The organism is Klebsiella sp. GL120222-02 (genome assembly GCF_003097195.1).
Taxonomy (GTDB): Bacteria; Pseudomonadota; Gammaproteobacteria; order Enterobacterales; family Enterobacteriaceae; genus Klebsiella; species Klebsiella variicola.
Window position 1 is genome coordinate 154,554 of record NZ_QEQO01000009.1, and the last position, 100,241, is coordinate 254,794.

Sequence of the window (100,241 nt, forward strand, 5' to 3'; positions counted from 1 at the left end):
TTGCTGGCCGGAGCCCGGGGGTACAGGGGGCGGCGGCGACTGGCCGCCCCCTGTGCGCTCCCTGCGCCATGGGTGACATAACGCAGACGATTAACCGGGAGCGCAAATTTCGCTGAAGTTACACGTGATAAACGCTTTTGCCTGGCTGAGAAAGTTGCAAACCGATAACAGTCTCTACGGCATCCCGCAGGCGCATATACCTTAGGCCCGGCAAGCGCAGCGCCGCCGGGCGATGACCGCAGGCACGGAGCTGCTTTTATGCCGGGCGGCGGCTCACGCCTTGCCCGGCCTACCGGCGCCTCCCGCAGGCTTATACGACTCCGCCGGGCAACTAACGCCAGGCGGCTTATCTCACGCCTTCTGCTTGGCCTCGGACTCCTGGCTGCTGTTCAGCGCCAGCGAAACCGCCAACGTCTGGGCCAGACACAGGGAAGCAACCTGCGAGCGGAAGCCATCCACCTGCGCTTCACGCACCACAAAGCAGACATCGCTGAAGGCCGCCAGCGGGCTGACCTGGCTGTCGGTAATCGCGATCTGTCGCGCTTTGCGCTGCGCGCCCAGCTCCACCAGCTCGACCACTTCCCGGGCGTACGGCGAGAAGCTCACCGCCACCACCACGTCTTTCGGGCCGACCAGACTCAGCTGCTCGGTGAACATGCCGCCGAGGCCGTCGATCAGAAAGGCTTTGCGATCGAGGTGGCGCAGCGCATAGGTCAGATAGGAGGCGACGCTGAACGACCGGCGCAGGCCAATGACGTAGATATTTTCCGCTTCGCCCAGCAGGGCCACCGCGCGCTCCAGATCATCGCTGGAGGTCTGCATCGCCAGCTGCTGCAGGGCCTGGTTGTTCACCATCGTGAACATATTGAGGATTTCCGTCGGCGTTTCCGGCGGGCTGGACTCATCGCTGGTGGTCTGGCGGAACAGACGGGCGCGCTCGGTATAGTTGGCGGTCTCTTCCATCAAATGTTGCTTGAACATCTGTTTCATTTCGTTAAAGCCGCTAAAGCCGAAGGCGTTGGCAAAACGAATCAACGTGGAAGGGGGAACATCCGCCTGTTGCGCAATGGAGGCCACGGTATCGAAAGCCACGCTATTGCTGTTATCAAGGATATAGCGGGCGACCTGTTTCAGGCGTTTGCTTAATGTATCGTAGCGACGCCTGATTTCATCCTGCAGGATGGTCAGCTGTGTTGGGTTATTGGCCATAGAGTGCGCTCTGAGAAAATGGAAGGAATATGGCTTCCAGTGTACCAAATGAAGCGAATTTTTCATTTATTGCGACGAAATACGCGATTCATTTCACGAAGAAACAGAAAAACGCCCGCTCCGCAAGGTGACGGAGACGGGCGTAGGGGGATCAGCGGCGGGCTTCGCGCCAGTAGCCAATAAGCGTCAGGTAGTTGCGTTTCACTTCCTCTATCAGGGCCTCATCGCTGAGCTCACCCTGCATCCAGCGCCGCGACGGCAGGCCAAAGATGGTGCGCCCAACGGCGAAACCTTTGATCATCGGGTGTGCGGCCGCCTCGGCGAAACCGGCGCGCAGTTTGTCGGAAGGCGCGTCGAGGCCGAGGATCAGGATCCCGCGGCTCCACGGATCTTCGCGCTCGATAAGGGCGGTGATCTGCTGCCAGCTGGCGCTGGAGAGCGGCGGCAGCTTCCACCAGTCCGGCTTGATCCCCAGCTGATAGAAGTGTTCCAGCATGGTGTGGTAATGGCGCTCGTCTTTGTCCGGGCCATTTTCCGGCAGGATCACCTCCAGCAGCAGCTCATGGCCTGACTTGTTACAGGCCTGCCACACCTCGAGCAGCAGGGCGTCCTGCTCTTCACGCAGCGCCGCCGGGTCGGCAGGATGATAGAAGACCAGGCATTTGACGACATGCTCCAGCGGCCAGTCGATCAGCTGCGAGCCGATGTTGCCATGCTCCAGACGCAGCGGTCGCGAGCTGGGCAGCTCGATGGGGCGCCCGATCCACCAGCCCTTGCCGGTAATGGCATTGAGCGCACGCTGGCCATAGGTGCCGTCGGCCAGAATGCCGCTGCGCTGATCGAGACCCGCCTCCTGCGCCGCCGCTTCGGCCGCGGCTAACAACAACAGCTTGAGCTGCGGAATGCAGGCTTCATCGCGCCCGGTCTCCCGTGCCAGGTCGGCCAGCTGTTTGCGATGGTCGAAGGCGAAAATGCACAGCTCCGGCCACTGCTGACGGCGGCTGGTGACCCGGTGCAGGTGGTTGAGGCGCTCGTCGACGTCCGGGCGCGGCACCGATTCGGCGCGCAGCAGGTAGTCATCGAGTTCGACTTTGGTCGGCATCGCTGGCGCGCATCCGTGGCGGGAAACCACCAGCGCGCCGCAGGCGTTGGCGTAACGGCAAGCCTGCTCCCAGCCTTCGTCGTTGAGCCAGCCGCGCAGCAGGCCCGACATAAAGGCATCCCCGGCACCCAGCACATTGAGAACCTCCACGCGCACGCCCTGCTGCAGCGGCACCTGGTCCCAGCTGTCCGGGATATCGCCTTCCAGCACCACGCAGCCCATCGGCCCGCGTTTGCAGACGAGGGTGGCTTTGGTGGCATTGCGCACATTTTTCAGCGCGGTCAGGGTATCGGTGCTGCCCCCGGCAATATGAAACTCTTCTTCGGTTCCCACCACCAAATCGAACAGATGCAGCACTTCCTGCAGCTGGCTGGTGACCGGTCCGGACTCAATGAAACGGGTTTCGCCATCGCCGAGCGAGGTGAGCCCCCACAGCACCGGACGGTAATCGATATCCAGTGCGGTACGCAGGCCGTGACGGCGAGCGTATTCCAGCGCCTTCAGCACCGCGGCGCGGGTGTTGGCGTGCGACAGGTGGGTGCCAGTCACCGCCAGCGCCCGGGAGGAGGCAATATACTCCTCGCTGATGTCATCAGGCGTTAAGGCCATATCGGCGCAGTTATCACGGTAGAAAATCAGAGGGAAGGTCTCCTGATCCTTAATCCCCAGCATCACCAGCGCTGTCAGGCGAGATTTGTCGGTGATCAGATACTCGGTATCCACCCCGGCGCGGTTGAGCGTTTCACGCAGGAAACGGCCGTTGTGTTCATCGCCAACGCGCGCCAGCATGGCCGATTTCAGCCCCTGAATCGCGGTGCCAAAGGCCACGTTGCCGGAGGAGCCGCCCAGATATTTCGCGAAACTGGCAACGTCTTCTAGCCGCGAACCGATCTGCTGGGCATAGAGGTCGACGGCCACCCGACCTATACAGATGACGTCGAGCCGCTTTACTGCTGCATTCATAGCTAGGATTTCCTTTTTGGTGTCTGCTGCCTGGAAGGGTCGGGATCCCGACGTCGACTCCGTGAACAGCCTGAGGGTTATTGGTTACCCTTAGTTTGAGAAATAAATATTTCATTTGCAAACTCGTTCGAAATTAAAAAACCAAAAGTGTGAGGGATCTACCACTCTGCCGCACTGAGCCTCGCGCGAGCGTGGATCGGCCCCTCTGTCGACCCGGGGGAAAATGAAACGCCAAATGGCATCCATTTACCTATGATTTTTAAGGGGATATTGTCGTGTGGCGCGGCAAAAAAGGGTCCGAAAACGTGTCTGGAATGTCAATGAAACGTATGAAATGGGTAGAGAGTTTGATCCCTCTCGCAAAATGAAATATTTCTTCTGTATTTGTATTTAATGAAAAAAATGTTTGCCTATAATCCACAGGTATTCCAGTGACGTGAACGACGGCCCCGGCGGCATCGGCGCGACGCCACACATAAATACTGAACAATAAGGATTGTGCATCATGGGCAAACTGAGACTGACGACGGCGCAGGCGCTGGTGAAGTTCCTCGATAACCAGTACCTGGAAGTGGATGGCGTAGAGCTGAAATTCGTGAAAGGCATTTTCGCGATTTTCGGCCATGGCAACGTCCTGGGGCTGGGGCAGGCGCTGGAGCAGGACAGCGGCGATATGCGCGTCTATCAGGGGCGTAACGAGCAGGGAATGGCCCACGCGGCCACCGGTTTTGCCCGCCAGGCCCTGCGCCGGCAGATTATCGCCTGCACCTCCTCCATCGGTCCGGGAGCGGCCAACATGATCACCGCCGCCGGCACCGCCAGCGCCAACCGCATTCCGCTGCTGTTGCTGCCGGGCGATGTCTTCGCCACCCGCCAGCCGGACCCGGTGCTCCAGCAGATTGAACAGAGCTACGATCTCAGCATCAGCACCAATGACGCTTTCCGCGCAGTCAGCAAATACTGGGACCGTATTACCCGCCCGGAACAGCTGATGAGCGCCTGCATCAACGCCATGCGCGTCCTGACCGACCCTGCGGAAACCGGCGCGGTGACGCTGTGCCTGCCGCAGGATGTGCAGGGCGAAGCCTGGGACTACCCGGAATCCTTCTTTGCGCGCCGCGTGCACCGTCTCGACCGCCGCCCGGCCAGCGCCGCGCAGCTGGCGGACGCCGTCGCGGCCATCAAAGCCAGCCGTAAACCGCTGATCGTCTGCGGCGGTGGGGTGAAATACTCCGGCGCGGGCGAAGCGCTGTCCCGTTTCGCCGAGCGCTACGGGGTGCCCTTCGCCGAAACCCAGGCCGGGAAGGGGACGGTGGTCTCGTCTCACCCCCTGAACGTCGGCGGCGTCGGCGAGACGGGCTGTCTGGCGGCGAACCTGCTGGCGAAAGAGGCCGACCTGGTGATCGGCGTCGGCACCCGCTTCAGCGATTTTACAACCGCCTCGAAATGGATTTTCCAGCACCCGGAGGTGCGTTTCCTGAATATTAACGTCAGCAACTTCGACGCCTGGAAGCTGGACGGCATTGCCATGCTGGCGGACGCCCGGGAAGCGATGACCGCCCTCGACGCGGCGCTGGCGGACAGCGGCTGGCAGGCCGGCTGGGGCGCGCAGATCGAGAGCGTGCAGAGCCGTCAGTTAAAAGAGACCCAGCGCGTCTACCAGGCGGTGTGGCAGGAAAAATCCTTTGTGCCGGAGATCGACGATCACCTCGATCGTGAATCGGTGTATCGCGAGTTCCGCCAGATCACCGACTCCACCCTGACCCAGAGCAGCGTCCTTGGGGTACTGAATGAAACGCTGCCGGCCGAGGCGGTGATCGTCGCGGCGGCGGGCAGCCTGCCAGGCGATCTGCAGCGCGTCTGGCGCAACCGCGCGGAAAACACCTACCACGTGGAGTACGGCTACTCCTGCATGGGATACGAAGTCAACGCGGCGCTGGGCGTGAAGCTGGCGCAGCCGCAGAGCGAAGTCTACTCCCTGGTCGGCGATGGCTCCTTCATGATGCTGCACTCTGAGCTGGTCACCTCCCTGCAGGAGCGGGCGAAGATCAACGTCGTGCTGTTCGACAACATGGCCAACGGCTGCATCAACAACCTGCAGATGGAACATGGGATGGACAGCTTCGGCACCGAGTTCCGCTACCGCCAGCCGGAAACCGGCCAGCTGCAGGGCGGCCTGGTGCCGGTGGACTTCGCCACCATCGCCGCCGGCTACGGCTGCAAAACCTGGCGCGTCACCACCCTGGACGAACTGCGCCACGCGCTGGACGCCGCCCGTCGCGAAACGGTCAGCACCCTGATTGATATTAAAGTGCTGCCGAAGACCATGGTGCACAAATACGGCAGCTGGTGGAACGTCGGAGTCGCCCAGACGGCGCTCTCTGAGCGGATCCGCAAGGTGGCGCAAATGATTAATGAAAAGCGCGCCCAGGCGCGTGATTACTAAAACGAACCTCTACCCTGAATCCTACAGACTTACGGAGAAAACCATTATGTCGCTCAAATTAGGTGTCATCGGCGCTGGCGCTATCGGTAAAGAACACATCCGTCGCTGCACCCAGGTTCTGCAGGGCGCCACCGTTGTGGCGGTGTCTGATATCAATGCCGACAACGCCCGTGCGGCGGTCGCGCTGCCGGGCGTGCAGGCGGAAGTCTACGCCGACGGCCACGACGTGATTAACGCCAGCGATGTCGATGCCATCCTGGTCACCTCCTGGGACCCGACCCACGAAGAGTACACCCTGGCCGCCATTGCCGCTGGTAAGCCGGTGTTCTGCGAAAAACCGCTGGCGATGTCTGCGGAAGGCTGCCGTCGCATCGTCGATGCCGAAATGAAGGCCGGCCGTCGTCTGGTGCAGGTTGGCTTTATGCGCCCGTACGACGAAGGCTATCTGGCGCTGAAAAAAGTGATCGACGATGGCGATATCGGCGCGCCGCTGATGCTGCGCTGCGCCCACCGCAACCAGTCAGTCGGCGAGAACTACACCACCGATATGGCGATCACCAACACCCTGATCCACGAGCTGGACGTGCTGCGCTGGCTGCTGAACGATGACTACCGTTCCGTGCAGGTGCGCTTCCCGCGCTCCACCTCGCACACCCATGCGCGCCTGAAAGATCCGCAGATCGTCTCCTTTGAAACCAAAAAAGGCACCCTGATCGACGTCGAAGTGTTCGTGAACTGCCAGTACGGGTATGACATCCAGTGCGAAGTGGTCGGCGAAACCGGGATTGCCCGTCTGCCGGAGCCGTCTGCCGTCCAGATGCGCAAGTCCGCCAGTCTGTCGACCGCCATTCTCACCGACTGGAAAGACCGCTTTATCAAAGCCTACGACGTCGAGCTGCAGGCCTTTATCAACGACGTCAAAGCTGGCCAGCTGCACGGCCCGTCGGCCTGGGACGGCTACGCGGCGTCGGTGGCGGCGGACGCCTGCATTAAAGCGCAGGGAACCAGCGAGCCGGTTGAGGTGACGCTGCCTGAGTGCCCGGCATTCTACAAACGTTAAGCGCGTTTTGCTGACGGAACTTCTTTGCACAGGTAACGACGATGAAAATTGCCTTTGATGTGGATGTGATTAAGGACCTCGGGATCACCCGCATGGTCCATCAGGTAGCGGAGTGGGGCTACAAGTACATTGAACAGTCGCCGCACCCGCAGATTAACCCGTTCTACAAGCACCCGCGCGCCAGCCGGGAGATCATGGCGGAGTACAAGCAGGCGCTGCGCGATACCGGCCTTGAGCTGTCGTCGTTTATCTGCGTCTACCGCTGGTCCGGCCCGGACGAACTGCGCCGTCAGGCGGCGGTGAAAAACTGGAAACGGCTGGTGGAAATTGCGGTGGAGATGGGCGTTCAGGTGATCAACACCGAGTTCTCCGGCGATCCGAATCAGCCCGAAATCTGCGATGAAATGTTCTATCGCTCCATGGAAGAGCTGTTGCCGATTTTTGAGCGGGAAGGCATCCGCGTGGAGATCCAGGCGCATCCCTGGGATTTCTGCGAAGAGAACAATGAAACCGTCGATATCGTGAAGTCGTTCCGCAGCGATAACGTGAAGTACGTCTACAGCGTGCCGCACACCTTTTTCTACGACAAAGGCGTCGGCGATGTGGCGAGCATGCTGCGCTATGCCGGGAGCGATCTCTCCCATGTCCTGATTGCGGATACCCGCAATCATACGAAACATTGCCGCTATATCGTTAACCCGCCGGGCGTGGATGCCGTGGTGCACCAGCATGTAGGCGTCGGGGAAGGGGATGTGGATTTCGACGCGCTGTTCCGCACCCTGCGCGAAATGAAATTCGCCGAGCAGACCTTCAAGGTCGGCGGGGAGCCGATTGTCGCCACCTCGCTGTTTGGCTACCCGGAAAAAATGAAATACCAGGCAGTGGAAACCCGTGAACTTATTGAACGTGAATTGCTGCGCCGGTAAGGCGCAGCGGCAGGAGCCCTACTATGAACAAAGATAACGTCAAACTGGCTATCGCCCCGATCGGCTGGACTAACGATGATATGCCGGAGCTCGGCAGCGAAAACACCTTCCAGCAGATCGTCAGCGAAATGGCGCTGGCTGGCTTTACCGGCAGCGAAGTCGGCAGCAAATATCCGCGCGACCCGGCGGTTCTCAAGCCGATGCTGGACATCCGCGGCATTCAGATCTGCAACGCCTGGTTCAGCACCTTTTTCGCCAACGGCCAGCGGGAAAAAACCATTGATGAATTCGTCAATCACATGAACTTCCTTCATGCGATGGGGGCGAAAGTGATTGGCTGCTCCGAGCAAAGCGGCAGCATCCAGGGGCTGGATAAACCGATCCTCGGCGATGCGAAGCCGTGCTTCAGCGAAGAGGAGTGGCAGCGGGTGGCGGAAGGCTACAACACCCTCGGTCGCCTGGCGGCGGAGAAGGGGATGCAGGTCTGTCTGCACCACCACATGGGCACCGGCATTCAGACCACTGCGGAAATCGACAAATTTATGTCGCTGGTGGACGAGCGCGTCTTCCTGCTGTTCGACACCGGCCATGCCTGGTATTCCGAAGGCGGCGAAGCGCCGATGCTGGCGATCCTCAAAAAGTATCTGCCGCGCATCAACCACGTTCACCTGAAAGACGTCCGTCCGCCGGTGATCGACCAGGTGCGCCGCGACGGCCTGTCGTTCCTCGACGGCGTGAAAAAAGGCACCTTCACCGTCCCGGGCGACGGGGTGATCGATTTCCGTCCGGTGTTCAAGCTGCTGGACGACTTTGGCTATAAAGGCTGGATGGTGGTGGAAGCCGAGCAGGATCCTGCTCTGGCCAATCCTTTCGAATACGCCGTCAAAGCGCGCAAATATATCCGCGAAACGGCAGGGATCTAATCGTTGTGACATTTTCAGGCCATACCGGGTATGGCCTGCTTTTTTTCCTTTCACAACCGGACTCAGGGCTTAACCACGGCGCCGGACAGTTCCCTCTCCCGGGCCCAGGGCTCAACCACAGCGCCGGACAGTCCCCTCTCCCGGACTCAGGGCTTAACCACGGCGCCGGACAGTCCCCTCTCCCGGGCTCAGGGCTCAACCACGGCGCCGGACAGTTCCCTCTCCCGGATTCAGGGCTTAACCACGGCGCCGTACCGTCCCCTCTCCCTCAGGGAGAGGGCCAGGGTGAGGGTGACGATGACGGGTAAAGCGTCACTTCACTTCCGCCAGCGCGGTCTTATCCACATAAGGTTTCATCAGCGCGTCGGCTTCCTTCTGCGCCGCCTGCACCGCCGCTTCCGGCGTTACTTTGGCATCGTTGACCACCGCCGCCAGCTGGTTCTCCATTGCCTTACGCACCGCCACGGTCTCCCAGGTGGAGTACCACGGATGAGCGTACTTCAGCTGCTCAAGCGCGATCGCCGCCCGCGGATCCTGCTGCAGATAGGCCTTCATCTCCGGCGTATCATATGACGCCTTGCGCGGCGAGAAGTAGCCGGTAAAGCGGCTCCACGCGCCGTTCACGTCGGGGCTCACCAGATAGGTCAGGAACTGATACGCCGCTTTCTTCTGCGCCTCGTTGATGCCTTTAAAGCTCACCAGGCTGGCGCCGCCGATCGGCACCGCACGCTGCTCTTTGGCCGGCAGCATCGCTACCCCAAGCTCAAAATCTTTGCTGTTCTTGCGCATAAAGCCCAGCGCGCCGGTGCTGAGCATCGCCATCCCGAGCTTACCGGAGAAGAACGCGGCGCTGATCTGCTTCGAGTTCAGCACCCCGGACGGCATCACCTTGTCCTTGTAGATCAGATCCTGCCAGAAGCGCAGGGCGCCGATGGCGGTCGGCGAGTTGTAATAGACCTCGCCAGGATAGTTTTCGTTAAAGTATTTCCCGCCGTTGGCGCGTACCAGCGCCGAGAAGATCCAGCCGCCGTAGTCGTCGTTGGTCGACGGCAGCATGATCCCCCACTGGCCTTTGCTCTCGTCGGTCAGCTTTTTGGCATCAGCCAGCAGCTCGGCCCAGGTCTGCGGCGGCTGTTTGATCCCGGCCTGATCGAACATCGTCTTGTTGTAGTAGAGGATCGGCGTCGAGTTATGGAACGGGATCGCATAGGTGGTGCCCATCACCTGGGCGTTCTTATGCATCGCGGGCCAGAATTCCTTTTGCAGAAAATCGCCAGCCTTTTGATCGCCATATTTAAACAGCTCGTCCATCGGCAGGATCTCATCCTTCAGCGCCAGATCGGTGGTGAAGTTGGCGGACATGATCACCAGCGCCGGCGGCTGGCCGGCCTTCTGCGCCGATTCGGCTTTGATCTTGGTGGTGTCGTAGTTGCCGGTGAAGATGCCGCGCACTTCGACATCCTGCTGCGAGTCGTTGAATTGCTTAATGACGCGGGTCATCTCCATGGTCAGCTTGCCGTCCACCGGCGCCGGGAACATGAAGTCTATTTTCTCTTTCGCCAGCGCCGCGCCGCTCAGGGCAAGACTGAGGCCAACCGCGACTACCGTAAGGGGTTTAAACATGATTACACTCCATCAGTAAATTATGCTGGGTCTCAGCATGAAAAAGATGCACATCGGCAGGCGAGAAGCCGAGGATCAGCGACTCGCCTTTCTCCGGCACCGTGCCGCGGTGGCGGCGGCTAAAGCGCAGGGTGCCGATCGGGGTGCTGACGTGGAGCAGGTAATCGGCTCCCATCAGTTCTCGTTGCAGAACGGTGGCCGGGAGGCGCAGATGGCCCTCCTCCACGCGGTCGGTAATATGTTCCGGGCGAACGCCCAGCCAGACGCGGGTCTGATCCCGGTGGCGCGGCGGCAGCGGATGGCGCTGTTCTCCCAACAGTACTTCACCGTTGGCGCAGGCCAGCGACAGCAAGTTCATCGCCGGCGAACCGATAAACCCGGCGACGAACAGGTTGGCCGGGTTGGCGTACAGATACTCCGGGCGCCCGACCTGCTGTACGTGGCCGCCGTTCATCACCACGATGCGGTCGGCCATCGACATCGCCTCGGTCTGGTCGTGGGTAACATAGATGGTGCTGGTTTTCAGCTGCTGGTGGAGGGCCATAATGCTGTCGCGCACTTCGCTGCGCAGGCGGGCGTCGAGGTTGGAGAGCGGCTCGTCCATCAGGAACAGCCGCGGATTGCGCACGATCGCCCGGGCCATCGCCACCCGCTGGCGCTGGCCGCCGGAGAGCTTCGCCGGTTTGCGGTCGAGCAGCGCCTCCAGCTGCAGCATCTGCGCCACTTTATCCACCCGTGGCTGCCAGCTGCTTTTCTCTTCCTTGCGCACCTTCATGCCGAAGGTGATGTTGTCGCGCACCGACAGATGGGGGAACAGGGCATAGTTCTGGAAGATCATCGCGAAGTTGCGCTCGCGCGGCGTGGTGGCGGTGATGTTCTCATCATGCAGCCAGATTTGGCCTTCGCTGACCGGCTCCAGGCCGGCGAGCAGGCGCAGCAGGGTGCTTTTCCCGCAGCCCGACGGGCCGACCAGCACCACGAATTCGCCTTCGTGAATATCCAGCGACAGGGCGCTGAGCGCCGGTTTGCCGTCGAAACGTTTACTGATGTTTTGCAGACTGAGCATGGCGGTTAGCGCTCTTCCGTTGGGCAACTGATGTTTTCGTCGTACAGCCACGGCCCGGCGTAGTGGGCCAGCGAGTGCTGGTAGCTCACCCACTGATCGCCGACCTGACGGTGCATCAGGCACGAGGCCGGGGAGAGGTCGTAATAGGGCCGGGTGTCTTCGTGGCAGTACGGCACCTGATGGACGGTGCCAGGGATGGTGGAGATCAGCGCCTGGCGATACTGGGTCATGGTCAGGCTGTGGTTATGGCCGCAGAAGATGCGCGTCAGCGACGGGAAACGCTCCACCAGCGCCAGCAAACGGTGGCCGTTTTCGCAGGCGATCGGGTCCATCTGCGCATTGCCCAGCGGCAGCGGCGGGTGGTGCATAAACACCGTTGCCGGTTTGTCGCCGCCCTCGAACAGCTGGGCTTCCAGCCAGCCGATGGTCTCGTCGGTCAGCCAGCCTTTTGACGTGCCGGCGCGACTGGAATCGATAAACAGCAGGCGGGTGGCGAAGTCATCCACCGCATAGCGCATATTTTGCGGATCGTTGCCCAGCTGCGGGCACAGCGGGTGAAGATGCTCCAGAAAATGGGCTTTGTCGTCGTGGTTGCCGGGGATCAGATACAGCGGATAGTTCAGGCTGCCGAGGATCTGGCGGGCCACCTGATACTCCTCCGGGCGGCCGCAGTTGACGATATCTCCGCTCACCACCACCGCGTCCAGGCGTTCGCGCAGCGCGTTAAGCTGGGAGACCACGTCGGCGTTGGCGGCATTGACGTCGATAAAGCCGTACAGCTTCTCGCCGCGGCTGCGGAAATGGGTATCGGAAATGTGCGCTAACAGCATGAATCACTCCTTATTTGATCCCGGAGAAGCCGAAGCTCCGCAGGAACTGTTTCTGAAAAAGGATGAACGCCAGCATCAGCGGCAGGCAGACCATCAGCGTCCCGGCGCCGATGGTGCCCCACTGGCCGCCGGATTCGGCGCCCATGGCGAAAGAGACCAGCCCGACGGTCAGCACCTGCTTATCGGGATCGTTGAGCATCATCAGCGGCCACAGGTACTCGTTCCAGTGGTAGGTAATGCTGACGGTGGCGAAGGCCAGCACCGACGGCCAGGACATCGGCAGCAGCACGCGGAACAGCACCTGCCACCAGCGGCAGCCCTCCATCAGCGCCGCCTCCTCCAGCTCTTTCGGGATGGCGAGGAACGCCTGACGCATCAGGAACACGCCGAACGCCGAGGTGAAGTAGGGCATCATCACCCCGGTGAGGGTGTTGAGCAGGCCGAAGGTTTTCAGGGTCAGCATGTTCGGCACCATCATCACTACCGGCATGATCATCAGCTGCACCAGGAACAGGAGAAACAGCGTCTGCTTGCCGCGAAACTCGTGGCAGGCGAAGACGTACCCGGCGGTGGTGATGGTCAACAGCTGCACGCAGAAGGTGCCGAAGGTGAAGATAATGGTGTTGGCATACAGGCTCAGCCAGTCGGCGCTCTGCCAGGCGTCGCGGAAGTTATCGAGGGTCAGCGGCAGGCGGGGCAGCAGCGACGCCATATCGTCACCGAAGGTGGTAGCGCTGAACGAGGTCGCCAGCATCCAGATAAATGGGCTGACCCACAGCAGCGCCAGGCAGCACATTAATACTGTCAGCGTAAAGGGCGACGAGCGGCGCAGGCGCAGCCACAGCGGATGGGCGGCGGCGGGCGTGCGGACCAACAGCGGCGAGATGTCAGCGCTCATAGTGGGCTCCTTTCTCCAGCAGTTTCAGGTTAATCAGCGAGAAGGCGAACAGCCCGGCCAGGGTCAGGAAGGTGGCGGCGGAGGCTTTGCCGAGGTCGTGGGTATCCCAGGCGAGATTCTGGATGTAATAGAGCAGCACGGTGGTGGCGTTGTCCGGCCCGCCGCGGGTCATCACCGCCACGTGGTCGATCTGGGTGATGGAGTAGATCAGCGCGGTGGTGATCACAAAGCTTAGCGTCGGGCGCAGCAGCGGTAACGTGACCTTAAAAAAGACCTGCGTGCGGGTAGCCCCCTCCATCAGCGCCGCTTCCCGCGTCGAGGCCGGAATGCTCTGCAGCCCGGCGAGGAAAAACAGCATGTAGTAGCCGGCGAACTTCCATACGCCGATCAACGCCAGGGCCAGCAGCGCGCTGTTGCTGCGCCCCAGCCAGTTGTTGTTCATCGGCCCGAACAGCTTCGCCAGATAGTGGTCGAGCAGGCCGAGGCCGGGCATAAAGATAAACAGCCACAGCGCGGCGGCGCTGACCATCGGGATAATCATCGGGAAGAAGAAGGCGGTGCGCAGCCAGCGGTTGACGCGATGGTTCTCGCTCAGGGCGACCGCCAGCAGCAGGGCGAGGGTCACCCCGGGCACTACCGTCAGCAGGATATAGAGCAGGTTATTGCCCAGCGACTGCCAGAAGACGTTATCGGCAAACAGGCGGGCGAAGTTATCCAGCCCGACGTACTGCGCGCCGTCGCTGGCCATGCGGGTATCAAACAGGCTGTCATACACCGAACGCCCCAGGGGGAACCAGGTAAACAGCAGTAAAAACAGCAGGGAAGGCGACAGGATCAGCCAGGGAAGCCAGGTCTTTCTCATGGTGACGCGCATCTCGTTCAGCCATTTATCGAAGCCCGGATTGTGGGAAGCAATGACTACAGAGGCATGGCGGGGAGATGACGGTTTGATGAAGCGACGGGGAAAACGCCGGGCGAGCGGGCCGCCCGGCGGGAGAGAACCATCAGAAGTCGGCTTTCAGCACCGCGCGGTAGCGGGCTTTGCCTTCGCGAACGTGCTTCAGCGCTTCGTTAATTTGTGACATCGGGAACAGCTCGGTGGTCGGGGCCACCTTGCTGCGCCCGGCGAATTTCATCAGCGTGCGCAGTTCGGACGGATTACCGGTCGCCGAGCCGGAGATGCTGCGGTCGCCGCCGATCAGGGTAAAGGCCGGCACCGGGAACGGCTTCATCACCGCGCCGACGGTGTGGAAGTTGCCGCCGTAAGCCAGGGCTTCGAAGTACGGCTGCCAGTCGAGATCCACCGCCACGGTGTTGATGATCAGATCAAACTGACCGGCCAGCGCTTTTAAGGCTTCCGGATCGCGGCTGTTGACCACGCGATCGGCACCCATCGCCAGCACTTCCTGCTCTTTCGCCGGGTTGGAGCTGAAGGCGGTCACTTCCGCGCCCATCGCCCGCAGCAGCTTAATAGCGATATGGCCGAGGCCGCCGATGCCGATCACGCCGACGCGGCTGGTGGCGGTGACGTGGTGGGTCAGCAGCGGTTTAAAGACGGTGATGCCGCCGCACAGCATCGGGCCGGCGGACGCCAGATCGATGCTCTCCGGCAGGGGGATCACCCACTGCCAGTCAGCGCGCAACTTATTGGCGAAGCCGCCGCGGTTAAGAATGGTCGGCACCGAGCCTTCCAGACAGTTGATCTGGTTGCCGCTGATGCAGGCGTCGCAATGGCCGCAGCTGCGCGCCGTCCAGCCGATGCCGACCTTCTGGCCAATCTTCAGCCCTTTATCCTGCGCCGCGCTGCCCAGCGCCGCCACCCGGCCAATCACCTCGTGACCGGCCACCAGCGGGTAGCTCGACATCCCCCATTCGTTGTCGATCATCGACAGGTCCGAATGGCAGATCCCGCAGTATTCCACTTCAACTTCGACATCTTCCGGCTGCAGCTCGCCGGCATCGTACTCCCACAGCGACAGATCGGCGCCCGCTTCTTTGGCGGCGTAGCTTTTAATGATGCTCATGTTCATTTCCTTGGGGTTGGCGTGATAACCCAGAAAGTGTAGAGCATGGCATTCCACGGCGCTTGGCAATCGGAGGGGTCGCGAAGCGGGCGGACCAACCGCCCGTTAAGGTCAGCGGCTGGCCAGCGGCCACTGATTAAGGCGGATGCCGCGCTGCGGGGCGTTCTCGGCAAAATCATCCAGCACCGCCCGCACGTCCGGGTCGAGATAGCCGACGCTGTCGTGCTCGACGATCACCACGCTCTTTTCCGGAATCTTCGCCAGCAGGGCCAGCAGATGCGGATTGTGCATAAAGGTCAGATTCTGCTGGATGCGCAGCACGTAGTGGTCATCGTAGCGCGCCAGCTGCAGCGAGTGGCGATGGCTGCGCCAGAGGCTGAATGCCATCTGGGTGGCAAGACCAATCCCGATCCCCGCCAGCATGCCGAAGGCGATAATCCCGCCGATGGTGGCGAGGAACGGGACGTACTGCGCCGCACCCTGGCGGAACTGCTCGATGAACAGCCGCGGCGTCGCCAGCTTATAGCCGGTATACAGCAGCACGGCGGCGAGGCTGGCGAGCGGGATTAAGGTCAGCAGGCCGCTGAACCACAGGCCGCAGATCAGCAGCAGTACGCCGTGGATAAAGATCGACAGTTTGCTCTGCGCGCCATTGCTGACGTTCACGGAGCTGCGGACGATCACCGCGGTGATCGGCATCGCCCCCAGCACGCCGGAGAGCAGGTTGCCCACGCCCTGGGCGACCATTTCGCGGTTCGGCGAAGGCGGTGGATTTTGCGGACGCAGTTTTTTCAGCGCCTCCTGGCTGAGCAGGGTTTCGAGGCTGGCGACCAGCGCCAGGGTCACCGCCACCACCCACACCGACGGATTGCGCCACGCGCTCCATGCGGGAGACTCCAGCTCGCCCAGCAGATCGCCGAGGCTGCCGAACGCCGGCAGGGTAATACGCGGCAGGGCGGCCAGCTGCTGCGGCGCAAAATGGGTCAGCAGCAGGGTGGTCACGCAGCCGAGCAGGACGGCGATCAGCGGCCCGGGGATCCAACGCAGGCTCTTCACCCGGCGGATAAGCGGCGAGCCCCACAGCCAGAGCACCAGCAGACCGCCCGCGGCGACGGCAATCGCAGTGACGGAGAAAGCGGCATTGCCCTGAACCACATCGGCAAGTCCGGTCTCTTCCGCCGTGCCGAGCGCGACGGGGATCTGCTGCATAATCAGCAGGATGCCGATCGCCGCCAGCATGCCTTTGATGACGCTGGCGGGAACCAGCGAGATAAAGCGCCCGGCCCGCAGGATGCCGAACAGCAGCTGCAGCACGCCGGCCAGCACCAGCGCCATCAGGAAGACGGAGAAGGAACCCAGGGATTCGATGGCGGCGACGACGATGGTGACCAGTCCGGCGGCGGGGCCGCTGACGGCGAAGCGGGAGGGGCTGAGGGCGGTGACGACCAGGCCGCCGATGATGCCGGTCAGCAGGCCGACGAAGGGCGATAAGCCGCTGGCCTGGGCGATGCCGAGGCACAGCGGCAGGGCGACAAGGAAGACGACGATGCCGGCGAGAGAGTCCTGACGAAGCGTATTCATGGGGCGTGCTCCTGCGGTGAGAGGTGTTCGACGAGGGTGGTTAAATGGCCGGAAGCCAGATCGTAGACGCAGCCGTGCAGGCTGAGCGGCCGCCCGCTGGCGAGCACCGTCTGCACCGGTTCACTCTCCAGCAGACGGGCGAACTGGGCGCGAACGTTGGCTTCCACCAGGGCGTCCAGCGCATGGCGAGAGCGCTCCGCGTCGGTGCTGGCGCTGGCGCTGGCGCCGGGGGAGGCCGCAACACAACACCCATCGGCGATCTGCGCAATTTCGTGATGCAGGGTGTGGCGCAGCTGGCCGATGCGGCGAGCCAGCGCCGAGGATTCCTGCGCCAGCGGCAGGGTGGGCAGGGAGAGCGCCGCCTGCACGCCGCCGCAGCCGTAGTGGCCGCAAAGCACCACCCGCTCCACCTCAAGGTAGTGGAGGGCATACTGCAGGACGCTCATGACGTTGTCGTCGGCGGGGTCGAGCATGTTGGCGATATTGCGGTGGACAAAGAGCTCGCCGGGCTGACTGCCGGTGAGCACCTCGGCGGGCACGCGGCTGTCGGAGCAGCCGATCCACAGCGAGTGGGGCCGCTGCCCGTCGACCCATTTTTCGAAATAGTCCGGATCATGCTGACACTTCTGCAGCGCCCAGCTGCGGTTGCGGGCCAGCAAAGGTTTTAACGTCGTCACAAGTATTCTCCTGAGTTAATTCATCGAGTGAATATGTCCATCAAGACTCGTACAGCGACTAGTAAAAATAGTGTTTACCGGAACCCTTCACGCCTGAGGAAAATCCTGGAATAAACGGCAAAAAGAAAACTTTTCATTAATGTAAAGTTATAAAAATATTGATGAAATTAATATTTGGCTGCGGAGCGGATGAATAACAAAAAGGCATTGGCTAAAACTTTCTGGAATATATGGGAATGGTGGTGGATGGGGTTGGGGGGAATATTTGAGGAGTGGATATTGGGGATTTGTTTGAGGAGAGATGGATTGTGAAGGGGATGCAGGTGAGAGTGAGGTGAGAAAAATTTGAGATAAGTTTGAGTGGGGATTGGGTGTTATTGAGCGGGAAGGGGGAACGGCTGGCAGGTGGAGCTGGGTTTGCGGGAGGGTGAGAGGAGGGGCGCTGGTGGCCGTCGCGCTATGGAACGGCGGTAAAAGGTGACGCCGCGCAGGATAGCGCTGTTTTTTTCAACACTTAGCGCAATGGTGACACGCTGTCGCTTGCATGACCGCCGCCGACAGGTATAATCCAGAACGTTTCCGCATCCCCTTCAGTGCCGAAGTGGCGAAATCGGTAGACGCAGTTGATTCAAAATCAACCGTAGAAATACGTGCCGGTTCGAGTCCGGCCTTCGGCACCATCGGAACATCAATAGACGTCAACGGACGTCTTTTTTTGTGCCTGAAATCCAGTATCCGCAAGGCTTTCCTCGCTTTTTCACTCAACCTAAGTCAACCTGATTCAATCTACATCAACTTACTGATGCGGGTACAACTGCGGGTATATCCCGGTTCGATAATGTTTGTACCCACACAGAACCCTTGAAAGGATACTCATCATGGCTCTGAGTGATGTGAAGGTTCGTTCGGCTAAGCCTGAAGCTAAAGCCTATAAACTTACTGACGGTGAAGGCATGGTGTTACTGGTTCACCCTAACGGCTCAAAATACTGGCGGCTACGTTATCGCTTTGGTGGTAAAGAGAAGATGCTGGCGTTGGGAAAATACCCTGAAGTGTCATTGGCGGATGCCCGGGCACGCCGGGATGAGGCTCGTAAGCTATTAGCTAATGGTGTCGATCCCAGTGAGAACAAGAAAGCCGTTAAGGTAGAGCAGGAGCAAGAGGCGATAACGTTTGAAGTGGTTGCCAGAGAGTGGCACACCAGCAATCAAAAGTGGTCGGCATCGCATAGTGCTCGTGTATTGAAAAGCCTCGAAGACAATTTATTTGCTTCAGTTGGGAAGCGAAATATCAAAGATATTGGTACTCGTGACTTACTGGTTCCAATTAAAGCAGTGGAAAAGTCAGGACGCCTTGAAGTGGCTGCGCGTCTTCAACAGCGAACAACCGCAATAATGCGCTTTGCAGTACAGAACGGCTTAATTGATTACAATCCTGCACAAGAGATCGCTGGTGCGATCGCAACAGCTAAACGAAAGCATCGCGCTGCGCTAGATCTCAACCGAATTCCTGAGTTACTCCATCGTATTGATAACTACACCGGCAGACCATTAACGCGGTTAGCTGTGGATTTGACGTTACTGGTTTTCATCCGTTCGAGCGAGTTACGTTTTGCTCGCTGGACAGAAGTGGATTTTGAAACGGCTATGTGGACGATTCCGGGCGAGCGTGAGCCACTTGAAGGAGTTAAGCATTCTCAACGTGGTTCGAAGATGCGTACTCCACATCTTGTTCCTTTGTCGCGACAAGCTCTCGCTATCTTGCAAAAGATCAAAAGCATGAATGGGAACCGAGAGCTGATTTTCGTGGGCGATCACGATCCACGTAAGCCGATGAGTGAGAATACGGTTAACAAGGCTCTGCGAGTGATGGGCTATGACACGAAAACGGAAGTGTGTGGTCATGGATTCAGGACTATGGCGTGTAGTTCGTTAATTGAGTCTGGATTATGGTCGAGGGATGCTGTGGAGCGGCAGATGAGCCATCAGGAGCGTAGCTCTGTGCGTGCGGCTTATATCCATAAGGCGGAACATCTTGGTGAGCGAAGGTTAATGCTGCAGTGGTGGGCTGATTATCTGGATGCGAATCGCAATGAGGTCACATCACCTTATCTCTATGCAAAGATTAATGAACCCTTATCTTGATTGAATATAAACAGCCATTCAGTTATTTATCAATGAAATGGCTGTTTATACCCGTGTTGTGCGCTGTATCGTCAACAGCATTACGACTGCCAGGCAACCTTTCTCCTTAAAGGCGGAATTCAACATATTTTTATAATACTCTTTTTTGATGACTTCGCTGCGCCGGAGGCCATGTGTAACGTGGTTTAGAGTAAGTAATGTTGATGATCTACCCCGAGATAGATTCTTCTAGCCATTAATTTAAATTTATAACTGTTGGCTAACAACGCTGAACGGTTCTCTGCCAACGGCGGAGATAATCGGCTAGGTGTTGAAGGTATCATATTCTTCCAGCAACCAAGTGGATTTGCCGACATTGCTGCTCGTGCTTGTTAAGCCCATCAAAAAATTAATCGCTTGAACGCGGCTATTGGATTGGATTTTATACTGTCTATTTATCATTCAACTGAAACACATAAGCCATGTTAACTATATGGTTTTTATGCTTGTTCTTCAGCGCAGTCACGGTATGATTTAACAATTCGCCCTTCAGTTTATGCTATATGACTTTGCTATAAGTAAGCAATTTGGGGAAGCATGATTAGCTATTAATATCTTGAAATAGCTAATCAAAAGTCAACTTACTCCGGTGATATAAGACTGATATGTAACCAATATTTTATTTGTTGTGGTCGCTTCGGAAGGTAGTCGAAATCGTTAGTAAAAAAACATCAATGTTGAGGCGAAAAATAGTTGGCAGCTACTTTGATCAGGCGATGAAGAGATGTGCGTTCATGTTGTTGTTCGTCAGGGACGGTTCACCATTTATCGGAAAGGTGACTGCCCTATCACAGTGTGTGCTCAAATAGTAAACACGTTGTAGATATGGCCTATCCTGCACGGTTTTAAGACCGTGTCATTTGCTGCCGTAGTTGAAGTTGAAAAACACGCTCGGGAAAGTTAAGCAGACTCTAAGCAATGCACTACAGGAAGGTTTGTCCCCCTGAGTCCCGTCTTGCCAAGAGCATCTCTGAAAAGTGCCTCGAAAATATGATGAATATTTATCGAAGACGTTTTTGGCGTGGGAGTATGGATTACGGGTTTTGACGTTGAGCGTTTGGCTGAGTGGTTGCAGGTGCATTTATATTAAGGGGAAGAAGAATGAGAAAAAGCTGGACTATAGAGGAAGATTGTAAGCTGCTAACCTTGGTGCGTCAGCACTTTTCCGCGCTGGTCAGCCATAACCGGCTGAATGCCACAATGCCATTTAGCCAGCAGCTCCACGATGCATTTGACTTACCTGATCGCGATGCCGCAGCATTGTTGTATCGACTCGAACAGGCAAAAATCCTGGGATTTGCCAGCCGTCCTGGAGGCGATCCCACTAAACAGCAGTTTCGCTGTCTGATAAACAATGATTTGGCGCTATACGATTACAGCCTCACCTTCCCCACTCTCAGAAAAGCATTGCATCCTGATACTGTTGCAGCAGTGCTAAACCACTTCACGATTAGCAATCCACACGAAACTCTATCCAATACTATCAATGAAATTGCAAGAGCCTTGCATCTTGCCCCCATGCAAGTGGAAAAGACTCTGCTCGAAAGCGGCCAAATAACCATCAATAGTTACCGTAAATGTGAGCGTGTTGGAGAGAAAACTATCAATAATAATCTGCAAGATCTCATCTCCAGACAAATTCCTGACATAACGCTGGTTAAAGAGATTAACGCCTGTCGCGCCCAAGTCTCTCAACTTTACCACGTGCATGAACGTGATGGCGCTGAGGTTATTTTCAGTTCCGATGGCACGGGTTTCGGCAAAAGCTATGGCGTGATTCAAGGGTATGTTGAATATCTGGAACGTTTCGCCAAAACCCAGCAGCCAAATTACCTGTTTCCCGAAGGCGGCTTTACCAACCTGTTGTTCATGTCGCCGCAAAAATCACAAATCGACCTGGACAGTAGCCAGAAAGAGAAAATTCTGGCCTCTGGTGGCGAGTTCATTTGCGTTCTCTCCCGTAATGATATTGCCGACCTCGACTTTATGGACTGGGCCACGGGCCTGAAAAATCGCGACCGCTATATTCAGTGGTACGAAGGGGCGAAAGGTAGCAAATATATTGGCAGCGCAATGCGTTCGCTCAATTACCATGTCTCACAAATTGATCGCTGTGAAGAGCAGTTAAAAAAGCTGACAACATACGGTTCTCAGGATACCAACTACGAAAGAGAAATTCTTGAAGAGCAGCTAAAAAACTGTCGTCATAGTATCCGCAATACGATTGAGTCAGCCTGTAAATTACTATTTGGACCAGATAGTGAAAAAGCTTCCATTAAAGAGTACATTCGTCGCGGGCTCCAGGCGCGCCAAGAGCGAATGCAACACGCGGAGACAGCACGAAAACCAAGCAAGTCTGAACTAAGCGTACACGAAGTCTACTTCGAGCTTATCAAACAGGTATTGCCTTTCGAAGTTTGCCAGTACCGCCCGTCGGTGCTATTAATGACTACAAATAAGTTCGACACATCAACTTACCGACTGGCGCCTCGTCAGCGAGGTGAAGGCGTGCATTTTGAGTCCGTAGGTTTCGACTTGCTGATTGGTGGCAAGCTGGCTCCCAAAGATCCACAGATCAGCACCGTTGCGGCAGCTGGCCATACCGGGCAGGTTGCTTATCTTCGTGATGAACACTTCAGACGTAATCCAGACTGCCCTTTTCGCCAGAAAAATATTCGCTTTACGGTAATCATTGATGAACTACATGAAGCCTACACCCGTCTTGAAGAAACATGCCATGTTAAGCTAATCACACAGGAAAATAATCTGGCGCATGTTATCTCTGTCGCGGGACGTATTCACAATGCGGTACTCAGCCTGGAGCGCCGGAAAAAGCCCAAAGAAGCGCAAACGACCTTTGAGCAAGAGATGGTCAAATTCATCACCATCCTTCGAGACCTACTGGCGAAAAAGTGCGAATTATCACCCGGTACGACGCTGGGCTCGATCCTGGAGATGTTTCGCGACCAGTTAGGAGCATTCGAAGTTAACGGCGACGCCGCCGAACGCATCATTTCCATTACCCGGAATGTGTTCAGTTTTAACCCCAAAATGTACGTTAATGAAGAGGGGCTGAAACGCATTCGTATGCGCAACAGCGAAGGCGACATAACGCGCACCGAGCTATATTACGAAGTCGAAAATGATGCCAGCGACACCAATCCCACCCTGCACGATCTGTTCCAATTGGTCTCCGTCATCCTCGCCGCCTGTTCTGATATCACCAACCGACACTTTAAGCGCTGGGTAAAAAATGGTGGCCAGGATAACTCCAGCAGCCAGAATACACCTTTGGGCCAATTTGTTGACGCAGCCAATAATGTAGCTGGAGTGGTGCGACATATCTTCGATCGCACCACCGATAAAAACTTGTTGATTGATCATTTCTACGCTTATCTGCAACCCAAAACCGTATTCACGATGACGCCGATAGTTGAACTCAATTACGTGAACAGTGGAGCCGAGCGTACAATTATTCTGGCGTTTGAGATGGATCTGGTACAAGAGTTGCCTGAAGCCATGCTGCTACGTTTATTAACGGGCACGCACAATAAAGTGATTGGACTTAGCGCCACCAGTGGTTTTAGCCACACCAAAAACGGTAACTTCAATCGTCACTTCCTGGAGCGCTATAGCCGTGACCTTGGCTATCGAGTCATTGAACGTAAAAAAACAGATATCGATACGCTTAGAGCACTACGCGCGTTGAGAGCCAGTATCCGCAACGTCGACTTCAGGGTGTTCGATGATAAGCAGTTAAAATTGACCGATATCTACCAAAATTGTGAGATCTATCGCAGGACGTATGACAACTTTTTCGACGCGCTGAAGAAACCGCTGGAGTACGACCTGAAAAATACCTATAAACGGCGTCAGTACCAGCGGGAACTTGAAGCGTTATTGCTTGCCGCCTACGAGGGTAAAAACAGCCTGATTTTGTCCCTTTCAGGGACATTTAAGCGGGCCTTTATCAGCGCCTGGCGCACTCATCAATCAGCCTGGCGTCAGCAGTACGGTATGCACTCCCGGTGCGATGAAAAAACGGATAACGATAAGAAACATGACCAGATCCTGACCTTTACCCCATTCAAAGGGCGTCACACAGTCCATTTGGTCTTTTTCGATTCACCACTGGCTAATGTCGAAGATATTAGGCAAGAAACCTATCTCAAGAACAGCAATACCGTACTGGTATTTATGAGCAGCTACAAAAGTGCAGGCACCGGCCTCAACTACTTTGTGAAATACCATGACGGCGATATTAATGATATCAATGCACCACGTCTGGATGTCGATTTTGAGCGCTTAGTGCTCATCAACTCCTCGTTTTACAGCGAAGTAAAGGACAACAGCGGCAACCTTAATACATTACCTAACTACGTTACCGTGCTTAAACACTACGCTGATGACGATATTACCGTCCACAAGCTGGCCGATTTCAACGTTAATTTCGCCCACGGCGAAAACTATCGCCTGTTAATGGCCGAACATGATATGAGCTTATTCAAAGTCGTCGTGCAGGCCGTAGGGCGAGTCGAGCGTCGCGACACTCTATTGAAAACAGAAATCTTTTTACCCCGCGATGTGTTCCGTAATGTTGCATTCCAGTTCGCCGCTCTCAGTGAAGATAGCGGTAACGAGGTAGTATCAGAAAGCATGTCCTTGCTTAACCACCGCCTAATGGAGGAGTGCGAAAAGCTGAGTCAGAACCAGTCATTTAGTGATGCAGAACAGCGGTATGCGTTTGAACAGGCTATCGTAGAAAATGGTCGCCGCATCGATGCTGTTCATAAGCGAGTCCTGAAAACCGACTGGATAAATCAGGTACGCGCCGGCAACCTTGAATATCTCGAATTATGTAATTTATTCCGCGATTCTGACTCCTTTACCGATCCCATGCGTTGGCTGGAAAAACTTCAGGCTAATTCCTTGTATGCCGCCAATCGGCAAATGCAATCAATCCACCACGCCCTGTTTATCGACCGCCATCAGGGCAACCAAACTATTTTACTTTGCCACAAACGCGGCCCGGATGGACTTGTCCACAGAGATTATTCCGCCCTGTCGGATTTCGCTGGCGGCGCAAGAGAGTACCGGCCTGAGCTCACCCTCTTTCCGCAGTATAGAAACGATGTCGATTTTACCCCCGGCAACCTGGTCGGCGAGTTGATTCGTGAATGTGACAACATCCAGGAAACGGCATTCAAAAAATGGGTACCCAACCCCAGGCTAGTTCCGTTGCTCAAAGGCAATGTCGGTGAATATCTCTTCGATAAAGTGCTAAAAAGCTATGGCGTTACCCCACTTTCTGATCAACAGGTGTTTGAACGCCTTGAACCGCTAGTATATGAGTTTTTTGACCGCTTTATTGAAGTGGGTAACGACCTGCTCTGCATCGACGTTAAACGCTGGGCGACGCAGTTGGATGATTTAACGCGGGCAGAAGAAACGCTTGAGAAAAGCAACAACAAGATTCGCCAGATCCGTAATATCACCAGCCAAAAGGCGGATACAGAGGGGCAGAAACAGCTTCAGGCTGTGCTGTCAGGCCGTTACGAACGCATTCGATTTGTCTATCTGAACGTCGCCTACAGCCAGAACCCCAATAATCTGATGTGGCAAGATAACGTGGATCACACGATCCACTACCTTAACCTGTTGCAAACCGACTATCAGTACTATCAGCCCAAAAATCGAGAGAGCGGACGAGCTCAGGAAAACTCGAAACTGAGCATGACATTGGACATTAACCCAATGTTACTAACCCTGCTGGGTGTAGAAAAGTTGCCGACTAAAGGAAAAGTCTCATGATCCCTAATTTGAATGAACTGACGGATACTCCGATTGCCCGAACCAATTTGATCAAGCTTGAAGAAGATCAGCTGACGACCATCCAGCGTCTATTGGCCCCTGTATCTAATATCTATACGATAGACTTCATGGTTCAGCGCTTTACTAAAGAGCGAAAAGAAAAATCCGCTGATTACTATGCGCGAATTCATCAGGAGGTAAAATCTTGCGTGCGGCAGAAGCTTGGGCTGGAGGCCGGGCAGGAGGTAAAATATGAACTGCATTGCTTACCAAATTACCATCACGTCTTTTTTTTCCTGGCGCCTGCAACTAACCCGAACAGTCAGGCTCATAGGACGTTGGCAGAACGTATTGAAAAGCTTTGTCAGCAACTCACCGCTGAAAATCATGACCTATCTCGCCTGATTCAGGGATTATTTAGCCTGCATTTGAAAATGGTAATGCTGGAAAAAGCCAGTGAGCGCTTTTCGGTATCGCCGACTTACTTCAACTCAACGCTTTACCTTAACGCTCGTCTGAGTCAGCCCGTCACACAAAAAAAAGGCACCGGGGTGATGGAAGCCTTTGAGCTCGACATTTATGCCTCAGAATATAATGAACTCGCTTTTACCCTGCACAAACGAAAATTCTTGGTCGAACCGGCGGATGAGATGCACCTATCCCTGGACGATACCAGCGTGTGGTTTAGCATCGATAATCGTCGGCTTAAAGCTCGGCGCAAACTTGATGCCCGTGATAGCAAACTGGATTTTTTTCGTGAGCGCAGCGGTTATGGCGAATGCCAGGCCTATACCTATAACGTAGTCATGAATGCTGCCTGCGAGCGGCTCAGTGAACTAGAGATCCCCCATCAACCTATCCCATTTCAGGCTACACACGAGGTCAATCAGTTTGCTACCGACCTTGATCAACAGCTGGCTAATACGCTGTTGGTGGTTAATAACGGCGTCGAATTCAGCGCCACGCAAGAAGCTTATTTCTTTGACGCATTAGCCAACCAGTTCCCCGGGTATAAACTCTGGCCGCTGGCATCGCTTAAACATTCTCAGCAAACCAGATTTGCTGGGCTGCCTGCCAATACATCTATTCTTGTACTCAATGCGGTAGATGAAGAACGAAGCAACAGCATCCGGCAGCAAGAGAATGAATCTGTTGAGTACAATGATTTCTATGCAGCTTTTGCCGACGTCCGAAAACAACCTGAACTCAACTGGGATATTTATACCCAGCTTAAGTTAGATCGTTTGCAAGGGTGGCTAAATCAACAACCACTGCCTGTGGTTTTACAAGGAATGAACATTGATCGTAAGTTGCTGGATGCGATTGATTTTATTAATGAACAATTGATAAGCAACCCTGCTCAATACGAAATCGAACTTACGAAACCACACAGTCGTCTCAAGTCAGCAGTTACCTTATTGAAAAGTAAGGTACGCCGAACGAAAACTGAACTATGGTTCAAAGAGAGCTTACTCAATCAACATCACATTCCACTGCCAGACTTGGCGAACGGGCACTATACCGCCTATGCGGTACGCAAAACGAAAAGTAATATCCACCTGCTTGGGTATGTTGAACTAAAAATAGAGCACGGCCAACTTAGGGTGGTTGATACCGGGATCGTCGAAGGTGAATTCGAGTATCTATCTGTTGATCATCCAGCTCTGGGACGACTAAAGAAATTATTCGATAAAAGCTTCTATCTCTACGACCATACAGCAGATGTGCTACTTACCACCTACAACAGCTCCCGCGTGCCGCGCCTGATTGGCCCGGCGCAATTTAATATCGTCGATTCATACGCTTATCAGGAACAAGAAAAAGCGCTGGCGGAGCGTCAAGGTGATAAATTTAACGGGTATACTATCACCCGCTCAGCAAAATTGGAGCAAAACGTACTGCCCTATCTGATATCACCGGGCCGCTCGAAATACGACTCGTTGACTAAAACTCAAAAGATGAAGCATCACCATATTTACCTGCAACCGCATGAGAATGGAGTGTTTGTTCTGGTAAGCGATGCTCAGCCTACAAATCCTACTATTGCACGGCCTAACCTGGTAGAAAATCTGCTGATATGGGATGCCCAAGGTAAGGCCGTAGATGTATTTAATCACCCGTTAACTGGTGCTTACCTCAATAGCTTCACCCTGGATATGCTAAGGAGCGGCGAAAGTAGTAAGAGTTCGATTTTTGCCAAGCTTTCACGATTGATGGTTGAGAACTAACACGGTCTATAACCTTCGTCCCTTAATCACGAATTCTCCCCCACCGACTCAGTGTGGGGGAGTTGACCCAGCTCACTTTTTAACTATCGCTGTTTGAAATTTATGCGTTATTTCTGCGTATTACATTCCATTTTATCCCCCCTGACGCCACCCTTCATGTTATCTTTAAAGCCCTCTTTTTTATCGCAGTGTGCAGCGACATATCGCTCGGGATAGTGTTATCACCACTGCCTCATACAGACAGAAAAACCGATGAATAAGCAAAATTATGCACCTGGAATGCGGGTGGTTATTCGTGATGCAGAGTGGCGCATTCGCCGGGCGGATGACAGCGGAGATGGTGGTTACCTGCTGACCTGTGATGGCATTTCGGAGCTGGTACGCGGTAAAGAAGGGCTGTTTCTAACAAAGCTGGAGCAAAAAGTCGAGATTCTTGATCCAGCAAAAACAAATCTGGTGGAAGATGAGTCAGCCAATTACCAGGCGGCTCAATTGTACATAGAGAGCCAGCTACGCCAACGCGTCCCGACTGACAGCAAAGTCCATTTTGGACATCAGGCTGCGATGGACTCCATGCCCTTTCAGCTCGATCCCACACGCATGGCACTGGCACAGCCGCGCCAGCGGATATTAATTGCTGATGCGGTAGGGCTGGGTAAAACGCTGGAAGCCGGTATCCTGGTTTCAGAACTGATTCGCCGTGGACGTGGCAAACGCATTCTGGTGCTGGCGGTTAAATCCATGCTCACGCAATTCCAGAAAGAGTTCTGGAGCCGTTTTGCTATTCCATTGACGCGGCTTGACTCCGCTGGTTTACAAAAGGTGCGTAACCGCATCCCAACCAACCACAACCCGTTCCATTATTTCGATAAGACCATTATCTCCATCGATACCCTGAAACAGGACATCGAATATCGCCATCACCTGGAAAACGCCTGGTGGGATATTATTGTTATCGATGAAGCGCATAATGTCGCTGAACGTGGGACCAGCTCTTTGCGCAGCAAACTGGCAAAATTGCTCGCCGGGCGCAGCGATACGCTGATTATGCTTTCAGCTACGCCGCATGACGGTAAGGCTGAAAGTTTTGCCAGCCTGATGAATATGCTCGACCCGACGGCCATTGCCAATCCGAAAGAGTATGAATACGCCGATTTTGCCGATAAAAATCTGGTTGTGCGTCGCTTCAAAAAAGACGTGAAAGATCAGATGGCTGGCGAGTTTCCGGAACGTAATATCGTCAAACTCACGCACCCGGCAACCGGGGCCGAAGAAGAAGCTTATCGTCGGCTGGTTGAGAGCCAGTTCCGTGACGATGATGATGAAGACTCGCGGTCAAATAAAGGCCGCCTGTTCAAAATTACGCTCGAAAAAGCGTTGTTCTCCAGTCCAATGGCATGTGCAAGCGTGGTGGCTAACCGCCTGAAGCGGCTTGATAACCGCAAAGAAATAAACAGTCAGAGCCAGATTAACGAATTAGAGTCACTGCTGCTGGCGCTCAATAATATTGATGCCAGTCAGTTCAGCAAGTATCAGTTGTTGCTGGAGACCATCCGTAACGATCTCCGCTGGAAAGCGAATAACACAGAAGATCGTTTGGTGATCTTTACCGAGAGTATCAAAACGCTCGAGTTCCTTGAGCAGCAACTGCGTTCCGATCTCAAGCTGAAAGACGATCAAATTGCCACGTTGCGAGGCGATCAGGGCGATACAGTTCTGATGGAAACCGTCGAAGCGTTTGGCAAATCCCAGTCTCCGTTACGCCTGCTCATCTGCTCGGATGTCGCGTCTGAAGGTATCAACCTGCATCACCTCAGCCATAAAATGATTCACTTCGATATTCCGTGGTCGCTGATGGTATTCCAGCAGCGTAACGGACGTATTGACCGCTACGGACAAAAACACCAGCCACAGATCCGTTACTTGCTGACTGAAGCCAGTGAACCGCAGATCAACGGTGATATGCGCGTGCTGGAAGTGCTGATCAATAAAGACGAACAGGCGCAGAAGAATATCGGTGACAGCTCCGAATTTACTGGCAAATTTACGCAGGAAGAGGAAGAAGAGCAGGTTGCTGAATTCATGATGCAGGACGATGGTGCCAGCCTGTTCGACGACCTGTTGAATAGCAATGTCACTGAAAATACTGGAAACGACCTGTTTGGCGAAATCTGCAGCGCAGTGTCCAGCGATGCCTCAGCCGTGACCGAAAGCGACATTAGCCTGTTTGATAATGAGCAAGCATACTGCGAAAAGGCGCTGGGCTATCTGAAGGCCAGCGGCCAGACCGTGCAATACGATACCTTACCTGATAACACCTTATCGCTGGTCGCACCGGAGGAGTTACGCCGTCGTTTTAACCAGTTACCGCCGGAAATTGCGCCGGAAAACTGGCAGCTTTATCTAAGCCAGGACAAAACCGTTATCACGGAAGCAATTTCGCGTGCGCGCGGTGAGCAACATGCCTGGCCCGATGTGCAGTATCTCTGGCAAATTAACCCGGTCGTGCAGTGGCTAGACGACAAAATTCAGTCCGCCTTTGGTCGCCACCAGGCTCCGGTGATGCGCCTGTCGCACCTGTTTGAGCCTGATGAAGATCACTTCATCCTTTCCGGGCTGTTCCCGAACCGTAAGTCGCACCCGATGGTGAACCCGTGGCTGGTGGTGAGCTTTAACCGCGAAGCGTTAAGCGGTAGCCTGCCTTTTGCTGAGTTCCTGAAACGATATCCGCAACTGAGTAGCAAGCTGACAAACAGCGGCGGGAAGGATCGTAACCACCAACGCCAGCAGGATCTACTGGAAGCGGCGATCGCCCATGCGCGGGATGTCTTTGTTCACGATCGAAATGCTTTTGAGGGACATATCAATCAGCAGCTCAGTGAACATCTGCAAAAGCTGGACGTTCTGCGTGGGCGTCAGCTGAGTCAACTGGAACTGGATTTTGCCGATAATAAACAGCAGCTTTCAGTGAAACAGAGCCGCAAAGAACAACGTCAGCGCGAAATCGAACACAATTTTGACAGCTACATCCAATGGATTGAGGACACCATGACCACCGAAAAAGAGCCATACATCCAGGTTATTGCAGTAATCACCGGAGCGGAGGGCTAAACATGGCGCTGGTCGGTATTAATAACGAAAACGAATTTTACTCCAACCACTATCTGGGCGAAGTCTTTACCAGCGACATCCGCGATGTTCTGGAGCCCTGGATTGAGCAGGAAAATGCCGCTCGCGAAGCTGAACGCGCTGCCCGCGAACAGGGCAAAGAGGTTGAGGCGGGCTACCGCGCGCCATGGAATCAGCTTAACAGCCTGGCAACAGATTTTTTCCGTAGACTCACTGAACATGAAAAACAGCGCCAGATCCCGCAGCGTCTTGCCGATCAGCGCACTCGCTGGCAGCCGCTGTTAAAGGCATTGGGTTATGAACTTAATCCGCACATTCAGATGCTGGATGACGATACACCACTGCCGGTACTGGCGCGTTACAACAGCACTGACGGTAGTCCGTGGCTGTGGATTGTTGAAGCACACGATCAGGAAGAGGGAACGCTGGACCCGCTGGCGCTCTCCTTACTGACCGCGCAATTCCCGGCGGATACCGACAAACATAAGCGCGACAGCCTGCGTAAGAAAGCGAACGGCGAATACCGCAGCTGGCAGGATCTACTCTCCACGGTGGTCTTTACGCAAAATGAACCGCCGCGTTTTGTGCTGCTGCTCGGCAACCGCCAGCTGCTATTGCTGGATCGTACTAAGTGGGCGCAAAACCGTCTGCTGCGTTTTGATTTTGAAGAAATTTTAAGTCGTCGCGAGATAGATACCCTGAAAGCGGCGTCGGTGTTGCTACACAAAGATTCGCTGTTGCCAGGCAGTGGTGCTCCGTACCTCGATTCGCTGGATGACAATTCGCACAAGCATGCGTTTGGCGTGTCGGAAGATCTGAAATATGCCCTGCGTGAGAGCATTGAGCTGTTGGGTAATGAAGCGATGCGTTATCTCATCGACAACGAGCTGGCTTATTATACCGGGAAACGTGCTATTAACCCGGATGAGTTGAGCCGCGAATGCCTGCGGTATATGTATCGTCTGTTGTTCCTGTTCTATATCGAAGCGCGCCCGGAACTGGGCTATGCGCCGATGACCGCCAAAACCTATCTGCAGGGATACAGTCTGGAAACGCTGCGCGATCTGGAGATGATCCCGCTGACCAGCGAAGAAGATCGCAACGGGCGCTACTTTCACGATAGCCTGAATATGCTGTTCAAACTGGTGCGTGACGGCTACAGCGGCGGCGTGAAAATGCAGGGCGACCTGGAGAGCGGCGACCGGATCACTATTCATAGCCATCAGTTCAGTGTACCGCGCCTTGAAAGCCATCTGTTTGAAGCGAGTAACACCCGTATTCTTAACCGCGTGGTGTTTCGCAACGAAACCCTGCAACAAATTATTCAGGCGATGTCGTTAAGCCGCCCGGGTAAAGGACGTTTCAACCGCCGGGGGCGTATCTCCTATCGTCAGTTGGGTATCAACCAGTTAGGTGCAGTGTATGAAGCGCTGCTCTCCTATCGAGGATTCTTTGCCAGTGATGACCTCTACGAGGTGAAAAAAGCTGGAGAAGAGTTTAACGAGCTGGAGACTGGCTATTTCGTTAGCAAAGACGAGATCGGTAAATACCACGACGATGAGAAGGTCTACGAAAAAGACGGCAGCCTGCGTATTCACCGTAAAGGCAGCTTTATCTACCGCATGGCCGGGCGAGACCGCGAAAAATCAGCCTCTTACTACACCCCGGAAGTACTGACCCGATCGTTAGTCAAGTATGCCCTGAAAGAACTGTTTAAAGAGCAGATTGATCCGATTACCGATCCGCACGCCAAAGCCGACGCAATATTAAACCTCACCGTGTGCGAACCGGCGATGGGCAGCGCGGCGTTCCTTAACGAAGCCATCAACCAGCTAGCGGAAGCTTACCTGTTCCACAAACAGCAGGCGGAAGGTCGCCGCATTCCTCAGGATCGCTACACCCAGGAGCTGCAACGGGTGAAAATGTACATTGCCGACAACAACGTATTCGGCGTGGACTTGAACCCGGTGGCGGTGGAACTGGCGGAAGTGTCGCTGTGGCTGAATGCCATCAGCGGCGATGCATTTGTACCGTGGTTTGGCTACCAGCTGCACTGCGGCAACTCGCTGGTTGGGGCGCGGCGTCAGGTGTTCAACAAGAGCGAACTGACCTACAAAAAAGCGAAAGATCCGAGCTGGCTTAACAGCGAGCCAGCCGAGCTGGCGATGAATATTCCACGCGAAGAGAAGCAGATTTTCCACTTCCTGCTACCGGACAGCGGCATGGCCAACTACAGCGACAAAACCGTCAAGCAGCGCTATCCGGATGATTTCAAAGCGTTGGATAGCTGGCGCAAAGAGTTTACTAAAAGCTTTGCTCCACATGAGATTGTTGATGTGCAGCGCATCAGCGGCAAAGTGGAAGCGCTCTGGAACACGTTTCGTCAGCAGCTGAAAGCCGAGCGTCAGAAAACCGCCGACAATTACCCGGTATGGCCTGCGGAAAATACGGCTCAAGTTCGCTCTTCTTTAAGCAGCAAAGATGAAACCTTCAGCGGCCGCCTCGAAGATAACAGTACCTATCAGAAACTGCGCTGGGTGATGGACTACTGGTGCGCGCTGTGGTTCTGGCCGATCGACAAAGCGGATGAACTGCCGGATCGCGGTATGTGGCTGATGGAGATGGAGACTCTGCTCGACGGTATTGTCGTCACGGAAAGAGTGATAGAAAGTACAGAACAGGCCACCGGCGATCTGTTTGCCGACGAGGGCATGGTGCGTGAAGAGTCTTCGCTGTTTTCCGGTGCAGGTCGCCTGAAAACCGATGTGCTGTTCCGCCATTTGCCGCGTCTGGCGATTGTTGATGCGCTGAAAAAGCAGCACCGTTTCTTCCATTGGGATCTGGAATTCTGCGATCTGTACGCCGAGCGTGGTGGTTTTGACCTGATGCTTGGAAACCCGCCGTGGCTGAAAGTGGAATGGCAGGAAGCGGGTGTGCTGGGCGACTACGAGCCGGAGTTTGTTCTAGGCCGATTGAGTGCTTCGAAGTTGGCGACATTGCGTCATGAAACCTTCAATCGAATTCCGCTGCTCGAAAATGCCTGGCGCAGCGAGTATGAAGGCTGCGAAGGGATGCAAAACTTCCTGAATGCGCAGCAGAACTACCCGGTGCTGCGTGGCGTGCAGACTAATCTGTATAAATGCTTCCTGCCGCAGGCATGGCGCTTAGGGGCGCAGAAAGGCGTGGCAGGTTTCCTGCACCCGGAAGGAATTTATGATGATCCAAAAGGTGGGCAGCTGCGTGCGTCGGTATATCCGAGGCTGAGGGCGCATTTTCAATTTCATAATGAATTGAGCCTTTTTGCCGAGGTTCATCATGCAACGATGTTCAGTATCAATATCTATGGACCGCAGAATATAAAGCCGTCCTTTATTAACATGTCAAATGTTTACGCAGTAAGCGCTATTGATGCCTCGTTTGAACACAACAACGCTGGTCCTGTTCCGGGTATCAAAGATGAGCAGGAAATTGAAGGCAAAATCAAAGTTTCCTGGAATACATCGGGCCATCGTTCACGGCTAATTCATATTGGTTTAAAGGAGCTCTCTTTATTTGCTCGTCTGTATGACAGTGAAGGAACTCCTGCATGGCAGGCTCGTCTGCCAGCTTTGCACGCAGAACAACTTGTAGCGGTGTTGGAGAAATTTGCTAGCCAGCCGAAGCGATTAGGTGATTTGCAAGGTCAATATTTTTCAACGGTTATGTTCGATGAAACTTATGCGCAGAGGGATGGGACAATACTACGTAAGACTCAATTCCCTCAAGATGCATCACAATGGGTCTTGTCTGGCCCACACTTCTTTGTTGGGGCTCCGTTCTACAAGACGCCACGAGAAAACTGTACGTTAAACAGCGATTATGATTGCCTGGACTTGCTAACATTGCCCGACGACTATTTGCCTCGCACTAACTATATTCCGGCATGTGATGCGCAGGAGTATGCCAAACGTACTCCACGCGTTACTTGGACTGAACCGGGTGAAGATGAACCGAGAAAGGTGACGGATTATTATCGTTACGTTGCCAGAAAAATGCTGAGCCAGTCTGGGGAAAGAACTCTAATTCCAACGCTTATACCACCTGCAGTAGGGCATATAGATGGTTGTTTTTCGGCGGTTTTCAGCGATACTCATCGCCTGACATTATTTACAACGGCATCACTGTCCATTGCATTTGATTTTTGGGTTAAAAGTACTGGTAAATCAAACTTTAGAGATGAATTACTAAAACTGATGCCTTTGGTCTGCGAAGCTGGAAGGCAGTTAGTCGCACGTGGCTTAACATTGATGGGTGTAGGTACCGCTTATGCTAATCTCTGGCAATCCTGCTACACCCAAGAATTCAACACCCAACGCTGGAGCCGCGATCTCCCACAGCTCCCTCAGAATTTCTTCGCCAATCTGACCCCAGAGTGGCAGCGTAACTGCGCTTTACGCTCCGACTACAGCCGCCGTCAGGCGCTGGTGGAAATCGACGTGCTGGTGGCGCAGGCGCTAGGGTTAACTCTCGAAGAACTACTTACTATCTATCGCGTTCAGTTCCCGGTCATGCGTCAGTACGAAGCGGACACCTGGTACGATCAAAACGGCCGCATTATTTTTACCCCAAGTAAAGGCCTAGTGGGCGTTGGCCTGCCGCGTACCGCGCGTAAAGCTGACCTGAAAAACGGTTTTGTCTTTGATGTCGACAGCCCGGACTGGACCGGTGGCGACTGTACCGATCAAGCCATCGGCTGGGATGATGTCAAGCATTTTCAAACCGGCACTGTTAGCGCCACTTTTGATGATTATACCCGCAGCGATGAAGGCGAGCGCCGAACCGTCGTCTGGCAGGCACCTTTTATCAAACCTGACCGTGAAGACGATTATAAAGTGGCCTGGGCATTCTTTGCACAAGATAAGGAGAGCGCCTGATGCTGCCTTCCGTTGTTAGTCGGCAGGTTGCCGACAGCGTTGCTTCCTTTTTACGGGCTGCCTTTCCGCTTAACAGCCCGCTGTTTAACGGTGAAGAAAACAATAACGTCTCTATGCTGGAGCAATTTCTGTCCCAGCCGGAAACGCTGCTGAAAGGGCCGTATCTTTCCGCTCAGCTGCCGTTTCGTAAAAGTGACTTACCGCTGAACTTCTTCCCTTACCTGACGCTGCCGTTCCCACCGCACGCGCATCAGGCGCAGGCGTTTCAGCGCCTGGGTATCGAGACGCCTCAGCCGACGCTGGTGGCGACCGGGACGGGTTCCGGTAAAACGGAATGTTTTATGTTCCCGCTGCTTAACCATTGTGCTGGGGCATCAGAGGCCGGTGTTAAAGCGATCATCATTTATCCAATGAACGCCCTGGCAACCGATCAGGCCAGCCGTTTCGCTAAAACCATCGCCAGCGATCCGCAACTACATGGCAAAGTGACTGTCGGGCTGTTTGTCGGCGACAGTGAAATCGAGCCCAGCAAAAAGATGTCTGCGGATAAAGTCATCACCTGCAAACATACCCTGCGCGAGAACCCACCGGATATCCTGCTGACCAACTATAAGATGCTGGATTACCTGCTGATGCGCCCCGGCGATCAGAAGCTCTGGCGCTATAACCAGCCAGGGTCACTGCGTTATCTGGTGGTGGATGAACTGCATACGTTTGATGGTGCGCAGGGGTCGGATCTGGCCTGTCTGGTGCGCCGCTTAAAGCATCATATCGGTGTTGATGACAAGCGTTTTGCCTGTGTGGGAACGTCGGCTACCGTAGGTGACGAACTGGGGCAACTACTCGATTATGCGAAAACGATCTTTGATCAGCCGTTTAGCGATGACGCGGTTATTCGCGAAGATCGCTACACGGCGGCAGAGTATCTGCAAGGTTATACCATCGAGTACAGTCAGTATCCGGGACAGGATGTCAGCGCGGCGCTGGATCCGCAAACGTACGCCAGCCCGGTAGATTATCTGAACGGACAAATTCCACTATGGTTTCCGGATAGTTCACTGCAATTACCTGCCGATCTGGACAGCGATCTCGGACGTGAAAAGCGTATTGAGTTGGGCTCATTGTTACGTCGCCACAGCATCCTGCACGTACTCCTTGAGGATTTGCAGGGGGGAATTTTGTCGGAACAGCAGTGCCTGGAAAATCTCCAGGTGATGCTGGCGGAAAGCGCCGGGCATGCAACCCGCGTGCTGCAAAGCATTCTGGCACTAATTGCCCAGGCACGCCTGGAGGTTCCAGAAAAACAGGAAGATCGGGAAAAGCGCCTACAGGTGAACAAAGCGCGGCCCGTACTGCCTTTTGTGCAACTACGTTCTCAGCTGTGGTTGCGCGAGATGCGCCGCCTGGTTGCCAGCGTGTCAAAAACACCTAAGCTTGTTTTTGCTGATGATGTCGCGGTGGAAGATCGCGAACATTATCTTCCCGTTATTCACTGTCGTGACTGCCATGCTACCGGGTGGGCGAGCCTGCGCCATGGTCAGAGCGTTCAACTCGAAACTGATCTGGACGGTATTTATCGTCAGTTCTTCGAAAAAGGCCGTTCTATTGTATTGGCCTTCCCGGATAACAACGATAAACCTGTCAGCGGTGTTCACCAGAAGCTGTGCCCTTCCTGTTTAAAGCTCAATAAGCAATCTAACGTGCAGTGCGGGCATTGTGGCCATACTGGTCTGCTACAAGTACTTATCCCGGATATGCTCAAAGAGCGTAAGGATGAGCTGGAATTTGCCAACGAATGCCCGTACTGCAACAGCAAACAGGGTATTTCGATTCTTGGGTCACAGGCAGCCAGCCTGTCGGCGGTGATGATCCATCAGCTTTATGGCAGCCAGTTCAACGAACATAAAAAACTGATTACGTTTTCTGACTCGGTACAGGATGCCGCACACCGCGCCAGTTTCTTTACCGCCCGAACCTGGCCGTTGATGGTACGCGGACAAATCGCCAGCGTGTTGGGTGAAAAAGAAACGTTACCGTTGGATGCCTTTGCGGCACGTGTCTGCCAGCAGACGCGTGAACGTTCACCGGATGATGCCCATTTTGCCGCGAGCTTCATCGCGCCCAACATGCAGTGGATGAACGATTACCAGACGTTGAAGAACGAAGGCCAGCTGGCAGAGAGTTCCGATTTACCGGAGCTGGTTTCTCTTCGTCTCGACTGGGAGGTATACAGCGAATTTACCCTACGCGCACGAATTGGACGTACGCTGGAGGCCACCGGTTACGCAGCTGCAGGAGTTGATGTTGCACGTTTCAATTCAGCGATAACGGCGCTTCACCAACAGCTTGTCGAAGAGCTGGGTGATGAAATGGTTGGGGTCAGCGTTGAGCAGGTGGCACACCTGGTTATTGGCGTTCTTTGGCATCAGCGGCAGGCGGGAGCTGTTCTGCATCCGGCGTTCGAAAGTTATCGTCGTGAGGGTAAGACCTTTATGATGACGCAGAAGGAGCGAACTTCACGCTATATGCCATCTATTGGTCCGAAAACGCGTAAACCGGCCTATGCCTCGTTTGAAAAAATAAATGGCTTCCATCGATTGATTGGTGCGAAATCCAACCCCAGCTGGTATCAGCATTGGATCAACCGCACACTCAGCAACGGTAATAATCTGTTTATCAGCAGCCTGGCAGAGACGGTTTTACGACGTCTGTTTGCGGCACTGAAAATGGCCGGGTTGGTAAAAGATTTTGATACAAAAGGCAAAGAAGCATGGGGGCTAGTACCTTCGGCGCTGGTGGTGAGCCGCGATGTTGTTCAGCTAAACTGCTCTTGCTGTCGTGAGGTTGTTCGGGCACCGGCCGATCAGGGGTGGCACTGGCGAAACGCGCCATGTCTTTCTCTGCGCTGTGAAGGCCGCTATCAGGAAACTGAAAATACAGTGACCTGGCACTGGGATAATATGGACATCGCTCGTGTTCAGGGGGCAGAGCATACCGGATTACTGAGCCGTGAAGATCGTGAGGCTACGGAACAATCGTTCTACCGCGGTAATCAGCCATGGAATATCAACCTGCTTTCGGCAACACCGACGCTGGAGATGGGTATCGATGTGGGTGACCTTTCTACGGTATTACTCTGTTCTGTTCCACCCGCGCAGGCTAATTACTTACAGCGTATTGGTCGTGCCGGGCGTAAAGACGGCAATGCACTTAACATCACTGTGGCTGAGGGGAACCCGCACGATCAGTTCTTCTTTGAAGAGCCTCTGGAGATGATGCAAGGGCAGGTACAGGCCCCTGGTGTGTTCCTGAACGCAACGGCTATCCTGGAGCGTCAGCTGGCTGCATTCTGCATGGACAACTGGGTGAAAACCGGCGTCCCGGCATCTGCTATCAGCAAAAACGTGAAGCAGATGCTGGACGAGCTGGAGTTTGGACACAAGTCTGGGTTCCCTTATAACTTCCTGCGTTATATTGATCAGCATCATGTGTATATTGCTCAGCAGTTCTCATCCATCTTCCCTGATCTTACGGAAGACACTCGTCTACAGTTACTGTCATATTTGCAAGGGGCATCAGGGCAGCGTTCTCTGGTTCAACGTATCGAACAAGCATTAAAACTGCTGGTGGAAGATCGCAAATCGTTGCGTTCCCGGATTGATAAACTCAAGCGCAGTATCGACAAGCTAGAGAGCGATCCGCACGATCAAAACTTTGACAGCGATATGCGCGAGTTGACTTCGGAACGTCAGGCGCTGATGGCCCTGGTGAACCAGATCAATAACAAGCAAACGCTTAATTTCCTCACCGATGAAGGATTACTTCCCAACTATGCCTTCCCGGAGGCCGGTATTACGCTGCGTTCTGTGCTGTGGCGGCGTAAAGACGGTGGGGAGACGCGTGAGTATCAGAACACGACCTACGAATACGAACGTCCGGCATCAACGGCGCTGGCTGAACTGGCCCCGTTGAATAACTTCTATGCGGGCGGGCATAAAGTTGAAATCGAACAGATTGATCTTAAATTGTCTGAGCCTGAAAACTGGCGTATTTGCAGCCACTGTAACTACAGCGAGAATATCGATCAGACCGGCGATCAGCATAAATACTGCCCTAAATGCGGCACACCAGGTTGGGCTGATGCCGGACAAAAAACGACGTTACTGAAGCTTCGCCAGGTTTATGCCCGCTCAAGCGCCCGGGACAGCCAGATCAGTGATGAGAGCGATAGCCGAGAACCGGCATTCTTCCAGCGACAGCTGCTGGTCAGCTTCGAAAAAGAGGATGTATCGGCCGCTTATGCCATTGATGAAGGAGAAATCCCGTTTGGCTTTGAGTTTTTGAGCAAAGTGACTCTGCGAGATATCAACTTTGGCAAAATGGCGGATGATGCCAATGAACTGATGATCGCAGGAGAGGCAAAGAAACGCACCGGGTTTAAAGTTTGCCTCGGCTGCGGCATGGTGCAGCGCCCTCGCGATCATGAACCTCGTCATGACCTGAGCTGTAAATATCGCGCTGAACCCGAAAAAGCGAAGTTTGAAGATTATCTCTACCTTTATCGCCAACTGGAATCTGAGGCATTGCGTATCCTGCTGCCAGTGACCAGCTACAGCAACGATCGCGTGGTGGAAGCCTCCCTGGGTGCAGCCATTCAGCTTGGGCTTAAACATTACTTCAAAGGTAACGTGGATCATCTGAAAGGCGTGGTGTATCGCGAGCCGGAAAATGAGGGCGAATCCTGGCGTCAGTATCTGGTGATTTACGACACCGTACCAGGGGGGACTGGCTCACTCAAAGAATTGATGCGTACACCTGACAACCTTCTGAAATTACTTGAGCTGGCCTACAAGGCGCTAGTGGAATGCAGCTGCAACCATGATACGCATAAAGACGGCTGCTATCGCTGTGTTTACGCTTACCGTGACCGCGGGCGTATGAAGTATGTATCAAGAGATCAGGCGCGTCTCTTACTGGCGAAAATCCTGAAGGCCAGTGCTTCTATACGCGTTATTGATTCCATCAAAAACATTTCGCTTGATGCCATGATGGGGAGTGAACTGGAAAAACGGTTCATTCACTGCCTGCAGGATAACAAAAATCTTCTCGTGAGCCGGAGTTATGCCCATCAGAATGCAGGCTGGATTATTAATACCCGTACAGAACCGGCGATGAGCTGGCATCTCAAAGCACAGATTGATTTAGGGGTTAAAGAAGGGGTTGGCATCCTTAGCCGACCAGATTATGTGCTCTACCCTCTGATGCAGTCAGAAAAGATAAAACCGGTAGCAATTTTCCTGGATGGTTTTGCTTTTCATAAAGATAGCGTGTCGGATGATGTCCAAAAACGGCAGGCGATTAAAGACAGCGGTAATTTTTGGGTATGGACACTGACCTGGGCTGACCTTCAAGAACAAGGCATTAAACATGTACAGAATGTTATGGGGCTTGGCCATAATCCGGATATGAAACAGCCTAAGTTTTATAACCTGTTCCATGATACAAACTTTGCTACGCTTGAAGGTTCATTCCGGGAGAGAAACAGTTTTGCACTGCTACTCGATTATCTCTCTGATCCCGGTAATAAAACTCTGCTATGGCAGAAAATGGCTGCTGCCTTTGCTTGGGTGTGGCTGGATCCTAAAAAGTCGCAGGATACTGGAGCCAAACAAAAGTACGCCTATGAAATGCAGGAGAACGCTCCCGCTTATCGGTTGAATGCACTTTTGCCTGATGAACCTTTTGTATTTGGTGGTTTACTGGATAGCTGTAGTTCATCACAACAGTTCATTGAGCTGGCAGCTGTTGTACCGCAACAAGCCATTAAATCAACGACAAGCATTGAACAAATGCGAAATTGGTTGAGGCTGCATATTTGCTTTGACGATCGTTATTCCCAGGATGATGGCTATGAAGCCGGATTTAACGGTTTCTGGTGGATGGTGAATTTACTGCAGTTCCTGCCAGATATGACATTTACCAGCCGTAAAGCGGTTCATTTACCGCAGGAGGCTGAAACGGTAAAAATGCAGACTTCGGTTGTAGTGGATATTCAGCCTGACGAGAGCTGGGCAGAAATACTTGAGTTTGGCTTATTGGGCGCAGAAGAAATCGCTTTGCTTCAGTCGTTATCGCTTCCGGCACCGACGGTTGGATATGAATTGCAGGATGACGATGGCGAAATTATTGCAGAAGCCGATCTCGCCTGGCCATTACAAAAGCAAGCCTTGATTATTGATAATCAGGAGTTTACTGCTTTATTCGCAAGTAAGGGTTGGCACGTTGCATTCGGGCCAATTGACGAAAATACATTGCAGCATCTGTCCGGAGGTGACAAATGACGATTCCAACGCCAAAGGTGGCACTTTCTGATGGTTTTCTGGGGGCTTTTGCGCGGATTCCTAAAGCGCAGCAAAAAAAGGTCCAGGAATTCATCTCTAAGTTCCGCCAGGATCCGACGAGTAATGGGCTGAACTACGAAAAGATCCACGATGCACGCAGCAATAATGTGCATTCCGTGCGTATAGACCAAACCTACCGGGGGATCGTCCTGAAACCTGAGCAGGGTGCTCTGTATATGCTGATGTGGGTGGATAAGCATGACGAAGCCTACGACTGGGCGCGGCGACACGAATGTGCGATTCACCCGGTAACCGGTGCGATTCAGGTGATTGATACCAGCTATATCAAACCTACCCCCGAGCCGACTGTTGTTGATAAACCCAAACTCTTTGCTGCGTATACGGCAGAGCAGATCCTCGCGCTGGGTGTTCCTCCTGTGTTTATTGAGCAGGTGATGGCTCTTGTGGATACCACAGGGCTGAATCAGCTGGAAAGCGTGATGCCTGCAGAAGCCTGGGAGCCCCTACACTGGCTGGCAGAAGGTCTGGATTACCAGGAAGTGCTGGAGGAGTTTAACGATCACCGTGATGAGCCTGTTGATACCAAGGACTTTATTGAGGCAATTGAGAGAAGTAAACGTCGTTTCCATGTCGTTGAAAATGAACAGGAGCTACTGCAAATGCTCAATGCGCCACTGGAAAAATGGCGTGTATTCCTGCACCCGAGCCAGCGAAAACTGGTGGAGTCTCCGGCAAATGGTCCGGTACGTGTATTGGGTGGTGCAGGCACGGGAAAAACAGTTGTTGCGATGCATCGTGCTCGTTGGTTATCCCAACGCCTGGCCGATAAACCCGGTAAAAAAGTTCTGTTCACAACCTTCACCCGTAACCTGGCGGCGGATATTCGCGCCAACCTCCAGCGTTTGTGTAGTCGTGAGGAGATGGCGCGTATTGAAGTTGTTAACATTGATGCCTGGATGAGCGAGCAACTGAAACGCCATGGATATGATTTCCGCGTGGTGTATGACAGCGATGAAGGGCGACGTAAATGCTGGAACTATGCCTTGCAGCAAGTCCCTGCTGAACTGGGTTTACCGGAAAACTTTTATTCTGAAGAGTGGCAACGTGTTGTTCAGCCGAATGCAGTTTACAGTCGTGAAGAATATCTGAAGGTGAGCCGTATTGGTCGTGGCACGGCGTTATCACGTATTCAGCGCGCGAAAATCTGGCCTGTGTTTGAAGAGTTCCGGGCACAAATGGCGCGAGCCAAACTGCGAGAGATGGGAGATGCCATGCATGAGGCAATCATTCTGTTTAAAGAAAAACAGGTGCAATTGCCTTATAGCAGTATTGTAGTCGATGAAGCTCAGGATATAGGCGCACCGGCCTTTACCCTTATTCGTAGCCTGGTTCCAGAGTCTCCTAACGATCTCTTTATCGTGGGTGATGGACATCAGCGTATTTACCGCAATAAAGTCGTGCTCGGTCAGTGTGGGATTAATGTTCGTGGGCGTCGTAGTAAAAAACTGAAAATTAACTACCGGACTACAGAAGAGACGCGACAGTTTGCCGTCGGGTTATTAACCGGCGTTAAGGTTGACAACCTGGATGGTGAAACTGATTCCTGCAACGATTATTTATCATTGCTTCATGGTGAAAAACCCATGATTACTAATGCTTCAGATTTTAAGGAAGAGGCTGAGACGATTATCAAGCAAATTCAGGCGCTGTTAGCCAATGATGTCCGTTCCCAGGATATCTGCATTACTTCCCGCACGAGGCATACGAATGAGCGCTATGTGTCAGCTCTGAATGAAGCGGGAATTGAAACTTTTAATTTAGGGAATGATAGTGGCGACAGTGATCAACGGGCCGGTGTTCGCATTGCAACAATGCACCGCATTAAAGGGCTAGAGTTCCAGTATGTGTTCCTTGCGGGTATCAACGATGGCGTTGTACCGGAAGTAAAAGCCATAGCATCTGACGATCCTGTTGAACAACGTGATGCATTATTTAATGAACGTGCGCTGCTCCATGTGGCTGCAACCCGCGCGGTAAAAGGACTGTTTGTTTCATCTTACGGTAAACCTAGTTTCTTACTGGAGCCTGAAAGCGAGTAATCCAGCCAGATAACCAGAAGCTACAGCTTCTGGTTATCTGCATTTTAGCACTCATCAATATCGGCCACTGATTTGCTGATTTGGTAAGTGCCAGGAAAGAAAGTGGAACATGGAAGGGCTTTCGCAGTGCACTGATTGCGTGTTGTTAGCCCTGTGGGCATAAGCGACTGACGCAACGAAATGTACATCGAGAAATTTCTGACTGAATACGATGACTCGCTAACGGGTGAGTTGAATGTGGATCCGCTTGGGCAATTAGTCATCTGGTCGTCCTGGGGGCAGGACATCTTTCATAGCCGTATTACTTCTATCGCAAATGATGTACGGCAATATACGCTGAATCTGCTGCATCACAGCGTATTGCGCCAGATACTGGTCGATGAAAAGCTGCAAACTTCAGGCGTGATGAAAGGTCTGTATCCCAAAAAGCAATTACATGAGTTTAGAGTTGCCTGTCTGATCCATTTGGAAAATATTTATATCTACTCCATGCTGGCGGCTGAAAAAAGAGGTGTCACTCTCACTGGTGTGCAGGGTATTAATAAAGCCAGATCTAAATGGAACGCTGCAAATAAAAATCCTCAGATACTTTTTGGTCATGAGAAAAGTAGTGAGTTACTGACTAATCAGATCGCTCTTGGTACCAATGGGCGCTATAAATCGCCAATGATGAAAATGCATTTTTTCTCTACTGATTATCGCTATGATCTGCCGGAAAGCAAGCCAGTGTGGCAGGCAGCAGAGGCATTTATTCGGAATGTACCAGAGCTGAAAAAATTACATGCAGCGGCATTGACTTACATGCAATTGAAAATGCAGGCCTCACATAAGCGCGACCTCAACCCATTTTTCGAAGATATTCCTGTCGGCCTAAAAAAGGCGTATGTAAAGGCATTCCGCGACCCGAAAATGGTCGGGGATTATTCGCGAATATTCTGGCTACAAAGAACGGGGTTAGATAAATATGCAGCGGGTGCTATTTATCGGGTACTCAAGCAGGAACGTTTGGACGAGTTAGAGCTTACAGATGCTGAAGTTTTCAAACGTGCCATGCATCAGGCGAAAAGTATGCCTGAAATGAATGAAAGTGACCTCAGGGAGTTACAACATATCAGTCAGGCGGAGCCATTTTTATCCCTGATCGACCTGATGTTTTCAGGCTTACGCCGACAGAGTAGTCAGACTTTGGCAGAATTTCGTCAATTCTGGCAGTCGCGCGGTCTTACGGAACTTGATCTGCCACAAAAGGCGGCTCAACTTCTGGAAAATGATGTGCTCCTTTCCTCGCTTTCCGGTACGCCCGCCAGACGTTTTCAGCAACTATTAGCACTGGCCTGTATGCCGTCGCTGGAAGATCAGGTTCGAGGCTTGCTGGATTATCATCACAAGATAATGGAGTCAAGGGGGCAGTTCCCGTGGCTCCTGCTTGAAGGTGATGATATTTTGCTGCAGGTACCACCATGTTCGCTACGCGAAGATCGTCAGAATAGCGACTGGGTAAACCGTTATTATCTACCACAGTTCAGACATTTGCTGAACGGTTTATGGGGGCATTCTGCATGAAGCTGTTAGATGTCTTCAAAAAGCAAATTGCTGATATGGGTATGTTGAAACGTGTCTGGCTCACCACCTTTAATCTGGATATCTCTTTTGTTGAAACGTGGGTACTTCCTGCTGTGTTGGGTATGGACCCGCCCGTTAGTCGTATGGATTACGAAGGTCTGCAGCGTGCGCTGAATGAGAGTGGTATTGATTTCCGCATCTACTGCGATCCGCGCATGATTGCGAAAGAAAAGCCGAAACGTACCTCCATTGCGGTATATCCGGTGTCGGTGCGTAAGCTGGCTCAAAGCGAAGAGTCTTATCTGGATAAAGAGCGCGGGCTGTTTCACCCAAAAGTATTTTATCTCGAAGATCACTACAGAAAGATTATTGTGGGTGCGGGCAGTGCCAACCTTACGCTTAGTGGGTGGGGGCGAAATCAAGAAACTGTGGATTTTCGTTGTGTTGCAAGTAATGCCCAATACCAGCAGGTAAAACGATTTTTTACCACAATTGATAACAGTCTGAATGATGAAGAATTTTTCCCAACCCGTCGCAAGTTTCTCGGTGATGATCCTGATTGGTCATTTATTCACAGTCTGGCTGGTTGCACACTGCTAGATGCATTAAAAAACGGCGGTGAGATTCATACACTCAGTGTTTGGTCGCCTTATCTTGCTGAGGATTTAGCAGGGTTTATCGACAATATTGGGCATGAAGTGCTCGTAGAACTGGTTCCGGATTTGGTTGAGGGACGTTATATCCGCACTCGATGGAGTGACAGTATTCAGGCAATGATTACAAATAAAAAGCTTACCGTGTATCGCTCTCCAGTGCCCAAGGACGATAGTGCATTGATGACCCACGCCAAGCTCTGGCTGGCGAAAAGCAATACCGGTACGCAACTTGCCGTGGGGTCCTGGAATTTCACCAACCCGGGTTGCAGCAGCTTACCTGAGGCAAACTGGAATGTAGAAGCGGGAATTGTGCATCCGGTCTCTCGTAACATCACGATTTGCGGCAAAGAATGGGATGATGTTAATGAAGAGAATTTCGCCAGTGAAGCATTGTTGGAGGAAGAAGCGCTGGAGCCTGATGAACTTCAACCTTTCGATCTGAGCGTTATTTTTGACTGGACTCGATGTGAGTATCAGATTTCCGGGCAATGGTTCGGTGGTAAGCCTGCGTCAGGTTATCAACTGATATTGCCCGGTATCAACGGGGCAAATGAATTGGTATGGAAAGCTACCGGTATAGGTCTGAAATCGCCCCGGCAATTGACGGTATTAAATAGCAATGCCGTATTGGATAACCCCTTTTATACCCTTCGTAGAACAGGAATAACCGACTGGCAGGGCATGATCGTTGAAAGCGGTATTGAAAACCGGCGTGCGTTGAGCTTTAAGTCGCTAGATGACTTACTTAACAGCTATCTGAATTCAGCGGATCCCGCATTGAGTGATCGCCTTATGCTGCGCTGTGCTGGAGCGCAGGATGAAGAGCAAAGTGAGGGGATGGCGCAAGTCATGAATTTAGATGCCACTAGCTATTTCCGCCTCTTTCAGGCTATCCAACAACGGCGCAACTGGCTAGCAGACGCGGACGATGGCACTCATCTATATCGTCGTTTGTTCAGTGAACCAGGTTGCTTACAGGAATTGGCTGAAATAGCCAGGGAGCGTATAAATCAACCGACTCAGCTAGTATTTAACTGGTTTCTGGCCCAAGAAGTTAACACTCTGGCCGCTCTGGCAAGAAAGCGTGTTAAAAGCATACGTCACAAACAAGGGGCTGAAGCCATATCTGTGGCTGTGCACTTGTGGGAGTCTCTACAGGTTGCAATTCCCCCCCTAACTAGCGATGCCACTAGCCTACGTTATCTCGCTGCTATCATGGAAGACTGTAGTTATGGCGAATAAGTTAAAACAGATCATTACCCCGGTTGAGGTTTCAGCCGTGATGAATTTCGATGCGACTGATACGCACTGGCAGTATCAATCCGGTGCTTCCAGCATGGCGGCGAAGCAGGCAGAGGGGGTGGCTGGGTTGTGGAATTTGCTGAATAAACAACGACTGGCACTCCTTGCTGATGAAGTCGGCATGGGGAAAACTTATCAGGCGATGGGAGTAATGTTGTTGTTATGGCAGGCAAAACCTGATGCACGCATTCTGGTTATGGCACCTAACAGGACGCTCTGTGATAACTGGGAGAGAGAATTTAGCATTTTCACAGAGATACACTATCGGGCTGAACATAATGCCTTTACCACTTTAGAGGGTAAGACAAAATATGCCCCACAAATTTATGGCAGACTGGCGGAGCTGGCGGCCGCTGTGGAGAAAAAATCTCACCATTTTTACCTTACTACTATCCATTCACTAAGCGGTCTGGTCCCTCCAGATGAAAAAAAAGATGCTTTAAATGCTGCCGCGTCTTATGGCGTGTTATATCGTCAGCAGATTAAGCAAGCTCTTGGAAAAGGAGGGTTTGACTTAATTATAATCGATGAGGCTCATTACTTTCGTAATCGAAGCGGATCACAGCGTGCCGCCGCCGCTCAGGCCTTCTTTGGTGATGCGCAGGACCGGCTGGGGAGCAATGTACTGTTGTTGACGGCAACTCCAAATCACTCAGCATCGCGAAATGTTTATGACATATTTAGCTACTTCAGTGACATGCCAAAACGTTATGCAGAGGATGATGTCCGTGCGCTGATGAATGATTTTGCCATCCGCCGACTGCGCAAAATGCAGGGCAGAGAGAGCAGCCACAGCAAATATGAATATCGTCATGAGCGCGCTAGCATTTCCAGTTTTACTAATAAGATGGATGCTGAGTTGTTTTTTGCTCTATATCAGAAACAACTCGTAGTTCAACTGGACAAAGAGAAAAAGGCAGGTGGCGGCAGGCGCATGCTATATGGCTATCTTGAAGGGTTTGAATCAACGGGCAGTACCGCAAGTGAGCGGGATAATAGTAGTGATGAAGAGGGGCAAATCCATAATGACTTCAACCACGCGCCGGATTCTGCTCTGCTCAATAGCTTGACCCGGCAGTTTCACGATATCTATAACCGCTTTCCAGATCATCCCAAATACGACACTCTGGTAGAGGCCTGCTTTACCAGTGATCCGTTCAAGCAGTCTCAGCCGCTACATTGTAGTAAGCATTTGGTTTTTGTTCGTCGAATACCATCTGTACGCGAAATTACTCAGCGCATCAACGCACGTTATGATGAAATAATGGCTGAGCGATTGATGAATGTCTGGCAGCTACCTGCAAAGGCGCTGGCAGAATGGCGAGAGTCGGGTTGGTCCCGAGATATTTTTGTTAAGCTTTTATCGGAAAAATCCAATGAAAAGTCCGATTTTGATGAGCATATGCTGGAGGACGGGGAGACAGATGAGCCTGAAACGGATAACGAGCTAAAGCTTTCAAGTAAAATTGCCGAGCTATTTGTTATGAAGAAAACGGGCCTGCGCAGTACCGACTGCGCCAACGTTAGTTTGCGTTTCCGTCGCCCTGAAAGCCTCTTTTCATTATTTCTTGAGCCTGCATTGGATGGTACGACCGGGACCTATCATTATCATTACCGCAAAGAGTCTGGTGAACGTCAACGTGACAGCTATGGTGATGCCGCGAGAGATGCCCGGCTGCAGCAGTCGACAACAGCTCAGAAAATCAAATATATCACTGCTTTGCCCACAGCTTGGGGATTGATGTTTCATGAGCTGCCGCGGCCAGCAAAAGAGCAATTGATTAAGTGGCGTGACCAGCCTAACGGTATGGCAATTATTGAGAACTTTGCCAACTATCTTCGCACGGGTTACCTGTTTGCCAGCCCTGTGATCATTGAGCTCTATTGCTGGTTTACAGAGTTCAACCGTCGACCTCAAACAGGTGAGGTCCAGCAGCGATATCAGCATTTTGTAGAATGGGTCACCCCAAAATTGAATGGATCACTGATGCTACGTTATTTTGTGGCTGCCATTGAAACTTTCGAAACGCTATGTGTGAAAATTGTTGGCCAGAAACTAGATAATACTCAATATACTTGGCGCGAGTTCACTAGCTTGAGTAGTCCAAGTTGGTATGCCAGCGGGCAGTCAAAAAATCGCGAACGTTTAATTCGTGGATTTAATTCACCTTTCTTCCCTAATGTGCTGGTAGCAACCTCTGTGTTGCAGGAAGGCGTGAATCTTCATCTTCAATGCAATCAAGTTCATCATTATGGCATCGCCTGGACTCCTGGTGATAACGAGCAGAGGAATGGACGGGTTGATCGCCTCTTTGGTCGAATCAATACAATGCTTCAAGTCCAGGGGGCGGCTGAGATGATTATCAATTATCCCTACCTTGCAGGTACCTTCGACCAGGATCAGTTGGCATCATTTATACGCCATAAACACAGTGTTGAAGAGAAGTTAGATAGTTGCGAGCTGGAGGATTTTGACAGCGAAATTGATATTCAGGAGGATCCTCAAGGTTGGCAAAAATGGCTACGGCATCCTTGTAAGGATAAAGATAAAGATAAAGAAGATCCTTACCCAGCCAAGTTTGATCAGTAGTGTTTATCATTTATGCGGTAATAATATATCAGGTGGTTACGAGCAGTTTTTTGCAGGAAACTATTTTAAATAGAAACTAGGGTCACAACACCACAGGTCAGGCAGTATTTTTTTTCATCGCAATCATTTTTACATAAAACGCAGTGCCAGAAAAAAACAGTGGTGCAGATACCAGCTCTGCCAGCATAAATCTCAGTTTTCTTTGTCGGCAATCATCCTGACCCTGAGGGGGCCAGAGCGTTATCGTCGAAAGCAATCAAGGAGTTGGCAAACATAGTATTGGTTCCTGCCAGACAATTCGCAGGTCTAACCGTCCCAGCAAGACTGACAGACACCGTGCGGTTGGATGGTTTAAAGGTGTTATGAGGGTGGGAGTAGTGTGGTTCTCACACGATGAGATGCTGGCGTAAAAAATTGCCTTACTTAGAAGACATTCTTACGTGGCCGTCTGCTTGAATGTCGTTCGGGGACCTCATTGCAACCGAACAGTAACAGCCCATGTTTCTGCTGGGTTTTGGTCATATACGCCAGTACCTGTCGGATGTTGGTGATACTGTCCGGATCGCTGTAACGTACCGGAATGTAGATGTTGGCCTCGTAATGCTCTTTAAACTCACATCTGTGATACCAGCCTTCCCGGTCAGTGATATCGCTCCAGTACAAACCGGCTTGCTGCGCCCAGGGATAGGTATTCTGAGTTTTACTACCATCCAGCCAGAACACGACATGAGCATGGTAGTGGTGGTCTTCTGTCCATTCGATAACCCAGAAGAAACCGACCACCGCTTCGAGTTGCATCATACGGTTCATCAGCTTTCGGATATCCCATTCAAGCTGCCGGTGATCCCGCAGGAAAAACTTAGCGATATGATCCTGGTAAAACAGATCTGTTCGGAGTGCCCGCAGGCAGGAGTAGCGTTCAACCATATTGTCGATATGATTGTTCAGGAGTGACTGTAAAAACAAGTCTGGCTCCCATTGTTGTTTGTTGTGCATAGGATGATTTTCTTTAGTGCTGGCGAGGGCCAGTCAGTGGAATGCACCAGGTCTTCAGGAAGGGCCATGGCAGAGGGAGTTGCATGGATTAGGGGGGGGATGGTTGTAAAAAGGGAGTGCCTATTAATTATATTAATTAACCTAAATTAATTTTCACTCCCCAATAACCCTCAAATTCTTTGCATGACTATGGATGAAGCCTGATTAAGTGGTTCCGCTGTCGTCCGCCATGCAAAGCAGACATACTCGTCCATCAGACTGGTCAGTGCAGGGTTTTCAGCCTGCCGGTCATTGATCCAGATATCCATCTCCTTGTCTTTTTTGAACCTGAGGTTGCCGGTCCAGTCATCAAGGCAATTACCCAACATCAAATCGTACCAGCACAGCCAGACCAGTTTCAGACGCAGCTCACTACCGCTGAACTGGCGGAACAAACTGATGAGCTTATTTGCCAGAGGACGCTGTTTTAAACGTACGCACTCAGACAGCAAAATCCCCTCCAGCATGGGATGGTGAGCCAGCAGATGCTCCTGAGTAAATAAACTGACGCTCAGGTCATCATTAACAGTCAGTGGAGCTGCTGCTCTGCCATAAATAATCCGGTGCAGGCACTGGGGGACAATAGCAATAACCTCTTCCTCTCCCGGAAACTTAAGGCTGCTAACCGTCAGGGTATGATGGTGGTAGATATTCTGGTGACACATACCCGATCTGATCGTCAGCTTCGTAAAATCGGTCAACCAGACCTGATAATATCTATAAAGTTCTTCGTAACGAGGCTTGTAATCTTTCATGGTTCATATTCCTTCTGGCTTAAATGACAGACAGCAGAAAACCTCCGAACGAGTCGGATAGTTATTTTCTTGCCGGGGGTTAGGTCAGAGTGGTGTTATTTACGGGACTGGTTAATACGTTCCTGAAGCCAGTTTTCTACTTCGCTCTTTAACCAGCGAGAACTGCGCCCCAGTTTGACTGGTTTGGGGAAGGCACCATCTTGAATCAGCTTATAAAACCATTTATCTGTAAGCCCCGTTAGCTTCGTGATGAACCGCATATCCACCAGTTGGTCATCGAGCAAAGAAATTTGTTCTGTCATGATGCTGTCTTCCAGTATGAGATTATCCTGAGCTGGTGGGTGATTGCTCGTTACCACCAGCCCTTCCACATCAATGGATTGATACGTAAAAAAGTGCAGAACGCGAGTTACACTGTGCGAGGGCGCCCCAGTCCGCTGGGCGGCGGTATCTCACTGGCTCCGTAGTAATAGTGACCGTGCTTTTGTTCTTCTTTGGCAAGGTAACTGATGATGTAGCGCAGGTTATCGATGGCTTCGGTATCACCGTAGTTCACTGGCTTATCAATACTGACGTCATAAGTGGACTTGTATTCGCAGCGGTTGTAATACCCTTCTCGTTGCGTTATTTCCCGCCATATTGTTCCGATTCTCTCAGCTATTGGGTAGGTAGCCTGATTAAGGTGCCTGTCGAGATAGAACACGATATGGGCATGGCATCCGTGGTCTACAGAGTTCTCGAGTACCCAGAAATACCCTGCCAGATTTGTGTGCTGCAGAGTGCGTTCAACCAGCATGCGTACTTCTCGCTCAGTTTCGTTCCAGGAATGACGTTTATAGCGCTCTGTACCTTTCTGATAGAACAGGTCGAGTCTGAGTGCCTGTATTCGGGAGTATCGGTTCAGTAGCTGATTCAGGTGGTCATTGAGTAGAGACAGTAGAAACCAGTTCATCGTGTATCTGGAATTGAAAGGGTAAGGTGTGTGCATTGATTTATCCTTTGTCAGGTGGAGTACAAAGGATTGGGATGAGATGTAATTTTTAAGAGAAGCGGAGATATGGCAGATACAGGGAACTGTGTATCCAGGGGATGACAGGCAGGGTTAATGATTGGGGGAAGGCGTTGTGAACAGGGTGGTATAGAAACAGGAAGTGCCCCTTAATTATACTAAAAACCCAAATGTTCATATCAGCTGTTTAAGGATTCTAATGAGGTGAACAGAGGAGGATAGTAGAGTAAAAACTACAGTAATAATGCAGTAAAACATCAAAGTAATATCACAATAAAATCAGTAGGATATCAGTAAGAAATCAGTCATTCCTCAGCCTGTGACACGTCTCTCTCCACATAAAAGATGCTCATGCTAATCTGTGTCCGGGAGCCAGAATTAGAGGGAAGAGACGATGTTGCATTACGATATGATCCGTTACGAGATCATGTATCTAAAAATGCTGGGAGCACTTTCCAACACTGATCACTCCTTACAGTTGAGTACTTATGATTCGCCAGATCAGTTTCGACTTTTAATCTCTCAGATCCTTGAACGGCATTTCCTGGGCGATCAGGACAGAATCAAAATTGGCCGGAAAACTCTTAAAGAATGGGCTGAGCTGCTACTAATTGATAAAGATTATTTTGATTGTTTCAAAGGTACACCAAGAGCATTGTGGTTTGCTCACCATTATATTTTTGAATACCCAGTATTATCTGCAGGGCTGACGCTTGGTGGGTTGGGGAATGACGTCGGTTGTTCAGGAAGTTTTAATTCTCTTTTAATGGATAATAATATCTTCGCAAATCTTGATTTCCCTAATTTGAATATCGACTTGGACGATATCGATTGGGACCTGATAAAAAATCCACAGGCCACTACTTCGAAAAAACCGAAACGCGTTTTCTCCCGATTTTATCTGAACGCGGGAGCAAGTACCGATCTGTACAACCCCTCCCCGGTAACTGAGCGTGAACTCATCAATGGTGTGATGAGATACATTGATGAAGCTCCATGCTCACTTGGAGATAAGATCTCTTATTTCAAAAAACTGCATGAGCGCTGGCTTGAGCAATATGATTTTTTTTCTGACAGATTTTGACTGGATATCACGTGAAAATGAAACTCAGTTAGTATATCTCTGGGACTATCTCAAAGGAAAAGAACGAATAGCAGGCTATCTTCGCCCATATAACACGTCTATGCGTTATGACATGATTATTGCGGCTATAGATGTGTGGAACGTCCAACCTGAAGAGAAGCTGGAGTTTATTGAGAAGATGAAACATGCCTGGCAGTCATCAAAATCTTATCGGCGATCCGCTAAATAGCGTTGTGATCCCAGTGGTTTGTTGGTCTGATTTCTCAATGTTGTGATGAATCTGAGTAGACCTGGAGTCTTCTATCTATCTCCCTCTTTGTCCCGTTACGTATAGAGCACATACTTGTGAAAGATTACCATGGCGAGGTATGGACGATTACCTGGCTATCGGCGCGTCTATCTCTGGTACCAAGCAAACAACCTGCTGGATCTGAAGGTCAGCAATGAGCGAGGAGCGGACATCATTGTTGCCGGAAACGCTAATATCCTTTGGCTAGTCCTTTAGCATTCTAGTAATAGATTTTTTTGTTTTTTAGAGTATCATCAATAACTTATCTAAAGAAAAGCCAAATGCTAACACATTATTTGGCGACGTTAATCCAAGGAAGAGTATTAGGAGCTAAAATGGTATTTAAAAGTTTTATACGCAAGGAAAAAAATGCCCTCTATATTGGTGCACCTGAAGCAGAGGCAGAATCGTTGCCAACTTCAAAAGTCAATTTGCGAGATGTTTATGAAGATCTTCACAATCTCTACGAAGAACTTTCTGACGAGAAATTTATATTGATTGGACGCAAAGGTTGCGGGAAAAGTGCATTTGCGGAATATACATATTTGTCAGCAATCGAACAACCCAATTTATTTTGTTCATTTGTTAGCCAAGATAATTTAAGTTTGGAAAGGCTCGTTCAGTTAGGCAATGAACATAACTCGGAGCATACAAAAGATCACTTATTTAAATGGCTAATTTACACTAATATCATCAAGATGTTTTTTGAGAATGAAGCTGCTGCTCAAGCAGATGGATACAAATTACTGCAAGAATTTCTCAAAAAGAATAGTGGTTACATTGACATAAATACAGGTGAAATAGTTGAGCTAATAAAGAAACATTCCTTTGAGGTCAGCATTGAGCAATTTAAGAGATTTTTCAAAGGGAAGTTTAATTCTGATATACAAATTAAAGAATCAAGGGCAGCATTCTATAAATTGATACCTCATTTGGAAAAAGTTGTTGTAGAGGTTTTGACGAGTAAGCTCAATAGAGAGAATCAAAATTCTTACGCTTTGTTTTTTGATGATTTAGATATTGACTTTGATGCCAATGATAATAACTCAACAGACACACTGATACAGCTAATCAGAACATCTAAACATGTAAATAATACCGTGTTTGCTAAAAATAATGCATCAGCGAAAGTTATAATACTGATTCGAGATGATGTGGAGCGACTTTTATCCACGCAAGCAGCTGATATATCTAAAGTTTTCTCATCTTACTCCACAAGGCTATCCTGGAGTGAGGATGACAATGCAGGAAAGTCTGATGAAAACGATCTCGCCATTAAGAAAATGATAAATAAGCGGATTGCAAATGCTTTCCGCCAAGCAAACCTACAGTTCAAAAATAAAAATACACCATGGGAAAGTCTTATAGATGATGACTTCTCTCCAAAGACAAGTTTTAAGTATGTATGCGACCACACACTAATTCGGCCACGAGATTTGATACTTTTCTTCAAACCACTTGAGTCCGGTTACTACTCGATACCATTAAATAAAACGGATGTTAATAAGTTATTGGGGCTGTATTCAGCTGAACTTGTTAAGGAGTTAAGTAACGAACTTTCGTCGTTCTATAACCCCTTTCAGATTCAAAACATTTTCGATGCTTTAAAAGACATTAGTTTGAAGTATGACTGTACTTATTCGGAAGCTGTTGAATTTATAGAAAACAATTGTGTAAACTTGTCATCTGTAAAATTACTGCAAGAGCTATATGATCGTTCCATGATTGGTTGCATTAATGGCACTAATGGTTATGCGCACTTTAAACATCGGACAAGTAAAAAAGATGCTCATGAGTATAGACTTGATCCTACAGGGCTAGTTATAGTGCATTCAGGAATAAGTATAAACCTGCGCAACCGGTAGCTTATAGTTTCCGATATCTTTACTGTAGGTTCAGACTGAATTAAGCCACTCATTGTTAGTTAAGCCTGACTTTTAACAGGCTTAACTATAAAACTAGAGATATGCTGTATAGACCATACAGAAAAGAATGTAAGCGAGTACAAGCCAAATATACAAATGCCAATATTGAAAACAATCTTTTGAATATTTTAGTTCTTATTAGTTTATATGTAAATAATTTCGATATACGAACTTTTAGATGTCGTAATGTAATTTTAAACAAGTATTGCATTCATACTTTCTTTCATAAATGTAGGTACTCATAATTCCAGTAACGCCCGCTCTTGGCACATAGCGGTCGGCTCGTTACAGAGCTAAATAAAAGATTAGTTGCGATGTGCCCTTAACAATGAGTGCCGCCTCGGAGATTGTTAGGCTGATTTCGCCAATTGCCGATGCAGGACCTGAAGGCTAGTTCCCGCCCCTGTCCATGCAGCAGCCGAGCCGACCACATACAGGTTTTGCTTGGCGCGTGAGACGGCTACATTGATTATGTTTGGTGGGCTTGCCGCCCACTGACGTGCTCTTTGCTGACTCGCTTTCGGCGCACCCAGCAACAGGATTACCGTGTCCGCCTCTCGGCCCTGGAACGTGTGGATTGTGCCTATACGATCACGGCACCATTCATCCAGCTTTACGCCGAACGTTCGCAGCAGATCAGTTTCACTGTCGAGACGCCGACGCATGTTCTGCTCTACGATCTTGAATGGTGTGATGATAAATACGTCCGGATTTGTAATGCCCGATGCTGCCAGCTCTTTGAGCATTCGCACAACCGCTTCGCCCTCGTCGGGACACCACTTCGTCTCAGCATCGCCATTGATATCCACCCAGTGAGATCTCCCCAAAGCCGAGCCTATAGATCCGGGTTTTTTAGGCCCGACAGCATGGACCATCTGCCCGGCATAGGCGATGGAGTTAGAAACATCAAACATTGGGTTCTGGCAACGCCTGTGAACGAGCAATGGCAGCCCGACTTCTCGATCACCTACGTCCATGACGAAGGTGGATTTGAAGCGCGATGCCTGATCAGCAAGGGTCTGCGTAGATGCTGCGGGGGCAGACCATTCGACTTGGTCAATGTCAAAGAACTTGCAGATTTCGGCGTTCAGCTTTTCAGGAAGTGAAACTACAGGTGGGATTTGCAACGGGTCACCTACCACAATGGAGCGCTTTGCCCGCATGATAGCTCCAACTGCTGCCTGAGGAACGGCTTGGCCCGCTTCATCTACCAGAAGCCAACCAATGCTCTCTGGTGGCAGATCCCCGAACATCGTCCGAACAGAGGCGAATGTCGTGGACACGGTCGGCACAACCACGAAAAGGCTTGACCAAAGGTCGGGGAGAAGTTCACGGTGAGCGGAAGACTGGAAGGCACCAGCTACCATGCCTGACATCAATAACCCAAGATTGTGTTGCAAGCGGCTGGCCGAAGCATCGATGAACGTTTTATGCACAGTCAGGGCAGCGGCGAAAAGATCCTCCCGCAGGCGATGAACCTCATCGGGAAGCCATGGCGCAGTGAGGTGGATAGCCTCGTGCTCGCGCTCGAAGAACCTCTCATCAACGACCCTGTCTCCCATACGGTTTCGTGCCTGTGCCTCGGTTGCCTTCAATTTCGAGACAGCCTGACATTTGCTGGAAATTTCCTGGTCGAGTTGCTGTAACTGGGACTCAGTATTGCTCCACTCAGCCCTTGCAAGCTCTAGGGCACCGTCCGTCCCCTGCGCCCGTATGACTGATTGCTGCAAGGTCGTCGAGAGCTTCTGCAGTGTCGATCTCCACGACTTCCAGGCCGCAGTCGCAAACAAACGGGAGAAGAAACCTGGACGGCAAGCAAGATGGCTGTCGAGCATGATCTTGTCCTGCTCGATCTGCGATTTTGCCTTCTCATGCTCTCGTTGGCAGGATTCAGCAGTCTTGTGTGCCTCTTCGACGGCTTCATTCAGACTCGGTCGACGCTGTTCAGCCCTTTGAAGTTCGGTGATCGCTCCCTTGAGCGCCTGGATATCCCGTCGCATCTCTTCGATGCTGGCGATTTCGGCGTCTACCGTCTCCTTAAGTTTAAGAAAGACGGTTCGCGCTTTCAGCCAGGCCGCAGCAGCATCCGCTTCGTTGGTGCTGGGCCGCTCATTGACAACCACGCTGGGCATCACACGATCGATGGTTTCGCCAGTTCGCTCGTCCTTGATCTCACGCATGACATTTATGCCGCGAGCTGCTTTCAGGTAGGTAAGGAAACCACCGTCTTCATTCCACCAGAAACCTTGCTGAAACGCGCCTCGGTTGCTGCTCTTGCCGAGAGCAGCGGCGATCAGCCCCCAGGTTTCGACAGTGTCGGAGGGGATGTCCCCCTCGGCCTCGGCTTCGAAATAGCCGGCGCGTTTGGGATTCGCAATCAGGTCGCTGATGGACCGGAAGTAGGCGATCTGTTCATGGCGACCATTGGCTTCCTTGAGAGGAAGCTCTTTACTGACGTTTTCGACCGCTTTGTTATTGGAGGAGGCTACGACGATCTCATGGCCCCTCAAGGATGCATGTAACTTGTAGAAGTGCAGGAATGCATTGGAACCGAATGCCAGCTTCTCGCCTGTTGTGGAAAAGGCATCCTGCGGTTTGTTGAAGCCGGACATCGCCGTGGCCCGATCGAGAATGCATCCAACGACGATATCCCGGAGAAGAGTGGTCTTACCGGTTCCCGGAGGCCCATTGACGCCGATGATACCTGGAGCATCATTCAGCTCAGCACGCGCCGCATTCACGGCAGCCTGTTGAAGCAACACCAGTGGATGGCCGCCTTTCGAAGGCCAACGAGCCTGCGGCATGAGCGACGGTGCGACGAACGGCTCAACTGCGGAAATGGGCGATAGCACGTCGATTTTCTGGTCAGGTCTGCCAATTCCCATGTAGCGGCGCAAACCGGTTCCGGCTTTGCCCGTCTCGAGCAATTTGGTTGCTTCACCGAGATCTTCAAGATAGAAGGAATTCAGTAACGAAGGTTCAGGCGGCGCCTTAGCCTTGAAATGATGAAACACCTTAATCGCGAATGTGGGTGGCTCAACCAAATGCTCGGGTACACTGAACTGCGATACAAGCCATTTATAAGCGTTATGAACAACATTCAGATCGATCGGTATGGGTTCTCCATCTTTGTTGTGGTGGCGAACCATTCGATCCAGATGCTCGATAATGCGCGGCTCAACATTCGGCCAATTCCCTAAACTCCCAAGCTTAAGATCGAGAGCCGGCTTGAGTGCCCAGGCAAAACTGGACACGGCAACGCCTTTTTCCTCAAGCACATAGCCTTCTTTGTCGATCAGGATCGAGCCGATGGCCGCTTTCTTACCGTCCGGGCGTGAACGCTCCTCATCCTCGCCAAAAACCTTGACCAGCTCGTCCGTCGCCTTGTCGAGAGCGATGGAGCCGAGGACGACCTCGAAATAAAGCTTATGGCTGGGCTTGCTGCGGGCATTTGGTCCCCATGGTACACCTCGCTCCAATAGGGCAACCCTAGAGCGGTCGCCGGTTGCCATATCCTCTGGGCGTTTATAACCTTGAGGCGACAGTGCTTCGAGGGCTGTCCATGCTGCCAGTATTGCTCGCGCATCATTCGACTTACCTGTCGGAGAGAAAGATGGGAGTGGACCTAGGTCGATCTGGTCTTCGCCGAATTGCTGTTGCATGACAGGAGCTGGATTAGCCTTGGGTTGCTGTTGCACTACCGCTGCAGGCTCATCACGGGGCGGAACTTGGGAGGATTGTGTGGACGACGAGCCAGGATGACGCGCTGATGGACTGGAATCCGACATTGAGATCACGCAGTGACCACTAAGTACAGTTCGGGCTTGCTCGATTTTAGTCCTCAACGTTCGGGCCTTGGCAGTATTGCGGAAGGTCAGTTCGTTCAACAGCCGTTCAAGTTCACTAGCATTGTTCCGTGACCGCTCGAAAATTTCCTCCAGATCGAAGATTGATTTTTGCGCATACTGCCTTGTAGTCATTTTTTCTGCAACTCCAGACCCCATCAGTTGAGAGATTTTATGCTAATTAGCATGATTTCTAAAACGGTAAACTTCCGCTCCTTGCACGGAGCAGACCTAAAGCAAGTCCGTTAGGTCCGCTGTGAGCGAAGAGCGGACCCAACTCAATATAATTTGTTAAAATTTTCGAGTTGATCACTAGTATCTTTCATGAAACCCAACTTACTGATATTCTCGTAAAAAAGAATTCTTAACTTGTGTGAATGTAGATAATAGCAGGAACTAAAGCTTAATAACTTAGGAAGCTTGATATGTCTGGTAGCCACAATGATAGTAACATTAGTGCACACTCTGGAAATGCGCAGAACAAGGCTGAAGTTGTTAAAGCATCTTTAAACATAGGCAGTGCGCTATTGGTCGCAATAATCGCAGCTTTAGGGGGAATGGCCGGCTCATATCTCACGGGTTCAAAGTTAGTTGAAAGTACAAGAGTCCCAGCACTCATCAATGCCAGAACGATTTGTACTACTGCTGTTAACGAAGATGAATACAAATTTCGTGAAAAAGCCTCTGATTTTTTGGCTGCGGTAGCTGCATTTGATGCTGATAAATCTCTTTTATATAAAGCTAATCATAATCAACTTTACCAACCAGCGAAATCAGCCATAACTAAAGCAATGTCGATAAGTTCTTATTCTTCTGAACGTCTATCAGTACTGGCAGTAAATATTGCATCATCTATAAAACAACTTGCAATTTCTGATATGGATTATGTTATTTCAGATAGTGGCGCTTATAAAAAACTATCTTCCTCAATGGAGGAATGGCCAGAGGCATATAATGAATATATGAAAACCTTCGATGTAAAACGTGCTTCTTGCAACTCCGATGCTATAAGCTATAAATCAGAAAAATAAGGAATGAAATGACTTCAAGACAGTTGGCCAACTTCTAAAGAATCAGCATTACAGAATGCTGATATCATCTGCTTCAGGCATGAAGCAGACATCGTTCAATCCTATATTGCACAAGGTCCTTTACGTGTTAATCTAAAATTCCAAATTATTTCAGACAGATATTATCTCAGTGAATCCCCGCCTTCCTGACTAGATCGCGGGATTTTTAATTTTTCACGCTGAGACTACTGTATGAATAAACCTGATGGCCTTCAGGCCCTTGAACAACCGCTCGCGTCGCTTCCTCACACGCTTCGTCAGCTTATTCTTGAACGTATCCAGAACCTGACCCACTACGAGCCGTTGATTGGCATCATGGGCAAAAGTGGTGCTGGTAAATCCTCTCTTTGCAACGAGCTTTTCCGGGGCGAGGTGTCGCCGGTATGTGACGTGAACGCCTGTACTCGCGACGTACTGCGCTTCCGGCTACGCAGCGGGCGTCACAGTCTGGTAATTGTCGATTTACCGGGTGTAGGTGAAAACGGGCGGCGGGATCATGAGTACCGGGCCCTGTACCGTCGTATGCTGCCGGAGCTGGACCTGGTGCTGTGGGTCATTAAGGCCGACGATCGGGCACTGACCGTGGACGAGCAGTTCTGGCACGGCGTGATGCAACCTTACAGGCAAAAGGTACTGTTTGTGATTAACCAGGCCGACAAAATCGAACCCTGTCATGAATGGGATAGCGCGATCGGCACGCCCTCGCCACAACAACAGGTAAATCTTAAAGCGAAGCAGGTTGCGATTATGGCAATGTTTAAACCGCATCATCCGGTCTGTGTGGTGTCCGCCAGCACTGGATGGGGCATTGAGGATATGGTGGCAAACATGATGTGTTGTCTGCCTGACCGCGCCACCAGCCCGGTGGTGACACAACTGCAAGGGAGACTCTGCACAGAGCCGGTAAAGTCGCAGGCCCGCGACAGTTTCGGTGAAGCTGTGAGCCGGGTTTTTGATACGGCAGAGTCATCGTCGTTCCTGCCTGCATCGCTGAAAACGGTGATTCGTACCGTGCGTGATGTGGTGGTGTCCGTCGCCCGTGCCGTCTGGGACTGGATTTTCTTCTGAAACCAGACTTTATACTCCTCCCGGTCAACCGTGGGCATGAGTCTCATTCCCAGACCCACTTCTTGTAATCAGAATACCCCGTTGCCCCCACTTCGTGGCACCGGATACCTGAGTCCCTGTTCTGTCACACATTTTCCCCGAAAGGGATGACAACCCTTGCTCTTATTAATAGAGTGTAACGATCGATATCTATTTTATTGATCGTTATTATCGATCGATATCTAAAGGCATCTGCTCAGTCTGCAGCGCACCAGGTACGCCGTTGCGGGCGCTGACTCCGGATTTTCTGAAATGGCTAAGGAATGAAAAATGAAAATGAGGTTTGCAGTTTTTGCGCTGGTCTTCTGCGTCAGTCTCAGTACCGCGGCACGGGAACGGGTCGATATTCCGGCGAACACTATCTGGTCGTTTAAGGACCCTGGTGGTCGGGTGTTATGGGATGTCTGTGGGGGAAAACAAAGCTCCTGCACCATCGTGTTGGCGGCAACGAACAGGGTGGCCATCGTTAATCGTAAATCCACTAACGGCTGCGCCCTGGGGGATTTTTACGTAGTGGGTAAACCCGAAAAAGCCTGGAACCAGTACGACACGGGGACCTGCAGCAGCAATGCTTACTTCAGTCAGGGGACCATGAACAACGGGCAGTACCGGACTATCGATGTCCGTCTCAACGGGGAACTGGTAAAACGATTCCCGGTGGAATACTGGTCGATGGTGAAATCCTTTTCGGGTAGCAACCGGCCAAAATGGAAGGACAAAACGACAGACAGATAAGAGCGTTGATGAAATTAATTAAGGTTGTCCGGGTTCCCGGTGCGCTTCAGCGCGCCCTGACGGATTCCCTCCCTCTGATGTTAATGAAAGGAAATCACTTATGCGTTTATCTCATGCCGCCCTGGCGTTCGTTATGCTGGCCTCAGCCTCCGTTGCACAGGCCATCCCCAATATGTGGAGCAGCGGCTTCGCTCAGGGTGTGACCGAATACATCATCACCGGCCCGGAGAAAGTGGTCTTTAATCTTAACTGCACCACCAGCCCCGATGAGCAGAATGTGCTGCAGCACAGCGTATACCTGACCCTGCCCGACGGTACCTTGCTGAATTCTCACGATGACGGAACCGACATCACCGTGGTGATGGATGACAGCCAGTATCCGTTACCGTCATTCCTCGGCTGGCGAAACGGTGACAATGCCTGGGTGTCATTTATTGACGCCCTGAGCCAGGCTGCGAATTTTGATGTTTACGTCAACGATAAAAAAGTCGGCACCTTCAGTCCGGGGCTGAAGAATACGGAGAAAGAATTATCTGACCTCAGTGGCTGCAGAACCACCCATTACAGCGATTAATCCTCCACATTTCAGTTCTCTACAGCCCGCAACACACCAACACCAGATAGCAACAGGCCATGCTCCTTCGGGAACATGGCTTTTTGTTTTTATTTCATTATCAGATAAGGAGTTAGCCATGCGATTAGCCAGCCGCTTTGGCCGTATAAACCAGATACGCCGTGACCGGCCTCTGACCCACGAAGAGCTGATGAGCCATGTCCCCAGCGTGTTCGGGAGTGACAAGCATGAATCTCGTTCAGACCGTTACACCTACATCCCTACCATTACCATTCTCCAAAGCCTGCAGCGTGAAGGCTTTGAGCCGTTCTTTGCCTGCCAGACAAAGGTTCGCGACCAGAGCAAGCGGGAACACACCAAACATATGCTTCGCCTGCGTCGTGCCGGTCAACTGACCGGACATCAGGTGCCGGAAATCATTCTACTTAACAGCCATGACGGCTCATCAAGCTACCAGATGTTGCCGGGGCTATTTCGAGGCGTCTGTACCAACGGTCTGGTCTGCGGACAGTCATTTGGCGAAGTGCGGGTACCACATAAAGGGAATGTTGTTGAGAGGGTGATTGAAGGGGCTTACGAAGTGCTCGGTGTGTTTGACCGGGTGGAGGAGAAGCGCGATGCAATGCAGTCACTGGCACTGCCAGAACCAGCCCGTAACGCACTGGCGAATGCCGCGCTGAAGTATCGCTTTGGTGAAGACCACCAGCCGGTCACGGTATCGCAGTTGTTGACCCCACGTCGCCGGGAGGACTACAGCGATGACCTGTGGACCGTCTATCAGCGGCTACAAGAGAACCTGATGAAAGGAGGTCTGTCAGGGCGAACCGCTCTGGGGAAAAGTAGCCGCACCCGTGCTGTTACCGGTATTGATGGCGATGTGAAGCTCAATCGCGCCCTGTGGGTTATGGCTGAAAACATGCTCGAATTTTTCGGGCGTTAAACAACCGTTCCGGCATAAGGAGATAGTTTAATGAATACACAAAATCATCAGTTCGCGGAGCATACCGCAATTACTGCCTCAGTGGTCCCGGACGAGTTACGCATCGGCTTCTGGCCGCAGCACTTTGGCTCCATCCCACAATGGATAACCCTTGAACCTCGCATTTTCGCCTGGATGGATCGGCTGTGTGCCGATAACCACGGTGGTATCTGGCGTTTTTCGACACTCAGCAACGGCGGCGCTTTTATGGCTCCCGAGTCAGATCACGATGAGAAGTGGACATTGTTCAACAGCATGAACGGCAATGGCGCAGAGCTTACCAGTGAAGCTGCAGGGATGGTCGCCTGTCTGATGGCTTACAATCACCACGCCTGTCGCACCGAGTGTGACGCGATGACTGAGCACTATTATCGCTTACGCGACTACGCGCTGAACCATCCAGAGTGCAGAGCCATTATGCATCTCATCGACTGAGGGATACCGAACATGAATACTGTATTATCCCCGCTGTCATCTCAGCCTGAACTCTTTCCACTGGCGATTATGGCCCAGCATGGTTGTTTGCTTCCCGCGACCTCCGGATTAACCCCCTATGCCCAACGCACCATTCGTCGTGCCATCAACCTGCTGGATAAATATCTGCGCCAGCCCGGTATATCCTTTACCTCCAGTACTGCTGCCCGTAACTGGCTTCGGTTACATCTGGCAGGACAAGAACGGGAAGTGTTTATGGTGCTCTATCTCGATAACCAGCACCGTTTACTGGAGAGTGAAACGCTATTTGCCGGTTCGATTAACCATGTCCAGGTCCATCCCCGCGAGGTAGTGAAGTCAGCGCTTCGCTTCAATGCTGCAGCTGTCGTCCTCGCACACAATCATCCCTCCGGCGATCCGGAGCCCAGTCAATGTGACCGCAACATTACGGGTAGGCTTAAAGAAGCGTTAGCACTGGTTGATGTGAACACGCTCGATCATCTGGTTATCGGATCAGATGGCATTGTGTCGTTTGCAGAGCGAGGCTGGATATGAGGGTACTTCAATGAAATCTACTGACTCAGAGAACGATTCATTTCTCAAGTGGGGTCTGAATCGTAATGTGACACCTTGCTTTGGCGCTCGTCTGGTACAGGAGGGAAACCGGCTGCACTATCTGGCTGACCGGGCCAGTATCACCGGTAAGTTCAGCGAAGCAGAATGTCTTAAGCTGGATGTGGCATTCCCGCATTTTATCAGCCAGATGGAATCGATGCTGACTACTGGTGAAATGAATCCTCGCCATGCCCACTGTGTCACCCTGCACCACAATGGTTTCACCTGCGAAGCCGATACCCTTGGCAGTTGCGGCTACGTATACATCGCCGTTTACTCCACCCATCGTTAACTACTTTCACAAGAGCAAATATGAAAACTCTACCTGCAACAAATCCGCAGGCGGCGAAGCTATGTCTGTCGCCCGTGGCTGTCTGGCAAATGCTGCTTGCACTCCTGCTGGAACAACATTATGGCCTGACTCTCAACGACACGCCATTCAGTGATGAAACGGTAATTCAGGAACATATCGATGCCGGTATATCTTTGGCCGATGCCGTTAATTTTCTGGTGGAAAAGTACGGGCTGGTTCGTATTGATCGCAGGGGATTCGACTGGCAAGAACAGTCCCCATATCTGCGGGCAGTCGATATTCTGCGGGCGCGACAGGCAACAGGTTTATTGAAAGCGCGGCACGGTGAACATTGGGAATAGCCTTCCTGATTCACACTGCAGCTTTCCTTACTTATTTAATTTACTCATTCCAAAAAGCACCTGCCGATGCTGGTTGGTGCTTTTACTTATATGGACGAAATATCATGCAAATTGAAGCTGTAATTTTAACTGGGCACATTATCGCAAGCACAATCCGGGAATGCTGGGCCGTCGTTGTTGATGGTTTTGACGCATACTACGATCAAGCTTATGATCCAGCATAATTTCTTTTCCTCATGAAGGGACTGGTATGGGCAATAGAATGTGGATGATCCGCGGTGACGGCGGCAAGCTCTATGACGATTTTCGCGATAAGCAAATTGTAGGCATCGGTTGGTCTCAGCTGGCTCCATTAGTCAAATCCGGCCTATCCCGAGCCCAGTTACTCGCCTTATACCAGGAGGCTGATCCCTTAACAAAGCTCGGAACAGCCCGTTCTGGCGCATCGCAGGTCTGGCGTTTTGTGAATGAGATCCAAAAGGGTGATTGGGTTATTACCTATTCGCCAGCCAACCGTACTTATTTGCTAGGCAAAGTTACTTCAGACTTCCAGTATCATCCTGAATGGGTGGAAGAGGGGATGGGTATCGCTCGGCAGGTTAAATGGAATACTCAAGAAATCGACCGCGATAGACTGTCTGTTGCTACCAAAAACACATTGGGTTCTACGCTGACGGTTTTCCAGCTTCCAGAATATGCGCTAGAAGAGCTTTTGCAGGATAAGAAACCCACTGCAGATGTAATTACTCAGAATCCAATTGCGATGGATGAAGATGAGGCTGTTTCGGATCCGCTTCGCGATATGGAAATGCTGGCGTTTGAGGGTATCAAAGATCGTATCAACTCTCTTGACTGGGATGAGATGCAAAATCTTGTTGCCGGAGTTTTACGCGGCATGGGCTATAAAACGCAGGTCTCACCTGCGGGAGCCGATCGGGGTAAAGACATTATTGCTTCACCTGATGGATTTGGTTTTGAAAATCCACGTATTATCGTTGAGGTAAAACATCGCAGGGAGCAAATGGGGAGTCAGCAGATCCGCAGCTTTATTGGCGGTCGTCATCCAGAAGATCGTGGGCTTTATGTCAGTACGGGGGGCTTTACGAAAGATGCTCGCTATGAAGCCGACCGCTCACAGATACCTCTGACGCTCTGGACGCTGGACGATCTTGTCAGAGCCCTCATTGAAAACTATGAGCAGGTTGATATCGAAACCAAACTTTTGGTGCCTCTGAAGAAAACTTTCCTTCCTGCCTGAATCCTGCTTTGATAGCCATATCGGTGTTCTACTGGTATGGCTTTATACCCACTTGAAATGTCTATTTTTTGTACGGATTTTAACTTGTGGGTACAAGTACGGGTATAACTATTTATTTCTGTTTATAAACAATATTGATATCAGCCTATTAGGTGTGAAATTCGAGTCCGGCCTTCCCCATCGGAACATCAATAGACGTCGACGGACGTCTTTTTTGTGCCTGAAATCCGCGCTACGCAAGGCTTTTCGCGATTCTCCTTTCAACAGAAGTCAATCTGAGTCAACCTGTAAGCATCCCGGTAAACCGGACCATTCACATTTAGAGATCTTCCGGCATACTGAATATATCCCTGGAGGAGATCGCCATACGCAAAGCCCGATTCACCGAACACCAGATCATCGCCGTTCTGAAGTCCGTCGAAGCCGGACGCACCGTCAAAGATGTGTGCCGCGAAGCCGGGATTTCTGAGGCTTCGTACTACAACTGGAAAGCGAAGTTCGGCGGTATGGAAGCCTCTGATATCAAAAAGATGAAGGACCTCGAAGATGAAAACCGCCGGTTGAAACAGATGTTTGCAGACCTGAGCCTCGAGTGCAGCGCATTGAAAGACGTTATTGAAAAAAAGCTTTAAAACCAGCGATAAAGCGTGAGTTGGTCAGCTATCTGACCGCGCAGTTTGCCATGAGCTTACGTCAGGCATGCAGGATATTGTCGCTGAGCAGGACGGTATTTCGTTATCAGCCGGATACGCAACGTGATGAGCCAGTCATTATGGCGCTGACCGTGGCGGCTGAACGCTATCCGCGATACGGATTTAAAAAGCTTTTTCAGGTGCTGCGCAGGCAGGGCAAAAGCTGGAACCATAAGCGCGTTCACCGGATTTACTGCCTGCTGAAACTGAATTTTCGCCGTAAGGGAAAACAGCGCCTGCCAGTGCGCAATCCGGTTCCGCTGGTGACGCCAGAGGCGATGAACCAGAGCTGGTCCATCGATTTTATGCACGACGCGTTGGTCTGCGGCAGAGGCTTCCGGACCTTCAATGTGGTGGATGATTTTAACCGTGAAGCACTGGCGATAGAAATCAACCGGAATATCCCGGCTCAGCGAATCATCCGGGTGCTGGACAGGATCGTGGCAAACCGCGTCTATCCGCTGAAAATGCGGATGGACGACGGGCCAGAACTGGTCTCGCGGGCACTGGCACAATGGGCCGAAGAACATGGCGTGCAGCTCGAATTTATTAAACCGGGTAAACCTACACAAAATGCTTTTATCGAACGGTTCAACCGGACATACCGGACAGAAATTCTTGATTTTTACCTGTTCAGAACACTGAATGAAGCACGGGAAATTACCGAGCGCTGGCTGATAGAATATAACAACGAGCGGCCTCATGAGTCCCTGAACAACCTGACGCCGGAAGAGTACCGGCTGATGGCTGAAAAACCGGAACTCTCAGAAAGTGCGTGGAACTAAAACAGGTGTGCTTAAAGTGGTATCGACATTACTGTCGTAACGGATAAAAGCTTTAATACCAAAGACGTCAGTTATGAAAAGCGCAAAGCAAAACAGCAGCGCCTTAATGATGCAGTGGAAAAACTAAATGCGCTGGGCATTGTGACTATGTTGGTCAAACGTGTTCACAGTAAAATCGTGATTGGTGATGAAGGGCTGCTGTGCATAGGATCGTTCAACTGGTTTAGCGCTACGCGTGATGAGAAGTACAAACGATACGATACGATACGATACGTCGATGGTATACCGTGGCGAAAGCTTACAAGCGGAAATTAAAACGATTTATTCCAGCCTGGAACAGCGGAAGTTATAGGGGGCTTAAAGCAATGCAGGTATCGAATGGGCTGAATTAATTTAGCGCTACTCAAGGAGGTATAGCTTCAAGATGCTATGCCTCCAAACCATGCGGTTGCATTTGGATGGCTTGTTTGGCGAGGGTGGTTTAAATCATCAGTTAAACTTAGAAAAGGCCACTTTTTTGAATGGCCTTTAGTCTAAGGGGAATTTATGCCGTTGCCCTGTGGTTCCAGGAATCTTTGTAAATGATATTCCCATCGCAATGTTTCCAGGTGATGGCCTCATACCTTAACTGAATCGTCTCGCTGTGCGTACCTGTACCAGAATCAGGAAATAAGTTGGGGGTAATTCCGGTTACTTTTACATTCTCTAATATAATATTAAAATATTCGCTTTCAACACCTGCATCAAGGATCTGATACATCTTTATGGTTGCCGACTTTAATGTTTGATTCTCACTCAGCGCTTTGTATAAAAGGGGCGTTGTTTTATCAAAATCTTTCTGTACCGTAATAGGCGTATGTACTCTGGTTCCTGTTAATCTCCCGGTGTTTCCATCCACAGGAATGGATAGGTGGTGCGTTACCGCTTTTAATTCAATAGCGCCAATACGCCCTGTAACGAGAGAACTACCCGTTATAGGGGAGCCGTTTGTATCGGTTAGCCAAAGATATGCTGGATTTGACATGATTATTCCTTATCTCTATTTATAAATGAAGGTAAACAAAACATTATAATGACCCATAAAAACAGACCAATAACCTTAACCGGCCACGGGTCAAGTAAGGCTATGCAAACAATAGCGCCAATAATTAATAGTGGGCCTGATAGTAAATTAAAAATACCGCTTAACACACCTATCTTTGTTCCCAGTAATCTATTCAATGCAATGGCGATGATATAAGCGCTGCCGATTATAATCGTCACTGAGATTATTTTATTCTGCCAGTTATTAAACTCAGTCAGGCAAATAAAGCATGTGGTAATAATATAGGTGCAGAGAACTATATCGACGAGTGGCGTGATGATTTTTTTCATATCACCCAGCCTTAGCATTCGTATTTAAATGATCTTCCACTCTTTTCATAATCTTATCGAACACGGAGTTGTCCTCAGTGTATCCTGCATGGATGGCATCCACAAAAGGTTGTACCGCATCGGCAAATAAGAAATAAAGCAGATCATAATCGCGGGGTATTAATAACGAGTATACCTCGGGCGCTTCATTCCTGAGTTTATCAGAGGTCCTGATGGAACGCTCTGCCATTCCACCAAACAAGAGGATAGTACTTAAAAAGGCTATTGGATTCCCTTTCCCCTTAAATACTACATAAGTAAATGACGTTTTTTCTATAACGGCTTTAGCGATGTTCGATGCGATAATATTCGTAGAGATTCTACCCACGATAGAGGTAACTACACTTCTGTATATTCTATCTTGTTCTGATTCGGATAGATATTTATTAAATAACTGAAGGATTAATTTAACTGCATTAACGATATTTTCATAGTTAAGGATGTCATGTCTTATCGCGGTCATCATACGGATTCTTTCTGTTTCACGTTCATATCTTGTATCCGTATCAAAGATACCGTAAATCAGATAACCATAATCTAAAGGAACAGATAATCCGCCATTGATAAGTCCTGTAACTGTATCAGGAGAAATAATGATGTCATATATCTTCCGAGCTATCCCTTCTATGTCTGCCATATAGCTATCCTATGTTTGAATAAACGACTGAAAATTTACATCACTTTTTCAAGAGACAATCGATGATAATTTATAAGAGAATAAATAAATTGATAAATGTTACTATAATCTAATTGTTACAGATTGTATTGTAAAATGGTTTTGAATCATTGGTTTCAATAAGGTGTAAAACATCATTGTATATCAGTTTTTGGTAAATTATTATAATGAATTATCTTGATGTGAGAAGTATTAATTCAATAAATTATAAAGCGCGTATAAATATTAGATTAGTGATTGGATACGCATAAACTTGGATGTTAAAATTATCAGTTTATATATATTTTCTCTGACTTGTTCATGGCAGAAACAGGTTATGACTCATGAACAGGCGGTTTATGTGAACACATCGACAGCATCATGTTGTGCCGTCGATATCCTTCACGAGCAAACATTGACGGATTCACCAGAGTGATATCCGCTTCCGGCGTGAGAGCGGGGGCTATAGCCAAGTGTTTGAAAATAAATAAAAGCAGGGCTAACACCAATCGTTTCATTACGTCCTGCCGCGAACTACGGCGGGGGAAAAGCGATTGGTTTGCATTATGGAGTGACGACCGCGGAATTGACGATGAGACGTGGGTAGAGGGTGTGAAACGTGGTAACTTCCGTTTGCATCCGGGTACGGTTTCCGAGGGTTGTATTACTATCACCCATAATTCTGATTTTGCCATGATCCGAAATGCGCTTATGAATACATCGTTAGTACAGGTTCCCTGCATGCGTTCCCTGATGGCTCGCGGTTGGGTGGAGGTTGTTGCCAGTGGCTCTAATAACGTTTGCTCGTAAAATCAGTAAGATTATTTATTTTATATTGCTGTTTTTGGTTCTGGGACGTGCACTTCCAAGGCCGGAAATCTATCTCGATTATGATATCGCAAGGGATATTTGCCACTTCTTGTTCGGGAGTGTGAACGCCGATACGATGTATGACACTTTCTTTTATATATCGCTGATAATAGTAATATTCCTTTCAGCTGTACTCTACATTATTACATTGCAGTTAATTTCAACGATAAGGAGCAAATGAGATGCCAATTCCTCCGTATATGTGTCTTAAAGACGATGGTGGCGCAGACACGAAAAGATCTGTTGATGTTCAGGAGCGAGAAGGTAGCATCGAAACCCGCTTATCACCATCCCCCCTCATCCCCTGAACACCTCCCGCCGGTGCCACGCCACAAACCCTTCCTGCGGATAGCATTCTTTCCCCTGCGGCAAGGTAATCGGCTTACCATCAAAATCCCAGAACAGCCTGCCAACAATGCCCCCGCCGTTCACCGCTGGCGAAACCTGGATGCGCATATCCTCATCCAGACCAATGGATCCTTTATCAAAGGCCTTATGGTGAATCGCGCAGAGCGCCAGGCCGTTAGGGATTTCGCAGGGGCCGCCGTGCTGCTTCCATTTGATATGGGCCGCTTCCAGAGCGACGGAGGTATTATCATGGCGCATATTGAAGCCGCAGATCGCGCACTCATAGTTATAGGCGCGCAGCACCTGCTGGCGAAAATGCGGGTCGCGCTCTTTACGGATCTGCTGCAGATCAAACCCCATCTCTTCTGCCAGTTCTTCCTGAATACTCTCCGGAAAGTGCGCCTCGAGGATCTGATGGGCGAGGGTATTGATCAGCTTCTTATTTCTGTTGAGTAGCGCAAAATGCGGCTCATCAAAGCCGCCGGCGACGTGGCAGAGCTCCAGCTCTTTGCCGGGCGGCTGTCGGCTGCCCTGGGTTGAGCACTGTTCGCTGTTGTGCAGCTCCCAGAAGCCGTCGCCTTTCAGGCGCCAGAAGGGCATGTCCGGCCGGTACTGGCGGCGCTGCGGGCCAAAGCGTTCCAGCAGGCTATGCAGCTCATCGCGTATCTCCGAGGCGTAGTCGAACATCCGCGCATGGCCGCGCTGGTACTGCGAGAGGACGTACAGCAGCAGCAGTGGCTTATGTGGCGCACGCTGTTCGCCTTTGCGCCAGATGGTGATGTTCTCGATCGCGTGTTGCAGGGTCGTGCTGGAGGGCATAGCGTGATATTGGCAGCTAAATAAATGCGATGATGCTCGCAAAATCCTTGCCGATCAACCCACCAGATGCGGCGGTTCTACGTGGATCGCGATTTAACTATCACTGCTAGTTATTTGTTCGAAAAGCCCATAGCTTTCTATTTATACTCAAGCTTCGCGCCATCAGATAGCTATGTCTTATGAAAAAACTACCGGACCATTTATCCAGGGAATGCATCATCGCCGCCATTCGCGCTTACGATGCAGGCGTTGCGCATCAGTTTAAAAGCGCGCGTCTGTATGAGATCGAGTTTGAGGGGCGTCGGTATCCTTCAAAAGCCATCGTCGGGTTAGCGGCCACGCTTGCGACAGGCACGGAATTTACCCCGGCGGATTTCAGCGGAGGGATTAAATCCAAATGCGTGCGTCTGTTACTGGATCAAGGATTTACGATCGCGTCGCAGGGCGCTGGCGATGACGAGGTTGCGCTTTTCCCCGATGAGGGACAGACGACTATGGAGTTCGTGGAAGGGGCGGCGATGCAGGTGGTGGTCAATCGCTATGAGCGCGACCGTCAGGCTCGTCAGGCGGCGCTTCGCCTGCATGGCTGCCGGTGTCAGGTATGCGGTCTGGATATGGCCAGCCGCTATGGCGAAATCGGCCAGGGTTTTATCCATATCCACCATCTCATTCCGCTGGCCGGGATCAAGCAGGACTACCGTCTGAACCCTGAAACCGATCTGATCCCGGTATGTCCCAATTGCCATGCAATGCTGCACCGGCGAGATCCGCCGTTTACTCCCGAAGAGCTGAAGGCCCGGCTGCGCCCCGCAGACTGACATCCGACAGCGCTCGATTTACGTTCATCAAACACCCCACAAAACCCACGCTACCTTACCGGTAGCGGGGGCTCACACTCTCTTACTTATCCCGCGTCTCGCCAGCCTCCCAGCTATAGCTCCCATCGGCCGCTAACCTATCGCCCAGCTCCTGATACTCGAACTGATAAAACTCAGCCTGGGTGCCGTACCCGGCGTAGTCTACCGCCGCCAGGCCGACGAACGCCCCGGTAAAGAACCCGCCGTAGCTCTGCAACACATAGTCATCGGACAGTACCGCGGCATCCAACTGGACCGGGATCTCGGTGAAGGTCACGCCATCGAAGCTGTATTCATAGCTGTAGGTCTGCTTGCGGACTTTGGTCCGGAACCAGACGTATTCCACGCCGTCCGGCACCTTGATGGCATTATCTTTCAGGTACGACGTGTATTTTCCGCGGTTATTTTCGCCAACTTCGATGACCTTGCCGTTAATTTCATTCCAGGTCAGGAAGACAAAGCTCCAGTGGCGGTCGTTATAGTAATTCGTTAACCCGGCCATCTGCTGGTAGCTGAAGGGCTCGAATTTCACTTTCACTGCGGCGTCAAAATAGAAAGCCTGCCAGCGGCGGGCAATCAGCGACAGGTCATGCGTATTGGCTAACGAACCCTGGCCGATTAAGGTTAATTTGCCATCGCCGGTGGTGCCCATTTTGGCCGTAAACGGCACCCGGAGGGTATTCCAGTTCGGGTCGAGCGCTGGCGAGGTAAAGTCATCCTGCTGGCTGTTATCGCTGGCGCTTTCGGTGAAGATGGCGTCTTTCGGCCCTTCGACGAAGGTTTTCCCGCCGTGACCGCCTTCAATACGCGGCCAGCCCTCATCGTCCCAGTACACTTTCTGGATCGAGGTTTCCCGGCCGAGGGTTGACCAGCCGCGCGGGTCGTAGATGGATTCCCCCGGGCGATTCCACGGCCGGGCGCAGAGCGAAGCGTAATACCATTCGCCTTCCGGAGTGGAGACCAGCGCGCCATGGCCCTGTTTCTGGATGTAGCTGTCCGGGGTATCGACGTTGGTTAAGAACACGTCGCCCGGCTCGGTTTCGAAGCTGTCGGCCTCGAGGGTTTTCGACCGCGCCACCACCTCCTGGTGGGTAAACACGGTGCCGCCCTGGGCGGCAAACAGATAGTAGTAGCCGTTCAGTTTATAGAGGTGCGGCCCCTCGACCAGCGCCACGGCGGTGCCGCGGTAGATGGTGCGCGCGGTTTCCGGCATTAACTTCAGCGTTTTGGTATCCAGCTCCGTTAAGGTAATGCCATCGAAGGGGTGATGATACTCCCGGTGATCCCAGGTTTGCTGGACGATATATTTCCGGCCATCGTCGTCATGGAACAGCGAGGCGTCAAACCCGACGCCGTTCAGCTTGATCGGGTCGCTCCACGGGCCCCGAATATCCTTCGCGGTAGTCAGGTAGTTGGTCATGTCTTTAAAGGCGCCTTCGGTGACCTTCACATCGGTATACACCAACCAGAATTGCCCATCGGCCCAGGAGAGCGCCGGCGCCCAAATGCCGCCGGAGGAGGGGTTGCCCTTCATGTCCAGCAGGGTGGTGGTGGAGAGCGGCGAAGGCAGCAGGTTCCAGTTTTTCAGGTCTTTCGACTCATGTAAACGCACGCCCGGGAACCACTCAAACGTCGAGTTGGCAATATAGTACGTATCCTCGACGCGAATAATACTGGGGTCGGCATTAAAGCCGCGTAATATCGGGTTTTGAATAAGTGACATTTCATTACACCTTTTAAAATGGAAAGTGACGAATCGGTCTGATTTATAATTTTTTTAACTACACGCGGATCTCATCCAGCTGACGGTTAATGTCGGTAACATGTTTATCGGAGATCGGATAAACCTGGATAATCACCATCGAAATAGCGGCCAGCGCGATCGGGATCCACACCGCGGTCATAATGATCCCGTCGATGGCGCTGGCGCTCTGCACGGCGCCGCTTTCATTAAATCCATACACCGCCAGCAGCCACAGCGGGATCGCGCCGCCGATGGTGAAGCCGATCTTGAAGAAGAGTCCCATAATGGCATTGATAATGGCGGCATTGCGTTTGCCAGATTTTAATTCGCCATACGCGATGACTTCCGGTACCAGCGCCCACATAAAGCCGGTGGCGGAGGTTAAGCCCCACTGTTTAATAAAGGTGGCGATATAGGCCAGCCACAGGGCGTCGTGCATCCCTTCGCGGGACCAGACGTAGGTCAGCAGTTCGCCGACGATGAACATGGCGAGGAACAGATGGAAGAAGCCTTTTTTACCAAAGATTTTTTTCAGTTTCGGCCAGAACACCGGGAAGGCGATGCCTGGAATAGACGCAACGAGACCCACGGCGCCCATCCATTCGGAATGGCCGACGACGAACTGGTTGAAGAAGCCGTTAACGGTGTTCATGAAGAACATGAAGGTAAAGGCCAGCATAAAGAACATGCCGAGAATAACCAGCGGGCGGTTATGTCTGAGTTCGTGGAAAAGGTCGGTGGTTTTGACGTTGGCGGTCTGCTCGGCGGTCGCGACAACGCGTTCTTTGGTGAATTTATAACAGATAAACAGAGCCACCGCGCCGATGATCATATAGATGGCGTATACGCCAAACCAGGCGTAGTTCGCCGACGGATCGGTATAGTTGCCCAGATTCAGCTCAAGGCCAAAAAAGCCGGTGTCTTTCAGGCTGCGATCTTTCGGCGCCGCCATCTGCACGAACATCGGGAACAGGGTATAGACCAGCAGGTTGGCGCTGTTGGCCAGCATCATGCGGGTACTGGTCAGTTTATCGATCGATTCCGGGTCGCGGGTCAGCGACGCATTCAGCGAGCCATAGGGAATATTGACTAAGGAATAAACTAAGTCCAGCGCCAGATAAATAATAAAGGCGAAAGCCACCGAACCTTTCACTCCAGGGATCGGCGCGAACAGTAATGCCGACAGGATCACCAGCGGAACGCCGGCTCGTAACAGCCACGGACGATATTTCCCTGCTTTCGAGGTTCGTTTATCCACGTAGGTTCCGACCATCGGATCCCAAAACACATTAATGATACGGACAAAAAGAAAAATAAAGCCTGCCGTTGCTGTGCTGATGGTATTTACCGTCAGCATATGCAAAGCCAGAAAACCCCCAATTGTGCCGAAAACCAGGTTTTGCGCAAAGTCGCCCATGCCATAACCAATTCGTTCTCCACGGGTTAATTTATGATATTCATCATGCCGACTGTGCATTATGTTTTTACTCATTCTAAGCAGACTCCGGTTTGTTTTGTGTAGGTGAAACACTTTCTGACACAGTTGACCTGGAAGAATCTATTACGTTTTTAAATTACGTAATTATGTTTTTTTACTTCTGTGATCCTCGAAGCAAAGGCCTGTATCGCCTGCGTTGAACCGTTATCCGCCGCTAATTTTCTGGCAGGCAGGCATTGTGACAAAACCGGCATTTTAATTTGGTATGGATACCTGAATTCCCCAGGAAGTGTACGCTATACGCGCGCGAAGCGAGATATTTAAAATAGTTTTATTTGCGAGATGGCTCACATTTGAGCATTTTCTCAATCGCTGAGTGAAATAACGTAATTGAGCAACCGACGATGAGAATACACGATGTGTCACAGTTGTTAATTTTCCTGTTTCTCAATTTCGGAGTTCATCATGCAAACCTATTTCGACCAGGTTGATCGCGTTCGCTTTGCCGGACCCAAAACCGATAATCTGCTGGCGTTTCGCCACTATAATCCGGATGAAATCGTGCTGGGAAAACGCATGGCAGACCATCTGCGTTTTGCCGCCTGTTATTGGCATAACTTCTGCTGGAATGGCGCGGATATGTTTGGCGCCGGCTCGTTTGAGCGTCCCTGGCAGGCCGCGGGCGATGCGCTGGAAATGGCCAAACGCAAAGCGGACGTGGCGTTTGAATTTTTCTACAAGCTCAACGTGCCGTATTACTGCTTCCACGATGTCGACGTCTCGCCAGAAGGCGCGTCGCTGAAAGAATATCTGCACAATTTCGCCCTCATGACCGAGGTGCTGGCGGAGAAACAGCAGCAAACCGGCGTGAAACTACTGTGGGGCACCGCCAACTGCTTTACCCACCCGCGTTACGGCGCCGGGGCGGCGACCAACCCCGATCCGGAGGTGTTTGCCTGGGCGGCCACGCAGGTGGTGACCGCCATGAACGCCACTCACCAGCTCGGCGGCGAAAACTATGTGCTGTGGGGCGGCCGCGAAGGTTACGAGTCGCTGCTTAATACCGACCTGCGCCAGGAGCGCGAGCAGATTGGCCGCTTCCTGCAGATGGTGGTGGAGCATAAGCATAAGATTGGCTTTGGCGGCACGCTGCTTATCGAGCCGAAACCGCAGGAGCCCACCAAGCATCAGTACGATTACGATGTCGCGACGGTGTATGGCTTCCTGAAGCAGTTTGGTCTTGAAAATGAGATCAAGGTGAACATTGAAGCCAACCACGCCACCCTGGCGGGGCACTCTTTCCACCATGAAATCGCCAGCGCCATCGCGCTGGGGATCTTTGGCTCCGTTGATGCCAACCGCGGCGATGCGCAGCTCGGCTGGGATACGGACCAGTTCCCGAACAGCGTGGAAGAAAATACCCTGGTGATGTACGAGATCCTCAAAGCCGGGGGATTCACCACCGGCGGCCTGAACTTTGACGCCAAAGTTCGTCGGCAGAGCATCGACAAATACGACATGTTCTATGGCCATATTGGCGCCATGGACGTAATGGCGCTGTCCCTCAAGCTGGCCGCGCGCATGATTGAGGATGGCAAGCTCGATCAGGGTCTGGCAAAACGCTATGCCGGCTGGAAGGGCGAGCTGGGGCAGAAAATTATGACCGGGCAGATGTCGCTGGATAATATTGCCCGATACGCTGAGCAGCATAATCTGAATCCGCAGCATCAGAGCGGGCGTCAGGAATTACTCGAAAATCTCGTCAATACCTATATCTTTGGTTAAATTTTGCTGACATGCCCCTGCGGGGGCATGTATTACGCCGTCTGCCTGCAGCCGAAAAATAGCGTTTATTGGTTCGTGCTGTGTTTTTTGTCAGTGGCGAAAGACCACCTGTTTAATATCAGCGAAGGAGGGAAAATAGCGATAATTGTGTAATGCCTCTGTGACCGTACAAAATAAAAAATAACTTGTTCTGATGATAGCGATATATTCTGTCAGCTCAGAATAGGCTGGTTATTGTCTGAATAAAATTAACCTATATTGAGAAACTCATGACAATGATAAAAAAGCTTCCATTAACCATGGCGGTTATCGCCGCGTTTTTTCCGCTTACCTCTGTAATGGCGCAAGAATTTACTCAGGAACAGATCGACGCCATCGTCGCCAAAGCCGTTGATAAAGCGCTGGCCGATCGCCAGGCGAAAATCGACGCCGCGGCCAACAAAAAGGTCGATGTGATCACCAACCCGCAGACCACCGCCGCCTCGCCGGATATGGCCATTCCGTTCGGCCTCAAGTTCAGCGGCTATGCCCGCTATGGCGCCCACTTCCAGACCGGCGACCAGAAATATGTCGGCGTCGACGGCTCCTATAACGGCGCCTCGGCGATCGGCCGTCTCGGCAACGAAAGCAACGGCGGCGAATTCCAGATCAGCAAAGCCTTCAAAAGCGCGCAGGGGGCTATCTGGGATCTCAACGTCATGTTCGACCACTGGAGCGACGAAGTTAACCTGAAGAAGGCCTACGTTGGCGTCACCAACGTCCTCGACTCCAACCCCAACGCCTATATCTGGGCCGGGCGCGACTTCCACCAGCGTCCGCAACAGGGGATCAACGACTACTTCTGGATGAACCACGACGGCCAGGGCGCCGGGGTGAAGAACTTTGATATCGGCGGCGTGCAGTTCGACGTGGCGACGGTCTCGCAGGTGAAATCCTGTAGCCCGGAAGTGATGGCCGATGAGACCAACCCGTCGCGTATCACCTGTACCGGCAGCTCCGACACCGGCGATAACGGCCACTACGCGCTGACCACCAAAACCCACAACATCAAGGCCGGGCCGTTCGACGTCGAGGTGTACGCCAACTACGGTTTTGACTCGAAGGCGGTGGACAGCGACGCGCGCCTCGAAGCCTGGCAGGGCGGCCTGGTGCTGAGCCACACCAACGACAGCGGGGTGAACAAGGTGATCCTGCGCTACTCCGACAACTCGGATAACAGCGTCTACAACAAAACCGACGACCTGACCACGGTCTACGCCAGCTTCGAGGGCAGCCATAAGTTCACCCAGCAGGCGCAGATCGAATACCTGCTGGCCTTCCACGACTACGACAACGGCAATGACAACACCGACAACCGTAAAAACTACGGCGCCATCGTGCGGCCAATGTACTTCTGGAACGACGTGCACTCCACCTGGCTGGAAGCGGGCTACCAGCGCGTGGATTACGACCAGGGCGGGGATAACCACGGCTGGAAGCTGACACTGTCGCAGAACATCGCCATCGGCATGGGGCCGGAGTTCCGTCCGATGCTGCGCTTCTACGTGACCGGTGGCCAGGTGGACAACGAGCATACCGCGAAGGTTAACGGCACCCAGGACCAGCAGCTGGATTCGCTGAACGTCGGCGGGATGTTTGAGGCGTGGTTCTGATGCGATAACGTTGTCGAAGGCGCGTTCCCGGCTGGCGCTACGCTTAGCCGGGCTACGACTGAGGAGGCCTGCGGGATCCCCCCGTAGGCCCGGCAAGCGCAGCGCCGCCGGGCGGCCAGGCACCGTACCCGCGGCAGTGCCGGATGGCGGCATAAATGCCTTATCCGGCCTACAGAAAACCTCCTTCCCCCCAGGACCGGCAAGCGCAGCGCCGCCGGGCGGTCAGGCGCCGTACCCGCGGTAGTGCCGGATGGCGGCATCAATGCCTTATCCGGCCTACAGGAAACCTCCTTCCCCCCGTAGGCCCGGCAAGCGCAGCGCCGCCGGGCGGTCAGGCACCGTACCCGCGGCAGTGCCGGATGGCGGCATAAATGCCTTATCCGGCCTACAGAAAACCTCCTTCCCCCGTAGGCCCGCGCAAGCGCAGCGCCGCCGGGCAGCTGGCCCAGGTTCCCTCAGTTCACCGTCAGGCGCAGGGCCAGATCCTGCGGGTAGGGGTCAAAATAGTTCTGCGCCTGCAGGTAGCGATCCGGATACTCGGCCAGATAGTGCTTAAGCAGCGTCAGCGGGGCGAGGATCGGCAGCAGCCCGGCGCGATAGTTGAGGATCACCTCCCGCAGCTCGCCGCGCTGGCGGCTGTTCAGCTGGTCGCGGAAATAACCCTGAATATGCATCAGCACGTTGGTGTGGTTTTTCCGCGAGGCGGGCTGCTTGAGGATCGCCATCAGCTTTTCGCGATAGACCTCGAAGAAAGCCTCCAGATCCTCCCATTCATGCAGCGAGGCGACGAACGGGCCGATCTCCCGGTAGCCCGCCTGGTGGTGAGCCAGCAGCTGCAGCTTGTAGCGGCTGTGAAAGGCCAGTAGGCCGTGGCGGGTCAGGCCGCGGGCGCGCAGGGCGTTGAGTTCATGCAGGGCGAAAACGCGCTCGACAAAATTCTCCCGCAGCAGCGGATCGTGCAGCCGGCCATCCTCTTCCACCGGCAGCCACGGGTAGCGCGCCATCAGGGCGCCGGTAAACAGCCCCACGCCTTCCTTACGTCCGCGATTGCCTTTTTCGTCATACAGCCGCACGCGCTCCATCCCGCAGCTCGGCGATTTGGCGCAGACGATAAAGCCCGACAGTTCGCCCAGGGTTGCCAGATGGGCGCTGGCGAAATCAGCCATCTTCTCCGTCACATCCTCGTGCGGGGCGTGGCTGAAGCGCATGCGGATCTCCCCGACCGGGGTCTGCACCAGGCGGAGCGCCGGGCGGGGAACGGGCAGGCCGATCGCCATCTCCGGGCAGACGGGTTTAAACGCCACCCACTGCGCGAGCTCATCCATCACAAAGCCCATACGCTTATGCCCGCCGTCGAATCGCACGGCTGAGCCGGTTAAACATCCGCTGATCCCAATGACAGGTTGCGTGTTCATGGCGCTGTCCTCTCTTCTGCTGTGGTTCGGGTAAAGAAAAGGGTCACGGTGGCGACCGTAATGCCGAATTTCTTCATCTCGGTTTTGTTAAACAAATGGCTGCCGTCCTGCAGGAACATCCAGTCGTCAAAGTGCAGCAGCCACCGGCTGCCGCTGGCCTCGACGCTCATGCTGTAGCGCCAGTGAAAGGCATTGCCTGCCGCCTGGCCGCTGGCCACCCCTTCGATATCGCCGGCGGTGCCCTGATAACGGTTATCGCCGGTGCGGCGAATGCGCCATACCCGCTGCTGCTTCTCGCCGTCGTCATAGACAAAGCGCTCATGGAGCGTCAGGGTGTCGCCGACGACGTCGCCATCGATCGCTACATGGAAGCGGCGCAGCTGCTTGCCGCTGCGATCCTGCACCATCCCCCACGCCTCGGTTCGGCCCTGAAAATAGTGAAAGATGTCGAGGGCGGGCTGCTGCTGCCGGTATTCGGTGACCTCGGTGCTGCAGCCGGCGAGAATCAGCATCAGCAGCGCCAGGCCAAGGGTCAGAATGCGTTTCATGGTGTACCTCCGATTAACTGCTGACGCAGTTCGGGATAAGTGGTGCGCGGATCGAGCCAGATGGCGAGAAAGCGGGTGCTGAACGCCGCCGACTGGCGCGGGCCGAGCGGGGTAAAGGCGGTCTGCGCGGCGCTGGCGCGGTACCAGAACTGCCCCTCGCCGCCGCTGACCACGAACGCCAGCTGGCTGCCCGGCGCGACGTCCGGCCAGATCCCCTGCAGCATGCGCAGCCAGGCTTCGCTGCGCGGCTCCTGCTGCAGAATGCCCTGCGCCTGCCACTGGTCGCGGGTGGCGTCCACCAGCGCGTCGCGATCGATGTCGCGCCGGTAGGTGATGATCAGCGCCCGATCCTGTTGCGGGCCGTCATACCGGCCATTGGGCGTGCGCAGCTGCGAGTGATAGACGGTGAACGGCCCCCAGGTGAGGGTCGCCTCGCCGACGCGACGCCACGTCAGCCAGTCGGCGGCGTGGGCCGCCGGGGCGAGGGTGGTCAGCCACAGCAGTAACAGGGCGAATCTCATTTTCGCCTCCCCATCCCCAGATGGAATAACAGCATGAGCACCAGCCAGCCGCAGGCCATGGCGGCCACGGCAAGCGCCATCGGCACCAGCAGGCTCATGGCGCCGAGGCGAGCGCCGATCAGGTAGGCCACCGGGCCGCCGACGGTCGCCACCGTGGCCAGCACCCAGCCGGGAAGCGTCGTGGCGCGGGTCAGTCGGGTCCAGACGACGGCGAACATCAGCCACAGGGCCACCATCCACAGGGGCAGCAGGCTGTCGCCGCGAAAATCGATCAGCCCCGCCAGCGCCCAGCAGGCGTCCAGGCCGCAGCCCGCCGCGGCCAACAGCAGGGCGGGCGGACGGCTGGCCGCCGGCAGCCGCAGCCAGGCGAAGAGGGCCAGCGTCAGCCAGATCAGCAGACCGCGCTCGCGCAACATCACCACCAGCGTCCAGTAAACATCGAACGCGAGGGCCATCAGCAGGTGCTGCGCCGGGCGTGTCATACCCGCTCCGCGGTGAGCTGCACCACGCTGATGGTGCGGGCGTTAAATCCGGCTTCGCAGTAGCCGAAGTAGTAGAGCCACATCCGGCGGAAGCGCTCATCAAAGCCGAGCTTTTCAATATCCTGCCAGGCGTGGGTAAAACGCTGCCGCCAGTGCGCCAGGGTGCGGGCGTAATCCGGGCCCATGTCGAACAGGTTGCGCACCACAAAATCGGTATGGCGGGTCATCAGCTCGCTCATTGCGGTGATGCTGGGCAAAAAGCCGCCGGGGAAGATGTAGCGCTGGATAAAATCGACGCTTTTGCTGTAGTCGCGGTAACGCTGATCCTGGATGGTGATCGCCTGCAGGGCCATTCTGCCGCCCGGGCGCAGGCGCGCCTGGCAGGTGCGGAAGAAGGCCGGGAGGTAGCGCTGGCCCACCGCCTCAATCATCTCCACCGACACCAGTTTGTCGTACTCGCCGCGCAGATCGCGGTAGTCGCAGAGCAGCACTTCGACGCGATCCTGCAGCCCGGCGCGGGCCATGCGCTCGGTAGCCCAGCGGTGCTGCTCCCGGGAAAGGGTGGTGGTGGTGACCCGGCAGCCGTAATGGCGGGCGGCGTACTCGGCCAGCGCCCCCCAGCCGGTGCCAATCTCCAGCAAATGATCGCCGGGAGTGAGCGCCAACTGATCGCACAGGCGCGCCATCTTAGCCCGCTGGGCCTGGGTCAGATCCTGCTGGTCATCGGTAAACAACGCGCTGGAGTAGAGCAGGTCGTCATCCAGAAAGTGGGCATAAAATTCGTTGCCGAGGTCATAATGGGCGGCGATATTCTCCCGCGCCTGGGCGCGGGTGTTGCGGCGGGTCCAGTGGTGCAGGCGGGCGACGGGCTTGCCCAGCAGACGAAAGCCGCGCTCCAGACGCCCCAGCACCTCGCCGTTGCGCGCGAGGATCTGCAGCAGCGCCGTCAGCTGGTGGCTCTCCCAGTCGCCGTCCATCCAGGCCTCGGCCGCCGCCAGGCTGCCGCCGGTCAGCAGACGCCAGTACACCTCCGGCGTGCAGACCCGCGCCTCGGCGCGCAGCGCGGCGGCGGGGTCGCCAAAATGAAACGTCTGCGCCCCTTCGCGCACGGTGAGCGAGCCTTCGCGGAGGCCGCTCAACAGACGAAAGAGCAGCCAGCGCGCGAGCCGCACGTTGCGCGGCACATCGGGTTCAAGCGCAAAGACGGGATCGGTCATGAGCGTTCACTCCTGCTGACAGGATGGTTGTACAGCGGCACGCGCTTCAGCCACAGCCGCAGCGCCTGCCAGTAGATGGCGAGGACGGTTTTCAGGGTCATCAGCGGCAGACGCAGCAGCAGCCCGCGCAGGTTGGCGCGGGTCAATGGCACGCGGCTCAGGGCCAGGGTGGCGTCGAACACCTTGCTGGCCTGATGGTTTTCAATATGCATGTGCAGCGTTTTGCCGGGCGCGTTGAAGCGCCAGTGATAGACCATGTCCATCGGGTTAAACGGCGAAACGTGAAAGGCTTTCTCCAGCGGGCGCGCCTGCTGGCCGTCCACCGCGTAGTAATGACGCTCATTCCACGGCGTGTTACGCACTTCGGCCAGCACCCAGCGCAGGGTGTCGGCCTCGTCATAGCAGTAGTAAAAGTTGACCGGATTAAAATGGAAGCCGAAGTAGCGCAGCTGGGTCAGGAGCATCACGCGTCCCGCCGGGCGGCAGCCGGTCAGGCTCTCCAGCCGGTTCAGCACCTGGGCCTTCAGCGGCGCGCCCAGCGGATAATCGGCGTCGTACCAGGCAGCGGCGGCCAGGCGGTTGCGGCGGATGCCCGCCTCAGGCAGCCTGTCCAGTTCGTCGAGGTCGAGCCAGGCCATAAACAGGCGGTAGACGAAGTGGTGCGCCTTCGGCTGCAGGCGACGGTGGCGCAGGACGCCCTGATAGAGGCAGCTGTTCATCTCAGTTGCCCTCCGCCGCGGCGATGCCCTGCACCACGTCGAGCGCGCTGCGCACCCCGTCCTCATGAAAGCCGTTGTACCAGTAGGCCCCGCAGTACCAGCTCCGCTGCTGGCCGTTAATCTCTTCGCGCCGCAGCTGGGCCGACCAGCTTTGCGGGTTAAACAGCGGATGCTCATAGACGAAGCGCTGCCAGACGTAGCGGTCATCCACCGGCGCGTCCGGGTTCAGGGTGACGCAGAACAGCGGCGCGTCCGCGGGCAGCCCCTGGAGAATATTCATGTTGTAGGTGACGCAGGCCCGGGCCCGATCCCCGTCGCTCAGGCGATAGTTCCAGCTGGCCCAGGCGCGCTGGCGCTCCGGCAGCCAGCGCGGATCGCTGTGCAGCACCACCTCGTTGCGCTGCCAGCCGATATCCCCGAGGACTTCGCGTTCGGAATCGGTGGGCGCCGCCAGCATCGCCAGGGCCTGCGCGGAGTGGCAGGCGAAGATCACCTGGTCAAAATGCGCCTCCCCGGACGCCAGCCGCAGGGTGACCCCCGTCGGGTGACGGTCCACCTGCTGTATCGGCGCGTTGAGCCGCAGATTCAGACGATCGCCGAGCCTGGCGAGCAGGGCGCGAACGTACTCCCGGGAACCGCCGGGCACCACGTACCACTGCGGGCGATCGCGAATATCCAGCAGGCCGTGGTGTTCAAAGAAGCGTAAAAACAGCGGCAGCGGGAAGCGACGCATCTCCTGCAGCGACGACGACCAGATGGCCGCCCCCATCGGCAGAATATAGTGGCGGGCGAAGAAGGGGCTGAAGCGGTGGCGGGCGAGGAAGCTCTCCAGCGTCGCCCCCGGATCCAGCGCCTCGGTCAGCGCCAGTTTCGCCAGCCGGTTAAAGCGGACGATCTCGCTCAGCAGCCCCCAGAAGGCCGGCTTCAGCAGATTGCGCCGCTGGGCGAAAAGCGAGGTCAGGCTGTGACCGTTGTACTCCAGGCCGCTGGTCGGGTTGTGAACCGAGAAGCTCATCTGCGTTTTTTGCCCGTCGATCCCCAGCTCGCTGAGCAGGCCCATAAAGCGCGGATAGGTGCGATCGTTGTAGACGATAAATCCGGTATCGATGGCCCAGGTGCCCTGCGGCGTGGCGACATCCACGGTGGCGGTGTGGCCGCCCGGCGTGGCGCCCGCTTCGAACAGCGTCACCTGATGGTGTCCGGCCAGCCGCCAGGCGCAGGTCAGCCCGGCGATGCCGCTACCGATGATGGCGATGTTCATGAGCGCACCATCCTGCGCAACAGCAGGCGCTGGATACCCGATGGCAGGCTGGCCAGCAGCCGCAGGGCCAGGCTGAAACCGGTGGGGAAGGCAATGTGGTTTTGGCCTTTCGCCAGGCCATGGCGGATCGCCGTCACCGCCCGATCCACGCTCACCCGGCCGGGCATGGCGAAGTCGTTTTTGCGCGTCAGCGGGGTGTCGACGAAGCCCGGAGAGACCACCGTGACGGCGACCCCTTTCGGCTCCCAGTCCAGACGCAGGCTGTTGGCAAACCAGGTCAGCGCCGCCTTGGAGGCGCCATAGGCTTCCGCGCGCGGGAAGGGTAGCCAGTGCGCCATCGAGCTGACCAGCACCACCCGATCGCCTGCCTCCAGCTGCGTCTGCAGCGCCGCCAGGCAGTTCACCGGCCCGAGAAAGTTGGTGGCCATCACTCGCTCCACGAGGGCGGCATCCACCTGCCCGTGGTCGAGGTATTCGCAGGTCCCGGCGCAGAGAATGATCAGGTCGGCAAAACAGCCCGTCAGCGCCTGGCGACAGGCGTCCCTGTCTGTCATATCGAACAGGCGCCCGCTGATGTTGGGGCTGAACTGCTGGAGCGCCGACAGGCGCGAAGCATCTCGCCCGCAGGCGATAACCAGATGGCCATCCGCCGCGAAGGATTTCGCCAGACCGGCGCCGATCCCGGAGCTGGCGCCGGTGATGAGTACCGTCATCATGAGCGCACCCTCCGCTTCACGCCGCGCACCGCCCAGCCCAGTAGAGGAAGATGCTCGTAGATCATCTCCCCGGCGTCGTAGTAGTCGCGCTGGTGAAGGATCTGCTCCCCGGCGATGTCCACCATGGAGCAACCCGGCAGGGCCAGGGTTTCTCCACCGGCAATGCGCGGATGCGACCAGTGCATGGTCCAGGTCACGGCGAACCGTTGGCCGTCGCAAAGCGGCGTGTCGATGGTGAACCGGCACTGCTCCACGTTGGCCAGCAGATGGGTAAAGTAGCGCTGGATGGCGAACAGCCCCTGATGCTGACCAAAAGGATCGCTCAGCGTCGCGTCCGGATGGTACAGCGCGGCCAGCGCCGCGGGCGGCTGCGCATCCAGCCCGGCGTAGTACTCAACGAAACGACGAATCACAGACGGCGAGGTGCTCATGGATCACATCCTGGCTAGATACGGTAGCGTAATGGCATACTTAAAACTTACACAAATAAAATTATTTGTCCAAGTTTGTAGAAAAATATATTTTATTTGTGTTAAAAATCATGTTGTTATGATTGGTGTTTTAAGGGGGGATCGTGAGTGGTGCGAAGGGCAAGCGTGCGCCCGCCGCGCCACCGGGCGCTGGCGGAACAGAGAGTGGGGTAAGTTAAAACAGGGGGTTAGAGCGGAATCACCTCGAGGGAGACGACCTGCTGCTGCCAGAGTTCGACCTGCCTCTGGCGGGCGGCGGAAAGTTTGCCGCTGGTAACCAGCAGCCAGTTGCGCTGGGGGAAAATCTCCGGCGCCAGGGCGGCGGGAGGCACCGGCAGAACGTCGATGCGATGGCCCTGGCCGGTACGTTTGAGCGCTTCAAGCCAGATTTCGCAGGCGTCGGTCAAGTGCCAGCCGGTGATCAGAAAGTTGTCCCCGGGCGCCTTCTTGTCGCCTTCGAGGCAAAACGAGGTATAGGCGATGATGATGCCGTCGAGAATTTCGCGCAGCGTCATGATGGCCGGCACGTTGGCGGAGACCTGGCTGCGCAGCGGACGCAGCACCTCGGTGACCAGCTCCTGGCGCGGATATTCGCGCCCGGCGTCGTAGATCAGCTGGCGCAGGGACTCGATTTTTCCCTCTTTCAGCCTCTGCAGCATGGTCTCCTGCAACGTCAGCCAGTTGTTGGTGCGCCGCGCGCCGGGGCGCGACAGCAGGGGCTTCACCTGGCTGACTGGTACCCCTTTTTTCACCCAGTCGAGGATCTTCAGCGCCTGCTGGACGTCGTCATCGCTGTACTGACGGTGACCACCATCGGTGCGCAGCGGCTTGAGCAGGCCATAGCGGCGCTGCCAGGCGCGAAGCGTGGTCGCATTTATCCCGCATAGTCGGGCAAATTCGCCGATGGAGTAAGGCATGGAGGCCACCTGTTAACAAAGAATATTCTCAATATACTACGAATCACGTCGGCTGGCGTGAAGTGTAGTGGCTTTGCACTACACTTTCCCCTACCGCGTAAATGAAAGGAGTTCTCATGAAGCTATGGCCTGTTGTCACTGGCGTTGCTATCGCGTTGACCCTGGTGGCCTGCAAATCGCCCACCCCGCCGAAGGGCGTTCAGCCGATTAGCGGGTTTGACGCCAGCCGTTACCTTGGAAAATGGTATGAAGTCGCCCGCCTGGAGAATCGCTTCGAGCGAGGCCTGGAGCAGGTGACCGCCACCTACGGCGCCCGCAGCGACGGGGGGATCAGCGTCGTCAATCGCGGTTATGACCCGGTCAAAAAACGCTGGAATGAGAGCGACGGAAAAGCCTACTTCACCGGCGCCCCCACCACCGCGGCGCTGAAGGTGTCGTTCTTCGGGCCATTCTACGGCGGCTATAACGTGATCCGCCTGGACGATGACTACCAGTACGCGCTGGTCAGCGGCCCCAACCGCGATTATCTGTGGATCTTGTCGCGCACCCCCACCATTCCGGCGGCGGTGAAGCAGGATTACCTGAATACCGCGCGCGAGCTGGGCTTTGACGTCGATCGCCTGGTGTGGATCCGCCAGACGCCGCGCTAGCCTCGCCCCTTAGCGGCTGAGCAGGTGGGTATAAACCACGTACAGCCCGGCCAGCGCCGCCACGTTCAGCGCCACGCTGACGAAAAACCACCGCCGGAAGGGCTGCTTTTGCGTTTTATGACGAAAGCACTGCTGGCCGAGGATGGCCCCCGGCCAGCCTCCCGCCAGGCCCAGCACCAGCAACGTGGTTTCCGGCACCCGTCGCCAGGCTTTGCGCGCCGCCAGCTTGTCGGCGCCATAGATAAGCCATGTCAGAAGGCTGCTCAGTAAAAACCACATCGCCAGCGGGTAGGGCAGCAGGGCGCTGCCCACGGCGGTGAGCAGCAGCAGGGAATAACACACCAGGTTCAGATTCATAGGGACGTTCACGCCGGCCAGAAGAATGGCGCCACTATAGCCAATTTCCCGGACCGGCGTAAACGCGGCGGGTTATTCGCTACGCTTGCCCCGATGCCGGGACAGCCACATCAGCTTATATGCCGCCGGAATGATAAATAGCGACAGCAGCGGGGCGGTGATCATCCCGCCAATCATCGGCGCGGCGATGCGACTCATCACTTCCGACCCGGCGCCGGTGCCCCATAAAATCGGCAACAGGCCGGCGATAATCACCGCCACGGTCATCGCCTTCGGCCGCACGCGCAGCACCGCGCCCTGGTACAGCGCCTCGTCGAGCTTATCGGCGCTGAAGGTCTGCGGATTCTCCAGCGATGGCTCCGCCTCGATGGCGTGGCGCAGGTACATCAGCATCACCACGCCAAACTCCGCCGCCACCCCGGCCAGGGCGATAAAGCCGGTCCCGGTGGCTACCGATAAATGGAACCCCATCCAGTAGAGAAACCAGATCCCGCCGACGAGGGCGAACGGCACGCTGGTGATAATCAGCAGCGCCTCGCCGACGCGGCGGAACGCCAGATACAGCAGCACGAAGATAATCATCAGCGTCATCGGCACCATCAGCTTCAGCTTCTGATTGGCGCGCTCCAGCAGCTCAAACTGCCCGGAGTAGGACACACTGATGCCCGGCTTCAGCTTCACCTCCTTGCCGATGGCCTGCTGCAGATCGTGCACTACCGACACCATGTCGCGGTCGCGGGCGTCGATGTAGATCCAACTGGTCGGGCGGGCGTTCTCGGTCTTCAGCATGGATGGTCCGGTGACCACCTTCACCTCAGCCACGTCGCCGAGGACGATCTGCTGCTTCAGCGGCGTGAGGATCGGCAGCTGGCGCAGGGTCTCCGGGCTGTCGCGATAGCTCTGCGGGTAGCGGATGTTGATCGGGTAGCGCTCGACGCCCTCTACCGTTTCGCCAACCATCGCGCCGCCGATGGCGGACGAGACGAACAGCTGCACGTCGCCGACGGTCATCCCGTAGCGGGCCGCCTTCTCACGCTGAATATCAATATTGAGGTAGCGCCCGCCGACCAGCCGCTCGGCTAATGCCGACGTGACTCCCGGCACGCTGCGCGCCACCCCTTCAATTTGTTCGGCGATGGCGTCGATATCGGCCAGATTAGTGCCGGAAACTTTAATGCCAATCGGGCTCTTGATGCCGGTGGAGAGCATGTCGATGCGGTTGCGGATCGGCGGCACCCACAGGTTCGCCAGCCCCGGCAGGCGCACGGTCTTGTCCAGCTCCTCGACGATCTTCTCCATGGTCATCCCCGGTCGCCACTGATCCTGTGGCTTAAGCTGAATGGTGGTCTCTACCATCTCCAGCGGCGCCGAGTCGGTAGCGGTTTCGGCTTTGCCGGTTTTGCCGAACACCCGGGCCACTTCCGGCACCGTCATGATCAGCTTATCGGTTTTCTGCAGCATATCCGCCGCCTGCGCAGCGGAGATCCCCGGCAGCGTGGACGGCATATACAGCAGATCGCCCTCGTTGATCTGCGGCAGAAACTCGCCGCCGACCCGGTTAAGCGGCCAGGCAACCGTCAGGATCGACAGGAGCGCGATCAGCAGGGTGGTCTTCGGCCAGTGCAGCACCTTCAGCAGCAGCGGGTGGTAAATACGGATCAAAAAGCGGTTCAGCGGGTTGCTGCTCTCCGCCGGGATCCTGCCGCGGATCCAGAAGCCCATCAGGATCGGGATCACCACGATCGCCAGCAGCGCCGCCCCGGCCATCGACCAGGTTTTGGTGAAGGCCAGCGGACCGAACAGTTTGCCCTCCTGGCCTTCGAGGGTGAAAATCGGGATAAACGACAGGGTAATGATCAGCAGGCTGATAAACAGCGCCGGGCCGACCTCCACCGACGCCTCGGTAATGATTTTCCAGCGGATGTCGTTGCTGAGCTTCTCTCCCGGGTGCTGATGTTCCCACTCCTCCAGCCGCTTGTGGGCGTTCTCAATCATCACGATGGCGGCATCGACCATCGCCCCTACCGCAATGGCGATTCCGCCCAGCGACATGATGTTGGCGTTAAGCCCCTGGAAATGCATCATGATAAAGGCGAAGCACAGGCCGAGCGGCAGCGAAATAATCGCCACCAGCGCCGAGCGTACGTGCCACAGGAACAGGGCACAGACCAGCGCGACGACGATAAACTCTTCCAGCAGCTTATGGCTGAGGTTGTCGATGGCGCGGTCGATAAGCTGGCTGCGGTCGTAGGTGGTGACCACTTCAACCCCTTCCGGCAGGCTGCTTTGCAGCGACGCCAGCTTCGCTTTGACCGCCGAGATCACTTCGCGGGCGTTCTTGCCGGAGCGCAGGATCACCACGCCGCCGGCCACTTCGCCTTCGCCGTTAAGCTCGGCGATACCGCGGCGCATTTCCGGGCCGATCTGCACCCGCGCGACGTCGCCGAGATAGACCGGCACACCGTTGTCACCGGTTTTCAGCACGATGTTTTTGAAGTCGTCGAGCGTCTGCAGGTAGCCGCTGGCGCGTACCATATATTCGGCTTCCGCCAGTTCGACGGAAGAGCCGCCCGCCTCCTGGTTAGACGCATCCAGCGCCGATTTCACCTCGCCGAGGCTGATGCCGTACTGGGTCAGCTTCATCGGGTCGACAACAATCTGGTACTCCTTGACCACGCCGCCCACCGACGCCACTTCCGAGACGTTAGGGATGGTTTTCAGCTCATATTTTAAGAACCAGTCCTGCAGGGAGCGCAGTTCGGCGAGGTCGTGCTTGCCGCTGCGGTCGACCAGCGCGTACTCGAAGACCCAGCCGACGCCGGTGGCGTCCGGGCCCATTTCGGCGCTGACCCCGGCGGGAAGTTTGCCCTGCACCTGGTTGAGATACTCCAGCACCCGCGAGCGCGCCCAGTAAGGATCGGTGCCGTCTTCAAAAATCACATACACGTAAGAGTCGCCAAACTGCGAGAAACCGCGTACCGTTTTCGCGCCGGGGACTGACAGCATGGTGGTGGTCAGCGGCCAGGTGACCTGGTTTTCGACGATCTGCGGCGCCTGCCCCGGATAGCTGGTTTTGACGATCACCTGTACGTCGGAGAGGTCCGGCAGAGCGTCCACCGGGGTATGGACGATGGTCCAGGTCCCCCAGATGCTGAGAAACAGCGCCGCCATCATCACCAGGAAACGGTTGGCCACCGAGCGGCGGATAATCCATTCAATCATGGTTCCGTTCCTCAGTGGGCGTGGGCGGCAGGGGCCGCGGTACCGGGAGCCTGCGCACGCATGCGCTCCAGCGCACCGGCGATATTGGCCTCCGAGTCGATCAGGAACAGGCCGCTGGCGACGACTTTCTCACCCTCCTGCAGCCCGCTGCGAATGGCCGTGACGCCAGCGGATTCATGGAATACCTGCACGAGTTTCGGCACGAAGCGCCCCTCGTTATCCACGGTAATCACTCGCTGCTCGCTGCCGCTGTCGATCAGCGCTTTTGACGGGATCAGCAGCATCGGTTCGCTTTCACTGGTCAGTTGCAGATAGGCATTCATCCCCGGCTTCAGCGCTTCATCCGGGTTGTTGACCTGCAGGCGCAGCTGCAGGGTGCGGGTGGCGCTATCGACGCTGGGGAGAAGGGTCCATTTGCTGATGCTGAAAGTTTTTCCTGGCCAGGCGGGAACCTGAATGGTGAACTGCGAGGCGTCTTTAATCAGCCAGGCGATGGATTCCGGCACCGCCACGCTGACCCACACCGGATCCATGCCCTGAATTTTCGCCACCACATTATCTTTGGCGATGTTCATTCCGGCACGCAGATCGAAGGCGGTAATCACGCCATCGATCGGTGCTTTGAGGGTAAAGCGGGTCTGGATTTTACGCGTGGCTTTCAGGCGGCGGATATCGTCATCCGGCATTCCGGCAAGGCGCAGGCGTTCGAGGATCCCCTCAACCTGGGTGGCGGTGCCCCCAGTTTCCTGCAATAACAGATATTCGCTCTGCGCTTCCACCCAGTCAGGGATGGTCAGCTCGAGGAGCGGCGTGCCTTGTTTCACCTTGTCGCCGACGGTCAGCGGATAGACTTTATTGATAAAGCCCGCCGCCCGCGCCTGCATAATCACGTACTGGTACTCGTTATAGCTGATGTTGGCCGGGAAGGTCTGAGCGTAGCGCAGCGGCCCGCGGGTGACCGCGGCGGTTTTTACGCCGAGATTCTGGGTCTGCGTCGGGTCGATACGCACCCCCGACGCACCAGCGGCGGCATGCTCCTCATCGGCGTATTTCGGCACCAGATCCATATCCATAAACGGCGATTTACCCGGTTTATCGAAGCGGGTGTTCGGGTACATCGGATCGTACCAGAACAGCACTTTACGCTGCTGCTCGGCCGCCGGAGCGGCAGAGTGGGTCGGTGCCCATCGGGCGTACAGCGCCGTGGTAAGCGCGCCGCCAATCACCATGCTGCCGAGGATCAGCGCCGTATTTTTCAGTGTCAGGGATGCCATGTGTCGTCCATTTAGTCGTTGAGGGGGCCTACCGTCGCCGGGCCGTTATTGGGCGCGGATATCCTGTAACAGCGACAGATTGCCCTGCTGAACGAAGGTGAAGTCCACGCTGTCGCCATTCTTCACATTGTTGAGCTGCGTCTGCGGGGTGATGGTGAAGCGCATGGTCATCGGCGGCCAGTTCACCGCCGGGATGGCTTCGTGGGCGATGGTGATTTTTTTGCTATCCATATCAATAGCTTTAATGACCCCTTTGCCGCTGATGCTTTGCGTCTGCGTGACGGCGGGTTGTTCGTGCATCGCCATGCCGGCATGCGGGTCGGCGGCCTGGACGGCGAACACCGCGCCAGAAATCAGAGTGAACAGGGCGACTTTAGAGAGTGAATTCATGATCGGGACTCCTTGGGTTATTCCATCCAGCCGCCGCCGAGGGCGGTGAAAAGGGTGATTTCATTTGCCTGACGGGAATAGTTGAGTTCCAGCAGGGTTTGTCGGGTGGTAAAAATGTCGCGCTGGGCGCTCAGGACTTCGATGTAGCTGACCGCGCCGTGACGATAGAGCGCAGTAGCGCGCTGCAGGGTGATATTTAGTGAAGCGAGATAGCGCTGCTGGGCGGCAATCTGATCGGCCAGGCTCTGGCGCAGGGCCAGCGCGTCGGCCACCTCTTTAAAGGCGGACTGTATTTTTTGCTCATAGTTGACCACCTGCTGCTGCTGGCGGATTTCCGCCAGATCGAGGTTGGCCTGATTGCGCCCGGCGTTGAAAATCGGCAGTTCAATTTTGGGGATGAAGTTCCACATCGCGCTGCCGGCGTTAAACAGGCTGGAGAGCTCGCTGCTGCTGCCGGAGAGCGAGCTGGTCAGGGTGATCGCCGGGAAGAAGGCCGCCCTCGCGGCGCCGATATTGGCGTTGGCCGCCAACAGGCTGTGTTCGGCCTCTAAAATATCCGGCCGCTGCAACAGGATCGCTGAGGAGAGCGATGGCGGCAGAGTGACGCCTTGCAGATCGATGGCGCTGCTGGCGCTATCGTCCGGCAGATGCTGGTAGCTGCCGAGCAGCAGCTGCAGGGCGTTATTGGCCTGCGCCAGCTGGCCCTGACGTTTGGCGATATCGGCACGGGTGCTCTCGATCATCCCGCGCGCCTGCTCCAGCGCCAGCACGGTGGTGCTCCCGGTCAGCAGCTGTTTTTCAACGAAGGCGTAAGACTGCTGATAGTTCTGTAAGGTGTCGTTGGCCACCTGCAACTGCGCTGCCGCCAGCCGCTGGTTGAAGTAGCTTTGTGAAACGTTAGCAATCAACAGGATATGCACCGCACGCCGCGCCTCTTCGCTGGCGAAGAAGTTCTGCCGGTCGGCCTCGCTGAGATTTTTCAACCGGCCAAAGAAGTCGAGGTCATAGCTGAGATTCAGACCGGCGGCATAATCGCTGCTGGTGGTGGTGTCGCCTTTAAGCTTGCCGCCATAGGTGGTGCTGCCGTCACCGTTCAATTGCGGGGAGCGGTCGGCGTCGGTAACCCGGTACTGGGCGCGAGCTTCCTGCACTTTCAGCGTCGCCATCCGCAGGTCGCGGTTGTTGGCCAGCGCGGTGCTAATCAGGCTTTTCACCTGCGGGTCGACGAAAAAGGTGCGCCAGCCGGTCTCCTGATAGCCCGCTGTCGCGGTAACCAGCTTGTTCTGGCTGAGAGAGAACTGCTGCGGCACCGGCGCGGCGGGGCGCTGGTAGTCCGGAGCGAGCGACAGACAGCCGGTTAAGGCAAATATCACGCTGAGGGTAAGTAGCTGTATAGAACGCATGGCGGCAGACGGTTTCGACGATTTATCCATGGCAGCTACTTTACGTAGCGGGCTCTGTTCAGGGCGTGACAGGAAAATGACAAAGCTGTCATTTTCCTGATATTTCATTGCTATCCGGAGGCGCTCCTCTAAAATTGAATACCCGCACAGAACGCGCGTGAAGGAGCCTGCCGTGAAGATTTTGATTGTCGAAGATGAGAAGAAAACCGGAGAGTACCTGACCAAAGGGCTCACCGAGGCCGGCTTCGTCGTCGACCTGGCCGATAACGGCCTTAACGGCTATCACCTGGCAATGACCAGCGATTACGATCTGCTGATCCTCGACATCATGCTGCCGGATGTGAACGGCTGGGATATCGTCCGCATGCTGCGCGCCGCTAATAAAGGCATGCCGATTCTATTGCTCACCGCGCTTGGCACTATTGAGCATCGGGTGAAGGGCCTGGAGCTGGGCGCCGACGACTATCTGGTGAAGCCATTTGCTTTTGCGGAGCTGCTGGCGCGAGTGCGGACCCTGCTGCGCCGTGGAGCGGCGGTCATCGTCGAAAGCCAGTTTCAGGCGGCGGATCTCAGCGTCGATTTGGTCAGCCGCAAGGTGACGCGCGGCGCGACGCGTATCACCCTGACCAGTAAGGAATTCACTCTGCTGGAGTTCTTCCTGCGCCATCAGGGCGAGGTGCTGCCGCGTTCGTTAATTGCCTCGCAGGTCTGGGATATGAATTTCGACAGCGACACTAACGCCATCGACGTGGCGGTGAAGCGGCTGCGTGCCAAAATCGATAACGACTTCGAGCCGAAGCTAATCCAGACCGTGCGCGGCGTCGGCTATATGCTTGAGGTGCCGGATGGCCGCTAAGCGCCCCTTTTCCCTGGCCACTCGGCTGACCTTCTTTATTAGCCTCGCCACCATCATCGCTTTCTTTGCCTTCACCTGGATCATGATCCATTCGGTGAAGGCCCACTTTGAAGAGCGCGACGTGCACGATCTCAGGCAGCTCAGCACCACGCTGGAGACGGTCCTCGACCACGCTGACTACCCGCAGGCGCGGCGGCTGGAGATCGTGAGGAATATCATTGCGGGTTACGCCAACGTCTTTATCTGTCTGGACGACGGCCAGGGCAATATTCTGTTTCAGTCGCCCGACGGGCCGGATCTCAGCCATATGCTGAGTACGCCGGGGCTGGCGATGCAGCTGCGCGACGGGAATGTGATTTCATGGACTGACCCGCAGCCGCGAAAGATGGTTCATGATAATCATCCAATGGAGACCCGCGCCTGGCGGCTGATCATGCTGCCGCTGGGCAAGCAGGCGGACGGCAAACCGGCGTACCACCTGCTGATGGCCTTATCCATCGATTTTCACCTGCACTATATTAATGAGCTGAAAGCGAAGCTGATTTCCGCGGCGACGATAATCAGTTTGCTGATCATCGCCATCGTGCTGTTTGTGGTCTATCAGGGGCATAAGCCCATCCGCCAGATCAGTCGCCAGATCCAGAATATTACCTCGCGGGATCTCGACGTGCGCCTTGACCCGCAGGCCGTGCCTATCGAGCTGGAACGGCTGGCGCTGTCGTTTAACCATATGCTGGAGCGCATAGAGGACGTCTTTACCCGCCAGTCCAACTTCTCCGCCGATATCGCCCATGAAATCCGCACGCCGATTACTAACCTGGTGACGCAAACTGAAATCGCCTTAAGCCAGAGCCGCAGCCAGCAGGAGCTGGAAGAGGTGCTCTATTCCAATCTTGAAGAGTTCTCGCGGATGTCACGGATGGTCAGCGATATGCTGTTCCTCGCCCAGGCGGATAATAACCAGCTGATCCCTGAGCAACAGGCGCTGGATCTGGCTGATGAAGTGCATAAGGTGTTTGAGTTCTTTGAAGCGTGGGCGGAAGAGAAGGCGGTGGCGCTGCGCTTTGTCGGCAGCCACTGCCGGGTGACGGGCGATCCGCTGATGCTGCGGCGAGCGATCAGCAACCTGCTGTCGAATGCGATCCGCTACACGCCGGCCGGCCAGGCGGTGACCATCCAGTTGAGCGAAAGCGCCGAGACGATCCGTCTGGTGGTGGAGAATCCCGGTACGCCGATTGCCGTCGAGCATCTTCCGCGGCTGTTTGACCGTTTCTATCGCGTCGACCCCTCGCGCCAGCGCAAAGGCGAGGGCAGCGGTATCGGCCTGGCGATTGTGAAATCGATTATCAGCGCCCATGACGGCAGCGTGGCGGTGCAGTCCGATCGGCGTTCGACGCGGTTTATTGTGGTGTTGCCGAAATATGCGCAATAACGGCTGAAAGCCAGCGGGCAGCGCCAGGTGGCCGCCCGCAGTATTGCCGCTCTCTTACTCTTCGAAGTACCAGTAGCCCTGATTAATCAGCCGCGTCAGTTCGCTCACGAACGCCGGATTCTGCAGGCCGCTGCCGAGCTCCTCCTGACCTAATGAGGTATAGCGGCACAGCGCATCCAGCGCTTCGGCATCGGTGGTGTCCAGCTGTTCGCTATGCACGAAGAAGCTGTCGCCGATATGCAGAACGCGCAGGCCGCTCAGACGAGAAAGCTTTTCGCCGCCCAGCAGCGCATCGACCACTTCCTCTTCTTCATACGGTGGTTCCGCCGGCGCAATATCCAGCTCGTGACGCGGGGTGGTCACGAAACTGCCGAACCACTGCTTGAAGTCTTCCGGCTGGCGAATCATGTCGATCATCATGGTGCGCAGACGTTCGAGTTCATACTCCTCAACCCGGCCCGGATGCTCGCGGCAGGTGAGGTCCGGATCGCTGTAGTGCTCGCCGCCAAGATCGTTCTCCAGCACATAGTCGGCGAAGCTGCTGATCAGGTCGCGACCGTTTGGCCCGCGGAAGCCGACGGAGTAGTTCAGTGCGGTTTCGTGGGTCACGCCATCGTGCGGGAATCCTGGTGGAATATAGAGGATATCGCCCGGCTGCAGATCTTCATCAATGATCGGCGGGAACGGATCGACGTGCAGCAGTGCCGGATGCGGGCAGAACTGACGCATCGGCAGCTTATCGCCCACGCGCCAGCGGCGGCTGCCCATGCCCTGAATAATAAAGACGTCATACTGATCGATATGCGGGCCGACGCCGCCGCCGGGGACGGAGAAGGAGATCATCAGGTCGTCCAGACGCCAGTCCGGCAGTACGCGGAACGGGCGCACCAGCTCGGCGGCGGGCATATGCCAGTGGTTTACCGCCTGGGCCAGCAGCGACCAGCCGGTTTCGCCCAGCCCGTCGAAATGTTCAAAAGGACCATTGCTGGCCTGCCATTTGCCGTTGGTCAGGCTGACCAGTCGGCTGTCGACTTCCGGCTCCATGGCTAATCCGGCCAGCTCGTCCGGGGTAATCGGGTCGACGAAGTCCGGAAACGCGTTTTTTAATACCACCGGCTGTTTCTGCCAGTATTTTTCTAAAAACTCGGGCCAGTTAATGTTGAGTTGATAAGCCATCGATTATTACCAGTAAGAAGAAACGGGCCTGATTATAGAAACGGGGGCCAGGTGGGCGCTTTGTCGTGGGTCAAGAGTGGTGCTTAATTCACCATCGGCGCGATAATGGCGTTGGGTAAGAGAGAAAAATCACATTTTTGCCAAAAACCGATCCTGGCGTAAACTGCGCTGCAGGCCGCATGAACACTGGGATGGTGGCTTTAATGGTAACAGGATGAATAAGCGAAAAGTTCAAATAATGAGCGGTCGATAAGATTTTTCTATTTTAACGCTTGCTACTTCCGGCGAACTCCCTATAATGCGCTCCCACTGACACGGCAGATGTGAATCACTTCACACAAACAGCCAGTTCGGTTGAAGAGAAAAATCCTGAAATTCAGGGTTGACTCTGAAAGAGGAAAGCGTAATATACGCCACCTCGCGACAGAGCGCTAAAGCGCGTCGCAACTGCTCTTTAACAATTTATCAGACAATCTGTGTGGGCACTCAAAGTGACATGGATTCTTAACGTCCTCGGACGAAAAATGAATACCAAGTCTCTGAGTGAACATACGTAATTCATTACGAAGTTTAATTCACGAGCATCAAACTTAAATTGAAGAGTTTGATCATGGCTCAGATTGA

Annotated in this window: 72 protein-coding genes, 1 tRNA gene and 2 pseudogenes; 38 read left to right on the top strand and 37 right to left on the bottom strand. The window is 53.7% G+C overall.

What is annotated here, in order from left to right:
- Nucleotides 1-351: 351 nt before the first annotated feature.
- Both N438_RS23325 and iolC read right to left on the bottom strand, forming a co-directional pair.
- A complete protein-coding gene (locus N438_RS23325) occupies nt 352-1,209 on the bottom strand; it encodes a MurR/RpiR family transcriptional regulator (RefSeq protein WP_004152190.1) in 858 nt (285 codons plus the stop codon).
- 151 nt (nt 1,210-1,360) lie between these two features.
- Nucleotides 1,361-3,274 (bottom strand): 5-dehydro-2-deoxygluconokinase, encoded by a 1,914-nt coding sequence (gene iolC, locus N438_RS23330; RefSeq protein ID WP_012543073.1) that lies wholly within the window; start codon nt 3,272-3,274, stop codon nt 1,361-1,363.
- 505 nt (nt 3,275-3,779) lie between these two features.
- Between iolC and iolD the strand changes: the two genes are divergently transcribed.
- The 4 genes from iolD to iolE are packed head-to-tail and all read left to right on the top strand — an operon-like array spanning nt 3,780 to nt 8,629.
- Nucleotides 3,780-5,720 carry a 3D-(3,5/4)-trihydroxycyclohexane-1,2-dione acylhydrolase (decyclizing) gene (gene iolD, locus N438_RS23335; protein ID WP_004152191.1) on the top strand — a complete coding sequence of 647 codons (1,941 nt, stop codon included), beginning with the start codon at nt 3,780-3,782 and terminating at the stop codon, nt 5,718-5,720.
- A 46-nt stretch (nt 5,721-5,766) separates the two neighbouring features.
- Nucleotides 5,767-6,780 carry a Gfo/Idh/MocA family oxidoreductase gene (locus N438_RS23340; protein ID WP_004152192.1) on the top strand — a complete coding sequence of 338 codons (1,014 nt, stop codon included), beginning with the start codon at nt 5,767-5,769 and terminating at the stop codon, nt 6,778-6,780.
- A 41-nt stretch (nt 6,781-6,821) separates the two neighbouring features.
- Nucleotides 6,822-7,706 carry a sugar phosphate isomerase/epimerase gene (locus N438_RS23345; protein ID WP_004152193.1) on the top strand — a complete coding sequence of 295 codons (885 nt, stop codon included), beginning with the start codon at nt 6,822-6,824 and terminating at the stop codon, nt 7,704-7,706.
- A gap of 23 nt (nt 7,707-7,729) precedes the next feature.
- Nucleotides 7,730-8,629: a myo-inosose-2 dehydratase gene (gene iolE / locus N438_RS23350; RefSeq protein WP_004192343.1), complete on the top strand. Its 900-nt coding sequence runs from the start codon at nt 7,730-7,732 to the stop codon at nt 8,627-8,629.
- 312 nt (nt 8,630-8,941) lie between these two features.
- Here the strand turns inward: iolE and N438_RS23355 are convergent, their stop codons facing one another.
- The 8 genes from N438_RS23355 to N438_RS23395 form a co-directional block, all read right to left on the bottom strand.
- Entirely contained in the window at nt 8,942-10,252 is a 1,311-nt protein-coding gene (locus tag N438_RS23355; protein WP_116696537.1) for an ABC transporter substrate-binding protein, read from the bottom strand.
- Nucleotides 10,245-11,318 carry an ABC transporter ATP-binding protein gene (locus tag N438_RS23360; protein WP_049011032.1) on the bottom strand — a complete coding sequence of 358 codons (1,074 nt, stop codon included), beginning with the start codon at nt 11,316-11,318 and terminating at the stop codon, nt 10,245-10,247. Before N438_RS23360 ends, N438_RS23355 begins: the two co-directional genes overlap by 8 nt.
- 5 nt (nt 11,319-11,323) lie before the next feature.
- Nucleotides 11,324-12,148 (bottom strand): phosphodiesterase, encoded by an 825-nt coding sequence (locus N438_RS23365; RefSeq protein ID WP_116696538.1) that lies wholly within the window; start codon nt 12,146-12,148, stop codon nt 11,324-11,326.
- Nucleotides 12,149-12,158: 10 nt separating this feature from the next.
- On the bottom strand, nt 12,159-13,046 hold the full coding sequence (locus N438_RS23370) for a carbohydrate ABC transporter permease (RefSeq protein WP_032734087.1): 888 nt from the start codon (nt 13,044-13,046) through the stop codon (nt 12,159-12,161).
- Nucleotides 13,036-13,920, bottom strand: a complete 885-nt coding sequence (locus tag N438_RS23375; RefSeq protein ID WP_004146807.1) for a sugar ABC transporter permease — start codon at nt 13,918-13,920, stop codon at nt 13,036-13,038. The genes N438_RS23370 and N438_RS23375 overlap by 11 nt, the downstream gene beginning before the upstream one ends.
- Nucleotides 13,921-14,050: 130 nt before the next feature.
- Nucleotides 14,051-15,070, bottom strand: a complete 1,020-nt coding sequence (locus N438_RS23385) for an NAD(P)-dependent alcohol dehydrogenase (protein WP_004178400.1) — start codon at nt 15,068-15,070, stop codon at nt 14,051-14,053.
- A gap of 111 nt (nt 15,071-15,181) precedes the next feature.
- Nucleotides 15,182-16,651 (bottom strand): SulP family inorganic anion transporter, encoded by a 1,470-nt coding sequence (locus tag N438_RS23390; RefSeq protein WP_116696539.1) that lies wholly within the window; start codon nt 16,649-16,651, stop codon nt 15,182-15,184.
- Nucleotides 16,648-17,328 carry a carbonic anhydrase gene (locus tag N438_RS23395; RefSeq protein ID WP_012969069.1) on the bottom strand — a complete coding sequence of 227 codons (681 nt, stop codon included), beginning with the start codon at nt 17,326-17,328 and terminating at the stop codon, nt 16,648-16,650. Before N438_RS23395 ends, N438_RS23390 begins: the two co-directional genes overlap by 4 nt.
- Nucleotides 17,329-17,923: 595 nt before the next feature.
- Between N438_RS23395 and N438_RS23405 the strand changes: the two genes are divergently transcribed.
- The 11 genes from N438_RS23405 (at nt 17,924) to N438_RS23460 (ending at nt 50,164) form a co-directional block, all read left to right on the top strand.
- Nucleotides 17,924-18,008: transfer RNA gene (locus N438_RS23405), tRNA-Leu, on the top strand.
- Between the two features lie 198 nt (nt 18,009-18,206).
- Entirely contained in the window at nt 18,207-19,472 is a 1,266-nt protein-coding gene (locus N438_RS23415) for an integrase arm-type DNA-binding domain-containing protein (RefSeq protein ID WP_022650293.1), read from the top strand.
- 1,140 nt (nt 19,473-20,612) lie between these two features.
- A complete protein-coding gene (locus tag N438_RS23420; protein ID WP_116696540.1) occupies nt 20,613-25,322 on the top strand; it encodes a hypothetical protein in 4,710 nt (1,569 codons plus the stop codon).
- On the top strand, nt 25,319-27,550 hold the full coding sequence (locus N438_RS28415) for a hypothetical protein (RefSeq protein ID WP_165500710.1): 2,232 nt from the start codon (nt 25,319-25,321) through the stop codon (nt 27,548-27,550). The genes N438_RS23420 and N438_RS28415 overlap by 4 nt, the downstream gene beginning before the upstream one ends.
- A gap of 252 nt (nt 27,551-27,802) precedes the next feature.
- Entirely contained in the window at nt 27,803-30,661 is a 2,859-nt protein-coding gene (locus N438_RS23430) for a DEAD/DEAH box helicase (protein ID WP_032645918.1), read from the top strand.
- A 2-nt stretch (nt 30,662-30,663) separates the two neighbouring features.
- A complete protein-coding gene (locus tag N438_RS23435) occupies nt 30,664-35,592 on the top strand; it encodes a class I SAM-dependent DNA methyltransferase (RefSeq protein WP_022650297.1) in 4,929 nt (1,642 codons plus the stop codon).
- Entirely contained in the window at nt 35,592-41,933 is a 6,342-nt protein-coding gene (locus N438_RS23440; RefSeq protein WP_116696541.1) for a DEAD/DEAH box helicase, read from the top strand. Before N438_RS23435 ends, N438_RS23440 begins: the two co-directional genes overlap by 1 nt.
- Nucleotides 41,930-44,053, top strand: a complete 2,124-nt coding sequence (locus N438_RS23445) for an ATP-dependent helicase (protein ID WP_022650299.1) — start codon at nt 41,930-41,932, stop codon at nt 44,051-44,053. Before N438_RS23440 ends, N438_RS23445 begins: the two co-directional genes overlap by 4 nt.
- A gap of 180 nt (nt 44,054-44,233) precedes the next feature.
- The gene (locus tag N438_RS23450) at nt 44,234-45,616 is read left to right on the top strand and encodes a hypothetical protein (RefSeq protein WP_022650300.1); all 1,383 of its coding nucleotides are present in this window, start codon (nt 44,234-44,236) and stop codon (nt 45,614-45,616) included.
- Nucleotides 45,613-47,514 (top strand): hypothetical protein, encoded by a 1,902-nt coding sequence (locus tag N438_RS23455; protein WP_116696542.1) that lies wholly within the window; start codon nt 45,613-45,615, stop codon nt 47,512-47,514. Before N438_RS23450 ends, N438_RS23455 begins: the two co-directional genes overlap by 4 nt.
- The gene (locus N438_RS23460) at nt 47,504-50,164 is read left to right on the top strand and encodes a DEAD/DEAH box helicase family protein (protein ID WP_116696543.1); all 2,661 of its coding nucleotides are present in this window, start codon (nt 47,504-47,506) and stop codon (nt 50,162-50,164) included. Before N438_RS23455 ends, N438_RS23460 begins: the two co-directional genes overlap by 11 nt.
- Before the next feature lie 423 nt (nt 50,165-50,587).
- Here N438_RS23460 and N438_RS23465 read toward each other — a convergent pair whose 3' ends face one another.
- The 4 genes from N438_RS23465 to N438_RS23480 form a co-directional block, all read right to left on the bottom strand.
- The gene (locus N438_RS23465) at nt 50,588-51,160 is read right to left on the bottom strand and encodes an inovirus-type Gp2 protein (RefSeq protein WP_032645919.1); all 573 of its coding nucleotides are present in this window, start codon (nt 51,158-51,160) and stop codon (nt 50,588-50,590) included.
- A 170-nt stretch (nt 51,161-51,330) separates the two neighbouring features.
- On the bottom strand, nt 51,331-51,954 hold the full coding sequence (locus N438_RS23470) for a hypothetical protein (RefSeq protein ID WP_022650304.1): 624 nt from the start codon (nt 51,952-51,954) through the stop codon (nt 51,331-51,333).
- A gap of 95 nt (nt 51,955-52,049) precedes the next feature.
- Nucleotides 52,050-52,256: an AlpA family transcriptional regulator gene (locus tag N438_RS23475; RefSeq protein ID WP_022650305.1), complete on the bottom strand. Its 207-nt coding sequence runs from the start codon at nt 52,254-52,256 to the stop codon at nt 52,050-52,052.
- Between the two features lie 107 nt (nt 52,257-52,363).
- Nucleotides 52,364-52,942: an inovirus-type Gp2 protein gene (locus N438_RS23480; RefSeq protein WP_022650306.1), complete on the bottom strand. Its 579-nt coding sequence runs from the start codon at nt 52,940-52,942 to the stop codon at nt 52,364-52,366.
- 415 nt (nt 52,943-53,357) lie between these two features.
- On the opposite strand from N438_RS23480, the gene N438_RS23485 reads away from it, so the two are divergent.
- Together N438_RS23485 and N438_RS23490 are read left to right on the top strand one after the other, a co-directional pair.
- Nucleotides 53,358-54,047, top strand: coding sequence for a hypothetical protein (locus tag N438_RS23485; protein WP_243414579.1), 690 nt, complete (start codon nt 53,358-53,360; stop codon nt 54,045-54,047).
- A gap of 570 nt (nt 54,048-54,617) precedes the next feature.
- Entirely contained in the window at nt 54,618-56,201 is a 1,584-nt protein-coding gene (locus N438_RS23490; protein ID WP_032645920.1) for a hypothetical protein, read from the top strand.
- Between the two features lie 410 nt (nt 56,202-56,611).
- Here N438_RS23490 and N438_RS23495 read toward each other — a convergent pair whose 3' ends face one another.
- Nucleotides 56,612-60,241 carry a DEAD/DEAH box helicase gene (locus tag N438_RS23495; protein WP_116696544.1) on the bottom strand — a complete coding sequence of 1,210 codons (3,630 nt, stop codon included), beginning with the start codon at nt 60,239-60,241 and terminating at the stop codon, nt 56,612-56,614.
- Nucleotides 60,242-60,531: 290 nt separating this feature from the next.
- Between N438_RS23495 and N438_RS27630 the strand changes: the two genes are divergently transcribed.
- The 12 genes and pseudogenes from N438_RS27630 to N438_RS28925 all read left to right on the top strand — a co-directional run.
- On the top strand, nt 60,532-61,137 hold the full coding sequence (locus tag N438_RS27630) for a hypothetical protein (protein WP_124982910.1): 606 nt from the start codon (nt 60,532-60,534) through the stop codon (nt 61,135-61,137).
- Nucleotides 61,138-61,368: 231 nt separating this feature from the next.
- The gene (locus tag N438_RS23500) at nt 61,369-62,244 is read left to right on the top strand and encodes a GTPase family protein (RefSeq protein ID WP_022650310.1); all 876 of its coding nucleotides are present in this window, start codon (nt 61,369-61,371) and stop codon (nt 62,242-62,244) included.
- A gap of 309 nt (nt 62,245-62,553) precedes the next feature.
- Nucleotides 62,554-63,018 carry a hypothetical protein gene (locus N438_RS23505; protein WP_022650311.1) on the top strand — a complete coding sequence of 155 codons (465 nt, stop codon included), beginning with the start codon at nt 62,554-62,556 and terminating at the stop codon, nt 63,016-63,018.
- Between the two features lie 100 nt (nt 63,019-63,118).
- Nucleotides 63,119-63,592 carry a hypothetical protein gene (locus tag N438_RS23510; protein ID WP_022650312.1) on the top strand — a complete coding sequence of 158 codons (474 nt, stop codon included), beginning with the start codon at nt 63,119-63,121 and terminating at the stop codon, nt 63,590-63,592.
- A 118-nt stretch (nt 63,593-63,710) separates the two neighbouring features.
- Entirely contained in the window at nt 63,711-64,532 is an 822-nt protein-coding gene (locus N438_RS23515; RefSeq protein WP_116696545.1) for a DUF932 domain-containing protein, read from the top strand.
- 30 nt (nt 64,533-64,562) lie between these two features.
- The gene (locus N438_RS23520; protein WP_022650314.1) at nt 64,563-65,006 is read left to right on the top strand and encodes an antirestriction protein; all 444 of its coding nucleotides are present in this window, start codon (nt 64,563-64,565) and stop codon (nt 65,004-65,006) included.
- A gap of 12 nt (nt 65,007-65,018) precedes the next feature.
- Complete coding sequence (gene radC, locus N438_RS23525) at nt 65,019-65,561, top strand: DNA repair protein RadC (protein WP_022650315.1); 543 nt, start codon at nt 65,019-65,021, stop codon at nt 65,559-65,561.
- Nucleotides 65,562-65,571: 10 nt separating this feature from the next.
- Nucleotides 65,572-65,913, top strand: a complete 342-nt coding sequence (locus N438_RS23530) for a type IV toxin-antitoxin system YeeU family antitoxin (RefSeq protein WP_116696546.1) — start codon at nt 65,572-65,574, stop codon at nt 65,911-65,913.
- Nucleotides 65,914-65,933: 20 nt separating this feature from the next.
- Nucleotides 65,934-66,275, top strand: coding sequence for a TA system toxin CbtA family protein (locus tag N438_RS23535; RefSeq protein WP_022650317.1), 342 nt, complete (start codon nt 65,934-65,936; stop codon nt 66,273-66,275).
- Nucleotides 66,276-66,525: 250 nt separating this feature from the next.
- Complete coding sequence (locus tag N438_RS23540) at nt 66,526-67,533, top strand: restriction endonuclease (protein WP_022650318.1); 1,008 nt, start codon at nt 66,526-66,528, stop codon at nt 67,531-67,533.
- A 365-nt stretch (nt 67,534-67,898) separates the two neighbouring features.
- Nucleotides 67,899-69,010 (top strand): IS3 family transposase gene (locus tag N438_RS23550; protein ID WP_116696547.1). Its coding sequence is split into 2 segments (ribosomal slippage): nt 67,899-68,160 and nt 68,160-69,010, totalling 1,113 coding nucleotides; the frame shifts between segments, so codons are not numbered across the junction.
- Nucleotides 69,011-69,028: 18 nt separating this feature from the next.
- Nucleotides 69,029-69,362 (top strand): annotated as a pseudogene (locus tag N438_RS28925) (hypothetical protein); the annotation flags it as partial.
- Between the two features lie 192 nt (nt 69,363-69,554).
- On the opposite strand, the gene tssD reads toward N438_RS28925, so the two are convergent.
- From tssD to N438_RS23570, 3 genes are read right to left on the bottom strand one after another with little or no spacing between them, the layout of a single operon-like run.
- Nucleotides 69,555-70,034 (bottom strand): type VI secretion system tube protein TssD, encoded by a 480-nt coding sequence (tssD, locus tag N438_RS23560; RefSeq protein WP_004192264.1) that lies wholly within the window; start codon nt 70,032-70,034, stop codon nt 69,555-69,557.
- Between the two features lie 2 nt (nt 70,035-70,036).
- Nucleotides 70,037-70,384 (bottom strand): hypothetical protein, encoded by a 348-nt coding sequence (locus tag N438_RS23565; protein WP_004186808.1) that lies wholly within the window; start codon nt 70,382-70,384, stop codon nt 70,037-70,039.
- 1 nt (nt 70,385) lies between these two features.
- Complete coding sequence (locus tag N438_RS23570; RefSeq protein WP_116696548.1) at nt 70,386-71,060, bottom strand: hypothetical protein; 675 nt, start codon at nt 71,058-71,060, stop codon at nt 70,386-70,388.
- Between the two features lie 450 nt (nt 71,061-71,510).
- Between N438_RS23570 and N438_RS23580 the strand changes: the two genes are divergently transcribed.
- The 3 genes and pseudogenes from N438_RS23580 to N438_RS28635 form a co-directional block, all read left to right on the top strand.
- Nucleotides 71,511-71,888, top strand: coding sequence for a DUF2778 domain-containing protein (locus tag N438_RS23580; protein WP_116696549.1), 378 nt, complete (start codon nt 71,511-71,513; stop codon nt 71,886-71,888).
- Complete coding sequence (locus N438_RS28930) at nt 71,863-72,129, top strand: hypothetical protein (RefSeq protein WP_016946727.1); 267 nt, start codon at nt 71,863-71,865, stop codon at nt 72,127-72,129. Before N438_RS23580 ends, N438_RS28930 begins: the two co-directional genes overlap by 26 nt.
- Nucleotide 72,130: 1 nt before the next feature.
- Nucleotides 72,131-72,223: pseudogene (locus tag N438_RS28635) on the top strand (type VI secretion system tube protein Hcp); the annotation flags it as partial.
- 22 nt (nt 72,224-72,245) lie between these two features.
- Here N438_RS28635 and N438_RS23590 read toward each other — a convergent pair.
- Nucleotides 72,246-73,115: a phosphorothioated DNA-binding restriction endonuclease gene (locus N438_RS23590; protein ID WP_046881892.1), complete on the bottom strand. Its 870-nt coding sequence runs from the start codon at nt 73,113-73,115 to the stop codon at nt 72,246-72,248.
- A gap of 179 nt (nt 73,116-73,294) precedes the next feature.
- Between N438_RS23590 and N438_RS23595 the strand changes: the two genes are divergently transcribed.
- Nucleotides 73,295-73,933: an HNH endonuclease gene (locus tag N438_RS23595; protein ID WP_002887060.1), complete on the top strand. Its 639-nt coding sequence runs from the start codon at nt 73,295-73,297 to the stop codon at nt 73,931-73,933.
- Nucleotides 73,934-74,015: 82 nt separating this feature from the next.
- Here N438_RS23595 and N438_RS23600 read toward each other — a convergent pair whose 3' ends face one another.
- Nucleotides 74,016-75,695 (bottom strand): glycoside hydrolase family 43 protein, encoded by a 1,680-nt coding sequence (locus N438_RS23600; protein WP_004192247.1) that lies wholly within the window; start codon nt 75,693-75,695, stop codon nt 74,016-74,018.
- Between the two features lie 58 nt (nt 75,696-75,753).
- Nucleotides 75,754-77,193 carry an MFS transporter gene (locus tag N438_RS23605; protein WP_074193553.1) on the bottom strand — a complete coding sequence of 480 codons (1,440 nt, stop codon included), beginning with the start codon at nt 77,191-77,193 and terminating at the stop codon, nt 75,754-75,756.
- Nucleotides 77,194-77,619: 426 nt separating this feature from the next.
- Between N438_RS23605 and xylA the strand changes: the two genes are divergently transcribed.
- Nucleotides 77,620-78,939, top strand: coding sequence for a xylose isomerase (gene xylA, locus N438_RS23610; RefSeq protein ID WP_116696550.1), 1,320 nt, complete (start codon nt 77,620-77,622; stop codon nt 78,937-78,939).
- A gap of 269 nt (nt 78,940-79,208) precedes the next feature.
- Entirely contained in the window at nt 79,209-80,591 is a 1,383-nt protein-coding gene (locus N438_RS23615; RefSeq protein WP_116696551.1) for a carbohydrate porin, read from the top strand.
- Between the two features lie 455 nt (nt 80,592-81,046).
- Here the strand turns inward: N438_RS23615 and N438_RS23625 are convergent, their stop codons facing one another.
- From N438_RS23625 to N438_RS23675, 10 genes are all read right to left on the bottom strand, one after another.
- Nucleotides 81,047-82,006: a DUF523 and DUF1722 domain-containing protein gene (locus tag N438_RS23625; protein ID WP_004178436.1), complete on the bottom strand. Its 960-nt coding sequence runs from the start codon at nt 82,004-82,006 to the stop codon at nt 81,047-81,049.
- Entirely contained in the window at nt 82,003-82,554 is a 552-nt protein-coding gene (locus tag N438_RS23630) for a DUF3833 domain-containing protein (protein WP_116696552.1), read from the bottom strand. The genes N438_RS23625 and N438_RS23630 overlap by 4 nt, the downstream gene beginning before the upstream one ends.
- Complete coding sequence (locus N438_RS23635) at nt 82,551-83,075, bottom strand: hypothetical protein (protein ID WP_012543011.1); 525 nt, start codon at nt 83,073-83,075, stop codon at nt 82,551-82,553. The genes N438_RS23630 and N438_RS23635 overlap by 4 nt, the downstream gene beginning before the upstream one ends.
- A complete protein-coding gene (locus tag N438_RS23640) occupies nt 83,072-83,557 on the bottom strand; it encodes a DUF2878 domain-containing protein (protein WP_032734100.1) in 486 nt (161 codons plus the stop codon). Before N438_RS23640 ends, N438_RS23635 begins: the two co-directional genes overlap by 4 nt.
- The gene (locus N438_RS23645; protein ID WP_016160201.1) at nt 83,554-84,774 is read right to left on the bottom strand and encodes a cyclopropane-fatty-acyl-phospholipid synthase family protein; all 1,221 of its coding nucleotides are present in this window, start codon (nt 84,772-84,774) and stop codon (nt 83,554-83,556) included. The genes N438_RS23640 and N438_RS23645 overlap by 4 nt, the downstream gene beginning before the upstream one ends.
- Nucleotides 84,771-85,493 (bottom strand): DUF1365 domain-containing protein, encoded by a 723-nt coding sequence (locus N438_RS23650; RefSeq protein ID WP_016160202.1) that lies wholly within the window; start codon nt 85,491-85,493, stop codon nt 84,771-84,773. Before N438_RS23650 ends, N438_RS23645 begins: the two co-directional genes overlap by 4 nt.
- 1 nt (nt 85,494) lies before the next feature.
- Nucleotides 85,495-86,754 carry an FAD-dependent oxidoreductase gene (locus tag N438_RS23655; protein ID WP_032740360.1) on the bottom strand — a complete coding sequence of 420 codons (1,260 nt, stop codon included), beginning with the start codon at nt 86,752-86,754 and terminating at the stop codon, nt 85,495-85,497.
- Entirely contained in the window at nt 86,751-87,470 is a 720-nt protein-coding gene (locus tag N438_RS23660; RefSeq protein ID WP_032736750.1) for an SDR family NAD(P)-dependent oxidoreductase, read from the bottom strand. Before N438_RS23660 ends, N438_RS23655 begins: the two co-directional genes overlap by 4 nt.
- Nucleotides 87,467-87,901, bottom strand: a complete 435-nt coding sequence (locus N438_RS23665) for a nuclear transport factor 2 family protein (protein WP_023323565.1) — start codon at nt 87,899-87,901, stop codon at nt 87,467-87,469. The genes N438_RS23660 and N438_RS23665 overlap by 4 nt, the downstream gene beginning before the upstream one ends.
- Nucleotides 87,902-88,128: 227 nt before the next feature.
- Entirely contained in the window at nt 88,129-88,857 is a 729-nt protein-coding gene (locus N438_RS23675) for a MerR family transcriptional regulator (protein ID WP_008807075.1), read from the bottom strand.
- A gap of 116 nt (nt 88,858-88,973) precedes the next feature.
- On the opposite strand from N438_RS23675, the gene N438_RS23680 reads away from it, so the two are divergent.
- Nucleotides 88,974-89,507, top strand: coding sequence for a lipocalin family protein (locus tag N438_RS23680; protein WP_002887259.1), 534 nt, complete (start codon nt 88,974-88,976; stop codon nt 89,505-89,507).
- Between the two features lie 9 nt (nt 89,508-89,516).
- Here the strand turns inward: N438_RS23680 and N438_RS23685 are convergent, their stop codons facing one another.
- From N438_RS23685 to N438_RS23705, 5 genes are all read right to left on the bottom strand, one after another.
- Nucleotides 89,517-89,864, bottom strand: coding sequence for a DUF1294 domain-containing protein (locus N438_RS23685; RefSeq protein ID WP_008807073.1), 348 nt, complete (start codon nt 89,862-89,864; stop codon nt 89,517-89,519).
- Nucleotides 89,865-89,936: 72 nt separating this feature from the next.
- On the bottom strand, nt 89,937-93,086 hold the full coding sequence (locus N438_RS23690; protein WP_116696553.1) for a CusA/CzcA family heavy metal efflux RND transporter: 3,150 nt from the start codon (nt 93,084-93,086) through the stop codon (nt 89,937-89,939).
- Between the two features lie 11 nt (nt 93,087-93,097).
- Nucleotides 93,098-94,360, bottom strand: coding sequence for an efflux RND transporter periplasmic adaptor subunit (locus tag N438_RS23695; protein ID WP_116696554.1), 1,263 nt, complete (start codon nt 94,358-94,360; stop codon nt 93,098-93,100).
- Nucleotides 94,361-94,405: 45 nt separating this feature from the next.
- Complete coding sequence (cusF, locus tag N438_RS23700; RefSeq protein WP_116696555.1) at nt 94,406-94,750, bottom strand: cation efflux system protein CusF; 345 nt, start codon at nt 94,748-94,750, stop codon at nt 94,406-94,408.
- Nucleotides 94,751-94,767: 17 nt separating this feature from the next.
- Nucleotides 94,768-96,153, bottom strand: coding sequence for an efflux transporter outer membrane subunit (locus tag N438_RS23705; protein ID WP_116696557.1), 1,386 nt, complete (start codon nt 96,151-96,153; stop codon nt 94,768-94,770).
- 172 nt (nt 96,154-96,325) lie between these two features.
- Between N438_RS23705 and cusR the strand changes: the two genes are divergently transcribed.
- Both cusR and N438_RS23715 read left to right on the top strand, forming a co-directional pair.
- The gene (gene cusR / locus N438_RS23710; protein WP_008807068.1) at nt 96,326-97,009 is read left to right on the top strand and encodes a copper response regulator transcription factor CusR; all 684 of its coding nucleotides are present in this window, start codon (nt 96,326-96,328) and stop codon (nt 97,007-97,009) included.
- Complete coding sequence (locus N438_RS23715) at nt 96,999-98,441, top strand: Cu(+)/Ag(+) sensor histidine kinase (RefSeq protein ID WP_116696556.1); 1,443 nt, start codon at nt 96,999-97,001, stop codon at nt 98,439-98,441. The genes cusR and N438_RS23715 overlap by 11 nt, the downstream gene beginning before the upstream one ends.
- 54 nt (nt 98,442-98,495) lie before the next feature.
- On the opposite strand, the gene N438_RS23720 is transcribed toward N438_RS23715, so the two are convergent.
- Nucleotides 98,496-99,617, bottom strand: a complete 1,122-nt coding sequence (locus N438_RS23720) for a cupin domain-containing protein (protein ID WP_012542999.1) — start codon at nt 99,615-99,617, stop codon at nt 98,496-98,498.
- Nucleotides 99,618-100,241 lie beyond the last annotated feature (624 nt).

Coding starts and splice junctions, on each gene's coding strand:
- N438_RS23660 (WP_032736750.1), bottom strand. CDS start 87,470: ATGATGACGGTACTCATCACCGGCGCCAGCTCCGGGATCGGCGCCGGT.
- N438_RS23515 (WP_116696545.1), top strand. CDS start 63,711: ATGCGATTAGCCAGCCGCTTTGGCCGTATAAACCAGATACGCCGTGAC.
- N438_RS23450 (WP_022650300.1), top strand. CDS start 44,234: ATGTACATCGAGAAATTTCTGACTGAATACGATGACTCGCTAACGGGT.
- N438_RS23605 (WP_074193553.1), bottom strand. CDS start 77,193: ATGCACAGTCGGCATGATGAATATCATAAATTAACCCGTGGAGAACGA.
- N438_RS23625 (WP_004178436.1), bottom strand. CDS start 82,006: ATGAACACGCAACCTGTCATTGGGATCAGCGGATGTTTAACCGGCTCA.
- N438_RS23635 (WP_012543011.1), bottom strand. CDS start 83,075: ATGAGATTCGCCCTGTTACTGCTGTGGCTGACCACCCTCGCCCCGGCG.
- iolD (WP_004152191.1), top strand. CDS start 3,780: ATGGGCAAACTGAGACTGACGACGGCGCAGGCGCTGGTGAAGTTCCTC.
- N438_RS23430 (WP_032645918.1), top strand. CDS start 27,803: ATGAATAAGCAAAATTATGCACCTGGAATGCGGGTGGTTATTCGTGAT.
- N438_RS23565 (WP_004186808.1), bottom strand. CDS start 70,384: ATGAAAAAAATCATCACGCCACTCGTCGATATAGTTCTCTGCACCTAT.
- N438_RS28415 (WP_165500710.1), top strand. CDS start 25,319: ATGATCCCTAATTTGAATGAACTGACGGATACTCCGATTGCCCGAACC.
- N438_RS23495 (WP_116696544.1), bottom strand. CDS start 60,241: ATGACTACAAGGCAGTATGCGCAAAAATCAATCTTCGATCTGGAGGAA.
- N438_RS23650 (WP_016160202.1), bottom strand. CDS start 85,493: ATGAACAGCTGCCTCTATCAGGGCGTCCTGCGCCACCGTCGCCTGCAG.
- N438_RS23440 (WP_116696541.1), top strand. CDS start 35,592: ATGCTGCCTTCCGTTGTTAGTCGGCAGGTTGCCGACAGCGTTGCTTCC.
- N438_RS23600 (WP_004192247.1), bottom strand. CDS start 75,695: ATGTCACTTATTCAAAACCCGATATTACGCGGCTTTAATGCCGACCCC.
- N438_RS23390 (WP_116696539.1), bottom strand. CDS start 16,651: ATGAATACGCTTCGTCAGGACTCTCTCGCCGGCATCGTCGTCTTCCTT.
- radC (WP_022650315.1), top strand. CDS start 65,019: ATGAATACTGTATTATCCCCGCTGTCATCTCAGCCTGAACTCTTTCCA.
- N438_RS23345 (WP_004152193.1), top strand. CDS start 6,822: ATGAAAATTGCCTTTGATGTGGATGTGATTAAGGACCTCGGGATCACC.
- N438_RS23445 (WP_022650299.1), top strand. CDS start 41,930: ATGACGATTCCAACGCCAAAGGTGGCACTTTCTGATGGTTTTCTGGGG.
- N438_RS23615 (WP_116696551.1), top strand. CDS start 79,209: ATGACAATGATAAAAAAGCTTCCATTAACCATGGCGGTTATCGCCGCG.
- N438_RS23640 (WP_032734100.1), bottom strand. CDS start 83,557: ATGACACGCCCGGCGCAGCACCTGCTGATGGCCCTCGCGTTCGATGTT.
- N438_RS23470 (WP_022650304.1), bottom strand. CDS start 51,954: ATGAAAGATTACAAGCCTCGTTACGAAGAACTTTATAGATATTATCAG.
- N438_RS23595 (WP_002887060.1), top strand. CDS start 73,295: ATGAAAAAACTACCGGACCATTTATCCAGGGAATGCATCATCGCCGCC.
- N438_RS23665 (WP_023323565.1), bottom strand. CDS start 87,901: ATGAGCACCTCGCCGTCTGTGATTCGTCGTTTCGTTGAGTACTACGCC.
- N438_RS23365 (WP_116696538.1), bottom strand. CDS start 12,148: ATGCTGTTAGCGCACATTTCCGATACCCATTTCCGCAGCCGCGGCGAG.
- N438_RS23690 (WP_116696553.1), bottom strand. CDS start 93,086: ATGATTGAATGGATTATCCGCCGCTCGGTGGCCAACCGTTTCCTGGTG.
- N438_RS23680 (WP_002887259.1), top strand. CDS start 88,974: ATGAAGCTATGGCCTGTTGTCACTGGCGTTGCTATCGCGTTGACCCTG.
- N438_RS23535 (WP_022650317.1), top strand. CDS start 65,934: ATGAAAACTCTACCTGCAACAAATCCGCAGGCGGCGAAGCTATGTCTG.
- N438_RS23435 (WP_022650297.1), top strand. CDS start 30,664: ATGGCGCTGGTCGGTATTAATAACGAAAACGAATTTTACTCCAACCAC.
- N438_RS23465 (WP_032645919.1), bottom strand. CDS start 51,160: ATGCACAACAAACAACAATGGGAGCCAGACTTGTTTTTACAGTCACTC.
- N438_RS23630 (WP_116696552.1), bottom strand. CDS start 82,554: ATGAAACGCATTCTGACCCTTGGCCTGGCGCTGCTGATGCTGATTCTC.
- N438_RS23655 (WP_032740360.1), bottom strand. CDS start 86,754: ATGAACATCGCCATCATCGGTAGCGGCATCGCCGGGCTGACCTGCGCC.
- N438_RS23370 (WP_032734087.1), bottom strand. CDS start 13,046: ATGAGCGCTGACATCTCGCCGCTGTTGGTCCGCACGCCCGCCGCCGCC.
- xylA (WP_116696550.1), top strand. CDS start 77,620: ATGCAAACCTATTTCGACCAGGTTGATCGCGTTCGCTTTGCCGGACCC.
- N438_RS23540 (WP_022650318.1), top strand. CDS start 66,526: ATGGGCAATAGAATGTGGATGATCCGCGGTGACGGCGGCAAGCTCTAT.
- N438_RS23675 (WP_008807075.1), bottom strand. CDS start 88,857: ATGCCTTACTCCATCGGCGAATTTGCCCGACTATGCGGGATAAATGCG.
- N438_RS23530 (WP_116696546.1), top strand. CDS start 65,572: ATGAAATCTACTGACTCAGAGAACGATTCATTTCTCAAGTGGGGTCTG.
- N438_RS23460 (WP_116696543.1), top strand. CDS start 47,504: ATGGCGAATAAGTTAAAACAGATCATTACCCCGGTTGAGGTTTCAGCC.
- N438_RS23360 (WP_049011032.1), bottom strand. CDS start 11,318: ATGCTCAGTCTGCAAAACATCAGTAAACGTTTCGACGGCAAACCGGCG.
- iolC (WP_012543073.1), bottom strand. CDS start 3,274: ATGAATGCAGCAGTAAAGCGGCTCGACGTCATCTGTATAGGTCGGGTG.
- N438_RS23685 (WP_008807073.1), bottom strand. CDS start 89,864: ATGAATCTGAACCTGGTGTGTTATTCCCTGCTGCTGCTCACCGCCGTG.
- N438_RS23695 (WP_116696554.1), bottom strand. CDS start 94,360: ATGGCATCCCTGACACTGAAAAATACGGCGCTGATCCTCGGCAGCATG.
- N438_RS23715 (WP_116696556.1), top strand. CDS start 96,999: ATGGCCGCTAAGCGCCCCTTTTCCCTGGCCACTCGGCTGACCTTCTTT.
- iolE (WP_004192343.1), top strand. CDS start 7,730: ATGAACAAAGATAACGTCAAACTGGCTATCGCCCCGATCGGCTGGACT.
- N438_RS23340 (WP_004152192.1), top strand. CDS start 5,767: ATGTCGCTCAAATTAGGTGTCATCGGCGCTGGCGCTATCGGTAAAGAA.
- N438_RS23415 (WP_022650293.1), top strand. CDS start 18,207: ATGGCTCTGAGTGATGTGAAGGTTCGTTCGGCTAAGCCTGAAGCTAAA.
- N438_RS23570 (WP_116696548.1), bottom strand. CDS start 71,060: ATGGCAGACATAGAAGGGATAGCTCGGAAGATATATGACATCATTATT.
- N438_RS23375 (WP_004146807.1), bottom strand. CDS start 13,920: ATGCGCGTCACCATGAGAAAGACCTGGCTTCCCTGGCTGATCCTGTCG.
- N438_RS23355 (WP_116696537.1), bottom strand. CDS start 10,252: ATGTTTAAACCCCTTACGGTAGTCGCGGTTGGCCTCAGTCTTGCCCTG.
- N438_RS23505 (WP_022650311.1), top strand. CDS start 62,554: ATGAAAATGAGGTTTGCAGTTTTTGCGCTGGTCTTCTGCGTCAGTCTC.
- cusF (WP_116696555.1), bottom strand. CDS start 94,750: ATGAATTCACTCTCTAAAGTCGCCCTGTTCACTCTGATTTCTGGCGCG.
- N438_RS23500 (WP_022650310.1), top strand. CDS start 61,369: ATGAATAAACCTGATGGCCTTCAGGCCCTTGAACAACCGCTCGCGTCG.
- N438_RS23705 (WP_116696557.1), bottom strand. CDS start 96,153: ATGCGTTCTATACAGCTACTTACCCTCAGCGTGATATTTGCCTTAACC.
- N438_RS23455 (WP_116696542.1), top strand. CDS start 45,613: ATGAAGCTGTTAGATGTCTTCAAAAAGCAAATTGCTGATATGGGTATG.
- N438_RS23510 (WP_022650312.1), top strand. CDS start 63,119: ATGCGTTTATCTCATGCCGCCCTGGCGTTCGTTATGCTGGCCTCAGCC.
- N438_RS23485 (WP_243414579.1), top strand. CDS start 53,358: ATGTTGCATTACGATATGATCCGTTACGAGATCATGTATCTAAAAATG.
- N438_RS23590 (WP_046881892.1), bottom strand. CDS start 73,115: ATGCCCTCCAGCACGACCCTGCAACACGCGATCGAGAACATCACCATC.
- N438_RS23490 (WP_032645920.1), top strand. CDS start 54,618: ATGCTAACACATTATTTGGCGACGTTAATCCAAGGAAGAGTATTAGGA.
- N438_RS23520 (WP_022650314.1), top strand. CDS start 64,563: ATGAATACACAAAATCATCAGTTCGCGGAGCATACCGCAATTACTGCC.
- N438_RS23475 (WP_022650305.1), bottom strand. CDS start 52,256: ATGACAGAACAAATTTCTTTGCTCGATGACCAACTGGTGGATATGCGG.
- N438_RS23480 (WP_022650306.1), bottom strand. CDS start 52,942: ATGCACACACCTTACCCTTTCAATTCCAGATACACGATGAACTGGTTT.
- N438_RS23645 (WP_016160201.1), bottom strand. CDS start 84,774: ATGACCGATCCCGTCTTTGCGCTTGAACCCGATGTGCCGCGCAACGTG.
- N438_RS23720 (WP_012542999.1), bottom strand. CDS start 99,617: ATGGCTTATCAACTCAACATTAACTGGCCCGAGTTTTTAGAAAAATAC.
- N438_RS23385 (WP_004178400.1), bottom strand. CDS start 15,070: ATGAGCATCATTAAAAGCTACGCCGCCAAAGAAGCGGGCGCCGATCTG.
- tssD (WP_004192264.1), bottom strand. CDS start 70,034: ATGTCAAATCCAGCATATCTTTGGCTAACCGATACAAACGGCTCCCCT.
- N438_RS23325 (WP_004152190.1), bottom strand. CDS start 1,209: ATGGCCAATAACCCAACACAGCTGACCATCCTGCAGGATGAAATCAGG.
- N438_RS23420 (WP_116696540.1), top strand. CDS start 20,613: ATGAGAAAAAGCTGGACTATAGAGGAAGATTGTAAGCTGCTAACCTTG.
- N438_RS27630 (WP_124982910.1), top strand. CDS start 60,532: ATGTCTGGTAGCCACAATGATAGTAACATTAGTGCACACTCTGGAAAT.